We start from the raw sequence: 115,343 nt of genomic DNA, 5'->3' as shown, positions 1-115,343 counted from the left end.
TTTCGACATCAATGAGCGTACCCAGAGGCACCATCTCACCCTTGGTCGAGCGCACATACAGGTTCGAGATATCGTCGACATTATCGCGATACGAACCGTCGGCCTGAATCATCACGCGATACACGCGCCCGAACAGGTTGAAGTCGTTCACATAGTAGGACCCCAACTGCGCCTGCATCGTCTGGAACACCTCAGCCACCGAGACTTGCAGTGTCTTGGCCTTTTCTCGATCCAGATCCACGAACAACTGAGGAACGTTGGCCCGGAATGTGGTGTAGGCCTGCCCGATTTCCGGTCGTTGGTTGGCCGAATAGACGAATGAACCAACTGCAGACGCCAGGTCCTGAGGCGTGCCGCCTCCGGTCTGCTGCACCTCCATCTCCACGCCTGCCGAGTTGCCCAGACCTTGAATGGGTGGTGGGTTGAACGCGATTATCGATGCGGCAGTTTCACCATAGGCAATCGCCAGAACTTTCTGCAGGATTGCATCAGCGCTCAGGTCATCCTCTTTCCGTTCATCCCAGTTGTCGAGGTTCACAAAGATCGCGGCACCGTTTGTCGTCGTGCCGTTCAGGATCGAGAAGCCGTTGATCAGAACTGTGCTTGCGACGCCGGGGATCTGTTGGATCTGTGTGTCGACACGTGCAGTGACCGTTTCGGTCCGTTCCAACGTTGCGGCGTCTGGCAGTTGCACATCCACGAACAGATATCCGTTGTCTTCCAGCGGAAGGAAACCACTCGAAGTGTTGGACATGATCGTGCCTGTGCCCATGGCCAGCGCAACGATGATGCCCAGACCGATGATCGGCAGGATCAGCAATTTGCGTACGATGGCGACATAGCCACTGCGAACGCTACCGATGAAGTTTTCGAACACCGCCAACAGCCCTTTTGGCGGGCCGGACCGTGCTTGCAACACCAGACCGCACAACGCAGGCGACAGTGTCAACGCGTTGATTGACGAGATCACCACAGCGGTCGAGATTGTCACAGCGAACTGCGAATAAAGCCGTCCCGAGATGCCGGGCATAAAGGTGACTGGTACGAACACCGCCAACAGAACCAGCGTGGTTGCAATCACCGGACCGGTGATCTGCCCCATGGCCTTGCGCGTTGCCTCAGCCGGTGGAAGCCCTTCGTCGGCGATAATCCGTTCGACGTTTTCGACCACAACGATCGCGTCATCCACAACGATCCCGATGGCCAGCACCAGCGCGAACAAAGAGATCGTGTTCAGCGACATACCGAAAAGCAGCAAGAACGCGAATGTCCCGATCAACGACACGGGGATCGCAACCGCCGGAATGATCGTCGCGCGCCAGCTTCCAAGGAAGACAAACACGACCGAGATCACAAGGATGAAGGTCAGGATCAGGGTCGTGACCACGTCATTCAGCGACTGATTGACAAAGTCCGTGGTGTTGAAAGGTACGGCGTATTCCACATCCGTCGGGAAGGTTCGGGACAACCGCTCAAGCTCGGCCTCGACTCGGTCCGACACGGCCAGCGCGTTCGCGCCGGGTGCCTGGTAAATGCCGATCACCGTGGCCGGGACACTGTCGAAATAGCCCGAAGCCGCATAATATTCTGCACCCAACTCGACCCGCGCGATGTCCTTGACCCGTACGATTGAGCCCGCATCTCCGGTTCGGATGACAATGTCGCCGAACTCTGCGGCCGAGGTCAGGCGGCCCTTGGTTTTGATCGTGTATTGAAAAGTCTGCCCTTCCGGGACCGGAGGAGCGCCGATGGAACCGGCCGAAACTTCGACGTTTTGTTCCCGAATTGCATTAATCACGTCACCCGGAGTGATGGACAAAGCAGCCATCTGATCCGGGTCCATCCAGATCCGCATGGCGTATTCAAGATTGGTCAGAACGTCGGCTTTACCCACACCCTGAACACGCGCTAGCGCGTCTTTCAGGTTGATCGAGGCATAGTTGGACAGAAAAACACTGTCGTATGTCTCATTCGGCGAGGTCAGCGTCACCAGCAACAGCATGTTGGTGGATGCTTTTTGAGTGACCACACCAGATGAGGTCACTTCGGCAGGCAGGGACGACATTGCCTGAGCCACGCGGTTCTGCACGTTGACCGATGCGATATCCGGATCAGTGCCCACTTCGAACGTGACGTTGAGCGAATAGGATCCGTTATCTGCCGAGGTCGACGTCATGTAAATCATGTCGTCCACACCGTTGACCTGCGCCTCGATCGGGGCGGCGACGGTGTTTTCCACGGTTTCGGCGTTGGCGCCAGTGTAGGTAGTTGTCACGCTGACCACCGGTGGCGTAATGTCCGGGAACTGAGCGACCGGCAGAACCAAATAGCCGATGCCGCCCATGATCGTAAGGACAAGCGAAATAACTAGAGCCAGCTTGGGCCGGCTAATGAACAGAGCTGAGAACATCCGTTATTCTCCCGGCTGTTCAGAGGCGACGACGGCATCCACCGCAACGCCCGGGCGAACCCGCTGCAGGCCCTCAACAATCACGCTTTCACCTTCGCGCAGACCATCTGTCACAATAATCGCCGTCCCAACCACGTCGCCGGTTGTGATGTAGCGCTGTTCGACCATCTGCTTGTCATTCACCACCAGCACGAACTCACCGCGCTGATCGCGTTGCAATGCGGCCTGAGGGACCAGCACCTGAAGGGTCGGTTCCAATGCTTCGATTTGAACGCTCAGGAATTGGCCGTCGATGATATACCGATCGGTGTTAGGGAACTCAGCGCGGACGGTGATCGCACCTGTCAGAGGGTCGATGCGGTTGTCCACAAAAACAATCTCACCTGTTTCGTCGAGCTTGGTTCCGTTGGGCAGGGTCAGATGTACGTTCGGGCTTTTGTTGCTTTCAGCTAGTGAAGCTGCGCTCTCTCCAACCTGTTCGAGGACCGAGGTGAATTGTTTTTCGTTTAACGAGAAATTTACATAAATCGGAGCTTCGCTTACCAGGTTGACGAGCGGAGGATTTGTCGGCCCCACAACGTCGCCTACGCTGGTTTCCACACGTCCAATCCGCCCGTCAAACGGCGCGTGGATCTCGGTGTAACTCAGGTCCAACTCTGCTTGTTGGATGGCAGCGTGAGCGGCCTTGACCTCGGCCTCGGCGACCAGTTCATTGGCGCGGGCGATGTCACGCTCGGACTCCGGGGTGGCATCGCGTTTGTACAGCTCTTCCTTTCGGGCCAGATCGACCTTGGCAAGCTCCAGATTGGCCTCCGCCCGGTCCAGATCGGCTTTCCGGGCCTCCAGGGTCGCCTCATAAAGATCGGGTTCGATGGTGAACAACAGGTCGTCTTTTTTGATAAGCGCACCGTCTTCCACGTCCTGAGTTTCAAGAAAGCCGTTCACGCGGGCGACAATATCCACCTTGTTAATGGCCTCGGCACGCCCGATGAACACGGCCTCATCGGTAATTTCTTCGGTATAGGCCGCTGCGATAGACACTTTCGGCGGCGGCGCGTCGCTTTGATCCTGCGCCAGCGCCGTGAACGAGACGCCCAAACTGGTCAGTGCCGCGATGGCCAAGACCGGACCTCTGTGTCGAAAAAAGGAATTACTGAATGCAAGGGACATGGCGGGCGCCTCGTTAGACCTAAGGATATTGCGCCGGGGCAACTCTGTTGCCTCGACGAGTCGTGCTGTTTGATCAGCAGGATGGCCGTTTTGGAACTTTATCTCAAGCTTCTTGAATGCGTCGGCTGGGTGGTGTGCCCGGAAATTATTTTGGTTTCAGGCGGACTTACGCCAAGATCCTATGGAGTTTTGGCGCCCAAACCCGGTTTTAGCCCCATTTCAAAAGAAAACGGAGGCCAAATGGCCTCCGTAACTATGGTGTCGTGATCCAAAATATCAGTCGCGCTGTCCAGCGAATCTGGATTGCAGGTCTTCGCGCTGTTCGTCCGTGATCTTGGCGAACAGAACGTCCGGCACCGTGAACGCGTGACCGGCGGGCAGGGCGTCCAGCGCGGCAGCAACATCGTCAGGCCAGCTGGTGTCCAAAGTGTTCATTGCGCTCAGTATCTTGGCCGAGGCTTCAGGGATGAACGGTGCGCTGAGTACGGCGTAGAGACGGATCAGGTTCAGGCCCAGACGTACCTGAGCGGCGGCCTGTTCAGGGTCTTCCTTGAAGGTTGACCATGGGGCAGCAGCTTGCAGGTATTCGTTGCCCGCAACCCAGATCGCACGAAGTTCCTGCGCGGATTTGCGAACCTCCATCGCCTCCATATGCGCTTCATAGGCGCGGACGCGTTTGGACAGTTCTTCGATCAGCGCTTGTTCGCGGTCGCCATAAGCGCCGCCTTCAGGAACTGCCTCGCCGAATTTCGAACGGCAGAACTTAGTAATGCGGCTGACAAAGTTACCCAGAACATCCGCGAGGTCCTTGTTCACCGACTGCTGGAAGTTCTCCCACGTGAATTCGCTGTCGCTGCTTTCTGGTGCATGGCTCAGCAGCCACCAGCGCCAGTAGTCGGCCGGCAGGATTTCCAGTGCCTGATCCATGAACACGCCACGGCCCTGGCTGGTCGAGAACTGACCACCATCGTAGTTCAGGTAGTTGAACGACTTGATGTAGTCGACAAGCTTCCAACGTTCGGATGACCCAGATTCTCCGTTGTATGTGTTGGTGCCCAAAATCGTCGCCGGAAAGGACAGCGTGTGGAAGGGCACGTTGTCCTTGCCCATGAACTGGACATAACGGACATCATCCGCACCTTTGTCGGTGCGCCACCAGCGTTCCCAATCGGCCTCGGTCCTGCCGTTGGCATCCGCCCATTCCTTAGCGCAGGCGATGTATTCGATCGGCGCGTCGAACCAGACGTAAAAGACCTTGCCTTCCATGCCGGGCCAGTCCTGATCGCCCTTCTTGACCGGAACGCCCCAGTCCAGATCGCGGGTAATGCCGCGATCCTGTAGACCGTCGCCGTCATGCAGCCATTTCTTGGCGATCGAGGTGGTCAGGATCGGCCAGTCGCTTTTGCTGTCGATCCACGCATCCAGCTGATCTTTCATCGCAGATTGACGCAGGTACAGGTGCTTGGTCTCGCGCACCTCCAGATCGGTCGATCCGGATATGGCCGAGCGCGGCTCGATCAAATCGGTCGGGTCCAGCTGTTTGGTGCAGTTTTCACACTGGTCGCCCCGCGCACGTTCATAACCGCAATTGGGGCAGGTACCTTCAATGTAGCGGTCAGGAAGAAAGCGGCCATCGGCGTTGGAATAGACCTGTTTTTCGCTGACTTCGCGGATCAGCCCTGCATCGTCCAGCTTTCCGGCAAAATGCTGGGTCAGCGTCTTGTTCTGCTCGCTGGATGAACGGCCAAAATGATCAAAGCTCATACCAAAACGCTTGGCGATGTCGGCTTGAACCTCGTACATATCTGCGCAATATTCAGCCACTGGCTTGCCCGCTTTCGCTGCGGCCAGCTCGGCAGGTGTGCCGTGTTCGTCCGTGGCGCACAGGAACATGACCTCGTTCCCCCGGCCACGCAGGTAGCGTGCGTACAGATCAGCCGGCAATTGCGAGCCGATCAGGTTACCGAGATGCTTGATCCCGTTGATGTAAGGGATCGCTGAGGTGATGAGAATCCGAGCCATGTTCCGTTTCCGCGTAACTGTCTGCGCGCCCGTCTACATTATGTAACCGGCCAGCAAAACCCCGGCTTTGGTTCGGACGTCATTTTAGGCACGGGTCGACGGGATAGTCGGCCTAGCTTGCCGCCTAGGATTGCGCTGCCTTCACCGCATGCAATACCCCAGAGTTGTAAATTAGAATCACAAACTCTTGAATTTCCGCAATGACTTCCCATCTATAATGTATACCACAGTATACAATAACGAGGGCAAACAACTGATGTTCGACTTTCTGCTTGAGGGTGCATTTGCGCCCTTCACTTTGGCGCTTGCGCTTCTGTTCGGCCTGCTTGTGCTGGAACTGATCGCATTGGTCCTGGGTGGAAGCCTTATGGCGAGCGAGGGCGATGTCGATCTGGATGTTTTGGATGCCCCCGATCTGGATGTCGGTGATTTCGGTCTGGATATTGATGCCGACATGGATCTGGGCGATTTCGAATTGGCCGAGATCGAGGCAGACGCGCCTGGCGCGGTCTCTGCGGGACCTTTGGCGTGGGTGGGGATCGGCAAAGTGCCGTTCATGATCTGGCTGGTGGTTCTGCTGGCAGGCTTCGGTTTGTCCGGTATGGGCCTGCAACTGACGCTGCGCGACCTGCTGGGCTTTGACCTTCCGCCTTGGATGGCTGCGATTCCCGCCGGTGCCTTTGGCCTGTGGTTTGCACGTGGCTTTGGCGGCACCTTTGCTCGTCTGCTGCCCAAGACCGAGACCGAGGCGATGTCGGAACGCCTGCTTGCCCGTCGCCGTGGCGTGATCACCCAAGGCACCGCTTCGCGCGGACGCCCCGCCGAGGTGCGCGTCATGGATCGGTTTGGCAATACCCACTACCTGCGCGCCGAGCCGTTGCAGGACAAAGACACGCTTGAGCAGGGCACCGATGTGCTTGTGCTGCGCGACCGACGGCGCGACCGGTTCGTTCTGGTCGGCATGTCTGAATAACCAAAATTTCTAACCCCATCACGGAGGATTTTGCATGGAACTTACATTCCTAGCCGTCACAGTTGTGACCATTCTGGCAGTAGTTTTGTTTATCGGCCTTGTGCTTGGTCGTCTTTACCGCCGAGCGACCCGAGAGATCAGCCTGGTGAAAACCGGTGCTGGCGGTAAGAAAGTCATCATGGATGGTGGCGTCATCGTCGTGCCGTTGCTGCACGAAGTCAGCCCCGTCAACATGAAAACCCTGCGTCTTGAGGTTCAGCGCAGCGGTGAGGCCGCTCTGATCACCAAGGACCGGATGCGCGTGGACGTGGGCGTCGAGTTCTACGTTTCGGTCATGGCGACAGAAGAGGGCATCGCACGTGCTGCGCAAACCCTTGGCGACCGTACATTCGACGTCGAACAGCTGCGGGAAATGATCGAAGGCAAATTGATCGACGGTCTGCGCGCTGTTGCGGCCCAGATGACGATGGACGGTCTGCACGAAAACCGCGCTGACTTTGTGCAAGAAGTGCAGAATGCGGTCTCCGAGGATCTGTTGAAAAACGGACTGTCCTTGGAATCCGTTTCGTTGACCGCGTTGGACCAGACGCCGTTTGAGGCTCTGGACGAAAACAACGCCTTTAACGCTGTGGGTATGCGCAAGCTGGCTGAGGTCATTGCAACCTCAAAGAAAGAGCGTGCGCAGATTGATGCCGATGCCGAGGTCGAAGTGCGCCGTGCAGCGATGGAAGCTCAGCGTCAAAAGCTGTTGATTGAAAAGGACGAAGAGCAGGCGCGCATCGAGCAAACGCAGCAGATCGAAACGCTGCGCGTGGCGCAAGAGGCCGAGGTTGCAGCCCGGACCGAAGACTCGGTACGCGAAACGGAGCGCGCACGGATCGGCCGTGAAGAAGCCATTCGCGCCGCAGACATTGAGCGTGAGCGTAAAATCCGCGAAGCCGAGATCTCGAAAGAGCGTGAACTGGAAGTCGCCGAGCAAGAGCGCCAGATCATCATCGCGCAGAAATCCGAAGAGGAAAGCCGCGCCCGTGCATCTGCCGATCTTGCCCGTGCCGAGGCAACCAAAGCGACCGAAGCCGTTGCGACCGCGCAGAAGGTTGCCGAGGCCGAGCGTATCAAGCAGATCGCACTGATCGAAGCGACACGTGAGGCCGAGCGTCAGGCGACGGCAATCCGACTGGCTGCGCAAGCTGACAAAGAGGCCGCCGCTGACCGTGCCGAAGCGCGTCGTGAAGAGGCGCAGGCCGAAGCGGACGCTCTGAACATTCGGGCTGAGGCCAAGAAGAACGACATGCTGGCCGAAGCCGAAGGTAAGCGTGCGATCGTCGAAGCAGACAACGTTCTGTCAGTGGATCAGATCCGCATGAAGGTTGATCTGGCGCGGATCGAAACCATGCCGTCGATCATCGCGGAAATGGTCAAGCCGGCTGAGAAGATCGACTCGATCAAGATCCACCAGGTTGGCGGAATCGGTGGCGCCAATGGCGGTGGCGCATCGAACGGCGACAAGCCGGTCGTCAACCAGGCGCTGGACTCGATCATGGGAATGGCGGTGCAGATGCCCGCGCTCAAGAAGCTGGGCGAAGAGCTTGGCCTGTCGATGGAAAGCGGTGTCGGGGGTGTCGTCAACGGTGCGCTTGAATCGACGGTTGAACCTGCCGAAGAAGGCGGCGTGATCGAAGAAGAATCGCGGACAGAGCACTAATCGAAAAGGGCCGGGGTTTTCCTGGCCCTTTTTTATTGCCTTTCACGCGACCGTTTCAGCAAACGACCAATCGTGAACGACGTGCGTGGCGCGTAGACATAGTTGGTCCGCTCTTCGGGCGTCGGGCGTGAACGCATTCGGGCCAGGCCGAAGATGATCAGAAAAACATGGCCGACCGCCACAAATGCAAACAGGGCTCCGGGTCCGAACTGCTGAATCAGTGTCGATGAGATATAGGGTGAAGCTATCGCACCCAAAGCGAACCAGAACATCAGTGCCGCGGATAGCTCAACCCGTTCTTCTGCCGTTGCAAAATCGTTCGCATGGGCAGAAGAGACTGAGAAGATCGGGAAGGTTGTCAGGCCAAAGAAAACAGCGGCCAGCATGACGCCTACCGTTCCTGTTCCGCTGGCCACCATTGTGACACCGCTGCTGACGACCGCAGCAACGGACAGCCAGATCAGCACCCAGCGCCTGTCATATTTGTCGGCCAGCCAGCCAACCGGGTACTGCGCCAGTGCGCCACCCAATACGAATGACGCCAGGAAGAATGCGATTTGGTCCACGTCCAGCCCAACTTCCTGACCGTAGACCGGACCAACCATCCGAAACGACGCAGAGCTGAGCGCCGCAACGATCACACCTGCGACGGCCAAGGGCGAGCTGCGCCAGGCCAGTTTGGGCTTTAGCCGAGGGGCGTCGGGTGTTTTCGGCTGGCTGGCCCGTGTCAACGTCAGGGGCAACAGGGATGCGCAGCACAGGATTGCCAGCAAGTTGTAGGACACGTATGAAGCAGGCGGCAGAACCGCGATGATCAACTGCGCGCACAGAGACGCGCCCATATCCGCGATGCGATAAGTCCCCATGGCGCGGCCGCGCGTTTCGTTTGTGACTTTGGCGTTCAGCCATGCTTCGATCACCGTATAGGCCCCGGCGACACAGGTTCCGGAAGCGACCCGAAGGGCTGCCCAGATGTACGGGTTTTCGGTCAACGTATGCCCAATAAGACCCATTGCGCCCAAGGCGGTGCAGACTGCGAAGGCCCGCGAATGACCAACGCTGCCCATTAGGCGCGGAGCCCACCAGCAGCCAATGAAGAAGCCAAGAAAGTGCGCTGATCCCAACATGCCGATTTGTCCGGTCGAGAAACCAAGCGTGATGCCGGATATCGCATCCAAAGGACCAACGCCGCCCGTTGAGAGCTGCAGAAGAATGACGGAAAGAAACAGGGCGGCAAAAGAAATGATCGTGCGCATAGTGCGCCCAGCATTACCCCATCAGCGAGCGTTGCGCGTGATAATTCGACCTCTGCGCGTCGTTTTTTGTCCTTTGGGTGTCAGGCCTTGCGGGTCAACTCGGCCCGGATGTTCAAAGACACGGTATCGGCGACCAGATCGGGATAACCAGAGGCGCCGAACTCGTGGCGGTTCAACGCGCCCGACAGTCGAATTGACAAAGCGTTCAGGTCATTGGCCTCAGTTCCGGGTTCGCGGTACAGATTGGCTTGCAGGGTCACAGGGCGCGTGACCCCACGCACCGTCAGGTTTCCGGTGATAGTTGCGCCTTCGGAAATGCGGCCGGTGGGGCCAAGCTGTATCCGGGTGGATTTGAACGTAATGCTCGGAAATTCCTGCGCGTTTAGCACGCTTTTGCTTAGCATCGGGCCGCGGGCAAAGGGCAAGCGGGTGCGCGCCGCGGCTACATTCAGCACGACGGTGACACGGCTATTTTGCAACTGATCCGTGTCGACCCGAATATCTGCTGATTGGATCGGCATCGTGCCTGACTGCGCAACCCCCGAAAGCATGAAGGAAAATCCGACGGACGTCCCGGCTCGAGACAATTCATATTGGACCAACGCAGCATGAGTTGGCCGTGCCAACGGAAGGCTCGCCAGACCCGCAATCAGAAAGCGCCGCGTCAATGATCTCATGCCAAAACCTTTTGTCTGTGGGCACGCGAGCGGCTGAGCAGAAACAGCAGAATTCCGATGTTCAGGCCGTTCCATAGAATGCCGTTTACGAAAGCCAGTTGGTAATTGCCGGTCACGTCGTAAATCCAGCCGGACATCCATCCCCCCAGCGCCATGCCCATGATCGTCATCATCATGACAAACCCCACGCGCGCGCCGGCCTCTCGCGGGGGCATATATTCGCGCACGACAAGGGCATAGCCGGGAACGATGCCGCCTTGTGATAGGCCAAAAAGCAGGCTGATCAGGTAGAGTGAGGCCATCCCGTCATAAGGCAGGAACAGAAACAGCGCGAGGCATTGCAGGACCGAGCCGATCAGAACCGTCAGAACGCCGCCCAGTTGATCGGCGACCATGCCTGATATTACTCGGCTGATCACACCTCCGAACAGCATCAGGGACAACATCTCGGCGCCGACTGTGGGTCCGTAACCCAGCCCGACGCAATAGGACACGATATGCACCTGAGGCATCGACATCGCGACACAGCACGAAATACCGGCCAGACCGAGGATGTATTGAAGTGCCCGGGGGGAAATGCCAACGCTGCGCGCCTTGATTTGTGCGGCCGACGCGGCGGTGCTGTGCGCCTCGGCCGGGACCTGTCGGCGCAACAGCAGAGACAGGGGGATCACGACCAGCAGCGTTATGACGGCCAGCGTCAGGTAGACATGCTGCCAGCCTTCGCGCGCGAGTATGCCGGACAGCAATGTCGGCCAGATGGCCCCGGACAAGTAGTTTCCGCTAGCCACCAGACCCACAGCGATCCCTCGTCGTTTCATGAACCAGTGCGAGATGTCGGCGATCAATGGTCCAAAGCCGATTGATGCCCCGAGGCCCAACAGAAGATGTGCGACGGACAACATCACAATGTTTGGCGCCAGTGTCGCCAGCAGATAACTGGTCGCACTGAGGATTGCGGCCCCGATCAGGGCTTTGGTCACGCCCAGCCGATCCACCAATTGCCCCATCCAAAAATTGCCAAGGGCGAACCCGATCATGGCCAATGTGTAAGGCATCGCGGCCTCGGCGCGTCCGGCGTTGAATTGGGTTTCGATGGCGGGCATCACAACGATGACTGCCCACATTCCCACATTTGCCACGGTTGCGATGATCAAAGTGATCGCAAGTCGCAGCCAGGAGTATCGGCTATCGTGGATCGCGTGGCTCATCCCGAAACGCTAGGGCTCGGTCCTTGCTTTGGCCAGTCACAAACCCCGTGAGGGGCGCGTGATCACACGGGTGTGTCTTCTGTGGCGATCTGTTGCAGGTGCAGACCGGCGCGCGGTTTGGTCTGCGTGGCATGCCAGCTGACCGGGGGCAGGGCGCGGGCGCGGCGGCGGGTCAGGGTCCAGCGTCGGGCCTCTACCTGATGGTTTGCGGCCATGTGCCAGCGCGTCTCTACCCCCTGTGCACCACCGTCACCAGGGGTCAGCAGCACCCCAAGCGGAGCCCGCCCCATCGCACCACCCTGTTCTGCGGCCAGATGCATGCGCCGCACTGGCGTCAGCCCCGGTGCGCCCGGCAGATCACCGACAACCAGAGGCATGGCCGCGCTGCGCAGGGCCTCTTCTACGCACCACAGCAGGTCTTCGGACCGGGTCGGGCGCACAAAGATGAACCGGGCGGGATCGGCAAAGGCCATCATGCCATCGGGGTTAAGCTGGCCGGGCTCCCATGCGGGCGCGATCCACAGCACCGGCCCCTGCATCTGCCCCGCCAGCCACATGGCAAAGCTGCGCCGGGCGGGGCCGCAGGCCTCGTGTACGCGGGCCAGTTGCAGTCTGATCTGCGGATGAAGATCTATCCCCGGCACCTCACGTGCGGGTTTGCGGCCAAGAAGATGTGTAGACATGCTGTCAGGCTAGCATGTTCTCACTTTGTTCTCAATTGTGTAATTGCGGCAACGGATGCCTTAACGCGACAAAAGCAGGCGGCCATTGGCGAACTGGATATTCGAGAACCGATGCAGGTAATCCATACCCAGCAAGGATTTGTCCAATTCCCCTTCATTCACCCAGGCCGAGATATTCTGGTCCGTGATTGGCCCCAATGCCAGCGTGTCAAGACGCACTGGCGCGGTCCGCACAACTCCATTGGCCGTGTTTGCCCGGCCGAAATAATTCAACTGATCGGGATCAATGCCAACACGTTCGGCATCCCGCGAGCTTAAAACAATCTGGCTTGCGCCGGTGTCCACCAGAAAGGTGATCGGTTCTCCGTTCACATCAATGGGCAGATAATAGTGCCCGTCGGAGGCGCGCGGAACCTCTATGGTCTGGCCGGTGACAGTCATTTGCGGGGCAGGGCCAACAGTGGTGCGGATGTCTTCCCACAGGCCGACAACGGCAATGACACCAATAAAGATAAAGACCCAGGCCAAAGCCTGCTGCAGCGTTTTGTTCAGAGACTGGCGGTTTTGCGCGACAAACCACGCCACAACGGCCGTACCAAGCACGGCCAGATATACCAAACGTCCAATGGTGTCGCCGTCCATAGCGCTCCTCACCATATTCACTGAAAGATATATGGGGTTTTACGACGCAAATCCAAAGGCCTTGAGGCCGTCCAGGATGAATTGAACCGACAACGCCGCCAGCAGCATCCCCAACAGCCGCGTCAATACGTTCAGGCCGGTTTTGCCCAGCAAGCGCGCAATCAGGCCGCCAGACAGGAAGAAGGTTAAAACCACGGCCATGACGGCCAGCATGACGATACAGGCCTCGACAATGCCAAGAATGCCCGGGTGCTGTCCGGCCAGCAGGATAATTGTTGCAATTGATCCGGGACCGGCGACCAGCGGAATGGCCAGTGGGAACACGGACGGGTCGTGGTGTTCCTCTTCTTCCTCGACCCGGTCTTCACGGCGTTTGGTGCGTCGTTCGAACAGCATGTCCAATGCGGTAAGGAACAACAACGCGCCCCCGGCGACCTTGAAGGCCTCCATCGAGATACCGACAAAACCCAGCACCGCTTCGCCAAAGGCGGCAAAGGCAATGAGTATGCCAGAGGCCACGGCACAGGTGCGATAGGCGGTCCGGCGACGGGCGCGGGCGTCCATGTCCTGAGTTAAAGCCACAAAAATCGGCGCGGTGCCAAAGGGGTCAATCACCACGAACAGGGTGGTGAAGGCGGTGATAAAAAAGGCGAGGTCGATCATTTGCCAGCACCTTGTTGGAGTTCCAACAGAACGGCCACAGCTTCTTCCGCCAGATTGCTTGGAACATAGACGTGGTCGTGGTGATACCCCGCGACAATGTTTGCCGGAATGTCACTTTGTGCAAGAGCATCGGACACAGCGGCAGTCAAGCCAACGCCTTCTAGTGAGGAATGAACCCGCAGGGTGATGCACTTCATACTGATGGCGCCAGCGGGTGCTGCGTCGATTGGCACGATAAGGGACAGTCCTTCGGCTTCCATGCAACTGGCCCGCGTTCCTTTGGGCCAGGCTTTGTCATGCGGCCAAACGACAAAGGCAAATTCTGTGTCCTGAAGTTCAGGGCGCATGCCTGCGATCATGGCAGTCGTTTCGATTACGGGTTTCGTCATGTTGTTTCGGCCTTTTCCAGGCGTTCGGCTGCGACGACCCAAAGAACCTCGGCTTTTTGCATGGCTTCGACCACTTCGGCAAATTTCCGGTTCCAAGTTGCAAGATCGTTTTTCCTGTCGTCCTCGTAAAGCGCAGGATCTGCCAGTTTGGCCGACAATTTATCGTGCATATCCGTTAGCTTCTCGATCCGGTCCTCGCATTTGCGAAGGTCCGCTCGCAGGGTCAGCACTGCGTCGCGCGAAGGGCGCTTGGGTTTGATAACTTGCGATTTCTCTTTGGCCGGTTTGTCGCGTCCCAGCAGCATGGTGCGATAGGTCTCGAGATCTCCCTCGAAGGGTTTTACCGTTCCGTCCGAGACCAGCCACAGATGGTCCGCGACCAGCGACAATAGGTGCATATCGTGGCTGACCAGAACCACCGCACCGGAATAGGCGGTCAACGCTTCGACCAATGCCTCACGGCTTTCGATATCCAGGTGGTTGGTCGGCTCGTCCAGGATCAACATATGCGGCGCGTCAATGGTGGCGATCAGCAGCGAAAGGCGTGCCTTCTGGCCGCCCGATAGACGACCAACCTTGGTTTCAGCCTGATCCGCGTTCAGCCCGAACCCCGCCAGACGCGACCGCCACTTGCCCGGCGCCTCGTTCGGGCGCAGGCGTCGCAGATGGTCCAGCGGCGTTTCGTCCACATAAAGCTCATCCACCTGATGCTGCGCAAAATAACCAATCCGCAGCTTGTTGCTGCGGGTCATCTTGCCAGCCATCAAAGGCAGGCGGTCGGACAGCAGCTTGGACAGGGTCGACTTGCCCTGACCGTTCTTGCCCAGCAGCGCGATCCGGTCATCCTGGTCAATACGCAGGTTCAAGCGGCGCAGCACCTCGGTTTCACCATAGCCTGTCAAGCCGCCTTCAATCTGAATGATCGGCGGGGACAGCTCTTCTGGTTCGGGGAAGGAGAATGCGCGCAGTGCGGCCTCTTGAGGGGTTGAAACCAGCTGAATGCGCTCGATCATTTTCAAGCGTGACTGGGCCTGAACCGCCTTGGATGCCTTGTAGCGGAAGCGATCCACGAAACTCTGCAGATGGGCGATCCGGGCCTTGGCTTTCACGTTCTCGGATTCCGCCTGTGCCAGCCGTTCAGCGCGGCGTTCGGCGAATTTGTCATAAGGAACCGCGTAGTAGGTCAGCTTGCGGTCTTCCAAATGCAGGATCGACCCCACCGCGCGGTTCAGCAGCCCGCGGTCGTGGCTGATGATGATGACGGTGTGCGGATATTTGGCCAAATAGCTCTCCAGCCACAGCGCACCTTCGAGGTCCAGATAGTTTGTCGGTTCGTCCAGCAGCAGCAGATCGGGCTGTGAAAACAGCACCGCCGCCAACGCCACGCGCATCCGCCAGCCGCCCGAGAAGTCGGAGCAGGGGCGCAACTGGTCGTCATCATCAAACCCAAGACCTTTGAGAATCGAGGCCGCGCGCGCCTCGGCAGACCAGGCGTCGATATCTACCAGACGGGTCTGAATTTCGGCGATGCGTGTGGGATCGGTCGCGGTGTCGGCCTCGTCCATCAGCGTGCTGCGCTCGGTATCGGCGGCCAGAACCGTGTTGATCAGCGACACATCTGAGGAGGGCACCTCTTGCGCCACTCCGCCAATCCGGGCGCGCTTCGGGACATTGATATTGCCTGATTCCAGAGCCAATTCGCCCCGGATCAGTCGGAACAGGGTTGTCTTCCCTGTACCGTTCCGTCCCACAAGGCCAACCTTGTGGCCGTCGGGAATAGTCGCACTGGCCCCATCGAACAGAGGGCGGCCTTCAACCGCGTAGGTTATGTCTTGAATCCGTAGCATGAGGCGCTCTTAGCAGAGCCTTCTTGCCGCCGCCAGCAGCTTGATATGTTCAATATCCAGGCAATGTGTTAGCGCTGATCCGGTTGGCATTACTCGACGGTTTTCATCATGCGCGCGGCTCAGACGCCTCCTTCTTTGGTCACTTTGATCTTCGCTACGGCGTTGTCGGTGCTGTCGTTGAACATGTTCCTACCGTCGCTTGCGCGAATGGCCGAGGGCTTTCAGGTCGACTACGGACTGATTAACCTGTCAGTCGCCGGGTATCTGGCTGTGTCCGCTGTATTGCAATTGATCATGGGGCCGTTGTCCGACCGATATGGTCGCAGACCGATCCTGTTGATTTGTATGGCAGTTTTCACAGTGGCATCCGTTGGCTGCGTATTGGCCGAGTCGATCTGGATATTCCTCGGCTTCCGTTTGCTTCAAGCAGCGGTGGTGGCCGGGCCCGTGCTGTCCAGCGCCTCAATCCGGGATCTCTATGCCCCGAACGAGGCCGCCAGCAAGCTGGGCTATGTTGCGATGGCAATGGCTTTGGCACCGATGCTTGGCCCGATGTTGGGCGGAGCATTGGATATGCTGTTCGGTTGGCGCGCCGGGTTCATTTTGTATTCGGTCCTCGGGGCGGGGATGCTGGTGCTGTTGTGGGCGGATATGGGTGAGACGAATACGAACCGTTCCGCAACATTCTCGGCTCAGCTAAAGGAATACCCGCACCTGTTTCGCGCGCGTCGGTTCTGGGGTTACGCGCTGTGCGCGGCATTCTCGATCGGCGGGTTCTTCAGCTTTATCACCGGTGCGCCATTGGTCGCCGCGGTCTGGTTCGACCTGAGCCCTGCCATGCTGGGTCTGGGGATCGGAATTATTACCGGCGGCTTCATGGTGGGCAATTTCATCACCGGGCGTATCGCGGCACACACGAAGCTGACGACGATGATCCTGATCGGTCGGGTCGTTGCCTCTATTGGCCCTTTCTGCGGGTTGCTGCTGTTCACAGCAGGTCTGGGTTCAGTCTGGGTATTCTTTGGCTCGGCCATTTGCGTGGGCTTCGGTAACGGGCTGACGAATGCCAACGCCTCGGCCGGGGTAATGTCCGTGCGACCCAATCTGGCAGGCAGCGCCGCGGGGCTATCTGGCGCGCTGATCGTGGCGTTGGGTGCAGTTCTGACCTTGATGACCGGCGCGTTTGTTAGCCCCGAAAATGGGCCCTTTCTGGTGTTGGGCATGATGTTCGCCAGCAGCTTTGTGGGATTGCTTGCTGTGCTTTACGTTCGCCGGATCGACGCGTCAGAGCCCTTGCCGGACACAATCTGATCGCCAAGACCCACTGGCGCAATCATTCCACTTTTCATGAGGCACATACCGTGTTAGGCGGCGCGCGATGGATTTCGGCGCGTACCTCGCGCCATATAGTAAGGAGAGGCCGATATGGCACTGGAACGCACATTCTCGATCATCAAACCTGATGCAACCCGTCGCAACCTGACTGGCAAGATCAACGCCAAGTTCGAAGACGCTGGCCTGCGCATCGTTGCGCAAAAGCGCATTCACATGACCAAAGCTCAAGCTGGCAAGTTCTACGACGTACACGCCGAGCGTCCGTTCTATGACGAACTGTGCGAATTCATGTCCTCCGAGCCGGTTATCGTTCAGGTTCTGGAAGGCGAAGGCGCCATTGCCAAGAACCGCGAAGTCATGGGCGCAACCAACCCCGCAGACGCAGCACCCGGCACCATCCGCGCGGAGTTCGCTGAATCGGTTGGCGAAAACTCGGTCCACGGTTCGGACGCGCCTGAAACTGCTGCGGTTGAAATCGCATACTTCTTCTCGGGCATCGAACTGGTCGGCTAATCCGCCGTCAGACGAAGTTCAGGGCCGTATCCCATTGGGGGTGCGGCCTTTTTCGTTTCAGACCTCTTTAAGATCTTTCGGTGCAACGCGTATGCCAATTGCATCCAGATCAGAAATCATCTGGGTTTCCGGGGCGGTACTAACGCTGGATTTTATTGCGTCGAACTTTACGCGCAGCGCCTTCTTTTCCTCGCCCTTGCAGTCGTTCCAGGGGCGCCCCTGCAATCCCATCACCAGCACGTAGTATCCGATGAAATGCGGCCGGGTGCCCGCCTGTAATAGCCGTGCATAGGCTTCGTCCGGCCCCAAATCGCGCAATTCCTGCGCAGAATGAATACCCGCGCGTGCGCAGGATTGCTCAAAAGCCGGGCCGAGATTGCGGATCGATGAAACAGGATCAGACATACCCCCGTCTTAGCCAAATGCCCGGACAGAGTCATTCGGTTGTTCGAGCAAAACCAGATGTTCCGGTCATTGCTGTTGATCAACAGAGTTAGTCGTTGATCGGATCGCAGGAATATGAATTCATGATCACGTACTGGATCCTCGGTGAAAGGGACGCTCTTAATGGCTCGGGTCAAAAACTGTTTTGTTATCCCGGGCACATTCGATGAGGCGGGTTTTACAAAATCTTTGAAAGAATTGGCATTGCGGTTCGAGGCCGCTGAATCTGCTGGAAATTTTGATATTCTGGATTGTCATGACCAATCCCTTAGGGCATCTGTCAAGATTTTGATCCAAACTGATGGGTCATTGTTTTTGTTGCGCGGCGGTAGAGCCGAAACTCAGCGATGCAAGGGTAAGGGCAAGTTCGTGCAGGAATTGCCAGACGGACCCGTCAAAGCGGGTCTAGCGGGCTTTCCCAAGTTGCGCGCGTTGATGAGCGTCGGGACGGGCAGAGCCTCGCACCGATCATTTGCCATTCTGGGTGACCTGCAAAAGACACAAGTGCGTGGCACGATGATGTTGATGTCCTCGGATCAGGGGCAGGTAACTGTTGTTACTGTTCAACACATGCGCGGATATGACCGGGCGAATAAGACTGTTTGTGAAAAGCTGACGAAATTGGAGGGTGGTAAAAGCAAGGCTAAGCCATTGTTCGACTGGTTGTTTCCCGACGCGACCATATACAAGGCCAAGCCCGAAATCCGCGTTAGTAAACAAGAGCCATCAATCGAAGTCGCCGCCGACATCATTCGCACCTATCTGGCGGTTGCGCGCCAGAATGAGGCGGGCGTGATCGATGATATCGATACTGAATTTCTGCATGACTACCGCGTTTCCCTGCGCCGCGTGCGATCTGTGATCAGCCTGTTCAAGGGGGTGCTCTCGCCTGAACAAACCACTGCATTAAAGCGCGAGTTTTCCGGTCTGATGGAACCCACTGGCCGAGCGCGGGATTTGGACGTCTACCTGTTGGAAAAAGACAGTTACTTCAATCTGATACCGTCGAACCTTCATGAAGGTGCCGTGGCCATGTTTGGGCAATTCGAAAAGGAACGCAGCCAGGCACTTGGACGTCTGTCTCGGCTCTTTCGGACGCAGAACTATGACAATCAGATGAAAAAGTTGACCGAGCTTTTCGCTGATCCGACAAACCTGCAGCCTGGCCCAAATGCAGATCGGCCTGCCTATGAATACGCGCGCGCCCTGATCTGGAAACGATATCGCAAAACCTGCAAACTGGCGCGCGGCATTACGCCAAACACGCCTGACGAAGCTGTGCATAATCTGCGGATCGACTGCAAAAAACTGCGTTATCTTATGGAGTTCTTTGCGCCTTTGTTTGACGCAAAGGCATTTAAAACGATCATCAAGCCATTGAAAAAGCTGCAGGATAATTTGGGTCTATTCAATGATTTCTCAGTCCAACAAGAGGCGCTTCTGAGCTTTGTTAAACAGCACACCAATATGCAAGGCCGCGCTGATGCGCAGTTGGCCTTATCCGTGGGCGGGCTGATTTCTGTTCTGGATCAGCGCCAATTGGCGGAACGTGACCGTGTCATCGCAAGTTTCAAGCATTTCGACAGCCCGGACATCCGGCACCTGTTCCGCAGTTTGTTTCATCAAAAGGAGGGCTGAGAAGTGAAGATCATTGCCTGTTACAGCAACAAGGGCGGTGTGGGTAAAACCGCGACCTCGGTCAATCTGGCCCATGCTTACGCGGCAGCGGGGCACAGTGTTTTGCTATGCGACCTGGATCCGCAAGGGGCGTCTGGGTTTTATCTGCGCGTCAAACCATCCAAAAAACTGACAGATGCAACGTTCTTTGAGGATGTCGCGCGGTTTACCAAGTCCATTCGCGCCAGTGACTTCGAGGGGCTGGACGTGCTGCCAGCAAACATGACCTTTCGGGATTTTGACGTCTTCCTGTCGCGGATGCGGAACAAACGATCCAGGCTGAAAAAAGCGCTGATCTCGGCGGGCAGCGATTATGAGGTGATCATTCTGGATTGCCCGCCCAACTTTTCGACCCTGTCGGAAAACATCTTCAAAGCGGCCGATCAGATCGTGGTTCCGGTCATCCCGACGACTCTGTCTGAGCGGTCTTTCGATCAGTTGGTCGGTTTTTTCGATACCAACAAGTTGTCGAAGAAAAAGCTGACAGCATTCTTTTCCATGGTGCAACAGCGCAAGACCCTGCACCTTGAGACTATGGATGCGATGCGAAAACTCTATCGCAAGCGGTTCCTGCACAGCTCAATCCCGTTTGCGGCGGATATCGAACGGATGGGGCAGAACCGTGCGCCGGTCAGTGAATTCGCCCCGCGCAGCGCCGCCAGCTTGGCATATCAAAAACTGTACGATGAGATGGAAAACGGAGTGGTTTCAAAGCGATGAGCACCGAAATTGAACGCAAGTTTCTGGTGGCGGAACTGCCCGACCTGAGCGGAGCGGACAAGGCCGTCATCCGTCAAGGCTATCTGACTGCACCGGACGATTCCACGGAATTGCGCCTGCGGCAAAAGAATGACAGGTACTTTTTGACGCTCAAAGGAGCGGGCTCCTTGGTGCGGGTGGAACGCGAGGCCAAAATCACGGCCGAGCAATTCGAAACCTTCTGGCCGGAAACCGAAGCACGTCGGGTTGAGAAAGAGCGCTATACCGGAAAAATGCCAGACGGTCGGGTGTTTGAGCTGGACATCTTTCTGGGAAACCTCGCGCCGCTGCGGCTGGTCGAGGTGGAGTTCGACACAGAGGCCGAGGCACAGGCATACACGCCGCCCGACTGGTTCGGAACAGATGTGACGGCAGATAAACGTTATAAAAACAAGATGATGGCGATCAATGGTGTGCCAATCTAGGGCTTGCGCGCCAATTTGATCGTGGCCTCAAGACCCGGGTCGCAATTGCGCGCCTCGAATGCGCCCTGATGCATGTGTGAAATCGCCGCCACCAGCGCCAGACCCAGGCCTGAGTTGCGCTCGGTCCTTGCGGGATCGAGCGTCACAAACGGCACCTGCAGACGTGGCAAATCCTCTTCTGGGACACCAGGGCCCCGGTCACGCACGCTCAGGCAGGTGTAGGGGCCGCTTTCTGACAGGGTGATCGTGATTGCCGTCTTTTCCGGGGCATAACGCATGGCATTTTCCAGAAGATTTGACAGCGCTTGAGACAGAAGCGGGCGGTGCCCCTGAACAGTGTGGGCGGTGCCGACGACCTCCAGCGAGATGCCCTGATCGGCGGCAACTGGTTCGTACAGCTCGACGACGTCGCCAATCAGTTGCTGCAGATCCACGGGTTCGAATTGTTCACGCCCGACACCGGCTTCGGCGCGTGAGATTTCAGTCAATTGCCCCAGAACACGCAGCACGTGGTCGATCTCGGCCGTAGCGCGGGCCACGTCGACCTCGCGGTCCAGATCACTTTTGGACGGGTCAGACAGCGACTCGACCCTTTGGCGCAGACGGGACAGGGGGGATCGCAAGTCATGCGCGATTGAATTCGAGGTTGTGCGCAGATTGCTGATCAGTTCCTCAATCCGGTCCAACATGCTGTTCAAGGTTCCGGCCACTTGATCCAGCTCATCCCCGGTTCCGCGCAAGGGCATGCGGCGGGACAGATCACCTGACACGATGTTTTCTGCCGTGCCCGCAAATTCCGACAGGCGAGTGAACACCAGCCGGGTGAAAAGCCAACCGGTCAAAAGGCTTAGCGCCAGTGCAATGGCTAGGGCCAAGCCAACCGCGCGCAACAGTGCACGGTCGAATTGCTGCCGTGCAAGGGCATCCCGACCTACCAACAGGCGTTCGCCACCGGGCAGGCGAACTGAGGCGGCCGAGATCGGCACCAACTGGTCGTTATCGGCGCGGCGAAGATCCAGATCGACCCAACCGCTGCCTGCCGTGACATCCGCAGGCCAGTGCTTGAGGTTCCCGGCCAGCTTCACACCGAACCGGTCGGTCAAAAGATACAGCGCATCCCGCTCGGACGCGGTTGGAATCCTGCGTTCAATGGCTTGCAACAGCCCGAACAGACCGCGTCGTTCGTATTCATCTGCCAGGCCTGTCAGTTCGGCGGATACCACTGAACGGGTCTCACCCTCGATACTGCGATTGGCGGTGAAGTATACAAGCCCCAGCACGATTGCGGTCAGCAACGTGCTGAGAACCATGCTGGCTAGAACGAGGCGGGTGCGAGAATTATTGAACGAAAGTCGCAAGTTATCCATCGGATATCATGTAACCCGCACCTCGAACCGTTTCAATCAATGGCGGCCTGTCGCCTTCATCCAGCTGGCGGCGCAGCTTTGATATATGGACGTCGACCACGTTGGTATTCGGGTCGAAATGATAATCCCAGACACCTTCCAGCAGCATTGTGCGCGATACAACGCGGTTCTTCCGGCGCAGAAAGAATTCAAGGATCTGGAACTCACGCGGGGTGAGGGAAATCTCTTGCCCGTCGCGGGTGACCTTGCGGGTCAACAGATCCATCTCAAGATCGCGGCAGGTCAGCGTCGCGGTTTCCTCAGATTCCTGCGGGCGTCGCAACAGGGCTTCGATCCGCGCATGCAGTTCTTGGAACGAAAACGGTTTGACCAGATAGTCATCCGCACCCGAGCGCAAGCCCTTGACCCGTTCGTCAACCGCGCTCATCGCGGTCAGCATCAGGGTAGGGGTCTTGACCCCTGCGGCTCGCAAAGATCGGATCAGCGACAGGCCATCAAGACCAGGAAGCATCCGGTCCAGCACAATGGCGTCAAACCCGCCATCCGTGGCGTGGTACAGACCCTCGCGCCCGTCTGCGGCCTGCTCGACCACATAACCTTCCTCGCCAAAGCCCTTGGCGATGAACTCACGAGTGTCCTCGTCATCTTCGACGATCAGCAGGCGACGGCTCATATTTTGCGTTCCTTTCTAGCGGGATTTAAACACAAAAATCCGGCAAAGCACATGATTTGCTTAAATTACGTGCCGGGTGCGTTGCAGCGCACCCGGCAGTCTCAGCGGAATGCGGACAATTCAATCCGCCGAGGAGGCGTACGCCAGAAATCCCCATCAAATGGCGCACGCGGACTTCGGATCAGGCGATTTCTACCGCCACGAAGATTTGGTTTCCGCCACGGTTGATCAGCACCAGCGCAGGATCAGTCTTTTCGCTGTCCAGCGCGGCCTTCAGCGCGTCGGGTGAGGCGGTTTCCTGACCCCCCAGCTTTACGATCACGTCGCCGCGTTGCAGGCCGGCCTTGGCAGCAGGGCTGTCTGGCTTCAGATCAGTGACGACCACACCGTCGACATTCTCAGCAACGCCCATCTGAGAACGGTTGCTGTCGGTCAGCGGTGCGACGGTCACGCCCAATGCAGTGCCCGAGATACCCTCGTCCACGGATTTGTCGATCTCAGCCGAGGCGCTTTGATGCTGACCGATTGTCAGTTCAATCTGCTGTTCCTTGCCATCGCGCAGAACGGTCATGACGCTGTCGGTACCAACTTTGGTTGTGCCCACAAGGATCGGCAATTCACTGCTGGAGTCGACGGATTCGTCGTTGAAGGTAAGGATGACATCACCTTGCTCAAGCACGCCCTCGGCCGGGCTGCCTGCGACGACATCCGACACCAGCGCGCCGGTTGAGGCGTCGATACCCATCGCTGCTGCGATCTCGGGGCTGACATTCTGGATCGAAACACCCAGCCAGCCGCGGCTGACCTGGCCGTCATCGCGCAGATCGGCCGCGATATGTTCAACGATGTTCGAGGTCACGGCAAAGCCAAGACCAACCGAACCGCCGGTAGGAGAGTAGATGGCCGAGTTCACGCCAATCACTTCGCCTTCCATGTTGAACAGCGGACCGCCCGAATTGCCTTTGTTGATGGCTGCATCGGTTTGAATGAATTCAGCGTAAGGTCCGGCCGAGATGTTGCGGCCCTTGGCCGAAACGATGCCCGTGGTCACGGTTGAATGCAGGCCAAACGGATTGCCGATCGCCACGACATCTTCACCCACGCGGATAACGTCGCTGTCACCGATCTCGACGGCCTGCAACGCTTCGCCAGCGTCGATCTTCAGAACGGCGATATCGGTCAGCGGGTCGGTGCCCACAATCTCGGCCTCGAAACTACGATCGTCGCTCAGACGGACGGTCACGGTCGAGGCATTGTCGACAACATGGTGGTTGGTGATGATGTACCCGGCTTCGTCGAGTACAAACCCCGATCCCAAGCCTTGCGATGGTCCACGCTGCGGTGCCTGAAAGCCCTCAGGCGCACCGAAGCGCTTGAAGAACTCACCAAAGGGGTGGTCTTCTAAATCAAAATTCTGGCCTTGTCCCGGCGCTTGTACGGGTACGATGTCCTGTTCAGCGATGATGGTCACCACCGACGGCGACACGCCTTCGACCAGATCGGCCAGGGCTTCGTCGGCCAACGAGGGCAGGGCAGTCGTGGCCAGCAGCGCTGCACCAAGGGCGGATGCGCCAACCAAGCCAGTAGCGCGTGGCAAAAGCAGTGAGGATTTACGGATGCTCATTTTAGTCTCCTGTTTATATCGCGCGATTGCAGGCGCGCGTTAACCGAGGAGATGAGGCATCAGTCTGTGAGTTTCCTGTGCTCAGGATTAAGATATCTTAATTTAGCCACAAACAGGTCGTTGTATATCGACGGTCCGCAGGGAAGCGTAGCGAATCGCTAGTCGCGAATCAGCAATTGTTGCCAATTTGAAAGTCAAATCCTGAATAATCCTGAATTGATTCAGTTTTGGTAACAAAGGATCACTGAAGGGCCTTGGCGAAAAATCGCTCATCTCTTGGTTGTGGCTCGTTTTTACAACCTGAACAGATCAAAAGCGTATGCTACCGATAAGCTGTATATATGCTCAATAAAGAATATACATAACGTCCGATTTGACCTAAGACGTGCAGTTGATTGATCGTCTATAGGTAGATTTCGCCTCGGCGGGATGTTGCGCAAAAACCATTCCGAGACGCCTAAAATTAACCGTTCTTTCCAATTTTACATTGTTTGGGCGCACCGTTTGGGTGACGATGAACTTGCCCAAGCGAAGGGGGAGCCGAAGGCACTAGGGGGTGCCAACGGCTTGTCACAGTCACTGGAAACGCTGAGCGGCATGTTAACGAGGGGGTCTTGTTTAGGTTCAGCGGCGGAATAGCCAGGGTGCCATAGGCATTTTTGGCAGCGTTTTCAGGATTGGTGAAAAGTGGTAGTCCTGTTTTGGGCAAGCGGCCTGGTCGGTATCGACCGGGCCGTTTCTATTTTGGCAGGCCGGTTATGTGGCCTTCCCGGCCCGCCAGCGTGCCCAATCCTCGGGAGTGTCCAGATCCAACAGGGCGTTTTGACCGGGTAGTGGTTGAAGATGCACTGCATTCTTATGCGCCTGCACAACGGACTGCGCGCCCTCATCGCCTGCAAGTTGCCTGAGCTCTTTGAACAGCGGACGAGCAAACACAACCGGATGGCCGGGCTTTCCTGTGGCTGTCGCCCCACGCCAGATCAAGCAATTTGGATATTCTTGGACAGCCTCTGCGACCTGCTTCATGTCACCAACTGTGATTTCCGGCAAATCTGCCAGTAAAACCATGACAGCCCCGGCATCGGTGGGCACATGCGCAAGAGCACCGCGCAAACTGGCGTTCATGCCCTCATCAGCGTCGGGTATTTCAACTGCAACAACATCCATACCTTTCAAGGCGTCCTGGCGAGGATGCGGAGCAGGCGGAAGCGCAACGATCACCGGGCCTACCTGCAACGCTGTTTGTGCGGATCGCCGTAGCAGGGGCATGCCATCGACGCTTTGCATCAGCTTGTCCGTGCCAGCCATGCGGCGGGATTGCCCGGCGGCCAGAAGGATAATGGGAATGTCTGTCATACCTTCACATAGCCGCCGTAGCCGTCTTTTGTCATCCCCGCATACGTTCACCGTCCCCGTCGAACAGTGGGGTTGAGATCACGCGCGCCTTGCGCATCTGGCCCAGTATCTCAATCTCGACCTCCAAACCGTCACGTATACGGTCCGAGGGAAGGAAACCCATAGCGATGGATTTGCCAGCGTAATGGGAATACCCGCCCGAGGTGCAGAATCCGACGACCGCACCATCCAGCCAGATCGGCTCATAGGCATTCACGTCAGCGTCGTCAGCATCCACTTCGAACGAGACCAGCTTGCGCGCCGTTCCTTCGGTCCGTTCCAGTTCAGCCGCAGTCCGACCGATGAAGTTCGTGTTCTTGGTGAAGGCGATAAAGCGATCCAGCCCGGTTTCCGCGGCAGAGTAGTCGGGTGAGAACTCGTTCATCCAAGACCCAAAGAACTTGTCCAACCGCAGGCTCATCATCGCGCGCATGCCAAAGGGCACCATGTCGTGGGGCTGACCGGCCTGCCAAAGGGTCCACCACAATTGCCGTTGGGCCATCGGATCACAGTAGATTTCGTACCCCAGATCGCCCGTGTAGCTGACCCTTTGAACGGTGCAGTCAGTCATACCGATGGTCATGCTGCGAACATCAAGGAACCTGAGGTTCGAGATGTCCGTACGGGTACAGGCGGCCAGAACCTCAGTCGCCTTGGGACCTGCGATCTGAAAACCGTTCAGACGATCGCTAATGTTTTCAATTGTAACGCCGTCATCCTGATGCTGCAGGAACCACCGCATATGGAAGGCCTGGCTGCCATATGACGCCGTTAGTTGGAATTCGGTTTCGGCCAGACAGGATACGGTGAAGTCCCCGATCAACTTGCCTTTGGGGGACAGCATCGGCGTCAGCGATAGCCGCCCCGGCTTTGGGATGCGCCCGGCCATGACCCTGTCCAGCCAATCGCGCGCACCCGGGCCAGTGATGCGATACTTGCCGAAATTGTGGATCTCGTTGATGCCGACACCATTGCGTACAGCGCGCACCTCGCGCCCGGTCGCCTCGAAGGCATCCGAGCGGCGGAATGAGGGCGTTTCATAGCCCGGCTCATCGCCTTGTGCAAAATAGTTCGCAACCTCCAGCCCGTATTGCTGACCCCAAACCGCGCCCAGATCGCTGAAGATATCGTACATCGGGGTGGTCCGGTTCGGACGCGCGGCAGGCAGTTCTTCGTTGGGGTAGGCGACACTAAAGCGTTTCTGATAGTTCTCGATCACCTTCGGGCGCGTATAGCCAGGCCCGATCCAGTCGCCGAAGCGGGCGACATCCATGGCGAACACATCGCGCTCAGGCTCTCCTTCGATCATCCATTGCGCCAACGTCAGGCCAACCCCGCCGCCCTGACTGAAACCCGCCATCACGCCACAGGCGGACCAATAGTTGCGCATGCCCGGCACCGGCCCGACGAGCGGGTTGCCATCGGGCGCAAAGGTAAACGGTCCATGGATCACCGATTTGACGCCAGCCTCGGCCAGAACGGGGAAGCGTTTGTAGGCAAATTCGATGCTGTCGGTGATCTTGTCGTAATCATCGGGCAGCAGTTCGTGACCGAACTCCCACGGGGTGCCATCGACGGCCCAAGGTTTGCAGGGCTGTTCATAGAACCCAATACACAGCCCGCGCCCTTCCTGTCGCAGATAGCTTTCTCCGGCGGGATCCATCACATGCGGATGCTCGCCGCCAGCGTCGATGATCGCTTCGATCTGAGGGATCGAGTCTGTCACCAGATACTGGTGTTCCATCGGGTGCAGGGGGAAATAGACGCCCGCCATCGCGCCAACCTCGCGCGCCCAAAGGCCACCGGCATTGACGATGTGTTCGGCATGGATCGTACCCTTGTCGGTAACCACATCCCATGTCCCGTCGGTGCGTTGGGTGGTTTCGCGTACCATGCAGTGCGTTTCGATCGTAGCGCCTCCCATCCGGGCCGCTTTGGCATAGGCATGGGTGGTCCCCGACGGATCCAGATGACCGTCCAGCGGATCATAAAGCGCACCGATGATCCCGTCGGTGTTGGTGATCGGAGCGATCTTTTTGATCTCATCCGGACCAACGATTTCCGTCTCCAACCCCATGAACCGATGCTTGGCGCGTTCCGCCAGCAACATGTCGAACCGATCCTGATTATCTGCCAGCGTCACTCCGCCCACATGATGCAGACCGCAGGACATGCCGGTAATCTCTTCCAGCTCTTTATACAGCCGGATCGTATATCCCTGCAGCGCCGCCATGTTGGTGTCGCCGTTCAGGGTGTGAAACCCACCCGCCGCGTGCCAGGTCGACCCGCTGGTCAGCTCGGAGCGTTCCAAAAGCATCACGTCCGTCCACCCCAGCTTGGTTAGGTGATAGAGTACGGAACATCCAACGACTCCGCCGCCGATAACTGCAACTTGGGTTGTGAGTTTCATGCACGTCTCCTGATGCCTATGCCGTCAGTCTCAATAGGAAAGCTGCCTTTGCAATAGCTTCAGCGACAGAAAGTGTCGCGGAAGGCGATCCAGGTTCAGCGCTTTCTGGCGACCCTAAACAGGAAGGGTACTGTGGTTGTCCAAAAGAAAACCGGCGCTCGGATCAGAACGCCGGTGGATTCTTGCAGTTCTTTGGGTTGTCCTCAGAGAGGTCGAACTTTCAGTTCGGTGATCCGGTTGCCTTGACGTTTTGTCACCTCAAAGCGGAAGCCGTGAAAGGAAAAGACCTGACCGACGGTTGGGATCATCTGCGCTTCGTGAATGACCAGACCGGCGATGGTATTTGCCTCATCGTCGGGCAGGGACCAATCCATCGCGCGGTTGGCGTCGCGGATCGTGGTGGCCCCTTCAACCAGAAACTGCCCATCTTCGGTTCGGGTCACGGATACGTCTTCGTCAATGTCGAACTCGTCCGCGATCTCGCCCACGATTTCCTCGAGGATATCCTCAAGTGTGATCAGCCCGCGCAGCGAACCGTATTCATCCACCACCAGCGCAAAGTGGCTGTGCATCCGTAGGAATTCGCGCATCTGATCGTCCAGAGTGGTGGTTTCCGGAACAAAATAGGGGTCGTTCGCGACCTTGAGGATGTCGAATTCTTTCAGTCGGTTATCAGCGTTCTCACTGCCGCCGGCATGGGCGTACATCGCGCGGAACAGGTCCTTGGCGTGGACGACACCAACGATGTTTTCCTGTTCGTCGCGAAACACGGGCAGGCGGGTGTGGCTGCTTTTCAGACATTGCTGAAGGATGGCCTCGGGCGAGGCGTCTGCATCGATCATCTCAATATTCGAGCGGTGCAACATGATCTCTTCAACCGTACGATCGCCCAGATCCAGCGCGCCAAGGATACGGTCGCGGTCTTCCTTTTCGACCACGCCTTCGGAATGTCCAAGCTGCAACGCTCCGGCGATTTCCTCGCGCACGGCCAGAATGTTGCTGTCCGGGTCGATCTGGACGCCGAACAGGCGCAGAACACCACGTACCAGCAGGCGCACGGCTGCAACGATGGGTGAAAACACCGTCACGACGACACCGATGATAGGCGCCACGGCAGCGGCCGCCTTTTCCGAATTGGTGATCGCGTAGGTCTTGGGAAGAACCTCAGCAAAGATCAGGACCAGCAGGGTCATCACCAGCGTTGCCAGCGCAACACCGCTTTCACCGAACAGCCGGGTGAACAACGCAGTCGCCAGCGACGCGGCAAGGATGTTGACAAGGTTGTTGCCCAACAGGACCGAGCCGATCAGCCGTTCGTTGTCGTCCGTGATTTCCAGCGCCTTTTGCGCGCCGCGTGAACCCTTGTCGGCCTGTACACGCAGCTTTCCGCGCGATGATGCGGTCAATGCCGTTTCAGAACCCGAGAAAAAGCCCGACAGGACAAGCAAAAGCAGGATGGCGCCTGTTGTAAACCAGAATGCGCCGTCGATCAGAGAAGCAGAAGAGGGTTCCATCGTTCCTTGGTTGTTCGTGATACTGCATCCGTTATGGGGGTGCGCATGCTGCGGATCAAGGGGTTAGCCGTCGTCATCGCCGTCTTTCGCCAGCGGGTGATGCCGCAACACAAGCTCTGACAGGCGTTCTTCCAGGACATGGGTGTAGATTTCCGTGGTCGCCACGTCGGCATGGCCCAGCAGGGTCTGGATCGACCTCAGATCAGCGCCATTGGCCAGAAGATGCGTGGCAAAGGCATGGCGCAGGGTGTGTGGTGTCACTTTTTCCGGCGAAACGCCACCTTCTACGGCCAGTTCCTTGACCAGCAGAAAAAACCTGTGCCGGGTCAGATAGCCGGATTTGCCGCGAGACGGAAACAGGAACTTGGAACGCTGAGCACCGTCTGCAACCCGCTTGTCCTCGGCCTCGTCCCTGATAAGCAACCACGCCGCCAACGCATCGCGCGCCGGAGGGGACAGAGGCACCATCCGTTCCTTACCGCCTTTGCCCAGCACAAGCAGCATGCGAGGGTCACCTCTGGCCGAGGAGACCGGCAGCGAAACCAATTCGGTCACCCGCATTCCCGTGGCGTAGAGAACCTCCATTAGGCAGGTGTTGCGCACCCGGTCTGCATCTTTGCGGCCGGTGCGGCGCGCGGCCTCAAGCAAACGATCGACTTCGGCGACATCCAATGTTTTGGGCAGCCGTTTTTGTCGACCGGGGCCTTTGATCTGAATGGCGGGGTTAGCTTCAAGCCAACCTTCTTCGAAGGCGAACCGGAAAAGTTGCTTGATCGCGGACAACCGACGTGCGCGCGTGGAACGGGATAGGCCCTGCGCGTCGCAGTCTATCAGGTATTGTTCGATTTGTTCTCTCTGTGTGTCGGGAAAACCCGTCTTTCGACGCTCCAGCCAGGCCGAGAATTCTTTCAGATCGCGGCCATAGGCTAGCAGCGTATTGGTCGCGGCCCCCAATTCGGCGGCCTGAGCTTGCAAAAAGGTGGAAATCCACAAGTCCTGAGTCGCTGGGGCCGCCACGATCAGCGGTCCTGCAGGATCAGCAAGTTCAGTGCGGCGCGGCGGGCGGTGTCCTCAAGACCCACTCGGCGCAGCGTCGCAATGGCTGCTGTCAGATCGACAAGGTTGCCGCGTGACCCATGTGCGAACCGCTGCATGGTCTCTAAGATCGCTTCACCTAGCTGATCATTGTTTAGCATCGTTTCGATATTCGACGGGACCGGAGCAGCCCATGCAAACCCTTGCGCAACCGCATCCGCCAGAGGCGAAGGAGAGCGCGCGCGCCCCGGATCGCCTTGCGCTAACGCCGCAAGAAAGTGATTTTCGTCGGTTTGACCGGGCACAGAAAGGGCGGCGGTTTCATACAGTTCGGACAACAGTAGGATACGCCAGCGCAGCTGTTCCGCTGACGGGTCCGTCAGTTCGATCTGTGACAGGCGTTCTGCGAACAATTCTGCAAAGGGTACCTCTAATCCGATCAGGCGCATTTGCGTCCACACAGTATTTAAAGCTCGGGCGATTTTGTCGGGATTGCGCGAATCCAGTGCAGACTCGAACCGTTGCACGGACGAGACCCTGTCCCAAACTGCGCCGGACGCGGCCGGAGAGCGCTCGGTATACAGACCCAGCAACTGGTTGGGGGTCAGCGCGCCAATGCGGGTCAGCCGCTCAGCCGCTTCGATCTGCGCTTTCCACCCGGCTACGTCCCGCAGGTCGGCATTCGCAAAGGCACGGGGCAGAGGGGCCGATGGCAGGCGTTCCCCGATCGCCTCAAACAGGCGAAAGGTCAGTGGGCTGGGATCATCTGGTTGCGGAAGGTATTCGGCTTCTTCAAACAACTCGGGGCTGAGAAAGCGATCCAGCACATCCAGCTCATCTGGTGGCAATATCTGCAATGCGTGCGCCGCTTCCAGCGTTAGGGCGGCTGATGGCCAGTCTCCGCGTCGGGCCTTGCAGAAAATCTGTGCGGCGTAGTCCTGCGACAGGTGTGGCTTCGCGATCAGCGACGTACAGCTGCGATCCTCGTCCCCGGTGAGCAGGGTGGCGTCAAACCAGCGCTGGAACCTTTCGCGTGTGTCGGTCGGACCGGCCAATTGGACCAGCGATTGCGCCGGGTCGGCTGCACCAAGTTGCATCAACCGGTCGATGCGGGCGAGCAGCAGGGTTTCTTCAGCACCCGAACCAGCTGGTGCGCGAGCCTCTGACAGGATCAGAGTAAACAGTAATCGCTGCATCGCGGGGTTATAGCGAACCGGCACATCGGTGATCAGCTCAGCCAGCCGGTCGGCATCACTATTCTGCCAAAGGTGCACCGGCAGGCCGGTCACCGACGACGACACAAGCCCCAACGGCTGTGACAGCGCCTCAAGCGGAGAGACTTGGATATCCGGCTGAATGCCCGTCTCCGTGACCGGTGGTTCCAACAGGACAGTCCCTGGCAGGTTTTCCGGAGGGTCCGTCAGCCAATCGATGACAGAAAGAGGAGCCTGCTGCGCCTGCGCTGATCCAGCCAGCAATAAGGCAGCCAGTGCGGCTTTATTCAACATTCAGGATTACCGGCTCTCGGATCTCGTCTTGCGGGGCCGAGAAATCCACCCCGAATATCGGACCCAAATACGCATATCCCACCAGCCCGACAAAACACAGGCAAACAATATATATCAGGAACTTGATCAGACGGCCCATTGCTCAACGCTGCCCCAATTTTGTCTTTTGCCATAGTTATAGCTGGCATTTTTCGTAAGATCACGTCATTCACGTTGAAATGAGCGAAATTAAGCATAACGCCCACACAGAAGGTACTGATGCGGTCTTTGAACTGCACAAAACCGTCGTTCTTGTTGGCATGATGGGGGCTGGAAAGACGGCTGTGGGCCGTGCTTTGGCCGCAAGGCTGGGTGTTCCCTTCCTCGACAGCGACGCCGAGATCGAATCGGCCGCCAATATGACCATCCCCGAGATATTTGAGCGTGATGGTGAACCGTTCTTTCGCGCCAAGGAAAGTCAGGTCATCGGACGTCTGCTGGACGAGGAAAAAGGCATCCTGTCCACCGGCGGCGGCGCTTTTCTTTCCGATCAGAACCGCCAGATGATCACTGAACGCGGGGTTTCGGTCTGGCTGCGGGCTGACTTGAAGGTGTTGTGGAACAGGGTCAAACATAAGGACACACGGCCTTTGCTGCGCACGGCTGACCCTTATGCGACCTTGCGCGCCTTGTATGAAGCCCGCGTCCCGGTTTATGCGCAGGCAGGTCTGACGGTTGAGTCCGATGGCGAAACCTCGATTGAAAATATGGTGGACCGGGTGGTGGAGTCGATGTTGACGCGCCCCGACGTATTGGAACGGAAGTAAATGCACCAAACCGTACATGTAGAGCTGGGCGAACGCTCGTATGACGTGGAAATCGGGCCTGATCTGCTGGTGCAATCCGGCACGATGATTGCGCCCTTGCTACATCGGCCCAAGGTCGCTGTTCTGACGGATGAGAACGTGGCCAGGTTGCACCTGAATGCGTTGCGGGATGGTCTGGCAACAGCTGGTATCGAGATGACCTCGCTGGCCTTGCCTGCAGGAGAAGCCACCAAAAGCTGGCCGCATTTCGAGCGCGCGGTTGAATGGCTTTTGTCGGAAAAGGTAGAACGCCGCGATGTGGTGATCGCCTTGGGTGGCGGGGTCATCGGTGATCTTGCGGGATTTGCTGCGGCCGTTTTGCGGCGCGGAGTCCGTTTCGTCCAGATACCGACCTCGTTGCTGGCACAGGTGGACAGTTCTGTTGGCGGAAAAACCGGCATCAACGCTCCACAGGGCAAAAACCTGATTGGGGCATTCCATCAGCCTTCTCTGGTTCTGGCGGACACCTCGGTTCTGGGCACCATGACCCAACGGGATTTCCTGTCGGGCTATGGCGAGGTGGTCAAGTACGGCCTGCTGGGCGATGCAGAGTTCTTTGAATGGCTCGAAAGAAACGGTCCCGACGTTTCGGGTGGCGATATGGCCGCGCGCGTGCGGGCGGTGACACGCTCGGTTCAGATGAAGGCCGACATCGTCGCCCGCGACGAGACTGAGCAAGGCGACCGTGCGCTGCTGAACCTTGGGCACACTTTCTGTCACGCGCTTGAAGCGGCCACCGGCTATTCTGATCGCCTGTTGCACGGCGAGGGTGTCGCTATCGGCTGTGCACTGGCGTTTGAGCTGTCCTCTCGTCTTGGGCTGTGCTCACAGGAGGAACCGAGCCGTGTTCGGGCGCACCTACGTGCAATGGGAATGAAAACCGATCTGGCCGACATTCCAGGAGATCTGCCGGGTGCCGGGGCACTGGTTGATCTCATGGCGCAGGACAAAAAGGTCATCGACGGTCAGTTGCGGTTTATACTGGCGCGCGGAATCGGGCAGGCGTTCGTCACTTCGGACGCCCCAAGGGACGCTGTGTTGTCCGTGCTTGAAGACGCATTGGCGACGATCTGATCACCGTCCGCGGATCACCATCAGTTCACCGATGTTTTCGCGGGTGATGTAGCCAACCATTGTTCCGGCCTGGGTGCAAACTGCGACGGCGGGAGCACCCTTGTGTAGTTTCCCCAGCACGGTTTCCAGGCCGGTGGTCAATTCAACGCGCGGGATCTCGGTTTCCATGATCGAAGTTGCCAGATCTGACCGAGGTGCCTCTTGCGCCATGGCAGTGAACAGCGTGCCGCGTGCTATAAAGCCCTGCAGGTCTCCATTCGGACCCAACACGGGGAATTCGTGTTGCGTGGTGTGAATGACGGCCTGTGCGGCGGTTGCAAGCGTGTCGGTGGGCGATAGGGCGTGAAACTCGGTAATCATCGCGTCGCGGGCCAGCACCCGCCGCGCGACTGAGCGCATGGCCACATCGTGGCTTTCCGCATTGGCAGCGACGAACACGAAGACGGCGATCAAAACCAGCAGGGGGTTACCAGTGTTCAACCCAAGAAAGCCAAACGCCACCGCCACGACCTGACCCGCAAGGGCGGCGATACGTGTGGCTTTTACCCGGTCCATCTTCAGACACAAAAGCGCGCGGAATACCCGGCCGCCATCCATGGGGAAGGCCGGTATCATGTTAAATACGGCCAGCAACAAATTCACATAGGCCAGCCGGTTCAACAGTCCGGCACTGGTCGAATCGATCCGGGTTAGCGAGTCCAGCGTCATTCCGGCCCCCATGGCCATCAAAACGATCCAGATTACAATATTCACTGCCGGCCCGGCTAGAGCGACCCAGACTTCTTCCATAGGCTTCTCGGGCATCCGTTCGAGCCGGGCAAGCCCGCCGATAGGCAGCAAGGTGATGTCAGGGGTTTTGATGCCGTAGCGCCGCGCCATCAGCGCGTGGCCGAACTCATGCGCGACAACGCATGCAAACAGCGCCAGAACAAAGATCAGGTTGTCGATCGCGGCAGGCACCCCGCCTTGGGAATAGGCCGCAAAGGCGACCCAGCCCAGTAACAGAAAAAAGGTGACATGGACCCTCAGTTCCGACCCCAGTACCCGGCCGAGTGAGAAGGACCATGTCATGTTTCGTCTCCGTTTGCCTTAGAACGGAATCTCGTCGTCGTCGATTCCGCCGGATGCAGGTGCAGGGGCAGGGGCGCTGGACTGTCCGCCATAGGGGTCGCCATAGCCGCCGCCCGCCTGACCGCCGCCATAGCTGCCTGACTGTCCGCCGCCATAACCGCCGCCTTCACCGCGGGCGTCCAGCATTGTCAGTTCGCTGCGATAGGGCCGCAGGACCACCTCGGTCGTGTATCTGTCCTGTCCTGACTGATCCTGCCATTTGCGGGTTTCCAGCTGACCTTCGATATAGACTTTACTACCTTTGCGCAGATATTGCTCGGCAACCCGCACAAGGGGCTCCGAGAAGATAGCGACCGAGTGCCATTGTGTCCGATCTTTACGCTCTCCGGTATTGCGGTCTTTCCATGTTTCAGATGTCGCGATGCGCAGGTTGCATACCTTACCACCATTTTGAAACGACCGTACCTCAGGGTCCGCACCGAGATTGCCGATAAGAATGACCTTGTTGACTGAACCTGCCATATATTTCCCCGTTCTTGTCTGTGTCGAGCGCGCCCGAATCTGACGCGAAGTTTCTACGCGACCCTATACGGCCTGCGTCATGGTTAAAACACAGTTGATGTGTGCAACGGTTGGCAAGAAACTATGCAGGTTCTGTTTACCAAGCTTTTATTCTTGCCTGAAATACCTATACTCATTCGGGTTCGAGAGCGAGCGGGATTGGCATAAATGCGTTTTCAAGTTGGTTGTTTTTCTGTTCTGTGCCTTGCGCTGGTTTCGGGTCCGGCTGCATCTGACACCCTGTCCACCAAAAGCCGTAAGGATATTTTCCTCAAACAATCCAAGATTCTGGACTCGCGCGCAGCCACCCAATACCGCGATTCTGAACGGCTTAAGCCAAAGACCGCGCAAACAACTCAGGTCATCAAACGGTATAATGGTAAATATCGCGGTCAATACCTGGCGCTGGCGCGGCAAGCAGCCCGGAAACACAGTGTCCCGGAAGAACTATTCCTGCGACTGGTTCAACAGGAAAGCGGATGGAACCCGCACGCGGTGTCCCACAAAGGGGCACTGGGTTTGGCACAGCTGATGCCTGGAACCGCGCGTCTTTTGGGTGTGAACCCGCATGATCCGAAGCAAAATCTGGAAGGCGGCGCCCGTTATTTGTCGTGGCAGTATCGCAAGTTTAAATCCTGGCGTCTGGCGCTGGCAGCTTATAACGCCGGTCCGAAAGCCGTGGAAAAGCACGGCGGCGTGCCGCCCTACAAAGAAACCCAGAACTATGTGAAAGTGATCTGGGGCGGCTGATTAACAACCAACCCAAGTCAGAAAAGAACCGGCGCTGTGGCCGGTTCTTTGCGTCTGGGCTGCTACTCGGCCGCGATTTTGATGACCGGCTCCATGCGGGCCAGAACTTCTTCGGACAGATGGCATTTGACCTGATGTCCGTCAGCCAGGGTTTTTACCGGCGGCACATCTTTCTCGCACAGCCCGCCCGGCACTTCGGATTTCCAGCGACAGCGCGTCTGGAAAGGGCACCCCGGGGGTGGGTTCATGGCCGAGGGGATATCACCATCAAGAACGATATGCGCTTTTTCAACCGACGTATCCGCGATGGGAACAGCACTCAGCAGGGCCTCGGTATAGGGGTGATAGGGCGGCGAGAACACCTGATCGGTGGTCCCCAGCTCGACCACATGGCCCAGATACATCACCATCACCCGGTCGCTGAGATAGCGCACAATCGACAGGTCGTGACTGATGAACAGCAAGGTTGTCTTGTGTTCGCGCTGAATCTCCATCAACAGGTCGGTCACCGCCGCCTGAACGGACACATCCAAAGCTGACACAGGTTCGTCCGCAACAACGATCCGCGCATCGCCGGCAAAGGCGCGCGCGATACCGACGCGCTGTTTCTGTCCACCGGACAACTGACGCGGCATCCGCTCGGCAAAGGCGCGAGGCAGCTTCACCAAGTCCAACAATTCCAGCATTCGCTGTTTTCGCTCAGCCTCGGAATTGCCGACGCCAAAGATTTCCAAAGCGCGGATGATCTGTCGGCCAACGGTCATCGAGGGGTTCAAGGTGTCAAATGGGTTCTGGAACACCATTTGAACTTCGCCCACGGTCTTGGCATCCCGCTCTTCGATCGGCACATCTTCGATGTTGCGGTTGTCTAGCAGGATCTGCCCATCTGTGGCCGTTTCAAGCCCCATTAAAACCTTGGCAAAGGTGGATTTACCGCACCCGGATTCGCCCACAATCGCCAGCGTCTCAGATTCATGTGCCTCAAAGCTCAGCGTTTCGTTGGCCTTGACCACCTTCTTCTCACCGCCCCCGAACAACGCATTGGCGGCTACTTCATAGTACTTTTTGAGGTTGTCCATTTTCAGGACAACACTGCCGATTTCACCTTTTTCTTTCTTGTCCGCCAAAGTGATTGGGGCATTCCAGTCAATTTCCTTATACTTCAAACAGCGTGTGTGGTGGCGGTCATTGCCGGGCACAGGCTCCATCAGAATATTCTGCGCGTCGCAGCGGCCTTCCTCGAAATAGTCGCAGCGTGGGCCAAAGTTACAGCCTGACGGGCGTTCGTGGGGCAGGGGAAAGTTCCCGGGAATGGCCACTAGTGGGCGGGCGTTCTTGTCTGCCCCCGGCAACGGGATCGAGCGGAACAGCGCCTGCGTATAGGGGTGCTGCATCTCGTCGAATACATCGTGTATCGAGCCGCGCTCGACTGCCTCACCCGAATACATCACACAAAGCCGGTCACAAGTTTCCAGAACCAGACCAAGGTTGTGCGAGATGAACAGCATCGAGGTGCCGTATTTCTTACCCAAATCCCTGACCAGCTCGACTACGGCGGCCTCAACCGTCACATCCAGTGCGGTTGTCGGTTCATCCAGAATCAACAGCGCCGGCTTCGACATCAGCGCCATCGCGATCACGATACGCTGCTGCTGCCCCCCTGACAGCTGATGGGGGAACGAATTCAGCATCCGCTCGGGGTCGGGCAGGCGTACGTCCGTTACCACTTCCAATGCGCGGGCATAGGCCTCTTCCTTGCCGACTCCCTCGTGGATCATCGGCACTTCCATCAATTGCTTGCCGATCTTCATCGCCGGGTTCAGCGAGGCCATCGGTTCCTGATAGATCATCGCGATCTCATTGCCGCGAATATCGCGCAATTCATCCGCGCTCATCTCGGCCAGATCGCGCCCTTTGAACTTGATCGAACCGCCTACAACCCGCCCGTTCTTGCCGAGGTCCTGCATGACCCCAAGTGCCACAGTGGACTTGCCACAACCGGATTCCCCTACCAGTCCAACAGCCTCGCCGGGCTGTACGCTGACCGAAAAATCCATCACGGCGGGAATTTCCCGAAGGCGGGTGAAGAAAGAAATCGATAGTTTGTCGATCTCAAGAATTGGGCCGTCATATTCCGCCAATTTGTTCATCTTGTATCTCCTCGCGAGAGTCCGGGGATCCCCTTCATCTGGCTAAAAATATCCTGGGGGGTCCGGGGGCAAAGCCCCCGGTCGCTCTCACTTCAGTCCTTCAGGCTTTCTTCGCGCAGGCCATCTGCCAGCAGGTTCAGACCAAGAACCAGTGACAGCAAGGCAAAGGCAGGCGGAAGGGCAGGGTGCAGATAGATAGAAAGTAGCTTGCGCCCTTCATTGATCGTAGAGCCCCAATCCGGGCTTTCCGGCGGCAGTCCCAATCCGAAGAAACCCAAGGTTCCCAACAGGATCGTGGTATAGCCGATACGCAGACAGAAATCGACGATCAGCGGACCACGTGCATTGGGCAGGATTTCCCACAGCATGATGTACCACGGGCCTTCGCCACGGGTCTGTGCCGCAGCCACGTAATCCCGTGTTTTGATGTCCAGCGCGAGACCGCGCACGATGCGGAACACGGTGGGTGAGTTCACGAAGACAACCGAAACAAACACCACAAGGATACCGCCAGGGATATCGAACAGGTCCAGATAGGTCGGCAAGCCCCAAATGCCGTAATCATCGGTGTTGATGATGTAGCCATCGGTCGAAATCAGCGACAGATACAGCCACAGCGCGATACCCAGAACCCCGATCAACAGCGGAGTGCGGAAATTCGGGCGGGTGTAATACCGCGAGTTCAGCAGAACGCCGATGAACAAGATCGGGAATATGAACAAAACGGCTGCCATATAGTTAGGCACGCCTGTCGCCACGATTTCGGGTGTTACCAGCAGGTAGAACAACAGGATTACCGGGAAAGCCAGGATCAGGTTGGCAAGGAAGGACAGGAACGTGTCCAGACGTCCTCCGTAGTACCCTGCTGGAAGACCCAGAGTGATCCCGACCATAAATGCGAACATGGTCGCAAGCGGTGCGATCTGCACCACGATCCATGCGCCTTTGACCATGCGACTAAAGACGTCGCGGGCAAGGTTGTCGCCGCCCAGAAGGTACCAGGCATACTCGCCGTCTTCAGGGTTTTGCAGGGGCGTTCCGGGCACTTTGTTCTTCATGCCAGAGACCTGACTCAGCGGGTCATGTGTGATGATCAGATCCAGCGCACCGAAGATCCCGGTAAAGACCCAGAACATCACAAGACCAAAGCCGATCATGCCGATGGGGCTGTCGAACAGTTTTCCGTACAGCCCGAGGCGTCGTTTGAAGGCGATCGACATTGCAAACAGGATGATCAGCGACAACCACACAGGCAGAAATTGCTGTGAGATCGCGCCGACGATCCCGGCACTGGTACCCATGAGGATGCCAAGAACGATATACGCCAGCGCAAGGACGACACAGGCGAAAAAGCTGTATCTCAAGGCTGATTGGGTCAATCCCCGCAGTCCTGTGCCTGAGCTGAGCGTGCCGTCCGCATTCAAGCTCAACGGGGCTTCGGGTAGGACGATGCTGCCGATGATCCAGACGACGATAGATACGACCAACGCAGCCAGCGCGATCATCAGGATAGGGTTTAGAATGGCGATAGAGCCGGTCCAGCTAAGAGGTTCCATGATCTATCTCCCTTACGAAATACGGATGCGCGGGTTGAGGTAGACATAGCCGATATCGGATATCAGCTGCGTCACCAGCACCACAAAGACCGACACGACCGAAATCGCCAGCAAGAGCTGAATGTCGTTGTTGCCCGCCGCCTGTACCAGTGCCCAGCCGAAACCCTTGTAGTTGAATAGGGTTTCAACAATTACCACGCCATTCAGCAGCCATGGGAACTGCAGCATGATGACAGTAAAGGGGGCGATCAGAGCGTTGCGCAGCGCGTGCTTCATAACGATGTTGCCAAAGGAAACACCCTTGAGACGCGCGGTACGGATGTATTGTGCGGTCATCACCTCGGTCATCGAAGCGCGGGTCATCCGGGCGATATAGCCCATCCCGTAAAGCGCAATGGTCAGAACCGGCAGAAAGAAGTTCTCAAAGGTCGGATTGTCCATCGCTTGCGTTGCAGTGCCCTTGAACCATTTCAGGCCCACGGTGGACGAGGTGAAGATCGCGATGAAGATCACGCCTGATACGTATTCCGGCGTCGCCGTCGTGATGATCGAGAAGGTGGAGAGGGACCGGTCAAGCGCTGATCCTTCGCGCATCCCGGCCAATACTCCGACCAGTAGCGCGGATGGCACCATCAGGACCAAAACCCAAAACATCAGATAGCCGGTGTTGCCCAGGCGTTTGCCAACAATGGTGCCGACCTCGTCTTTGAACACGCTGGAATAGCCCCAGTCGCCTTGCAAAACACCGCAATATCTGGAGGTCGTTTCCTCGGTCGACCCCGGTCTGGTACACGTTCCAAGGAACGTGCCGTCATCAAGTGTCTTGGTATAGCCTGGCAAAACCCCCAGCCATTGACCGTATTTGACCAGCGTTGGTTGCAGATAACCGCGATTGTCCAACCAGGTCTCAACCTGTTCGTCGGACATCCGCTGGTTGCCCTGCGTTTTCGCAAGCTTTTCCAGGTTCGGGTAGAGGTTGGTCAGAAAGAAGACCACGAAAGTCAGGCACAATGCAGTAAGAAGCATGACGCCGAACCGTCGGAGGATGAATAGTCCCATGATGGCCCCTGTTGTTCGGGTGTTCCGCAGATCATTGGACCATTGTCTGGCCTCGGACATCCGACCCCGTGTCGGCCTGTCTGCGGCTGGAAAGGGGCGCCCTGTTCAGGCGCCCCCATTAACGTCTGGCAGGTTTTAGGCCGCCCAACCCCACTTATAGTGGTGGTGCTCGAAGGACACGTGCATGTCGGTGCCGACAAGACCGTCCTTCATGTGGCGATACAGCGAACGCCAGTAAGGCTGAATGGTGACGCCTTCTTCCTGGATCATCGCCTCGCCCTTGGCGACCACTTCACGGCGCTTGTCGGCATCCGCGATGGCCAGCGCTTCGGTCAGAAGCGCGTCAAACTCGGCATTTGCCCAGCCGAATTCGTTCCAGGCTTCACCGGTACGATAGGCCAGAGCCCAGATTTGCACGCCCAGTGGACGGTGGTTCCAGTTGGTCGAGCTGTAGGGGTATTTCGCCCAGTCGTTCCAGAACGTGTTGCCCGGCAGAACGGTCCGCTTGACCTTGATACCCGCGTCACGCAGCTGCGCTGCAACCGCGTCGGTGGTGTTCCGGCGCCAGTCATCGTCGATCGAGATCAGCTCGTGCTCGAAATCGATCATTCCGGCTTCTTCCATCAGCGCACGTGCGCCTTCCGGGTCGACTTTCTGCGGCGGCAGTTGGTAATAGTCCGGGTGGATCGGGCCAACATGGTGGTTTTCCGCAGGCGAACCGCGACCGCCGTAGCCCAGTTCCAGACAGATCGAGTTATCAACCGCCATCTGCAGGGCCTGACGCACGCGCTTGTCTTCGTAAGGTTTCTTACCGTCGATTTCAGCCAACTGGTTCGGGCGGACAACGATGGTGTTCATGGTCACAACTTCGGACTTCACATAGCCGAGGCTGTCCATCACGTCGATGAATTCACCAACCGATTCATACAACATGTCGACTTCGTCGGACTCCAGCGCGGCCAGCCAAGCGGACGGGTCGGTGCCGTAGTCAATGTAGACGATGCTGTCCAGCGCCGGGCGACCAAAGATTTCTTCGCCCCACCAGGTGTGGTTCTCGTTGCGAACGAGGGTGGCTTTCACGCCGACTTCCAATTCCTGCACCAGATATGCACCGGTACCCACATTGTTGAGCAGATCGGTTTCACTGAACGAGCTGTGGACGATCGCTGCCGGATAATCTGCCATGCCCGCAATAAGCGAGATGTCAGAGGCTGGCAGGTTCAGTTTGACGGTGTTGGCATCGACAACTTCGATTGCGCCGTCAATGGCCTGACCGGATTCCGGATCGATCAGTGTCGCAAAGCGACCTGCCATCGAGTTGGTTTCCGAACTCTTGTCACACCAGCGCCCGATGTTGCGGGCCACGTCTTCCGCGGTGAAGTCGTCACCGTTGTTCCATTTGACGCCCGGGCGGACTTTCAAAGTGTAAACGGTTGCGTCGTCGTTGACTTCCCAGCCCTCCAGCAACATGCCGCGGAACGTACCGTCCGAGTTGTACTCGACCAGATACTCGAGCGTGCCACGGGTCACGTTAGCGATCTGCGACCAGTCATAGGTGCGTGGGTCCTTCAGGGCGCGCACTTCCTGTTGAACGCGCAGGGTGCCGCCTTCTTTCTTGGCGTCTTCACCGGCCGCACGCGCCGGGGCGGCCAGTCCGATCATGCCATAGGCTGCGGCGGCGGTGACCCCAAGACCAGTGGTGCGGGTCAAAAACTCGCGCCGGTTCAGTTTGCCGTCCCGATATTCCTGTGCGTGCATTTCTGCCGCCCAGTGCATCGGTGCTCCGGTCATTGTCTGATTTTTCATTAACGTTACTCCCTGTGAGACAGTATTTTTTTTGGATGAAGTGTCGAACCGCTCAGGCCGGAATGCTCCGGCCGGCAGGTTCAATGATCTTCTGATCTCGGATTTCAGATATCCCCATGACCGACATTCGGCACCAGAATTTGGGTGAGGTCAATGTTCGAAATCGTCATTCGAGGTACAAAAACGACATTGACGGGCAGAGTTTACCGCTATCAGCTTTTTTAGCCCCAAGGGAATCCTTTGGCAGGTTCAGTTTTGCGGCAGTGGATTCGCCGCGAATTCCCTGCATGTGTGTTCGCGATCAATGAAACTTCAGCCGCGTCAGGTATCACTTTGATAAGTCGACCCGATTCCAACTTTTCATACGGGCGCGAAACCATGTGCGCTGTCGTTTGGCGAATTGGCGGGTCGAGATCGTGGCCCGTTCGCGGGCTTCATCCAACGTCATGGTGCCGTCGATATAGGCCATCAACTCGGGTACTCCGATGGCTTTGAATGCCGGAAGCGACGGATCATAGCGGTCCCGCATCCTTTCAACCTCGGTCAATGCACCAGTGTCCAACATCAGGTCAAAGCGGCGCGTGATGCGGTCCAAAAGCCATTGTTTATCCACGTCGAAAACGATTGGCACTGTGTTCTTCACGTCCAAAACCGGGGGTGGTGTGGCGTCTTGCCAGTCACTGAGGTTTCGACCGGTGGCATTGTACACTTCCCATGCCCGCTGAACACGGGCGCGGTTTAGTGTGTCGATCCGGGCCAGAGTCTGCGTATCCACACCCGCGATCAGAGTCTGCAAGGTCAGGCTGTCCGCCTCGGCCCGGATTTCGGACGGTGTAGGTGGAATATCGGCCATACCTTCGGTCAGCGCAGAAAAATACAGGCCGGTGCCCCCAACAATGATGGGGCGTGCGCCTTCGGTCAGCAGCGGTTTCACCTCGCGCAGCCAATGGCCGGTGGAATAGTCCTGATCATATGAGATATGGCCATACAGAAGATGCGGCGCGCGGGCTTCCTCCTCAGCAGACGGGCGGGCGGAAATCACGCGCCAGCAATCGTAGACTTGGCTGGCATCGGCATTCACGATGACGCCGCCGAACTGTTCGGCGATCAACAGGGCAAGGGCGGACTTTCCGGACGCGGTTGGACCGGCAATCAGAACAGGTTTCCCATCAGGAATGGGGGGCAGGCGGTCCAATATCTGCGATCTCGCGGGTTCGGTCATCTCGGACTGCCTCATTCCTTACCAATCGCATTGAACCTGCGGCGGTTTTGCTTCATTTTGCGCCTGAAAATAAACCCGTGCCAGCCCGGAGCGCAACATGACCATTTCCCCGACCACCGACACCGCCGAAACCACAAAGGCAAGGTATGATCGCGTAATGCTGAAAATCTCGGGCGAGGCGCTTATGGGAGATCAGGGGTTCGGCCTGCATCCGCCCACAGTTCAGCGCATCGCGCAAGAGATCAAATCGGTGCACGATCTGGGTGTTGAGATCTGCATGGTGATTGGCGGTGGCAATATCTTCCGCGGTCTCAGCGGATCGGCACAGGGGATGGAACGGACTACGGCTGATTACATGGGCATGCTGGCAACGGTCATGAACGCGCTGGGAATGCAGTCCGCGCTGGAAGAGATCGGCGTTTTCACTCGGGTTATCTCGGCCATCCGCATGGATGAGGTTTGCGAGCCCTACATTCGCCGCCGTGCCGTGCGTCACCTTGAGAAAAAACGGGTCTGTATCTTTGCCGCCGGAACCGGAAACCCGTATTTCACCACCGACACCGCCGCGACCCTTCGGGCCAACGAAATGGCATGTCAGGCGATCTTCATGGGTAAGAACGGCGTCGATGGTGTTTACGATAAGGACCCCAAGGAACACGCGGATGCCGTGCGGTACGACACCGTCAGCTATGATGATGTTCTGGCCAAACGCCTGCGGGTCATGGACGCGTCGGCCATTGCACTGGCGCGCGACAACAATCTACCGCTGATTGTCTTCGGGCTGGACGAACCGGGCGGGTTCCGGGGTATTTTGGCCGGTGAGGGGACCTACACCAAAGTTCAGGGCTAAACCGCTTTACAGTTTGCTTAAAAAGCCGGGCTTGGATGCCCGGCTTTTTTGTGCGCGTTTAGCAAAACTGAATGCTTGACGAACCATTTCAGTCCTTGCAATTTGACCGCGTTCTCGCGCCGGACCGGTAGCGGGGGCTGTCTGCGCCTATCGCGCGGACTGGGCTGGAAGACCTGCCATGATTTCTGAGGGTTTCGAAATCATGCTCGGACGCCTCTAGAATGAACGCGCATGATCAAGGAGAGACGTGCCATGAGCACTCTGGATATCAATTTTGTCCGGTCACAGTTTCCGGCCTTTTACGAGCCCAGCCTGCAAGAGCAGGCATTCTTCGAAAACGCTGGTGGGTCATACACTTGCAAGCCGGTTCTCGACCGCCTGACGCGGTATTATACCCAGCGAAAAGTGCAACCCTATGCACCCTATGAGGCCAGCCGCCTTGCCGGCGAGGAAATGGACGAAGCCCGGGCACGCATGGCAGCCATATTGGGCGTTGAGACGGATGAGCTGAGCTTTGGCCCTTCGACTACGCAGAACACCTATGTTCTGGCGCAAGCTTTCCGCCAATGGATGCAACCGGGCGAGGCCATCATTGTCACCAATCAGGATCATGAGGCAAATTCAGGTCCGTGGCGGCGACTAGCGGACGAGGGAATCGAAATCCGCGAATGGCAGATTGATCCCGAAACAGGGTCGTTGAAGCCGATGGATCTGGAAAACCTATTGGATGGAAACGTGCGTCTGGTGTGCTTTCCCCATTGCTCGAACGTGATCGGAGAGATCAACCCGGTTACCGAGATCACCGCGATTGCCCATGCAGCGGGGGCATTTGTATGCGTGGATGGCGTGTCTTACGCACCACACGGGTTTCCGAACGTGGGTGATCTGGGGCCGGATATCTATCTGTTTTCGGCCTACAAAACATACGGACCGCATCAGGGTTGTATGGTCATCCGGCGTACGTTGGGGGAGATGCTGCCGAACCAGGGGCACTACTTCAACGGCGACGTGCTGTACCAACGGTTTACTCCGGCGGGGCCGGACCATGCCCAGATTGCGGCCAGCGCGGGCATGGCAGACTATGTTGATCTGCTGTGCGACCATCATAGCGGGCCAACCGGAGAAGCGGCCGAGCGTGGTTCATTCGCCCATGATCTGATGCGCTCGCATGAGGTCGCATTGCTGCAACCGCTTCTGGATGCGGTCAAAGACCGCAACGCCGTTCGCCTGATCGGAACATCCGATGCCAGCCATCGCGCGCCGACTGTGGCCCTGGCGCTGAACCGCAATGCCGAAGCGGTTGCCGCGGATCTGACTGGATATGGTATTATGGCTGGTGGGGGTGATTTCTATGCTGTGCGCCCGTTGACGGCTATGGGCGTCGATCCGGATCAGGGCGTGCTGCGGGTCAGTTTCACGCACTATACGTCTCAACAGGAAATTGATCAGCTTTTGAATGCACTAGACGACGTTTTGTGATCCAATTCCCGCTCTGCTTCGTAACCGAAGAAAGAAGAAAAGAGCAGGGCGGACATGGAACAGCAGCGGTCACCGATCATAATGTGGTTCCGACGGGATTTGCGCCTGTCGGATCACCCTGCACTGAGCGCCGCGGTTGAGAGCGGGCAACCGATCATACCAGTTTTCATTCTGGACCACACGGTCCAGGCTTTGGGCGCAGCGCCAAAATGGCGTCTTGGATTGGGCCTTAATGCTTTTGCCCAGGCGCTGGAACAGGCTGGCAGCCGCCTGATCCTGCGGCATGGGGATGCGCTGAGCGTTCTGCAGCAACTGGTCGTCGAAACCGGCGCAAGCGGTGTGTTTTGGACCCGCGCATATGACCCGGACGCCATTGCCAGAGATACGAAGATCAAGACGGCTCTGACCGACCAAAGTGTCACGGTTAAATCCTTCGCCGGCCATCTTTTGTTCGAACCTTGGACAGTGGCGACGAAAACAGGGCAGCCGTTCCGTGTGTTCACTCCAATGTGGCGTTCAGTGCGCAGCCGGGATGTTCCGGCCCCAAACAACGCTGTGTCTCATCTCATACCGCCCGCGATGTGGCCCGTTTCTGAAAATCTTGAGGATTGGCATCTGGGCGCGCAGATGCGCCGCGGAGCATCCGTGGTCACACCCCATGTCCGACCGGGCGAAACCGCAGCATTTGAGGCGTTGCATCAATTTCTGGACCGCATCGCCGACTATTCAGATCACCGGGATCGTATGGACTTGGACGGAACATCTAACCTGTCCGAGTATCTGTCTTTAGGTGAAATTGGCCCGCGCAGTGTCTGGCACGCAGTTCAGCGGGCCGGAATGACGGGAGTTCAGGGGGGCGAACCCTATTTGCGCCAATTGGTCTGGCGCGAATTTGCTTATCAGTTGATGTATCACACTCCATCCTTGCTCAGCGGTAATTGGAAGCCTGAGTGGAATAGATTTCCCTGGAGTACTGATGCGGACCAGCCCGAAGTTCTCGCCTGGAAGCAGGCGAAAACCGGCGTTCCGGGCGTCGATGCGGGGTTACGGCAGATGTATGTGACAGGGCGAATGCACAATCGGGCCCGGATGATCGTGGCGAGTTACCTGACCAAGCATCTGATGACGCATTGGAAAATTGGCATGGATTGGTTCGCGGATTGTCTGGTCGACTGGGATCCGGCGGCAAACGCGATGGGCTGGCAATGGGTTGCAGGGTCGGGGCCGGATGCCTCGCCTTTCTTTCGCATCTTCAATCCGCAAACACAGCAGGAAAAGTTCGATCCGCAATCGGACTTCGTTCGGCAATGGATTGCCGAGGAGCAGGCCAAGCCATCGGCAACAGCACTGGCGTATTTTGATGCGGTTCCGAAGTCATGGAACCTCAGCCCACAGGACCCATACCCGCAACCCGGTGTCACTTTGGCAGCCGGTCGGGCGCGTGCATTGGCGGCCTATGAGGGCCGAAAAAACCAGTAACGAATTGAAAACTTGCCACAAACACAAACTCGGCCTAGCCTGTTTGCGCGGCCGCACAGAGGAGAGCGGATGACTTTGATGACCACCGAAGGGCAGAAAGACCTGCCCAGATACTTTGCGCAAGTATTCAAAATGGTTAGCCGGATGCAGTCTGGCCGATTGGACATCGGACTGCCGGATGGTCGTGTATTCCGAACCGAGGGCACCAAACCCGGGCCGGTTGCACGTGTGGATATCCACAATCCAGACGTTTTTGCCCGCCTGGTCCGTGAAGGTGAACTCGGTTTTTCCGACGCATATCTGGAAGGTGACTGGAGCACGCCGGACCTGCGATCCTTTATGGACCTCGTGCATATGGGTAATGAAACGGTCTACGACGATTTCACCGGCAAAGTCCTTGTGCAGATGTATGAGCGGCTGCGGTTCTGGTTGCACCGCAATAACCGGACACAGGCCAAAAAGAACATCTCGTACCATTATGATCTGGGCAATGATTTCTATCGTTTGTGGCTTGATGACACGATGACCTATTCCAGCGCACTATTCGAAACAGGGCAGGAAAGTCTGGAAAAGGCGCAAACCGCAAAATATGCCAGCATGGTCGATGAAATGGGTGCAAAACCCGGAGATCATATTCTTGAGATTGGCTGCGGCTGGGGTGGGTTCGCTGAATACGCTGCGAAAGAGCGTGGCCTGCGGGTCACAGGTTTGACGATCAGTCAAGAGCAGTTGAAGTTTGCGAGGCAGCGTATTGAAAGTGCTGGGCTTTCAGATTTTGTCGAATTCAAATTGCAGGATTACCGGGATGAACGTGGCCAGTATGACGGAATCGCATCGATCGAGATGTTCGAAGCGGTAGGTCAAAAGTACTGGCCTGTGTATTTCGACACTGTGCGTGAGCGATTAAAACCCGGGGCGCAAGCGACGTTGCAAATTATCACAGTCGCGGATCATAGATGGGATGTATATCGTAACGGTATTGATTTCATTCAGAAATATATTTTCCCGGGCGGCATGCTTCCGGCGCCGTCCATTTTGAAGGAACAAGTTGCTCAGGCGGGTTTGAAAGTCGTCAATTCGAAAGAATTCGGTAAAAGCTATGACCTGACCCTGCGCCGCTGGTATGACACGTTCAACGGCAAGTGGGACGAAATCTCGGAAATGGGCTTTGATGAGCGTTTTCGCCGCATGTGGAATTATTATTTGACCGCCTGCGGAGCAGCCTTTGACACCGGTAATTGCGATGTGACACAGATCACTATAGCGAAACCGAGTTAAGGAACGGACTTCAGAAATGCCCACTGCCCCCAAGCTTGTTTCTGGCTTATGCCTATTGATCGTGGCGTTCTTAGTTTCGAGTATGGTCATCGAAAACGGTGATGAAGGTAAGAACTACGGGATGTTTACTTACGTGAACATGGCTTTGGGCGTGATTTGCGGATGGTGGATCATGGGCAAACGTGCCGGTAGGGGCTGGACTGCAGCAATCAACAATGGATTGACCGGAATAGTGGCGCTGGTGTTCTGGGGACTGTTTGTTCAGGGTGTCAACGAAATGTTTCGCCTGGCAATGCGCCATCGTTATGACGGCCCGTTCGAGGCGCTGATCTCTATCTTTAAAATCGGCGTTGAATATGGCCAGCAACTTGTGGTGCCCGAAATTTTGTGGACTTTGGTCATTGGGGCTTTGGTCACTGGGCTGGTCACCGAGGAAGCGGCCCGCCGGTGGCGGTGAGCTAACAACTTAAAGTACGAAAGAACCCAACAGTGTCAGATCTGTTCTTTTATGGCACGCTGCGGCACTTGCCTTTGCTGGAGCTTGTCTTGGGACGTCCAGCGTCCAAACTTGAATTTGCCCAGGCCACCCTGAAAGATCATGTAGTCCATAGCGTGCAGGATCAGGCCTTTCCCATGATTATTCATGAGGAAGGCGGTCTGGCTAAAGGGTTGTTGCTCCGGGGATTGAGTGAAGAAGATCAGAACCGTTTAGTCTTCTACGAGGGTGGCTTTGATTACGACCTGCGGGAGCAGACAGTTGATCTGGTCGACGGGGCGAAATCGCAAGCCCTTGTGTTCTACCCTGAGCCAGGGCTTTGGAACCGCGCCCACGTGTGGTCACTGCAGGGGTGGCTGGATGAGTGGGGCGCGATGACAATGCTCGCCGCGCAAGAGGTTATGGGGTTTTACGGCAAGATCGATGCGGAACTGATTGCGCGCAGCTTTCCGTCGATCCGGACGCGTGCATGGGCGAAGCTGGCTGCGCGTCAACGTACGACAGGCGATGCACGAGACACCGCCAATGACGTCATCGTGCACGACCGCAAACCGGCATATGTCAATTATTTCGGGATGGAAGAAGTCGCGTTGCAGCATCGCCAGTACGATGGCGCGATGGGCAAAGTTCTGAACCGCAGCAGCCTGATGCAGGGCAGCGCCGTGATCGTCCTGCCATATGATCCTGTGCGCGACACGGTGCTGTTGGTCGAACAATTCAGGGCACCGATCTTTCTGGCTGAGGATCCTGAACCCTGGATGTGGGAGCCGGTCGCCGGAATGATCGACCCAGGCGAAACGCCGGAACAGGCGGCCCTGCGCGAGTCCGAAGAAGAAGCCCAGATTGCGCTGAACCGGCTGGAATATGCAGGCGGCGCGTATTCCTCCAGCGGGTCATCGACTGAATTTCTATACCTTTATGTCGGGCTGGCTGATCTGACCAAGACCATCGAAGATGGTGGGTTGGCAACGGAAGGTGAGGATATCCGAACCCAGATTCTGCCTTTCAGTGATTTCTTAGACAAGGTCGACAGTCATGGGTTCAAGGATTTGCCGCTTTTGGCGGTGGCCCATTGGCTTGCACGTCACCGTGAGCGCCTGCGCGGATGATTTTCGCCGCTTGTGGTCATCGCGCACCACAGGTAAATCTGCGTTGATCCGAAATGAAATGAGGGCGCCATGCGCATTGCACGAGACCTTGCCGACGCAGTCGGAAAAACCCCGCTGATCCGCCTGCGTCGCATCAGCGAAGAGACCGGGTGCGAGATTCTCGGCAAGGCCGAATTCATGAACCCCGGCCAGTCGGTCAAGGATCGTGCGGCGCTCTACATCATCCGCGATGCCATTGCGCGTGGCGACCTGAAACCGGGCGGCACCATTGTCGAAGGTACAGCGGGTAACACCGGGATCGGTCTGGCGCTTGTTGGTGCGTCGATGGGGTTCAAGACCGTCATCGTCATCCCGGAAACGCAGTCCGAAGAGAAAAAGGACATGCTGCGACTAGCTGGGGCTCAGCTGGTTCAGGTTCCGGCCGCACCGTATCGCAACCCCAACAATTTCGTACACTATTCCCGTCGTTTGGCCGAAGAACTGGCGCAGACCGAGCCCAACGGCGCGATCTGGGCCAACCAGTTCGACAATGTTGCGAACCGTCAGGCGCATGTGGAAACGACCGGTCCCGAAATCTGGGAACAGACCGATGGCAAAGTTGACGGGTTCGTCTGTGCCGTGGGCTCGGGCGGTACATTGGCGGGCGTAGCGGACGCGTTGCAGCCCAAAGGCGTCAAGATCGGTCTGGTCGATCCGATGGGGGCTGGGCTGTATTCGTATTACACCACCGGCGAAATCGCGATGGAGGGCGGCTCGATCGCCGAAGGCATCGGTCAGGTGCGTATCACCAAGAACCTTGAGGGGTTCAAACCTGACTTTGCTTATCAGATGACGGATAACGAGGCGCTGCCTTACATCTTTGATCTGCTGCGCGATGAAGGCCTGGTCATGGGCGGTTCAACCGCCATTAACATGGCTGGTGCGGTACGTCTGGCCAAAGATCTGGGACCGGGCCACACCATCGTGACCATCCTGTGTGACTACGGAACTCGCTATCAGTCCAAGCTGTTCAACCCGGACTTTCTGCGTGAAAAGGAATTGCCTGTCCCGGACTGGATGACCGAAGCTCCACGCAGTATCCCCGGCGTTTTTGAGGACGTGTGATGCTGCGGCGTGTTCGCCTGTTCCTGACCCTTGTTGCGGTTTGTTTTGCGATAGTTTGCGGCCCCGCTGCCGCGCAGCTTACAGATCGTCAAAGCGAATACTATCAAGGCTGGGTCAAAACGGCGGACCGTGCCGAGACGGTAATCGAGGCCGATCGTGCGTCGAACGCTTCGCTCGAAAACCTGCGCTCAGAGATCAACGGCTATAGAGATGATTTCAATCGGGCACGCGGTGCAAACACCGAACGCATCCAGACGCTTGAAAATCAGATCAAGGCTCTTGGTGCTGCGCCCGAGGGCGACGCCACCGAACCGGAAGACATTGCCACACTACGAAAGCACCTAAACGAGCAGCTGAACAGTTTGCGCGTCCCGCAGATCATCTCAGAAGAGGCATTCAGCCGGGCCAATGGTCTGATATCCGAGATAGATAAACTTTTGCGGGACCGTCAGGCGAAAGAGCTTTTAGAGCGCGGACCGTCGCCGCTGAACCCCTCCTACTGGCGACCGGCTTGGGTTGATGTGAACGAAGCTGCGCAAGCGTTGTTCAACGAAGCGCGTCGGAACCTGAAAACTGACGTGGTGCATGAACGATTGCGGTCCCGTGGGCTGGGAATTCTGGCCTTGGTTTTCGTCGCCGGCGTGCTGCTGTTTTACGGTAAGCGCTGGTCGGAAGCCGCAGGTGCGCGTCTGCGAGCACTTGGGGGGCAGGGAAGTGGCGTATGGACGTTCCTGACCTCGTTGCTGCGTATTATCCTCCCCTGGTTCGGCGTCTGGCTTCTGGTTCAGGCGGTTGTGATGACAGGTGTCCTGGGGCTGCGCGGGACGCTGTTGATGGAAAACGTGCCCTATTGGGCGGCGATCATCCTTTATTATGACTGGATTGGCCGACAGGTTTACGTGCTGCAAGCGGCGCAGGGGTTCAAAAAACTGTCCCGCCAGAAAGTCACTGAGTTACGCGTCTACCTCGATTTTCTTGCCGGGCTCCTGATCCTGCATGAACTGGTGAACCTGTTCGATCAGATCGAAAATATCTCGGATGCGACGCGCGCCGTCGTCGCCTTTCCGGTCATCGTCGCAACAGCTTTGCTTCTTCTTCGCGTCCGTCGCGTCCGCAGTGTTGATGTCCCGGTCGATGCAGGTGAGCCGTCCGAAACGGCCCGCGCTGCCGGGTTCAGCCAACTGGTCGAGTTCATTCGACGCGCTTTGTTCTTCCTGGGGATCGCCAGCCCGATTTTAGCGATGCTGGGGTATACGAATGCGGCTGAGGCAATCGTTTTCCCGGCCGTGCGTTCATTGGTTCTTATTGCAGCGCTGGTCATCGTCCAACGCTTCCTGACGTCTGTTTACGGCTGGCTTGGCGGGCAGGGCGATAAGGCCAAGGACTCGCTGTTTTCGGTTCTCATCGGCTTTGCAATGGCCATTGTGGCTATGCCCGTGCTCGCGCTGTATTGGGGTGCGCGTCAAACCGACCTGCAGGAAGTCTGGTCGCGCCTGCTGCAGGGGTTTGACATTGGCGGGGTAACCATCTCGCCCAGCAACTTCTTTACCTTCCTTGTCATATTTGCCATCGGCTATGGCCTGACGCGGATGCTACAAAGCGGGCTGCGCAATTCTCTGCTGCCAAAGACCAGTATTGATCCGGGCGGGCAAAACGCGATTGTGTCGGGCACCGGATATGTCGGTATTTTCCTGGCCGCGCTGATTGCGATTACGATTGCCGGTTTCAACCTGTCATCGCTGGCTATTGTTGCCGGTGCGTTGTCGGTGGGGATCGGCTTTGGTCTGCAGACCATCGTGTCGAATTTTGTGTCGGGCATTATCCTGTTGGTCGAACGCCCAATCTCGAAAGGGGATTGGATCGACGTGAATGGGATGATGGGGTACGTCCGTGATATCTCGGTCCGGTCCACGCGGATCGAGACGTTTGACCGAACGGATGTGATCGTTCCGAACTCGGATCTGATCAGCGGCGTTGTCACGAACTATACACGCGGCAATACGATCGGGCGGGTGATTGTACCGGTCGGGGTTGCCTATGGGACTGATACCCGAATGGTAGAGAAGATTCTGGGCGAAATCGCGAATTCACACCCGATGGTTTTGGCGAATCCAGCCCCCAGTGTGGTGTTCCAGGGGTTTGGCGCAGATTCGCTGGACTTTGAAATCCGGGCCATCCTACGAGATGTAAACTGGGTGTTGTCGGTCAAATCCGATATGAACCACGATATCAACCGGCGCTTTGTCGAAGAAGGGATCGAAATCCCATTTGCACAACGCGATGTCTGGTTGCGAAACCCCGAGGCGTTGCAGGGCAGCGAAGCCCAACCCAGCAAGAACACCGACGAAACAACGTCCGCAAAACCATCCACTGATCCTGTCGCGATGACTGAGGGCGATTTGGCAGATGGTGACGGCGACGAGATTTAATCGCCTTTGCAAGGCTTTCGATTTCAGTGAAATTTCACCTCAATGGGGCCTTGCAAATCCCCCGGCGATAGTTCAAAAAACGCCGGCACGGAGAGGTGGCCGAGTGGTCGAAGGCGCACGCCTGGAAAGTGTGTAGGCGGGAGACCGTCTCCAGGGTTCGAATCCCTGTCTCTCCGCCACCCATATAACCTATTGAAATATATCAAGAATGTACCCGATTTTGGCCCGTATTTTCCGGCGCTTGCGCGGCGTTCGGGACGTCGGAGACGGTGCGCATAGCAGTGATATGTGGAATTCCGGCGATGGGTCTCCGGTGGCCGCAACACGGGTGTCGGTTTTGTCTTTGGATTTCCCTGCTCGCAGGGAATTTTCAGGGAATTTCTACAAATGCCGCCGTTTTTAGAGGCCTTAGTCGGAAATTCCCGTTCAATTTCAATGCTGTGAAGCGCTTTTCCCTGCGTGGATCAGCAGGGAAATTGCAGGGAATTCGAGGGCGATTGACGGTGATCGCGCGAACGGCAAATTGTCGGTTTGCAATTAAGCCGTTCAGAGGGTCTTGTCAGAAGAACTTTGCTTGAGCGGGGCAGGGCAGTTGCGTAGCTTTTGCCCATGACCAGACCTGCCTCATTCAAATACTTTAAAACCAGTCCCGAGATCATCCGCCTTGCGGTGATGCTGTACATCCGTTTCCCGCTCTCGCTTCGGAATGTCGAAGATCTGCTGCACGAGAGAGGCATCGACGTGAGCCACGAAACTATCCGATATTGGTGGAACAGGTTTGGCCCGATGTTTGCTGCTGAGATCAGACGGAAGCGTGTTCAGCAGCTGCGCGCATTCTCCAAATGGAAGTGGCACGTGGACGAGGTTTTCGTGAAGGTGAATGGCAAGCGGCACTATCTTTGGCGGGCTGTTGATCATGAAGGCGAGGTGCTGGAAGCCGTTGTCACCAAACGCCGAAACAAGGCTGCAGCACTGAAATTCCTCAAGAAGTTAATGAAGCGACACGGCAAAGCGGAAACCGTCGTGACGGATCGCTTCGCCTCATACAGAGCYGCGCTCAAAGAACTGGATGCACTCGAAAAACAAAGGACGGGCAGGTGGCTCAACAACCGCGTCGAGAACTCGCACCTGCCTTTCCGACGAAGAGAACGGGCCATGCTGCGTTTCAGGCGTATGCGAAGTTTACAGAAATTCGCCTCCATCCATTCTTCCGTTTACAACCACTTCAACCAGGAAAGATCGTTAGCCAGTCGAGACACCTTCAAGCTGACCCGCGCCGCCGCTCTTAGCGAGTGGCGTCAACTTTGTTCCGGATAAGTTCGCGATTTCCGCGGCAAACTGAGCCTAGTTCGAATTAGTCTGACAGCACCCTATGAAGGTGTCGCCGCCGTTTTGGCCGGGAAAGACCCTGACACCAAGCGGATTATGCCGGAACCCGGTGCGCTGAATGTCTTTCGCGGCGTCAACACCCCGCATCGTGTTGTTCCGGTTCAGGGGGTCAAAGATCGGGTGATTGCGACCTTTTCCTACTACGAGAAGCCCGGCGTCATCTTTTCCGCCGAGGAACAGCTGGGTTTCTACGGGCGCACGGTCGACTGAAGCAGCCGCGTTGTTTCCATTGCAACCCGGGGAGTGTTTTCAACAAAGCCTATCACTGGCTTGCAACCCAGGTGTTGCAAGCCGCCTTTCGTGAAGAGAAGCCCGCATGACCCAGACCCAGAACGTTTTTAAAGACGACCGAAAGCTGACCTATCTCAACAGCGAAGGCGCCGACAAACCGCTGATCAGCCCGGTCAGCCCGGACACGCTGGACAAAGCCCGGGCCCACCGTTTGGGGCGCTTACGTGAACAGATGGCGTTACGCGATGTGGCCGGGCTTCTGCTCTATGATCCGATCAACATCCGCTATGCGTTCGACAGTTCGAACATGCAGGTCTGGACCAGCCACAACCCGGTGCGGTACGCGATGATCCTTGCGGACGGGCCGGCGATATTGTGGGAGTTCAAGGGCTGCGAACACCTCAATGACGGCCTGCCCGGTATCGACGAGATCCGCACCGCCGTCTCCTGGATGTTCATGACCAAGGGCGACAAAGCTCCCGCAGGCGTCAATCTCTGGGCGGATGAGATCGCCGACCTTGTGCACCAGCACGGCGGCGGCAACCGGCGTTTTGCAGCAGACAAATTGGATGGCCCGGGTCTGCACGCGCTGGCGGCCCGGGGGTTTACCTATGTCGAGGGCACCGACTTGACCGAGCGTGCCCGTTCGATCAAGTCGGCGGAGGAGATCGAGTTGATGCGTTGGACGATCAGGGTTTGCGAAGCCGGAATGGCGCGGATCTACGAACATTCGGTTCCCGGCGCAACCGAGCGCGAGCTATGGGGGCATCTGCATTTCGAAAATGCGCGGTCTGGTGGCGATTGGCTGGAAACCAAACTCTTGACCTGCGGACCGAACACCAACCCATGGTACAAGGAATGTTCTGACCGGAAATGTCAGGCGGGTGAGATGATCTCGTTCGATACCGACATGATCGGCCCCTACGGCTATTGCGCCGACCTCAGCCGTAGTTGGACCTGCGGCTTTACACCGATGACCAACACGCAGAGATGGATTTACTCGACGGCGCTTGAGCAGGTCGACCACAACCTGGACATCCTGAAGCCGGGCATGAGTTTTTCCGAATACAACGAGAAAAGCTGGCGCATCCCAGATCAGCATGTCGATTACCGGTATTCGCTCGCAGCGCACGGGGTTGGGATGGCTGATGAATGGCCGGTGATCCCGCTGCATGTCGATTTCGATGAAACCGCGATGTCGGGCGTGATCGAGCCCGGCATGGTGATTTGCGTCGAAAGCCTGATGGCAGAGAAGCGATCTGAAAGCGTCAAGCTGGAAACCCAGGTTCTGGTGACGGAAACCGGATGTGAACGGTTGGACAGCTTCCCGTGGGAAGACGTCTGATTTCTTCAAACCCGCAATGGTCACCTGGAAACAAGGGCAATCCGGATATGGGCATTGTCAGACTAAACCAGCTTGAGCCGGGCAGGGCGGTTTCATAGCCTCACAGGATGACCAAACCTGACCCATTTCGCTATTTCAAAACGAGCCGTGAGATCATCCGTCTGGCGGTAATGCTGTATGTTCGTTTCCCGCTGTCCGACGCAAGTACTAGTCTGTTTGAAAGATCTCGCTTAACCACCATTCGAGCGCGCGCAACGTCGGTTCTTTTTTCTGAAAGCGGGTTACAAATAAGAAAACGGTGTGAACTTTCAAACGAATTTTGTCCATCTTCATCTGACCTATATCAAGGAATCGGACGGGACACGAATGCTAAGATTGGAATGTTAAGTGGTGAAGCTGTTTTTCGCTTTTTGCTGTCCGCTCCAATAGCCGTTTTCGAAGTCTGCGAAAAAAGCGGAGTTGGTACCCATAAGGACACTGCCATGTTTCAAATCTTGAAGGGCAAAAGACTCAGTTTTGGTGGGCTGAGACTATGAAAAAACTGACGGCAGTAATCCTGGTTGGCTCCGTGTTTTATCCGTTTCAGAGTTCGGCGGAAACAGTTCCGACACAAGGCGAAGATCTATTCATCGCACACTGCGCCAAATGCCATGGCGTTGATGCTCAAGGAAATGGGCCAGCAGCGAAAGCCTTGAAAACACGACTGCCGGACTTATCCAAGATTGCCGACCGAAGAAGCGGTGTCTGGCCAATGCTAGAAGTGATGTCAATCTTGGATGGATATTTAAAAACAACGAACCCACGCGAGGACATGCCAGTTATCGCCGAGCTGAACGAAGGTTCCACGGTCAAATTTGATACGGGAAATGGCTTGGCTACAGAAGTTCCCGCCAATCTCATCGCGCTGACGGGGTATCTGGAGAGCATTCAATCTCCCAAGCCGCTTAGCTACGTGCCATGAACACCGAACCGAAAAAGACTTTTCTTGGTCGCCGGAGGCAAAGATGATTGTTGAAGACCAAAGCGAAGTAGTGGCTTTCCTGTCGGACCCAGCCACGTACGGCATCAATAAAAAAATCGACGTTATCGAAACACATATATCAATCGTTTTTCTTGCCGGAGATCGAGCATTCAAGCTCAAGAAGGCGGTCTATTTGCCTTATGCAGACTTCTCAACTTCTGAAATTCGGTCAGAGGCATGCGCAAAGGAGTTGCAACTTAACAAAATCATTTCGCCCGAAATCTATCTCGGCGTGCGGCATATTGCTCGAAGCAGCTCAGGGTTGAATTTGGACGGGCAGGGCGAGTTTGTTGACTCAGTTGTTGAGATGGTACGCTTCGATCAAGATGCAATTCTGGACCAAATGGCTGTGCGTGGAGAGTTGACCTCCAATGTAATGAGTGTCCTGGCCAAGACGATTGCCAAAGCTCATCAGTTGGCAAAAAAAGTCCAAGCCAATGGGCGTGAAAATATCGAAGCCGTCCTGGATATTAATCATGCGGGGTTTCAGCAAAGTTCGGTGTTTTCCAAGGCTGAAGTTGACCTAATTGACGGGGCTTTTCACGCGGATTTGACGCAGAGGGCACCTATCCTCGACAAACGCGCCGCGCGTGGTTGTGTTAGACTGTGCCATGGTGACCTTCATCTTCGAAACATTTGCCTTTTCGGCGGTCGCCCAAGACTCTTCGACTGTATCGATTTCAATGACCAACTGGCGACTGTTGACGTTCTTTATGATCTCGCCTTCCTAGCTATGGACCTTTGGCACAGGGATTTACGACAGTTCGCGAACCTCGTCGTAAATCACTATCTAGATATTACAGAGGAAGAAGACGGTTACTCTTGTTTGCCGTTTTTTATTGCTCTTCGAGCAGCGGTCCGAGCGCATGTCCTTGCGACCCAATCCGAAGACCCACACATCGAAGACGCAAACGACAAGCGGCAAGAAGCCCGCAGTTATTGCGAACTGGCGATGTCTCTCTTGTCTGCCTCGAAGCCGCGCTTGGTCGCGATCGGCGGGTTCAGCGGTAGCGGCAAGTCGACTATGTCGAGTGCAATTGCTACTGCCATCGGATCTGCACCCGGCGCAAGAGTGATAGAAAGTGACAGGACCCGCAAAGCAATGTTCGGGTGCGATCTACACACCAAGTTACCGGATCATGCCTATGAGCCTGAGGCTTCGGATAAAGTTTATGGTTCAATGGCGCAGAGAGCCGGCTCACTTTTGAGCGGTGGGAGCGCGGTGGTGGTCGACGCCGTTTACGATCGCCCTGGCAGAAGGAAGGAAGTCGAACAGGTCGCGCGAGATGCTTGTGTTCGCTTCGAAGGCATCTGGTTAACCGCGGCGCCGGGAGAACTCAAACGACGCGTTCAAACACGGCCTCAATCAGCTTCCGATGCGACTACGAGAGTGCTTGAAAGGCAGTTGCAAAAGCACTTGGGTCCGATCGATTGGAACCATATTAAGACCTCTTGTACGATAGAAGAAACGCGATTGAAGATTTTGAAAACGCTGGCTTGAAATTGTCAGAAGAACTTTGCTTTAGCAGGGTAGGGGTGTTGCGTAGCTTTTGCCCATGACCAGACCTGCCTCTTTCAAATATTTTAAAATCAGTCCCGAGATCATCCGCCTTACCTGGCAGTAAACAATCGCGCCGGAAGCCGCAAAGGCGAGGTGTCGGAAGGGTCTTGTCAGAAGAACTTGGGTTGAGGCGGGCAGGGTGCTCTCGCAGTCTTCGCGCATGATCAAACAATCGCCATTCAAGTACTTCAAGACCAGTCCAGAGGTCATTCGTCTGGCAGTCATGCTGTACGTTCGGTTCCCATTGTCGCTTCGGAATGTCGAAGACTTGTTGCACGAACGGGGAATTGAGGTGAGCCACGAAACCGTCCGATATTGGTGGAACAGGTTCGGCCCGATGTTTGCCTCCGAGATCAGATAAAAGCGAGTTCAGCAATTGCAAGCATACTCGAAATGGAAATGGCACGTCGACGAGGTCTTTGTGAAGGTGAATGGCAGGCGAAACTATCTGTGGCGGGTTGTTGATCACGAGGGCGAGGTGCTGGAAGCCGTTGTCACCAAACGCCGAAACAAAGCTGCAGCACTGAAATTCCTTAAGAAATTGATGAAACGGCACGGTTGCGCCGAAGAGGTCGTGACCGACCATTTTCCATCCTACAAAGCAGCGCTCAGAGATTTGGGTGCTCTCGAAAAACAACAGACGGGCAGGTGGCTCAACAACCGCGTTGAGAATTTGCACCTGCCATTCCGACGAAGAGAGCGCGCTATGCAACGTTTCAGGCGCATGCGAAATTTGCAGAAATTCACCTCCGTCCATTCCTAAGTCTACAACCACTTCAACCAGGAAAGATCGCTAGCCAGCAGAGATACTTTCAAGCTGACGCGCAGCGCTGCTCTTGCCGAGTGGCGTCAACTTTGTTCCGGGTAGTTTCACGGTTTCCGCGGCAAACTGAGACTGGTTCGAATTCGTCTGACAGCACCGCCACAATCCCCTATCAACATTCATCCAGCCGCGCTTGAACGAGAATTCGTCATTCCCTTGATTTCGACCACCGCAGAAGTAGGTTGGCCGCGATTGGCGCGCCGATGATAACGACGACAATGCGCGCCAGATGGTGCGTGACAACATATCCCAGATCCGCCCCCGAAACGATGGCCAGCACAGTCATCTCTGCCTGACCGCCGGGTGCAAAGGCAAGGAAGGCTTCGACCGGCCGGCCAAGCCCAAGCGCCGTGACCACTGCCGTAAAAGCAGCGGCCAGAACGGCCAGCAAGATCACATAGGTGAAGCCAGCCGCCACGACGCGTTTAAGTTCCGACCAGGTGACACCGACGAACTTGACGCCGATCCCGCAACCGATGAAGAACTGGGCGAACAGGATCGCCTCGCGCGGGGGGCGGGTATGGATGAAATCCCCAAGCGATAAAGCCGCCGTCAGGATTAATGGCCCAAGAATCGAAGCACCGAAAAGCCCGATCTTTTCTCCGCCTTTCCAGCCGACAAAAGCTGCGATCGCCATGAGGATCAACTCATGCAAGGGTAGGGCCGAAGCAGGTTCGCCCAGTGGGTTGGTCAGTTCTGCATCGTAAAACAAGGTCAGAAATAAAGGGGCAAGGGTGACGATAATCAGAACGCGCGTCCCGTGGATCAGAGACAGGGTTCGCGGATTGGCACCGGCCTCGGCCCCAAAGATAACCATGTCCTGAAACCCGCCCGGCATGGCCGCAAAAAACGCAGTTTTTTTGTCAAAGCCCCAGAATTTTCGAAAGAACGGCACGCCAACCATTGCAATCAGCAAGATAAATACCGGTATCAGCAGAAGGGACGCAGCCATCTTTGGAAGTTCGGCGAACAGGCTGGGTGTGATCGACGCCCCGACCGCGACGCCAAGAATGGTTCTGGACGCGACCGAGATTTGCCCGAAATCCCGCATGGGTGCGTGTGCCAAAGCTGCAATCAAACACGCTGACATCGGCCCGAACAGAAAGGGCAGCGGCAGGTTCAACGCCCAAAAAACTGCAGTTCCCAACATAGCCAATATCAGCGTGACTGACCGTTGCATCAGCGGCGACAAATGAAGGCTTGAGGCGGTCAAGGATAGTGTCCGATTTCGTTGACTAAGGCATGTATCCAAATGTATACAAAGCGACCCAATATGCAAGATTGAGAATGATGAAAACTCAAGAAGATCCTAATCAAACCGGCCCGCAGGGGAATTCCGCTTATCAGCGCTTGCTGGATGAAATTCGCGAGGGTGTTTTGTTACCTGGTGAACGGCTGAGAGAGATCGAGCTGTCCGAAAAACTGGGCGTCAGCCGAACACCTGTGCGCGAAGCGATACGGCAACTCGAAACGGATGGGTTGGTGACGCATGTCCCCAGGCTGGGCGCAACGGTTCGCAGTCTGAGTTATTCGGAAGTCATGGAACTTTATGAAATGCGCGCCGTACTTGAAGGAACAGCGGCACGGTTGGCGGCACGCGCGGCTTCGGATGTGGAACTGGATGAACTTAATGTCCTGAACGATCGCCTTGCCGAGGCTGGCACCGGTCCGGTGGCCGCTCAGTTGAACCGTATTTTCCACGCCACGCTGTTGGATGCCGCCAAAAACCGCTTTCTCACAAAGTCGATGTTATCGTTGCAAAAGGCGTTGTTGATATTGGGTCCGTCCCAAATGCTGGATGGTCAGCGCGCAGACGATGCCGCGGGTGAGCATCGCCGTGTGATGGAAGCCTTGCAGGCTCGCGACGGCGACGCAGCCGAGCTGGCGATGCGCGCCCATGTTCATGCGGCCCAGCGGATGCGTATCCGCGCGTTGCAGAAACGGGACCGCGCAATTGATCAGACCTGATCTGAGGAACTGATCGTCCTACCTCTTGGTCTTAGGTTCCTTCGTCAAACCACTCCTCCCATCCGCAGAAGTCGACGGAAAACCCGGCCATCGTGGATGGTCGTTGTTTAGGCTCTTCCGGTACAAACACTCAGCTGACCACTTTCAAAGGGTTGGCGCCTTCAACCTCGCGGCTAATCTCTTGTACCAGCGCCATCGCGGCAGGGTTTCGGCGCTTAACATGCATACGCGCGACAAAAACGATGGCCGGGGGATCGGGGAATACGCCTTTGATCACCTCTATGTCCGGTGTGACATGCATTCCATTCAACAGGGCGACGCCCAAACCGGACCGCACGGCCGACTGAATGCCATTGGCGCTTGGGCATTCTAATACGTTATCGAAGCGGTACCCTTGCAGCTGCCCATCTCCAAAGCTCCATTTGCGATAGAAACATTGGCTGTCGAAGGACAGAAAGGGAACAGGTGCTGTCGTATCCAGTTGGAAATCCGGCGATTTTACCCAGTGCAGAGTGTCCTCGAACAGGATCAGGTCATCTGGCCGCGCATCGTGCCGAAAGATTTGCATGACGGCGACATCCAACTCTCCGGCCTTCAACCACTCTTGCACGTTTAGACTTTGACTGGTGCGTGTTCGGACCTGAACGTCCGGGTAAAGCCGGGTGAAACGGCCCAATATGCGGGCGATGTCGCTGGTTGCCGTGTCTTCGGTCATGCCCAGCCGGAGTGCGCCGGCCAAAGGTTTCTTGCCCAAACTGGCCAGCGCCTCATCGTGCATGGCACATATTCGGCGGGCATAGTCGCACAGGCGCAGACCTGTATCTGTGAACAGAGGGCCACCGGGTCGTCGTGCCAGCAGATCGCAGTCCAGGGCTTGCTCTAACCGTCTGATTTTGTGGCTGACTGCCGATTGCGACAGCGCCAGATGCTGGGCCGCGCGCGTCACGCCGCCATGGGATGCGATGGCTAGAAGGGCGCGCAGGGCGTCAATTTCCAATCGGTCGGTCATTCGTGAAGCCATGACAGTTTTTAATTGAGCCATGAATATCATTCATTTGTGTCACGCGCCAGTATTGAACTACTGGTCAGGAAATCCAAAGCTCAGGAGCATTCGCATGCCGCATCTCGTCCCGGACCACACAGTGATCAAAACCCCGCGGATGGCCCCCGGAATCCATGGTGTGGGCTATCCGGCGGTTCTTACTCGCGGCACATTATCTTACAGCAGGCGCGACGTGCTTCCGAGGCCGGTGTCGAAGGGCAACAGGAAATACCTGTTCGATCTGGCAGGCTTTGGACTGTCTAAACGACCTTGGGGTCCGGTGCTTGAAAGGTCGGTCACCGATCAGGTTCCCGTCGTTCACAAGTTGCCGGAAAACTGCGGTCAATTCCCGATTAAAGATCAGCCCAAACAGACACCCACGCCGCTGATCAATCTCCTGAAGCGAAAGGGCTGAGCTATGACGGATCAAATCAAAACCCGTGACCGGCGCGGTCTGACGACGGTATTCGAAATCACTGGATCGGTTCTGGCCATGGCCTATGCCTTGTTGATCGCGTCTAATACAGGGGCCGAGCTGTTCGGGTTTGCCCTGTTGTTACTGTCCTCGGGCCTGTTTGCGGCCTGGGCCGTGATTGATCGCCGCTGGACGTTCCTGTTGTTGCAGGGGTTTTATGCGGCCTCGGCGATCATCGGCTTGATCCGGTGGGCATGAACTTCGCATATGGCAGTTGTGGAAATCTTGCTAGAACAGCCTTATGCGCAATGAAGACAGAATCAAAATCGGCTTTTTGCTGTTTGACGGCTTTCCCATGGCCTGCCTGACTTCGGTGATCGAGCCGTTGCGGGCGGCCAATGAAATCGCCGGACAAGAGGCGTTTTGCTGGTCGCTGCTGTCCGAGCGCCAACAGAAAGTAAAATCCAGCGCAGGTGTACGGTTCGAGGCCGAGAAGTCTCTGGCCGACTGCAAGGATATCGACATTTTATTCCTTCTCAGTAGCCCAACGTCCGGCTTTGACAATACAACCGTTGGCAACGGTGCTCTACGGAGTCTCGGACGGCATGGCACCGTTTTGGGCGGGATTAGCGGTGGGGTTTTCCCATTGGTCCGGTCCGGGGTGATGGGGGGGCAACCTGTTTCCGTCCATTGGTGCTATGAGGCCGCATTTCTGGCTGAGTTTCCCGAAGTCGACTCGCGTAGCGAGGTGATCGTGAAAACGGCCACGCGCTACACCGCAGCCGGTGCTGCTGCCGGGTTCGATCTGGCCCTGCATCTGATCGAGGATCGGCTGGGCGGCGACGTCGCGCATGAGGTCGCCTGCTGGTTTCAACATCCGATGATGCGCGGGGCAGGTGTGCGGCAACAGGTTCCCACCACGACTGCGCCGGAAACTGGCGACAGCCTTCCGCCGTTGGTGTCGCGCTGCGTCGACCTGTTCGCCGGTCATATGAGCGATCCGATTTCCATCGCAGAGGCCGCACAGCAAATCGGGGTCACGCCACGCCAGGTGGAACGCGCCTTTAAGCAGGCGACAGGCCAAAGCCCCAGCCACTATTATCGCGCCATGCGCATGAAGGCGGCGCGGCAGATGGTGGTCTATACCAAGGACCCGATCGCAGATATCGCGGCTGCAATCGGGTATGGATCAGTGGCGCCGCTTGTTACGCATTATCGGTCGGCCTTTGGGCTAAGCCCCAGCGAAGACCGTCGCAGAATCAACCGCTTCCGTGTCGAAGGTAACGCGCCGCTGCCGTCAGTCTGACGTTGCCTTACAACGCCGACCGCATTGCAGTGACGATGGCATGATGCAACGACCCGGCGGATGAGCGGGGGCCATAAATGCTGAACGCTTCATCTGACCGACAGAGAACAAAGCAGCCAATGTGGTGAATTGAGCAACGGGCGACGCTGCCCGCATCGATATTGCGCAGGTCCAGCATAGATAACAGTTCCAACACAGCCGGAATCTGATCACCGTTCAGGTCGAACCGTGTCCACCCGTCGGTCTGTTCTGTCACCGACGCGGTACCGCCCAAAGCGGACTTCACCTGATCAGCAAGCTCTTCGTGCGTGTCAAAAGGCGCCTCGATCATCCACTGATCCGGACCGGCCCAAAAGGCAGTGACAGTGTCACCGGCATATTGGCCGATACCAGGTGCAGGGGCACCGATCAGTTTCGCCAGGGCTTTGCTGGCTTTGGTTTCCTGTCCCATCCGCGCGGCGACGGATGCCAGCGCGACGCCCGGAACTTCCCGGCACGTAATCCCGCCAACAGTGTCGACCTGCGGCTCGGACCCGCCCAATGCGGTTATTGCAATTAAATCATGCACGCAGACGCTCTCCTTCGGGGTCAACGAAATGGGCCGATACGATTTCGACTTCGACGGTCAGATCGGTCAATGGGGACACAAGGCGCATTTTCTCGCCCATCCGGTTTGCGCCGTCCTTCAAAAGACCCAGCCCGATATTGCTGTTCAGAATGGGGGAATAGGCAGCCGAAGTGACATAGCCCTGATCGTGCGCGGCATCCACCGGGCCGGTCGTGTTCATCAAATGGCCACCAGCGGTGACTTTTTCTTCGGGCGATACCGGTTTGATCCCGACCAACCGCAGGACATCGGGTTCTACCAAGGCCTCTCGTTCGGACAGGGTCGATCCGATGCTGTCTTTCTTTTTCGACACCATCTTGCCCAATCCAAGATTCAATGCCGTTGTGGTGCCATTCAGTTCGTTGCCGGCCGCGTGGCCCTTTTCGATCCGCATGACGCCCAGCGCTTCGGTGCCATAGGGGACTACGTCAAATTCCTCACCCTCTGCCATCAAGCGCCGCATCAGGGCGTCGCCATGGCGTGAGGGCACCGCGATTTCAAACGCCAACTCTCCCGAGAACGAGATCCGGAACAGCCGCGCGCGCAACCCGCCGCAGACCGTAATGTTGCCACAGCCCATGAAAGGGAACGCGTGGTTTGAAATGTCGAATTCAGGGTCGACGATCTTTTGCAACAGCTTGCGCGAATTGGGACCAGCGACAGCATATTGCGCCCAGGATTCCGTGGTCGAGATTAGCTGCACATCCATATCCGGGAACAAGCACTGCCGCACAAATTCCATGTGACGATAGACATTTACCGCGTTGGCCGTGGTCGTTGTGACGACAAAATGATCCTCGGCCAGACGCGCGGCTGTGCCATCATCCATCACCATGCCGTCTTCGCGAAGCATCAGGCCATAGCGGGTTTTACCCACGGGAAGCTTGGCGAAACCGTTCGCGTAGACGCGGTTCAGGAAATCAGCCGCGTCCGCGCCCTGCACGTCGATTTTTCCTAGTGTCGTACAGTCGCACACCCCGACGGAGGCGCGGGTCTGGCGCACTTCGCGGTCCACTGATTCACGCCAATGAGTCTCACCCGGCAGGGGGAACCACTGCGCGCGCAGCCAGTTGCCAACCTCGACAAACACTGCGTCCCTCTCCTTGGCCCAATAATGCGAGGGCGTCAGGCGCGTGGGGTGGAATTCTTGTCCCTTCATCCGACCGGCGAAAGTGCTGATCGGAACAGGCGTGTAAGGCGGGCGGAAAATGGTTGTCCCTGTTTCAGGGATCGATTTTCCGGCCACCTCGGCCATGATAGCCAATGCGCTGATGTTCGAGGTCTTGCCCTGATCAGTCGCCATGCCAAGCGTGGTATAGCGTTTCAGGTGTTCAACTGACCGGAACCCTTCCTGATAGCTGAGTTTGACGTCCTTGACGGTCACGTCATTTTGCTGGTCCAGCCAAGCGCGTTTGCAGCCTTCGACATACCAGAACGGTTTCTGCGCGATCGGAGCATCCTCGGCCTCGGGCAAGACGGGCTGAGCAACGCTCAGCTCCAGCGCTGCTGCGGCAGCCTCAGCACCGGATTGCAATGCACCTTGCGTAGACATCACTCCGTTCGCTGCGCCCGCGACAGTCAATCCGACGGGCAGATTTGGACCGGGCACAAAGGCGGCCAGATCGTCGTTCCAGACCGGACGCCCGCGCTGATGGCAGGTTAGGTGGACATTCGGGTTCCAACCACCCGAAACGCCCAGCGCGCCGCATTCCAGCGTGCGGGTTGAACCGTCGGGCAGGGCAACTTCGACAAAGGTCAGACCAAGGCGTCCCTTGGTATTCACAACCTGTGCGCCGCTCAGGACTTCGTAATCGTAGTTGACCGGAGCATCCTCGCGCACATCAATGACGGCGCAAACGTGAACGCCCTTGGCATGCAGATCGGCAGCGGTGCGGTGACCGTCGTCGTTGTTGGTAAAGATCGCCACGCGCTGAGAGGCCGTGGCCGCGAACCGATTGGCATAGGTTCGCAAGGCGCTGGCCATCATGATGCCAGGGCGGTCGTTGTTTTCGAACGCGATGGGGCGTTCAGTCGACCCCGCACACAGCAATGCCTTCTTGGTGTAAATGCGCCATAAGATCTGGCGCGGTTTACCTGCGGGCAGGGTGGCCACGTGATCTCCGGTGCGTTCTACAGCGCCGTAGATGCCGTGGTCGAAGGCGCCGATAACAGTGGTTCTGGCCATCAGCCGGACGTTGGGCATTGATGACAGTTCCGCGACGGCCTGCTCGGCCCAATCGCTGCTGCTTTGATCGCCAACCGAGAATGTCTCGCTGTTGAGACGTCCGCCGAACCGAAAATCCTCATCAGCCAGAATAACGTCCGCACCCGCGCGTCCTGCGGTCAGGGCTGCCATCAAGCCCGATGGACCCGCGCCGATGATCAGCAGATCGCAATGGCGGAACCCCTTGTCATATTCGTCGGGATCAGCCTCCATCGACAATGAGCCAAGGCCGGCAGCGCGACGGATGATCGGCTCATAGACTTTTTCCCAAAAAGCTGCCGGCCACATGAAGGTCTTGTAGTAAAACCCGGCGGACAGGAAATTCGAGAACAGATCGTTTACGCCAAGCGCATCGAACTTCAGGCTGGGCCAACGGTTCTGCGATTGCGCCTCAAGCCCGTCAAACATCTCCGTCGTGGTGGCACGTGTGTTGGGTTCCTGCCGGTTGCCAGAGCGCAGCTCGACAATGCCGTTGGGCTCCTCGGATCCGGCGGTCAGCAGGCCGCGCGGGCGGTGATACTTGAACGAGCGTCCGATCAACCGCACGTCATTGGCCAGCAAAGCCGAACCCAGCGTATCGCCGGGATGGGCGGTATAGTTGTGGTTGTCGAACTGGAAGTTCACTGTGGTGTTGCGGTCGATCTGGCCACCGCTCAGCCTGTTGGATTGCGTCATTTGGATCGCCCCCGCGCGCGGGCCACATCGCGGGCCAGTTCTACCTTGGAAATCTCATGAGTGGTGGTGTCGCGGGTCACGACCAGCCACGACCGGTCGCCAGCCTCATGATACCACAGTTCTTGATGCTCGCCTGCGGGATTGTCGCGCAGATACCCGTATTCATAGAACGCTTCCGCCGCGTCTTCGGCCTGCCAGTCCGGGCGGTTGATCAGTGACGCGTCACCCAGATAGGTGAACTCAGATGCGTCGCGCGGGCCCAGAAGGGGATGGTTGATAATCATTGTTGTGCTCCCCTCAATGCAGGTTGGGCTGGTTGCCCACGCCTTTTTCGTCGATCATCCGGCCCGTGCGGAACCGGTCGAAGCGATAGGCCGTGGCGGTAGAGTGCGGTTCGTCCTGCGCCAACAGATGCGCAAAACAGTAACCGGACGCCGGGGTCGCCTTGAACCCGCCATAGCACCAGCCACCATTGAAATAGAGACCCTCGACGGGTGTGCGGTCGATGATGGGTGAGCCATCCATCGACATGTCCATAACACCGCCCCACATACGCAGCAGACGTGAGCGGCCGATCATCGGCATCAACGAGACGCCGCCCTCGCAGACATCCTCGACCACGGGTAGATTTCCACGTTGGGCGTAGGTGTTATAGCCGTCGATATCACCGCCAAAGACCAGCCCGCCTTTGTCGGACTGGCTGACATAGAAATGTCCGGCCCCATAGGTGATGACGCTGGGCAGAACCGGCTTCAGGCCCTCGGACACAAAGGCCTGCAACACGTGGCTTTCGATCGGTAGGCGCATGCCCGCCATGTTCATCACCCGGCCCGAGTTACCGGCAACAGCGCAGCCGACCTTGTTAGCCCCGATAAAGCCCTTTGAGGTTTCGACGCCCAGGCATTTGCCGTTCTCGATACGCAGACCAGTGACTTCGCAATTCTGGATGATGTCGACACCGTGGCTGTCCGCGGACCGGGCAAAGCCCCAGGCCACCGCATCATGGCGCGCGGTGCCGCCCCGCCGCTGGGCCAGACCGCCTTTGATCGGGAAACGCGCGTCGTCGAAATTCAGATAGGGGTGTTCTTTGCGTACCTGATCGGCATCCAGCAATTCGGCATCTGCACCGTGCAGGATCATCGCATTGCCGCGCCGCGTATAAGCGTCGCGCTGACCATCCGTGTGGAACAGGTTGAGTATTCCGCGCTGGCTCATCATGGCGTTGTAGTTCAGGTCTTGTTCAAGCCCTTCCCACAGTTTCATCGAGAATTCATAGAACGGCTCATTCCCGTCCAGCATATAGTTCGAGCGAACGATCGTCGTGTTCCGCCCGACATTGCCTCCGCCGATCCAGCCCTTTTCGACAACTGCGACATTTCGATGACCGTAGACCTTGGACAGATAATGGGCGGTTGCCAGCCCATGACCACCACCGCCTATGACGACAATGTCGTAATGAGCTTTGGGTTCGGGGTCACGCCAGACCGGTTTCCACCCTTTGTGGCCGGTAAGCGCCTCTTTGATGACTCGAAAGCCTGAATATCGCATGAATCGGACCTTTTTTGCCAGAATTCACTATTTTCCTGCTCAGTAATATCCTCAGATGCGACATTGGTGTGTCTGAATCAGACCCTTTGGTGTGCCGGGCCGGGAACTAATTGTGAAAACCATGATACAAAGGCGTCAACCTCGGGTGATGCGCGCTGCACGGCCAGAAAGTACCCTTCGGCCGCTGGAGCAGTCTCATCGAAAGCACGCGCGACCTGTCCGGTTTGCAGAGCGTGATCGGCAATAAGGGCATTCACCAAGGCCACGCCGTTTCCCGAAGCCGCCAATTGCAAGGCGAGCCCGTAAGAATCGACATAATAGGCCGGGGTATGGATTTTATGACCGGTGACTTCCGCCCAGGTGGACCAGTTGTCCGACGTTCCCACGGCCTCGATCAACGGCAAGTCCTCAAAAGCGCCAACCAAGCCAGGTGCTTTTACCACGATCAGGTCATTCGGCAGTAACGGTTTTGCATCCCGCCCGACCTGTTTTTCCGACCCGAACCGGATTTCGACATCGGCGCGCAGGGCCGAGTATTCGTCCGGCCAGATCGTGCTGACAAAGCGAATGGACGTGTCTGGGTTTTGGTCGCGAAACTGGGGCAGGGCAGGGGAAATTAACCACTCGATGATACTGATCGAGGCCGCAACAGTAACGTGTCTGGCCCGTTCCTCTGCCAAATACGGAGAGGCGGCGGATTGCAGCAATTGCAGTGCGGCTTCGACCTGCGGCAGCAGCTTTCGCCCTTCATCCGTCAAAGAAAGACCACGCGGATGCCGATGAAACAGGACGACGCCAAGCCGGGATTCCAGCGACCTGATTTGCTGGCTTACGGCGGATTGGGTCAATCCGATTTCATCCGCTGCAGCAGTTGAACTCAGCCTTCTGGCCGCAGCCTCGAACGACCTGAACCATGTAAGGGGGGGCAGTGTTTTGGGCATGTGCAACCGACCTAGTAGTTTCATTAATACCTAAGACCCAACTTCTTTCGTTTGTCAAAGTGCCGGCCAATCAAAGATATTTCTCGTACTCAAGATTGGGGGATATCGTGCAGCCGGAAATTCGTAAAATAGTGACCTTCGACGAAGAAGTTCTGATCGAAGGATATCGCAAAGCCGAACGGGCGTGGCGCATGTTCGCAGTGGCAGCGGTTGTCACGAACCCTTGGGCCGGGCGTTTCGTCGAAGATCTGCGGCCCGAAATTTTGGCCTATGGTCCGATCCTGGGACAAGAACTGACCGACAGGATGATCGCGCTGGCCGGAAGCGGTGAGGCGATTGAGGCTTATGGCAAGGCAGCGGTTGTGGGGCTGGACGGAGAGGTCGAGCATGCCTCGGGCCTGATCCACACGCTGCATTTTGGGAACATCTTCCGGCAGGCGGTTGACGCCAAATCCTATCTTTCATTCACCAACACCCGGGGCCCGGCGAACACACCGATCATGGTGCCTCTGATGGACAAGAATGATGCGGGCCGCCGGTCACACTATCTGACGCTGCAATTCGCCATCCCCGACGCGCCCCGTGCGGATGAGATCGTCGTGGTTTTGGGCGGAGCAACCTCGGGCCGTCCGCATCATCGTATTGGCGACCGTTATCAGGACTTGAAGGATTTGGGCCATGACGTGGACAACCCGGCCTCGGTCTGACAACGGCGGGCCCGCCGCGATAGACGAAGGCGAAGGCCCGCTTGTGGTTCTGCTCCATGGCGTTGGCTTGCGGGCCGAAGCCTGGGGCGCGCAGATCGATGCGCTGTCTGCCGCCGGGTATCGTGTTCTGTGTCCGGATATGCCCGGGCACGGAGAAACCCCGTTCCAAGGTGCTATTGGGCTGGATGGATACGCCAACCCTATCGCGGCCCGATTGACCGAGCCTGCTGTTCTGATAGGGCATTCCATGGGGGCGTTGATTGCTTTGAGCATTGCGGCATCGGGTCATAATCAGGTGAGAGGCGTTGCCGCGTTGAATGCTATATATGGCCGGACACCCGAAGCGCGTGCGGCTGTCACGAACCGCGCGGCGGCACTAGATGCTTCGGCCATGAACGATCCCACCGTGACCTTGCAGCGTTGGTTCGGAGATCAGGTTTCTAAAGAAGGAGAAGCCTGTTCGCGTTGGCTGAAAAATGTCGATCCGGGCGCATACAAAGCGGCCTATACCGTCTTTGCCGAAAGCGATGGGCCGACTGACGCGCAACTGGGGCAAATCAAATGCCCGGCACTGTTTATGACGGGCGCGGACGAGCCGAATTCGACACCCGGCATGTCACAGGACATGGCGCAGAAGGTGACAAATGGGCGTGTCGAAATTGTTCCGAACGCCGCTCACATGATGCCCATGACGCACCCGGTTGACGTTAACGCCAATTTGCTTGAGTTCGTTCGGAGGTGCCTGCCATGACCGAGATTGACACTCGCGCCCTGCGTGATGCATTCGGTAACTTCATGACTGGCGTGACGGTTGTGACGACCCGGGATTTTTCCGGCAATCCGGTCGGGTTCACGGCAAACTCCTTCACGTCCGTGTCGCTTGATCCGCCTTTGTTGTTGGTGTGTCCCGGCAGGTTTCTGTCCAGCCACGATACCTTTGCCGGATGCACACAATTTGCGGTGAATGTTCTGGCAGATGGGCAGCAGGGCGTCTCCAACACTTTCGCAAGTTTCAAAGGCGACCGATTTGGTCGGGTGGCGCATCGCGACGGAGCCAATGGCTTGCCGCTGATCGATGGCGCGCTGGCGCAGTTCAGCTGTGAAACGCATCAGGCGCTGCCCGCAGGCGACCACACGGTTCTGATTGGCCGTGTCACAGAGTTCACCCATATTGGCGGAAACGGTTTGGGTTACGTGAACGGATCGTACTTCAGTCTTGAGCTCGAGCGTGAGATGGACGCGCAGGTTCCAACAATCTGCGGCGCGATTGTTGCGGCAAATGGCAAAGTTCTTCTGGAACGCTACGAAGGCGCATTTCGCCCGGTTCAAATCGCCGGTGCGGAACCCGGGGGGCAACGCAACAGGCTGGCACAGGGCCTTTCCGATCGGGGCATTCAGGCGCAGATCGAACAGGTCTATTCTTCGTTCAACGATGCCGAAACGAACCTGCACTATACGTTCTTTCTGGCGTCCTGCGGTCAGACCACCCAGACGGACAATGCCGAATGGGTAGACATCGGCGATCTGGCCGATCTGACCTATGCCAGCAAAAGTTTGCACCACATGATAACCCGCTACGCCCTTGAAGCCCGCGAAGGCGTTTTCGGGCTGTATCTCGGTGATGCCGAGCGCGGCGAAATTCACAGTTTCGGTAAAGGAGCCATTTGATGGAGTTTTCACTGTTTGCCCACGTGGAACGTCTGACCCCGGATCAGCCTCACGATGTACTGTATGATGAATTCGTGAGCCTGGTGAAGATGGCTGATGACGGGGGCATGCGGGCGGTTTGGACAGGTGAACATCACGGGATGGAGTTCACCATTGCCCCCAACCCGTTTCTGTCGCTGGTCGATCTGGCGCATCACACGCGCAATGTGCGGTTGGGCACCGGAACGGTAATTGCGCCGTTCTGGCATCCGATCAAACTGGCAGGTGAGGCCGCCGCAGCGGATCAGATGACGAAAGGGCGTATCGAGTTGGGGATCGCGCGCGGTGCGTATTCCTATGAATACGAACGTCTGATGCCGGGAATGGACGCTTGGGAGGCGGGGCAGCGCATGCGCGAGTCCACCCCGCTGTTGCCTCAGATCTGGAAGGGCGATTGTGCCCATGAAGGCGAGTTCTATGAGTTTCCGGCGGCAACTTCGGCACCGAAGCCATATCAGGAGGACGGCCCGCCAATCTGGATCGCAGCGCGGGATCCTAACAGCCACGAATTCGGCGTTCACAACGGATTCAATATTCAGGTCACCCCGCTGTGGCAGGGTATGGAAGAGATCGAGACCCTGATGGGGCGTTTCAACGATGCCTGTGACAGCTACGAGGGGCCGCGCCCCAAGATCATGTTGTTGCACCACACCTATGTCGGCAAGGATGACGACGATGTTGCGCAGGGCGTGCAAAATTTGCGCCGTTACTACAATTACTTTGGTGCATGGTTCATGAATAAACGGCCAGTTGAACAGGGCTTGATCAAGCCGATTACCGAAGCCGAGATGGACGCGAACCCGATGTATACCAGCGAGAAACTGGGCCGCGACCTGACAGTTGGGACCGCGCAACAGGTAATCGACCGGATCAAGCGCTATGAAGATCTGGGCTATGACGAGTTTTCGTTCTGGGTCGATAGCGGCATGACCAACGAACGTAAGCGTGCCTCTTTGGCGCGATTCATCGACGACGTGATGCCGGCATTTCAGTGAGGACCACCATGGGAAACCTACCGCATTTTCAGCTGTTCATTGACGGCGTCTGGACCGAAGGATCAGCCTCGCAGGTGATGACGTCACAGAACCCGGCCACGGGCCAGGGGTGGGCCACATTCGCGTGCGCCGCGCCCAGTGATGTTGAACTCGCCATCGCCGCCGCCAAACGGGTTCTGGATGACCCGGAATGGCGGGATATGACACAGACGCAGCGGGGCAAGCTGCTGTATCGTCTTGCCGATCTGGTGGCAGAAAACGCCAAGCGCCTGGGTGAGTTGGAGACGACCGACAGCGGAAAGCTGTTGGCGGAAACCTCGGCGCAAACCGGATATGTTGCCGATTACTACCGCTACTATGCGGGTCTGGCAGACAAGATCGAAGGCACGGTCCTGCCCATCGACAAGCCTGACATGCATGTCTTTACCTCACGAGAACCGATTGGAGTCGTGGCCGCGATCGTGCCGTGGAATGCCCAGATGTTCCTGACCGCGACCAAGCTGGGCCCGGCGTTGGCTGCCGGGTGTTCCGTGGTGCTGAAAGCATCGGAAATCGCGCCCGCACCCATGCTGGAATTCGCCAAGCTGATTGAACAGGCTGGGTTCCCGTCCGGCGTTGTGTCGGTCATCACCGGTGACGCCGAAAACTGTGCAATTCCACTGACCCGCCATCCTGATGTCGACCGAATTGCTTTTACCGGCGGGCCAGAGACCGCCCGCCATGTGGTGCGAAACTCGGCTGAGAACTTTGCGGTCACGTCATTGGAATTGGGTGGGAAATCCCCGATCCTCGTGTTTGAGGACGCCGATATGGACGGTGCAGCAAACGGTCTGATCGCAGGTAACTTCGGCGCATCCGGTCAGAGTTGTGTGGCGGGAACGCGCGGACTGGTGCATCGGTCTATCCTTGGGCCTCTGGTCGAGCGGATCGCCGAAAAAGCCAGCGCCATCCGGTTGGGTGATCCTTTGCAGCCGGAAACGCATGTTGGTCCGCTTTGCACGGCGGCACAGGTGCGCAAGATCGAAGAGACCTTGAGTAAAGCGCGAGGGCAGGGCGCGACGATCCACTTCGGGGGAAATGCTGCCGACCGTCCCGGCAACTACATGAACCCCACCTTGGTAGAATGCGCGTCACCCGCAACCGAAACGTTGAAAATCGAAATGTTCGGGCCGGTGATGTCCTTGCTGCCATTCGATACCGAAGAAGAGGCTATCGCGCTGGCAAACAGCACCCCTTACGGGTTGGGCTCGGGCGTGTTCACGCAGAACCTTGCGCGCGCGCACCGTGTGTCAAAACGGGTCCGGGCCGGTATCTGCTGGGTGAACACCTATCGCGCGATCTCACCCATTGCGCCGTTCGGCGGGTTCAATCAGTCGGGATATGGTCGCGAGGCGGGTGTTGAGGCAATACTGGATTACACCAGAACCAAGACAACCTGGATCAGCACCGCGCAAGAGCCGATGGCGAACCCCTTTATAATGCGTTAAAGATTCGGCAAAGCAGGGATTTCTGGAGGGAAGTGAGGGGCACATGAAACTGACAAAACCGAACTTCCCACCACCGGCCGATGCCGCCGACCGCAAGGCCATTGCCCCAGTAATCTGCTACCCGCCGGACTCGTTGCAGCAGCCTGATCTGATTGGTTTGGGCCAACTGCGCGAAGGTGCCGTAAAAGTGGCCGAGGCCACTGCTGCCCCGCGTGACGCGGCTTGCATTGATGTTCCGGCTGGCGCTTTCGTCAGGGTGGTTTCGGTCGATGGCCCTCAGGTCGGTGACCTGAACATGTGGAACAAGCATGACCTGACCGAGCGGTTCTTTTCCGGCAAAACACGTGCGCTTCATGGCACGCATCTGTCTACCGGCGACCGGATGTGGTCGAGCTTTCCCAACATGCGACCGATGGCGACGATCATTGCCGATACGCTGGATTGGTACGGGTTCGATGCCTATGGCGGCTCGGTCCATGATGTGATCGGCACGCGGTGTGATCCATATACCGGGCGTTTGCTTTCGGGGGATGACTATCACTATTGCTGTCATTCGAACCTGACCCGCGCGCTGGCCGGCCATTGCGACCTGCCGCTGCATGAGGCCGAAATGCTGGTGCATGACGTGCTGAACGTGTTCATGTGCACCGGATTTACCCGCGATACGGGCCAGTATTTCATGAAGGCCAGCCCGGTGCGTCCAGGCGATTATCTCGAGTTCTACGCTGAGATTGACCTGATCGTTGGCCTGTCTGCGTGTCCCGGAGGGGATTGTTCGTCAGAGCATTCGTCAGACGCGGCCGCCTGCTATCCGTTGCTGATGGAAGTTTACGATCCCGGCGAAGAAGCGCGGGCTGCACATGTGCAACCGGGTCGGTCAAGATACGACCGCACGCACGGTACCGGTTAACGGGTCAGGCGCTGACCCAATCGGGTCAGCATTCTGCAGCACAGGTCCAGCTGTTCGATTTCAAGGAACTCGTCTGCCTTGTGGGCCTGTGCGATTGAACCCGGCCCGCAGACAATTGCGTGAACGCCCAGTTTCTGGAACAGCCCGGCCTCGGTCGCAAAGGCGACAACGCCACTGCCATTCGCGCCGGTCAGTTCGGCCACCAGATCACGGGCCGCGTTTTCTTCCATGGGTTCAAGACCTTCGACCTCGGCGATAGCCTCTTGCGTGATACTCGAGTCGCTGTGCACCGCTTGCATCTCCGGCAGCAAAGAATGCTCTACGTAGTCCGAAAGGGTCTTTTTGACGAGGTCGGCGTCACTTGCCTGCACTGGGCGCATCTCCCACAAGACCTCGGCCTTGCTGGCTATGACGTTGTGGGCAACGCCGCCCGAAATTTGGCCGATATTGACCGTCGTCCAAGGCGGCTCGAACCGGCTGTCGGCGGGTGCGCGGGACTTGAGGATATGGCGCAACTCCAGCAGTTTGCCGATATAGCGCGCGGCATATTCCGCAGCATTCACCCCGTCATCGGGGGCAGAGCTGTGTCCCTCTAGACCCGAGAAGCGGGTGGTATATTCAAAGCAGCCCTTGTGCCCCTCTATCACGCGCATCTCGGTCGGCTCGCCGATGATGGCGATGTCCGGAACGATGCCACGTTCAGACAGGTCGTCGACTAGGGTTTGCGCACCAAGGCAGCCGACTTCCTCGTCGTAAGTAAAGGCAAAGTGCAGCGGCTGTGTCAGCTTGTCCACATCCAGCGTTTCGCCGAAAGCCACCGCCGCTGCGATGAAGCCCTTCATGTCGCATGTGCCGCGACCGTAGAGCTTGCCGTCATTTTCAGCCATCTGGAACGGATCGGTTGTCCAATCCTGATCGGCCACTGGCACCACGTCCGTATGGCCTGACAAAAGGATGCCGCCGGGTTGATCGGGGCCGAGGGTGGCAAACACGTTCGCCTTTGCACCGGTCTTGTCCCGCGTCTCGATACACCGTGCACCCAATGCCTCGAGCCGTTCGGTCAGATAGCTGATCATTTCCAGATTCGAGTCCGCTGACACCGTCTCAAAAGCGATCAGGTCGGCTAGTATTTCAATGGTTCTGGGTAAAGTCATGGCTTCACAAACAGCTTTCTGGGGCGGTCGCAGAAACATTCGGCAGGTCCGGAATCTGTGATGAGGATCGGCTCAGTGATCTCCAACCCCCAATCATCCATCCAGAGGCCGGGCATGAAGTGAAAGGTCATGCCAGGTTCCAGCACTGTCTCATCCTCGGGGCGCAGGGATATCGTGCGTTCACCCCAGTCCGGCGGATAACTCAGGCCAATCGGATAACCGCATCGCGCGCCGCGCTCGATACCCGCTCGTTCCAGCGGGGCAGCCAGAGCCAACGCAATATCACGCGCCTGGTTGCCAGCACGCGCGGCCTCTAGTCCCGCTTCAAGCCCTTCGACCAGAGCGGCTTCAGCACGAAGCAAATAATCGGGTGGCTTACCCAAAAAGACCGAGCGGCAGAAGGGCGCGTGGTAACGGCGATAGCAGCCTGACAGTTCGAAAAATGTACACTCTCCGGATCTGAATGGTTCACCATCCCAAGTCAGGTGCGGTGCGGCGGCATCCGGGCCGGACGGGAGCAGGGGCACAATGGCCGCGTAATCGCCCCAATCGTCGCCAACTCCGGTGACTGCGTCATGGTAGATTTGCGCGACGAGGTCGTTCTTGCGCATACCCGGTTCAATGCGTTCCAATACGCCGTCAGTTACATGCTCGGATATGCGGGCCGCTTTTCGCATCAGCGCGATTTCTTCATCGGATTTAACCGCACGCTGCCAGTTGACCAAAGCGTTTGCGTCGACAAGCTGTGCTTCGGGCAGCTCTGCCAGCAATGTCAGGTGTGCCTTGGCTGAGTAGTAATAATTGTCCAGCTCAACACCAATACGCCCCTTGGCAATACCGGCATCCGTAATCAATGCGGCCAAATCCTGCATTGGATGACGCACGGTGGATTGCACGTATTCGTCCGCATAACCGCGGATTCGATCACTCGTCATCCAAACAGTTCGGCGCGCGCCATTTGCGTCTTGATTGCGACCCCACCAGACCGGGTCGGCGTCGTGCAGGACCAGAACACCTTGATGCACATAGAATGACCAGCCGTCATAGCCCGTCAGCCATGCCATGTTCGAAGGATCTTCGACAAACAGGGCATCCAAACCTGCTGCTGCCATGGCAGCGCGGGTCTTTGCCAATCTGCGGTCATACTCGGCGCGGCTGAAGGCCGGATCTGAATGGGGCATTTTGGGCTCCTGCCTTGGGCGAGTTTTGTTGACAGAACTTGACGAATGCGATCACGTCAATGGGCATCACGGGAAAGACACCAAATTGAGAATCTCACCTCCCCCCCATCGCGGCGGCCAAAAGCTGATTAATGGCGCTTGCTTGAGAATTGACGCGGACGCGCAGGTTCTGTGCTTTTTCTCTGAGGTCACGGAATGAGGGGGTTTGACTCATCTGAGTTCGCAGCACGAACGGAACGCGCGCAAAACAAGATGCAAGCCTCTGGTCTGTCGGCGCTGTTGCTGACGACGGAACCTGAGGTCCGATATTTTACCGGCTACCTGACACGGTTTTGGGAAAGCCCGACACGGCCCTGGTTTCTGATTGTACCCGCCAGTGGTAAGCCGATTGCTGTGATCCCTTCGATCGGGGCCGCGCTTATGGCCGAGACATGGCTCGACGATATCCGAACCTGGGCTGCGCCGGATTTGGCGGACGATGGTATCAGTCTTTTGGCCGATACACTTCGCGAGGTGACGCCCGACGACGCAAGGATCGGACTACCAGATGGGCATGAAACGCATGTCAGGATGCCGTTGGCAGACCTTCGACGTCTGCGACAGGCAGTCGGTCAGCGAGACATTTGCGGCGACGACGGGATCGTACGCGCGCTTCGGATGGTGAAATCATCAGCGGAGATTGCAAAGATCGAAACGGCTTGCACCATCGCCGGGCGCGCCTTTCAGAGGGTGCCCGAAATCGCCAAAGAAGGCGTGGCGCTGGATGCTGTGTTCCGCGGGTTTCAAATGCTTTGCCTGGACGAGGGGGCCGATTGGGTTCCCTACCTTGCCGGCGGTGCGGAACAGGGTGGCTACACCGATGTGATTTCCCCGGCATGTGATACGCTGCTGCAGCAAGGCGATGTCTTGATGCTGGATACCGGCCTGGTTTGGGATGGGTATTTCAGTGATTACGACCGCAACTGGTCAATAGGGTCCGCGAACGCGCAGGTTAAGTCAGCCTACAGTGCTTTGATTGAAGCGTCGGATGCGGCATTTGAGATTGCGCGCCCGGGCGCCACGGCGGCTGACTTATTTCAGTCGATGAACTCTGTGCTGTCGCGCCACGATGCCGATACAGGGGCAGGGCGTTTGGGGCATGGTTTGGGGATGTCTTTGACAGAATGGCCGTCCCTCATACCAACCGACCACACAGTTTTGGAACCAGGCATGGTCTTGACGCTTGAGCCGGGCATTGCCGTGGGTGGAAAGATCCTTGTCCACGAAGAAAACATCGTCATAACCGAAGAAGAGCCCCGCTTTCTTAGCCCTCGCGCCGGTATGGAGTTGCCCGAGATATGACGCGTTTACCTTATACAGTTGATGCAGATGATCCCGCCGCGCCCCCAATGGGCCTGATCGTCTTGCAGACAGACGAGACCCTAGAGCCGGAGTTCAACGCGTATTTTTCTGACCGTAGCTGTCCCATTTACGTCTCCAGAATTCCTAGCGGCAAAGAGGTGACGACAGATACTCTGGCGGAAATGGAAACGGCGTTACCTGCCGCTGCCGATCTGTTGCCCAAGACCCGACCATATCGTGTGGTTGGTTATGGCTGCACCTCTGCCAGCTCGGTTATCGGCTCGGATCAGGTCGAACAAATGGTTCAAAAAACTTGCGAGGCAGAGCTTGTTACAAACCCATTGCGCGCGGCCTCGGCCTGCGCCCACGAACTTGGCGTAGCAAAGTTTGCACTTTTGTCGCCATATATCGAAGAAGTGAACGATCCCTTACGCAGTGCATTTGCGCAAAATGGCATTTCGATGGATGTTTTTGGCACATTCGGCGAAGCCGAAGAAGCCAAAGTCGCGCGGATTTCACGGAAGTCTCTGATTGAGGCTGCAGTGAGTCTTGGGCAGGAAGATTCAGTTGAAGCTGTTTTTCTAAGCTGCACGAATCTAAGAACTTTTGATGTTATTCCGATTGTGCAAGAACGCCTGAAAAAACCGGTGCTTTCCAGCAACCAAAGCCTTGCGTGGCACATGCGTAAGTTGAATTCTGCCTGAAAACTCTGCTGTTTCCTTTTTAATCGTTACACACGTGTCATATTTTGGTTGCGTGCCGCACCCCGCATGTCCTTAAATGACTTCGACAGGTCTTTGAGATCCGGATGAACCGGGCAGGCAAGGACTGCACAGGGGAGACTAATCGGTAAATGTCTAATGACGCAGCGTTCGTCGAGTTTCAGCATGTCCAAAAATCTTATGATGGCGAGATCCTTGTTGTAAAAGACCTCAACCTTTCCATGCCGAAGGGTGAGTTTCTTACAATGCTTGGGCCCTCGGGGTCTGGCAAGACAACTTGCCTGATGATGCTGGCAGGGTTTGAAACAGCCACCCATGGCGAGATTATGTTGGACGGACGGCCGATCAACAACATCCCACCGCACAAGCGCGGTATCGGCATGGTTTTTCAGAATTACGCTCTTTTTCCGCACATGACGGTGGCAGAAAATCTGTCTTTCCCTTTGGAAGTGCGGAATATCGGCAAGGACACAAGAGAAGAAAAGGTCCGCCGAGCGCTTGATATGGTCCAGATGGGGGCCTTTGGCAGCCGTCGACCGGCGCAATTGTCCGGTGGTCAGCAACAGCGGATCGCCCTCGCGCGCGCTTTGGTGTTCGAACCCGAACTGGTTCTGATGGACGAGCCTCTGGGGGCGCTTGATAAACAATTGCGCGAGCATATGCAGTTTGAAATCACGCGTCTGGCCCATGAACTGGGGATTACGACCGTCTACGTGACCCACGACCAGACCGAAGCGCTGACAATGTCGGATCGCGTTGCAGTATTCGACGATGGGCGCATTCAACAGCTTGCGCCACCGGATCTGCTGTATGAAGAACCTGAGAACAGCTTTGTTGCCCAGTTTATCGGTGAAAACAATACGTTGGAAGGCGTTATTAAGTCAATTAACGGCGATGAGTGTGTTGTAGCGCTGGATGACGGATCTGAAATTGACGCCAAGCCGGTCAATGTCCATGCGGCAGGTGATCGAACGAAAGTGTCGATCCGGCCTGAGCGTGTGGAATTCAACAAGGATCGCCTGCACGCCGACGCGCATACCCTGAAAGCAACGGTGAAAGAGTTCATCTACATGGGTGATGTATTCCGGTTCCGGCTTTCAGTTGCGGGGAACGACGACTTCATCATCAAAACGCGAAACGCCCCGGACGCTATCAAACTGTCACCGGGCCAAGAAGTCGAAATCGGCTGGCTTGTGCGTGATTGTCGGGCGTTGGACGCCTGATCAGGGAACAACCCGTTCACGACACTAAAGTGCGCGGGGAAAGGCATGGGTGGGTTACCCCGTGGCCCAACCAAAAAGATCAAAATTAACGGGAATAACAGGGAGTTAACGATGAAGGTAACAAAAACCACTCTTATGGCAGGTGCTATCGCGGCAGTTGCCGGCGCTGCATCCGCAGAGGAAATGACTATTGTCTCTTGGGGCGGAGCTTACTCCAAGTCGCAGCTGAAAGCATATCATGAGCCCTATTCCGAGAAGAGCGGCGTCACGATCCTGAACGACGACAGCTCCGCGGAGGCGGTTGCTAAACTACGTGCGATGAACGAAGCGGGTAACGTTACCTGGGACGTGGTCGACGTTGTGGCGGCAGACGCAATTCGTCTGTGTGACGAAGGTTTGGCGCTGGAAATCGATCCGGACACCATGTTGGCACCGGCACCCGACGGAACCTCGGCTGCCGATGATTTCGGTGACTTGTTGGTCAGCGAGTGTTTCATTCCGCAAATCGTTTACTCGACGACATTCGGGTATCGTACGGATCTGGTGGGTGACACACCGCCGTCGGATGTTTGCGCAGTCTTCGATCTGGAAGCCTATCCAGGCAAGCGTTCACTTGAAAAGCGTGCCATCAACAACATGGAATGGGCTCTGATTTGTGATGGCGTGGCAAAAGACGACGTCTATGACGTGCTGGCGACTCCAGAAGGGCAGGATCAGGCCTTGGCCAAGCTAGGCACCATCAAAGACAACGTTGTCTGGTGGTCCGCAGGCGCGGACACGCCGCAGTTGCTGGCGGACGGCGAGATCATCATGGGTTCGACCTATAACGGTCGCCTGTTCAGCGTGATCGAAGAGCAGAAGCAACCCGTTGCAATGCTGTGGGATGCTCAGATCTTCGATCTGGACGGCTGGATTATTCCTGCTGGTCTGAGCGAAGAGCGTCAGAAGCGCGCTCTGGACTACATCATGTTCGCAACCGATACGCAGCGCCTGGCGGATCAGGCCAAGTACATCTCGTACGGTCCGGCCCGCGCATCTTCAGCGCCGCTGGTGGGTCAGCACGCGGACCTGGGCATCGACATGGCACCTCATATGCCGACCGATCCCGAGAACGCCAAGAACACGTTCCTGTACAACTATGAGTTCTGGGCTGACTATCGTGATGACATCGAAGCAAAGTTCCAGGCTTGGCTGGCGAAGTAATCGCTGATTGAACCAAAAAAACCAGTCGGGGCCAAGTTGGGCCCCGGCGTCAAAAAGTCAGGGAACGCAGATGAGCGACGCAACTCAATCAGGTCCGATGTTGGCGGCGGATGGTACGCCGCTGAAGAAATCACTGGCGCGTTCATTGCGTCGGCGTAAATTGCGGGCGTTGGCTCTGGTTGCGCCACTTTTGCTATTTGTACTGCTTTCCTTCGTCATCCCTATCATTTCCATGCTATTCCGATCGGTCGAAAACGGGATTGTCTCAGAGACACTTCCTTTGACAGTCGTTGAGTTACAGCATTGGGACGCTGAGAGCGGGGAATTGCCGGACGAAGCTTTGTATGAAGCATTTGTTCGCGACATGGTTGTTGCCGTTGACGCCAAGCAACACACAAGATTGGGTACCCGCCTGAACTATGAGCAGACGGGTATGTCGTCGATGTTCCGAAAGTCCGGTCGCCAGATCAAACGGATAGATCCGGAGGCTGACGGCCCGTTCAAGGACAAACTAATCGAAATTCACGAAGGCTGGGGTGACGTTGATACATGGCGCGTGATCAAGACGCACGCGGTGCCGATCACCAATGGTTACTTTCTAAACGCTGTTGATATGCAGCGCACACCCGAAGGGGCGCAAGCGCAACCCGAAGATAAGCGCATCCTCATCAAGCTGTTCGGCCGGACATTGTTCATGTCGCTGATCATTACCGGGTCCTGTATTCTGCTGGCCTATCCAGTTTCTTACCTGCTGGCCAATCTGCCGATGCGGGCTTCAAACATGCTGATGATTTTGGTGCTGCTTCCATTCTGGACCTCGCTGCTTGTGCGCACCTCCGCCTGGAAAGTGATGTTGCAGCAGCAGGGTGTGATCAACGAAACGCTGGTCTGGCTGGGCTTTGTTGCCGATGATGCGAGGCTGGTGATCATCAACAATCAATTCGGCACGATCATTGCGATGACGCATATCCTGCTGCCGTTCATGATTCTGCCGATGTATTCGGTCATGCAGACGATTCCGCCGTACTATACCCGTGCGGCCAAATCCATGGGCGCCACCAACTGGACGACTTTCTGGCGGATTTACTTCCCGCAATCGATACCGGGTATCGGCGCGGGCTCGATCCTCGTATTCATTCTTGCCATCGGGTACTACATCACGCCCGAGATCGTTGGCGGCACCAAAGGTGTCTTCATTTCGAACCGGATTGCGTACCACATCTCATCCTCTCTGAACTGGGGACTGGCTGCGGCGCTGGGGACGATCCTGCTGGCGGTCGTTCTTCTACTCTACTGGTGCTACGACAAGATCGTCGGCATTGATAACGTCAAGCTGGGATAAAGAATATGGCTGCACTTACACCAATATCCCGCAAACCGTTGTCGGTGGTTCTGCCGGCTGTCGCAATCGCCGGAGGATTTCTGGGCATGTTCGTCGGAGCCGGGCAGGACAACGTTCTGCTGGGCATCCTGATCGGCGCTGCTTTGATGGCAGGTCTGGCATGGCTGTATATCAACGTGCTGGACAACGAACGCGTTGCGCGCTGGATTACGATACTCGGTCTTGCTGCAATTGGATTTTTCTTCGCAGGCATTACAGGCTTGATCGTCGGGCTGCTGGCGGGGTGGTTCTTTGCCTTCTTCATCTTCTGGCTCTACGAGGGGCGTTATCGGCAAAAATTGCTTCCTTACATGACGGCTGGTCAGGTGTTGTGGCATTTCACTTTCCGGGTGATCTGCGGGGCAATCTTCGTTTTCCTGATCACGCCGATCCTTGTGGTACTACCGCTGTCTTTCAATGCGCAGGACTTTTTCACCTTTACGCCCGAAATGCTGCGTCTGGACCCTGAAGGGTATTCGCTGAAGCATTACCGCGATTTCTTCACCAACAATGAATGGCAGCGTAGCTTCAAGAACTCGCTGATCATCGCACCAATTGCGACCATCATTTCGGTATCGCTGGGCACTCTGGCGGCGATAGGTCTCAGCCAGTCGCATGTTCCGGGGCGTCGGGCCATTATGGGCATTCTGATCTCGCCAATGATCGTTCCGCTGATCATCTCGGCCACGGGTATGTTCTTTTTCTACAGCGACATCGGCCGCTTTTTGGAAGGTACGCTGGGCATGAACAAGAACTTCGTCGGCTATGTGAAAGTCGTGCTGGCCCACGCGGTTCTGGGGATTCCCTTCGTCATCATCACGGTGACCGCAACGCTGGTCGGGTTTGACCAATCCCTGACGCGGGCTGCTGCGAATATGGGTGCAGGTCCGGTGCGGACGTTCTTCAAGATCCAGATGCCGCTGATTTTGCCGGGTGTAATCTCGGGCGGATTGTTTGCCTTCATCACTTCGTTTGACGAAGTTGTGGTGGTTCTCTTTGTCGGATCAGCCAGCCAAAAGACATTGCCTTGGCAGATGTTCACAGGCCTGCGTGAACAGATCAGCCCGACCATTCTGGCCGTTGCGACCATCCTTGTCGTGATCTCGATCGCGCTGCTGACCACGGTCGAACTGCTGCGGCGGCGGTCTGAACGCCTGCGGGGTCTCACCCCGGCTTGACGCGACTCAAAAGCTGATTTAGCGATTTCACCATGTACCCCGGTCACGATGGCGTCGTGACGCAACGCGGGGTGCATGGCTCTCGGATCCCGAGGCCGCTCGTCCTGAACGCCGGGACTTGTGGCCGGGCGATGCCAGTCCGGCGTTGAGGAGAGTCAAAGATGAAAGATCTGAACAACCGCCCCGAGTTTTTCACCTGCCACAACGGTGACAAAGCGCCGTTGCCATTCAGCCGGGCTGAATACGACCGCCGCCTTGCCAGCCTGCGCGCGACCATGGCGGCACGGGACATTCCCGCAGTTCTGCTGACGTCGATGCAGAACATCGCTTACTACTCGGGCTTCCTGTACTGCTCGTTTGGTCGCCCCTATGGCTGTGTTGTAACGCAGGATGCCTGTACCACGGTTTCGGCCAATATCGACGCCGGGCAGCCCTGGCGCCGGTCGGTCGAAGAGAACGTGATCTACACCGATTGGAAGCGGAACAATTACTGGCGCGCTGTAGCCAGCCTGATCGGCTCCGCCCGCCGGGTCGGTATCGAGGGTGACCACATGACACTGGCAATGCGCGACACTGCGCTGGACATGTTGGGTGGGCCGGAACTGGTCGATATCGCGCCTGATACGATGGCTGCACGGATGGTGAAATCAGCCGAAGAGATTGAATTGATCAAAGGCGGCGCGCGTACTGCGGATGTTGGTGGCGCGGCTATCCACGCCGCGATCCGTGAAGGCGCGACTGAGATCGAGATCGCCATGGCCGGACGTGACGCGATGGAGGCTGAGATTGCCCGCGCCTATCCGGATGCCGAATACCGCGACACATGGGTTTGGTTTCAGTCAGGCCTGAACACGGATGGTGCACATAACCCGGTCACCAAGCGTGCGTTGGAAAAGGGCGATATCCTATCCCTGAACACTTTCCCGATGATTTCAGGTTATTACACAGCGCTGGAACGCACTCTGTTCCTGGGCGAACCCGACGCCGAAAGTCTGCGCATCTGGAAAGCGAACGTTGCCGCGCACGAACTGGGTCTGAGCCTGATTAAACCCGGCGCGACTTGCTCGGGGATCTGCGAAGAAATCAACCGCTTCTTCGCTGACGAAGGCCTGCTGCAGTACCGGTCCTTCGGGTACGGGCACTCTTTCGGTATCCTTAGCCATTACTATGGGCGCGAGGCGGGGCTGGAACTGCGCGAGGATATCGATACGGTTCTGGAACCGGGCATGGTCGTTTCAATTGAGCCGATGCTGTGGATTCCAGAAGGTCAGAAGGGTGCAGGCGGATACCGGGAACACGACATTCTGGTGGTCGAGGAAACCGGTGCCGAAAACATTACCGGCTTCCCCTATGGCCCTGAACACAACACGATCAGTGCATAATTGATTTGGCAGGAAGGGCGATCAGCCCTTCTTGCCACGTTCGTGAAAGATGAACCCGATGAAGTTCAGCAGAACCTGAGCCGCCAATATCTGCGTGCTTTCGGTCGGGTCATAATTCGGAGCCACTTCGACAAGGTCGATCCCGACTACGTCTCCGCGTTTCGCAAGCCCCTGAATTATCTCCAAGACATCATAGTACTGGAACCCGCCGTGGCTGGGCGTGCCGGTGCCAGAGGCGATGGACGGGCAGAATGCGTCGATATCAATCGTGACATAATACCGGGCGCCTTCCGGGATGCGCGCCAACACGCCATCCGTACCGAGCTTGCGCACCTGCCGAACAGACAAAATGTCCGACCCGCGGGCGCGGGCGTCCTCATATCCTTCTTTGGCGGTTGACGACACGTTCCGGATGCCCAATTGCGTCATGCCCGAAACATACGATTTTTCAATTGCACGCCGCATGGGGTTGCCGTGCCCGACGGTCACGCCATGCCGTTCGTCCACAAAATCCAGATGCGCATCAATCTGTACAATGTGGATAGGCCCGTTTTTCTCGCAATCGTTTTCGAAGGCGTTGATGCAGGGAATATTGACCGAGTGATCGCCGCCGATGGTGACGGGCAGGGCGCCTGCGTTCAGCATCTTTTCAACACCGAACTGGATGTTGGCGTGGCTTTCCTCGGTTTTGGTGTGGATGATATCCGCGTCGCCGATATCGACCATCCGGACCGAGCCATCCAAGTAAGTGGCATCATCCTCGTGGTCATATGCGCCGGCATGGCCGAAGCTGAACAGAGTTGACGCTTCGCGCACCGCACGCGGTCCAAACCGAGCGCCGGATCGCCACTGAGTTCCGAAATCAAAAGGCGCACCCATGACGGCGACGTCAGCATCGATTTGATCCCAATCCTCGACGTACGGAGCTTTGCCAAAGGTCGATATGCCCACAAACGGCAGGTTCAGGCGACCGCCGGAATATCCATGAGACGTCATTGCAAGAATCCTGTTTATTGTTTTCCCAGCGCAGCTTAATCGGGACTTCTAAATCAGGATAGGCGAAACCGGATACATATTGCTCAAGCGCGGACTTGATTGTCCGCCTTGCCAGTGTGTATCTGGCGTAACCGCTTGAAAGGAAACACCGTGGGACGTCACGAACTGCCACCAGAGACGGGTGCCTTTTTTATCAATCTAGATCGGGTCCCAGTGCGCCGTGACTTCATGGAAGCGCAGTTCAATCATGCAGGCTTGGTGGGTGCCACCCGGTTTGGCGCGACGGATGCCCAGAAACCCGGAGTTGTGGACGCCAGTGGCTATGTTGCTGGAACGGGCAGTCGCTGGGGTTTGACGCAAAGCGAAATCGCCTGTTTTGAAAGCCATCGCGCGGTATGGCAGGCGGTCGTGGATCAAAACCTGCAAGCGGTGGCCATTTTTGAAGATGACGTCGAAATGTCCATCCAGGCAGGATCTGTGATTTCAGCACTGATGGCGGACCCAGATGCCTTTGACATGGTGAAGCTGGACTATTCCCCCAAATCTCTTCGTTTTGGGCCAGAGACCCGTATCGCAGGCGTCACCGTCCGGCCCATGCTGGAAATGGCCCCGAGTGCGGCCGCCTATGTGCTTTCTCAGCGGGCCTGCCAGAAACTGCTGAATTGGTCCGAAAAGTATTCGGATCACCTGGATGATTTCGTCTCCATCCCACGGTCGGATTGGCGGATGGATCAGTGCTTTCCGGCTGTTGGGGTGCAGATGATCTGGTCGAAACAGCAAAATCACACGGTCGAAGAGGTGAAGGTCAGCGAACGATCCCTAGACCAGAAAACCAACAGCGGGCTGGATAAGGGGCCGCTTTGGTTCCGCCTTCGGCGGGAATTGGTCGCGGCGCGACGTAAGTTGTATTGGCGCGTGGGAGGCCAGACGCGATTGCTGGAACAGGGGGGATACGTCGGGTTCATCCCCTGCGCCGACGATCTGAGCGTGTGAATTCATGTCTCAACACGCCACCTAAATGGTCGCCCCGCAGTGCATCCGCTTCATAAGCGTTAACAAAACTGTCAATATGATATAACCTCGTGACGTTAGTGGTGAATAACGTTTGGGTTATGTGTTGTGGGGCAGACAATTTACGAAAGATACGGTGGCTTCAAAACGATCTCGCGGATCGTGATGACCTTTTACGAAATGGCGTTGGAGTCCGATCAGATCGGCGGTCATTTCGAAGACATTGATATGCCCCGGTTGATTGATCATCAGACCAAGTTTGTTTCGTCCTTGGTTGGTGGACCTGCATCCTTTAGCGATGACAGGATCGAGGCGGTTCATCGTCACCTGAACATCTCTCACGCCGATTTTGACGAGATGGCCGCGCTTTTCAGCGAGGCCCTGTCGATGCATGGAATGGAAGACGCGCATATAAAAATTGCCCTTGATGCCATCGAGTCAAAACGAGCCATCATCGTGGCACGCGACGCCGCATGAGTATTCTGGCCATAAACGAACAGCTGCTCCGCGCGATCGGTGTCGGCGTCGCTGTTGTGCGGGCCTCGGATTTGGGTTTCGTGTTTCACAACGGTCCATTTACCGAGTGGTTTGGGGCACCGGCCGAAGGTCAGACCCTGTTGGATTATTTTCCCGACCTTGATCCAAAAGAGCTTGAAGACGTCAAGCAATCCGGCTTGCGCTATTCGGCCGAGCTGCAGGTCAAGCCCAAGCGCCGGACGCTGATATTCGCGGTCGCAGTTTCATTGGCCAATGGCCTGTCAGAACAGGTGCTGGTAGTCGAATTTCAGAACATCACCCGCATTCGCGAGCTTGAGAGCATGATCGACAGTTATTCGACCATGGTCGAACGTAATACGCGCGAATTGGAACGCGAGAAAGAGCGGGTCGAACGGTTGCTGTTGAACCTCATGCCCCGCGCTGTGTACGAAGAGTTCAAGACCTTTGGTGTCGTTACGCCGCAGCTCTACGATCAGGTCTCGGTCGTGATGCTGGATTTTGTGGGCTTTACGGATTTTGCGGCAAAGACCGACCCGACTGTGACACTCAGCGAGTTGAACGATGTTTTCACGGCCTTCGACAGGATCGTCGAACAATATGGGTGCGAACGGATCAAGACTATCGGGGACGCTTATCTGGCGGTTTCCGGTATGCCGGACGCAACGCCGGATCATGCGACGGCCGTGGCCCATTGTGCGGTCCGGTTCTTGCGATATCTCGAACGGCGCAACGAAAGCCATCCGCATAAATGGCAGGCTCGGATCGGTCTGGGAATGGGGCCGGCTGTCGGCTCGGTCGTGGGTATTCAGAAATACGTCTACGATGTGTTTGGTCCAGCCGTGAACATTGCTTCACGCCTGCAAGTCTTTGCAAACCCAATGAATATTGTCGCCCCGGAAGAGATGAAATACGCGTTGATTGACGAGTTCCAGGTCTCGGATATTGGGCCGGTGGATATCAAGGGCATGGGGCAGATGGATCTGATTAACGTCACCTCGGGCCTTAGTGTTCCGGCACCAAGGCCCAGGTTCTAGCTCGAACCTCAATCGTCCTGCGGAACCAGACCTAAACCCCGCAAATATATTCCAATGCCACTTTCCAACAGATCCTCTGGCGGGAATGGAGAGCTGGCACCTGTGTTTCGGGCATAAAGCTCAACAACGCCATGGCTCATCGCCCAGATATGGGCACTGAACATCGACGCAGGTGGCCGTTTCTCTGGCGGGATGTGTTGCGAAAGGTCTGCGGCTGCTTTTTCCAGGACGCTCTTGGCCCGGTTCGCGGCCAGCGCCAATTCAGGCGTTCGGTTTACGGATATCCCGCTTTCGAACATGGCGATGTAGTGACCAGGGTGCTTGCGGGCAAAAGCCAGATAAGCCCGACCAGTAGCCTCAAACGCAGCAAGGGCCGAGGGTTGGCCCGTGTCGTAGGCGTACTGCATCAGGTCGGCAAACATTTCGAAACCCTGCCGGGCGGCCTCGGCAATCAGGTCCTCGCGTCCCTGAAAGTGCCTGTATACAGCTGCAGGCGTTACACCCGCGGTCTTTGCGGCCTCGGAAAGGGTAAAGCCTGTCGGACCTTTTTCTTCGATCAGCGAAAGAGCGGCCTCGATCAGGGCTTGCTTGAGGTTGCCGTGGTGATACCCGCGTTTCGCCATGCCTGTGTCACGAGCCTTTTTGTTTAAGTTCCGGGGAACCAAGACATAATCCACGCCTGCCGGTTCGTCCAACCCTTGGCAGCATTGGAGCGCGAAAATGTCATCACGCGTCCAACACCTCGGGTCCGCCGCAAATCAGTGGATCGATCTTGCCAATAGCCTTCTTGTCTTTTTCATCATAGTCCAACGCGTGCAAAACAGTTCGTATTGCCGCGATGCGGGCGCGTTTTTTGTCGTCTGAGCGAATGATGGTCCAAGGGCAAAGGTCTGAGTGACTGCGGGTCAGAGTTTCCGAGATCGATTGCGTGTACTCGTCCCACTTACCAAGCCCCGCAATGTCGATTGGGCTGAGTTTCCATTGCTTTAGCGGATCTGTCTCACGTGCCAGAAAGCGGTTCAGTTGCTCCGCGCGCCCGACGTTAAGCCAGAATTTGAACAGTTTGATCCCGTCATTCATCAGTCCGGTTTCAAGCGGCAGAACTTGCCTGAAAAAACGTTCGCGTTCTTCGGGTTCGCAAAAACCAAAGACGTTTTCGACCACACCGCGATTGTACCAGCTGCGGTCAAAGAACACGATTTCGCCTGCCGCAGGCAGGTGCTGAACGTAGCGCTGGAAATACCATTGGCTGCGTTCGGTATCAGAAGGTTTGCTGAGCGCCACGTTGCGGGCGCCGCGTGGATTTAGGTTCTCGCGAAAACGTTTGATCGTACCACCTTTTCCGGCGGCATCGCGGCCTTCGAAAATGATCGCAACGCGGTTGCCCGTTTCCCTGACCCAAGATTGCATTTTGACCAGCTCGATCTGCAGCAGATCCATCTCCTTCTCGTAATCCTTACGCTTCATTCGTTCTTCGTAAGGATAGGTCGGGTTCAGGATGTCGTCTTTCTTGGCGTTTTCAATGGCTGAACGCACCTCTTTCGGGGCGTCCTTGCGGAAATACTTTTCAATGGAACCTTTGTCCGAACGGGCCATTAGCTACCTCGCCATAAAATCCATATCCTACTATGGATTAGCTGGCAGTTTAACGCAAACCCGCTCGCTCGGCGGCGCGGTTGATTGCTGAGGCAACCTCGGGGGCGACCACAACCTGCGGCATGTGACCGATACCCGGAAGCTCGATCAGTTCCGCGTCAGGTATTTGGTCGACCAGTTGTTCTGCATGCCATGCAAATTTGACAGTGGTGTCAGCCGTTCCGTGAACGACCTCCGTCGGTACGGAAATTTCGCCATAGCGGGGTTGCAGGGCGAGGACTTCTTCCAACAGATTGGCCCGCTGCTTGGCATTGGCATGCATCGAGGCGCGCCGCATTGTCAGGCCGGGGCCGAAATGTTGTGAATATCCTTCGGGTGCTGTCTGCGGGGCAAAGACCTTGTCCAACGCCTGTTCCACATACCATTCGGGAACGAACGCGGTGATCAGGGGCAGGGCCAGCGTATTGCCCGCTTCAGTCGACGCCAGTTTGTTGAAACCGTCCAGCGGCGTCTCCCACGGGATCGCAGCCGGTGCGATCAAAACAAGGGCAGAAATGTTGTCGGGCCGGGTGACCGCCCAAGCCAGCGATACGGACCCGCCATAGCTTTGCCCCGCTACAATGGGCTTTTCCGCGCCCAATTTGGCAGCGGCCTTTTGCAGGATTAACGCTTGTTCCTCAATGGTTTCTCCGTTTGGATTGAAGCTGTCGCTATAGCCCAATCCGGGTCGGTCGAACACAATCACACGGAAGTTCTCGGCCAGGATCGGTGCAAGAGCAAAAGTCATGTCACGGGTGTTACCGCTGGACCCGTGGATCAGAACCACATCGGGGCCGTTGCCCCTGACCACTGCATGGACGGCGATACCGTCGACCATCACCATTTCACCCTCAGGAGGGAAACGAGCCTCAGCCGCAGCTTCGTTCTGTGCTGCGCGCCAGACGGTCAGCAGGATCAGACCCGATAGAACGAGGCCAAGGAATATCAGAACTTTAATGACCAACGTCTTCCATGTTGAACGGTGTGGACTGGTAAATCTCATTGATCCAGTTGCCGTACAGCAGATGCGCATGGCTGCGCCATCGGTTTTGCGGCGGTTGTGATGGATCGTCGTCTGGATAGTAGTTCATCGGCACGTTGATGGGGGTCCCGTTCGAGACATCGCGATCATATTCCTGCTTCAACGTATCACTGTCATATTCGAAATGGTTGAAGATATAGATCGCACGATGCGAGGGGTCCTCGACCAGACAGGGGCCGACCTCATCGCTGCCCAATAATGTCGTCAGGCCGGGCGCGCTGTTGATCTCAGATTGGTTCATTGTGGTCCAGCGGCTGACAGGGATCACGCAATCATCAGAAAACCCACGCAAAAACGGGGAAGAAGGAGCCAGATTTTGGTGCCGATAGCAACCAAACGCCTTGGCATCGAGCGCCTGTTTGTCGATGCCGTGGAAATGGTTGATCATCGCCATTCCACCCCAGCAGACGCCAAAAGTGGAATGGACGTTTGTCTGCGTCCACTCAAAAACCTCGGTCATCTCGTCCCAATAGGTGACGTCATCGAACTCCAGATGCTCGATCGGCGCGCCCGTGATGATCAGGCCGTCGAATTTCTGATCCTTTACCTCCTGGAACGGTTGATAGAACTCGGCCATGTGATCCGCGGCGGTGTTCCTGGTGCGATGCTCGGTCATGCGGATCAGCGACAGGTCGATCTGCAGAGGCGTGGCACCAATCAGACGCGCGAACTGGTTTTCGGTCTGAATCTTTTTGGGCATCAGATTCAGCAACCCGATCCGCAAGGGGCGGATGTCCTGACGCATCGCCTGATCCGCTGCCATGACCATGACGCCCTCTTTGGTGAGAACGTCGTAAGCGGGCAGGTCGGAAGGGATCTTGATCGGCATCAGGTGCAAGCCTTTGGAGTTACTGTGTAGAGGCGGTAATTAAGCCCAGTTTGTCCGGGTCTCAAGCGTGCGTTCGATCAACTCATCGAAATCACTCGCATCGCGGACCTTGTGCATGTCATCAGCGGTGACTGTGACACCCCAATTGTCTGCCATGGCCTGATAGCGCGGTTGGCGGTGGGCCAATGCGCGCGCATAAGTCCAGCGGATAAAGGCGTCCGGGTCGACATTCTCGGACGCGTAACCATGTTCGGTGAGGTATTCGTCCCAGACCCGGGTCAGAAACTCTGCCTGATAGGACATCGGCTTGGGGGCCTTATCGAAACGTCGGATCAGTTCTGCAGTGTGGTCCTCATCGCCCTTGATCCAGATCATCAGGGTTTGGCGGGACAGCTCGGACAAGACATGATCAGCCGGGTCCTCAGGATCGACCCATTCGCAAATTGATCCACCGGTATCGCAGATGAAATTCGGGTATTGATACAAACGCTTGGCGCGATCGATGAAATACTCGGTGTCCAGCAGGGCGTGGATCTCAGCCAGGCGGAACTGTTCCTGCCGGCGACGATACTCCGTCAGTTCCAAGCCACCCAGTTCCGGGTTACCCGGTTTGCCCAGATAGGTCGCAACCGGTGTCAGGTTTTCGAACGAGATATTTGAGCCGATATAGATCGAATCCGACAGCAACAGGTCCCGCAGAAATGGAACTTTCATCGCCTCGGCTTTGGCGTTGTCGATGATGTACTCGCCCATGTACCGGGTGCCGATGCGGTAGTCGATCGAGTAGTGGAACCAGTCCCCGGAATCGCGCAGCACGTTCGACACATAGGTCTTGCCCAGCCCCGACATGCCGAAGAACAGCACTTTTTTCCGAGCCGCTTCGCGCCAGTCCTTTGCCGAGCTGTAGATCATTGTCCGCTGTCCCTTTTTCTGACCTAGCTAAAACGGGCAGGGGGCGGCGTCAATCACGTGAGCGGGACCAGTTCAGAATCAACAACCCGATCGCCAACACGGCAAAGCCCAAAAAGGCCTGCGGCGGTAAGGTTTCGTCGCGCACCAGTGTGCCTAAAACGATGGCGACTGGCGGTATGACAAGCGTTACTAACATCAGGTTTCCGGCCCCGGCCATGGCAAGAACGCGGTAGTACAGCAAGTACGCTCCGGCTGTTGCAATCAGAGCGTAGTAGGCAATGGCCGCCCACGTGATCGCTGGCAAGTTCAAAACGGGAAGCCCGTCGACCACGAGGGAAACAGGCAAAATCAGAATGGTTGAACCGGTCAGCATACCAGCTGCGGCAACTATGGGAGACAAACCTGACAACTTGATTCTGGCCCACGCGCCGGCCAACGCGTAAGAAACTGTTCCGGCGATGATTGCCAGTTGGGCAACGCTTTGAAGGTTGAAAGTTGCGAAATTTTTGAGGCCGATTGCAATTGCAACACCCAGAAATCCCAGACCGACACCCACTCCGCGCGCTAGGGTCAATCGCTCGTCCTTGAAGAACATTGCGGCGATCAGAACGCCGAAAACAGCGGTTGCGGCATTCAGGATCGAGGTCAGGCCAGTTTCAATATAAAGCTGCCCCCAAGCCATAAGCGAAAAGGGGATGGCATTGTTCAACAACCCCATCATCAGGAATGCGCCCCAGATACGCGGACTGGTGGGAACGCTCAGCTTTTTGACCCAGACAACGATCCACAGCGCCAGCATCGCCCAGAAAACGCGGTGCAGAACCGAGGTCATGACCGGGATCGTGTCTAATGCGACGCGGATCGCGATAAAGGATGCGCCCCAGATCACGCCCAGAAGTAAAAGTTCGGCCCAAGCACTTGGAGAAAGGTGTTTTTGAGGTTCCATAGCCCGTTCTTGCATTCTCCACGGCGACGTTCGACCCGAAACTTGCGCAAAAAAAACCCCGCCGAATGTGGCGGGGTTTTTTGTAGTTGGTTCGGTAGGCGGGATCAGTTCAGCGTGTAAGTGAGCTGCAGACCGACGCTCCAAGCCGAGTTGCCCGAGAATTCGCCACCTGTGGTGGTGGTCGCATCGCCGATATCGGTATAGCGGATGCCGCCAGAAATCTGCGCCTGCTCGAAAGTGTATGTACCACCTACGCCAAGGCTCCAGAAACCGTCGGTGGGGCCGAGGTTCGAAACAGTGGAACCCGAGGACGTTTCATAGCCCGCAGAGATCGCGCCAGAAAACTCTTCGGTGAACTTGTAGCCAAGACCCAGTGTGTAGGTGAAGGTGTCGTCCGCGTAATCAACCAGGTTCTGTTGTGCAGCGGCAGTATAAACCGGCGGTGCCAGAACTGTCTGCGGCCAGTCAACCCAGCGGATCGAGCCGAACAGCAGTGTTTTTGGTGCCACACCAGTCTGGAAGTCCAGATTTACCGATTGAGGCGTCACAACTTCGGTTTCGGTCTGTGCGGTCACAAGCGGTGCGGGGACGGGCGGTGGTCTCCGGTTGATGGACTCCGTCGAGTCGAAATCGTGTGTGATTTTCGAGTTGTAGGTCAATGCTACACGTGCGGCGATGTCGGGACGTTCCCATGCGACGCCTACGACGTAACCGAAGTCAACCTCAGAGCCGGATTCAAATTCGTAGCCAGCAACAACCGGGACAGCAACCGTTGCCTTGGCTCGCTGTGCGCGAATACCGCCGATTGCGCTGAAGCCGCCATCGAACTTGTAACGCACCAGGGCAGTAATCGCATCAACATCCGCTTTAGCGCGCAAAACGTCGGTGCGACCACCAAAAGCGGCCAAGGGGTTCTGCGACAAAGGATAGTTCGACGGGTACTCGACATCGGCACCGTACGGTTCGTCATAGATGAGAGCAAAGTCCAACTGATCGGTAAACGAATGCTTGTACGCTAGGTGTGGTGTCCAGAAGCTTTTGGCGATGTTTCCGGAATCAACACCGTTCTGCTCACCGCTCACGTCGGGGTTTGCGTAACCCAAACGGAACTGAACAACAGAACCTTCCTCAAACAGAATGTTGACGCCCTGGCCGCTGCGATCAAGACCGCCTGCGTAAGCACCGGTTGCGCCAACGCATACCGCACACGCCTGTAGAAGCGCTTTTTTCATTAGTTCCTCCCTCTAGGTCTCCTGAAGGTCAGCGCCTGTTGATATGTGGTGCGGACTGACCTGCATTGTGGTGCTCGATGTTTTCTTGAGCTTTACCTTATCGTCAACTGGTGACCGTGCGTTACTTGTGTTGAGTGTCGCGTAGAGGTGTTGCCAAACTGTTACGATTCTCGGCGTGAACGTTCAGGAAAATACCTACGAAAATTACCGCAGCGCCTAATAGGGTCCAGTGATCCAGCGATTCGTGATACAGAACCATACCTATGACCGCGATTGTGGGCAGGCGTGCAAAGTCAAACGGCACCACAACGGTTGCCGGGGCAATCGCCAGCGCATTTGTGATGCAGTAATGCGCCAGCAGCCCGGCCAGTCCCACCAGCAACAAAAACGGAGCTGTGCTTGCCGAGGGCAGGGTGATTTGTCCGTCGATACCCGATGCGATCAGCCCCAGCACGGCTTGCATTACTGTCAGCCAGAACATGATGCACCCGATGCTGGCAAAACGAGTGAGGGACTTTGTCGATATCGTTGTTAAGGCAAAGAAAACAGCGGACATAGCAGCGGTCATCACACCTGCACTGAGAGGCACGGTGCCCGGCCGGGCGACCAGTAGAATTCCGGCAAATCCGATCAGCGCCGATAACATGCGCACGGTCGTCAGGCGCTCTTTCAATAGAAGTGGAGACAGCAGTATGACCCATATGGGCTGCGTAAACTCCAGCGCAAACACCTGTGCCAACGGAATGACGCTGACCGCATAAAACCAGAGGTTTTGCCCGGTGAAATGCAATACGTTCCGGATGCCGTGCAAGCCGATCCGTTCGGTCGAAACCTGGTGCCACTTTCGAGTCAGAGTCAGGATCAGGGCGACCACGCAGATGCCGACGAGGCTGCGGTAGAACATGATCTCGAACGTGTCGTGGGTCACGCTCAGTTCGCGGCCCGCGATTGCCATGGACGAGAATGAGGCAATCGCCCCGGTCATCCAGAGCGCTGCCTTGCCGATCTGTGGTCTGGCCGTTTCCATCCGGGGGCCTGTAGATTTTGGTTATACCAAATTGATTGCTATCGATTTTTTCACGGCGTGAAAAACAAAAAAGCCGGGACAGAGCCCGGCTTTCGCATTATTCCCACTCGATGGTTCCGGGTGGTTTTGATGTGATGTCATAGGTGCATCTGTTGATGCCTTTGACCTCGTTGATGATCCGTGTGGCCGTTTCGCCCAAAAACTCATGGCTGAACGGGTAGTAGTCTGCGGTCATGCCATCCACCGATGTCACCGCGCGCAGGGCACAAGCGTAGTCGTAGGTGCGACCGTCGCCCATGACGCCCACCGTGCGCACGGGCAGGATGGCCACAAATGCTTGCCAGATGTCATCGTAAAGGCCGTGCTTGCGAATCTGGTCGATATAGACCGCATCCGCTTCGCGCAGGATGTCCAGCTTTTCACGGGTGATCTCACCGGGGCAGCGAATCGCCAGACCGGGACCGGGGAAGGGATGGCGACCGATGAAGCTCTGGGGCAGGCCCAACTCGCGACCCAGCGCGCGGACTTCGTCCTTGAACAGCTCGCGCAGCGGCTCGACCAGTTTCAGGCCCATCTTTTCGGGCAGGCCACCAACGTTGTGGTGCGATTTGATCGTGACCGAGGGGCCGCCCGAGAATGACACCGATTCAATAACGTCTGGATACAGCGTGCCTTGCGCCAGAAACTCTGCACCATCGATGGTGTCAGCGTGTTTCTGGAACACGTCGATGAACAGCTTGCCAATGATCTTGCGTTTGGTTTCGGGGTCGCTTTGACCTTCGAGTTCACCAAGGAACAGATCGCTTTCGTTCGCGTGGATCAGCTGGATGTTGTAATTATCGCGGAACATGCCGACGACTTCTTCGGCCTCGTTCTTGCGCAGCAAGCCATGGTCCACGAATACACAGGTCAGCTGATCGCCGATTGCCTCGTGGATCAGGATCGCCGCGACCGAGCTGTCGACACCACCGGACAGACCGCAGATGACCTTTTTGTCGCCGACCTGCTCGCGGATCTTTTCGATCATTTGTTCGCGATAGGCACCCATGGTCCAATCGCCCTTGAACCCGGCAAGTTTGACGAAATTTTCATACAGTTTTGCACCCATGGGGGTGTGGTGCACTTCGGGGTGGAACTGAACCGCATAAAAGTGACGGTCGCTGTCCGCGGTGATCGCGAAAGGTGCGTTGGGGGAGGTGCCGTAAACGGTGAAGCCGGGCGCGATTTCGCTGACGTGATCGCCGTGGCTCATCCAGACTTGTTCATCGCCATCAGTGAACCAGCCGTCCAGAATATCCAGCTTTTGGTTGGGGGTCACAAACGCGCGGCCGAACTCGGCCGTGCCGTGTCCGCTTTCAACTTTGCCGCCCAGCTGGTGCATCATCACCTGTTGGCCGTAGCAGATACCAAGGATTGGAACGCCGTAATCAAAGATCTCTTGCGGTACACGGGGCGAACCCTCACGTGTAACGCTGTCAGGACCGCCCGAGAATATCACGGCCTTCGGGGCCATTTCCCGCACAAAGTCCATCGTGACTTTTTGATAGGGGTGGATTTCGCAATAGACATTCAGCTCGCGCAGGCGGCGCGCAATAAGCTGCGTAACCTGGCTGCCGAAGTCGATGATCAGAAGGCGGTCATGGGTGTCTTGGGTCATGGTTGGCTATTAGGTCGCAAGCCTTGCATGTGCAAGCGCTATGACGTCATTTGTGCAATTGTGCCTCAGGATAGTACAGAAAGAGCGCGAGATGCCCGAGATCATACTACGCCGCGCAAGAGCTGCTGATACCGAAGCCGTCACAACCTGCATTGCGGCGGCCTATGCGGAGGCATTGCGCGATATTCCTGATCTGCCCGATGTCACGGACGGCGTTGGCGACGACATCGCCGCGCATCAGGCCTGGGTTGCCACGAAGGATGAAGACATCATCGGGTTTATTGTTTTTGACCGGGTTGATTCTGCGATGATGATCTTTAACCTCGCCGTCTCGCCTAAGGCACAAGGGGCAGGGTTGGCGAGGCAGTTGATCGAAATAGCTGAACAAGAAGCCAAGGGAACGGGCACCGCTAAGCTCAGGTTGCGAACGCATAAATTGATGCAAGCGACAGTCTCCATGTACCTATACATGGGGTGGCACGAGAAAGAGGTAAGCGGAAAGACGATCCTGATGGAGAAGGAACTTTCCTGATCAGAGCAAGTGCCTGACGGTTTTGGTTCCTGCGGATGTCGCTTTTCCCCCTATAGCGCCGTAAATTAGATGCTTTGCCCCAAATGCTTGCTGTAACAAACTGATCAAATCAATCAATAGACGGGATCTTCTCATGGCAGAGGCAAACACCCGGCGTCGGGCAAGAGGTGGCGGTGGCGCCGCCCGCCGGGCCGAACGTACCGCGGTTCGCATCGAAACGGCGAAATACATCGAACGGAATATTCCGAACTTCGAGGTTCTCAACGAAGAAGCGTTGGAAATCATCGAAACCAATGCGGAAACCATTCTGGCCGAAGTCGGCGTGAACTTTGTCGACAACCCAGCCGCGTTGCAGCGCTGGAAAGATGTTGGCGCCGATGTCGATGGTGAACGCGTCCGCATTCCGCGCGGTTTGGCGCGTCAGCTGATCAAAACCGCGCCCAGCGAATTCACGCAGCATGCCCGAAACCCCGAGAAATCGGTTGTCATCGGTGGCCGCAATCTGGTTCTGGCCCCGGTGTACGGCCCGCCCTTTGTGCGGGACGCGCAAGGTGGCCGTCGCTATGCAAACATGGAAGATTTCAACAAGTTCGTGAAACTGGCGTATATGTCCAAGTGGTTGCACCATTCGGGCGGGACCGTGTGCGAGCCGACAGATATTCCGGTGAACAAGCGTCACCTTGACATGCTGATGGCGCACATGACCTTGTCGGACAAGCCGTTCATGGGCTCGGTCACCGATCCCAGCCGTGCGCAGGATTCGGTTGAGATGTGTGAGATTCTGTTCGGCAAAGAGTTCGTTCAGGAAAACACGGTGATGACCTCGCTGACCAACATCAACTCGCCGATGACCTTAGACGACGTGATGATGGGCGCGCTGGAAGTTTATGCGAAGAACAATCAGGCCTGCATCATCTCGCCCTTTATCGTGGGTGGTGCGATGGCGCCGGTTTCGATTGCAGGGACACTAACGCAGGTTCTGGCCGAAGTTCTGGCTGGTGTCGCTTATAGCCAGATCATCCGTCCGGGTGCGCCTGCGATTTTCGGTGCCTTTGTGTCATCGATCGATATGAACTCTGGCGCGCCGACATTTGGTACGCCCGAGGCTTCGATGGTTACCTACGGTGCGGGCCAGCTGGCGCGACGTCTGAACCTGCCGTTCCGCTCGGCCGGGTCGTTCTGCGGCTCGAAACTGCCTGATGCACAGGCGGCTTATGAGACCGCAAACTCGCTGAACATGGGGCTGATGGCTGGCGTGAACTTTATGCTGCATTCCTGCGGCTGGCTTGAAGGCGGTCTTGTTGCAGACTTCGAAAAGTTCGTCATGGATGCCGACCAGTTGGGCGTTTTGCACGGTCTGGCCAAGGGCGTGGCCTATGATGAAAACGCGCAGGCGATGGATGCGATCCGCGAGGTTGGCCCTGGCGGTCACTACCTGGGCTGCGCCCATACGCAGGAGAATTTCAAAGAAGCGTTCTGGAAGTCCGAGGTCCTGGATTACAAACCCTTTGAGACCTGGGAAGACGAAGGCGGGCGCGACACGCGCCAATTGGCCACGTCGCGGGTCGAGTATCTGCTGGCCAATTACCAGCAACCGCAACTCGACCCCGCCGTCAACGAAGCATTGAACGCATACGTGGCGGAAAAGAAAGCATCCATGCCGGATGCCTTCACCTGATCATTGATATTGCGCGGCGCGACTGGCTTTGAACAGTTGCGCCTCGCCCAACAGTGCGATCAGCAGGTCCAGATGGCGGACCAGCGAATAGGCGGCGTCTTCGGCCAGCCTTTGGGCGTTAACCTCTCGTTCCAATTCCAGCAGACGAACCAGCGCAGACCCAGTGCCGGGCAGTGATCCGTATCCCAGAACACGCTGAAGATGCCGGTCCCGATCATACTCCTGCGCCCCAATTTTAGCGGCCCGTGCCAACAGGCGTGGGCGGCGGAGCGTTGTAATCATGGTCATCAGGTCCTGCAATTCGGTGATCCCTTGGTTGAACAGAAGATAGCCATTTGGCACACAACCTAAGTGAGTGTTGCCTTGTGTGGGTTCTCTCCGAACTCTGACTTCATGAGTGTTTATGATTTTGAATCAAATCTGGTAGTTGTCTCTCCCGGTTAACGAACGAGTAACGAAAGCGGCTCTAGTTAGGATTGGTTAACACATTCACCGGGGGCGATTGAGAACCGATTGTTTTGTCGACGAGGGCAAGTGACTATGCAAGAAAACATGGCTTTCACCATTCCGGCTTGGGTGCCTGAAGGGGCGCAGAGATACCTGGCGCATACCGAAACCGGTCAATCGATCCGCGATATCGCGCGTTCTGTGGGGTGCCATGCGTCAACCATACTCAGACAGATCCGCCGTATTGAAATGCGCCGCGACGATCCTTTGGTGGATGCTGCCTTGCAGTCCCTGGCAGAGGTCCATTTTTCGGAAACCGAAGGTCAGGCTGGGTCCGCAAACGAACCATTGGGCGCACAGTCAGAGGACACGGCCAAGGATAAGGAGTTCAACCGCGAAGCCCTTCGAATACTGCGACGCCTTTGTGAGTCCGGTGCGGTCCTTGCCGTGGCGGAAGAGATGGGCAAGGCGGTGGTCGTTTGCGACACGGGTGACAGCGGCGCCACCAGAACCGCAGTCGTGGAATGCAAGATTGCGCAGGCGTTGGCGCTGAAGGACTGGATTTCATGCGACAATCCCGGACGTATCTCTCGCTATCTCATCTCGACATCCGGGCGCTCGGCGTTAAGCCAGTTGGTTGCCGACGCCGAAAACAAGGCGCGCGCCAGAAACGAGTTCGGAATGTCCGAAGCGCAAACGCCATTTCAAACGCAGATGGGGCAAAGCCGGGATGGATCACCACGCCGCGCCAAACGTATGCGATACAGTGCGGCCGAAAGCCCTCTGATCGCTCTGGCGCGCAGGCGGGACCGGGACGGTTAACCCTTCCTAGACGAAACCCTCGTCGGCGCCGGCGAGCGTCTACGTGAAGACTTTGAGCTGGCGCAGATTGGTCCTCAGGTCGCTCAAAATTGGGATCATTTTCTGACCGCAGCGGGACGGGGAAGTTTCCGTACTGACACATTTGCGGGGCAAGGTTCCTCGGACGCGCGTGACCGGGTCGAGCGCGCCCTATCTGACCTCGGGCCGGGGCTGAGCGACGTGGTGCTGCGCTGCTGTTGCTATCTTGAGGGGTTGGAGCTGGCCGAAAAACGTATGGGTTGGTCGGCGCGGTCGGGAAAAATCGTTCTACGCATCGCCCTGCAACGCCTCAAGCGCCATTACGAAGATTAGGCAGAGAAAACTCGCCTGATTGGGTGGAAGTTCCATAATTCACAGTTGAGGTTTCAGGGGGTAGTGATAGGAATTGCCTATGAATTTTACCCTCAGACAGCTTCAGTATTTCAATGCGGTGGCGGATCAGCGCAATTTTGGTCGTGCGGCGCAGGTCTGCCATGTCTCACAACCCGCGCTGTCGGTTCAAATCAAAGCGTTAGAAGAGACCTTGGGCGGGCCGCTGTTCGAACGTCAGGCCCGCGACATACTGCTGACGCCGTTGGGGCGCGACGTGCTGGACTACGCCCGTCAGGTGCTAGGCGCGGCAGACAGGCTGGACCAGTTCGCAAAGGATCATTCCGTTGGGCATCGGTCTTTGGCGATTGGAATCATCCCGACGATTGCGCCTTATCTTTTGCCTGGTGTGCTTGCCGGGCTGCGCACAGCCGACGTCTCCTTGCGGGTGCAGATCCGCGAGGCACGGACCGAGCGCTTGCTGGCTATGCTGCGGGCCGGGGAAATCGATGCTGGTGTGATGGCCTTGCCGGCCGGTGGCAGCGAATTGTTCGAATTGCCGCTTTTCGAGGATCGCTTTCTGCTTGCCGGAAGCGCGGGGCGGCTTGGGACAGTACACTCAGACCCGGATGCCTTGCGCCCGGTGGATCTGCAGACCGCGCAGTTGATGTTGCTGGATGACGGACATTGCCTGACGGATCAGGCGCTTGAGGTCTGTGGTCAGGACAGAAGCAGCGGTTTGATCAATATGGGGGCGTCCTCACTGGCGACTCTGTCGCGACTGGTTGCCGAAGGGTTTGGCCTGACACTCATGCCTGAACTCGCGGCGCGCTCGGAAACCGAAGCTGTTCCGGGGCTCAAGCTCATGCGGTTCGGGGCACCGCAGCCTGCGCGGACGGTGGGTTTGGTCCGGCGCCTTTCGACAGGACATGAAGACTGGTTCGACAGTCTGGCGGAAGTCATCCAGCGTGTTGGCGAAGATATCGTAACCGCGACCCGTCATTAAAAAAGGCCCGCCAAAGGCGAGCCTTTGATACGTCAGCCTGACAATTCTTATGCCAGTGCCGGTTCTTTGGCTTCTTCCAGGTGCTTCATCAGGGTTTCCGGGGACGAAACGCCATAGGGGTCTTCGGGGCAGTTATCCATCAGGCCGGGCTCTTCGAACCAAGCTTCGACTACACCATCGGTTACGATGGCAGCGTAGCGCCACGAACGCATGCCAAAGCCCAGGTTTTCCTTGTCGACCAGCATGCCCATTTTGCGGGTAAATTCGCCCGAACCGTCAGGGATGACTTTGACGTTTTTCAGGCCCTGATCCTGTGCCCATTTGTTCATGACAAAGCTGTCATTCACGGACATGCAGTAGATTTCATCGATGCCCTTGGCAGTGAAATCGGCATACCCGTTTTCGAAACCGGGCAGTTGGTAGGTCGAGCATGTGGGTGTGAACGCACCGGGCAGGGAAAACAGGATGACGCGCTTGCCTGCGAAGTAATCCGCGGTTGTTTTGTCTTCCCAACGGAACGGGTTGGATCCTTCGATCGCTTCGTCGCGGGCGCGGGTGTGGAAGGTAACGGAAGGCAGTTTTGCGCCGGTTTTCATCTACGGGCTCCTGTGATTCACATTAGAATTAATGGAGACTTAAAACAGTTCTAAACCGCCTTCAACGTTAGAAATGCTGCAATTGCGATATAACTTTAAGTGGCGGTAAACGAAATTAAATCTGCCTTGAGTGTTTGAAGTGCGGGGCCGTATTCTGCGAGTGCAAACCTATCGTGCATGGCGGGTATACCCGGGTGGCATAGTCTGCGCGGGCGTATTATGTTAGGGCAAAGCAAATTGACCCAAAGTCAGGAAAGCCAGCCGTGCGTGATCTGAAGATCCCAGAACAACGTCATCCCGAAAAAGCGCATCGTCCAGACAATGCGCAGCCAAAAAAGCCCAAGTGGATACGCGTCAAGGCACCCGGCGGTAAGGGTTATGCCGAGACGCACAAGATCATGCGCGAGAATAACCTGGTCACTGTCTGTGAAGAGGCCGGATGCCCGAATGTCGGCGAATGCTGGAGCCAGGGCCACGCCACCATGATGATCATGGGCGAGATCTGCACGCGCGGCTGTACCTTCTGTAACATTGCAACGGGTCGTCCGGACTCGTTGGATGCGTTTGAACCAGGACGCGTTGCGCATGCGGTCGAAAAGCTGGGGCTGAACCACGTCGTGATCACATCCGTAGACCGCGACGATCTGAAGGATGGCGGGGCCGATCATTTCGCGCAGACGATACGTGCGGTGCGGCACCGGTCTCCGAAGACGACCATTGAAATCCTGACACCCGATTTCCTGAAATGTGACTCTTCCGTTCTTGAGACTGTCGTCGAGGCCAAGCCGGACGTGTTCAACCACAATCTGGAAACCGTACCCGGCCTGTACCTCGAAGTGCGTCCCGGTGCGCGTTATTTCCACTCTTTGCGGCTGTTGCAGCGCGTCAAAGAGCTGGACGCGTCAATCTTTACTAAATCAGGAATCATGGTCGGCTTGGGTGAGAATGAGCAAGAAGTCCGGCAGGTCATGGATGACATGCGCGCCGCCGATATCGACTTTCTGACCATCGGCCAGTATCTGCAGCCCACGCCCAAACACCATGGTGTGGATCGGTTCGTGACGCCGGAAGAATTCGCATCCTACGAAAAGGCGGCTTATGGCAAAGGGTTCCTGATGGTGTCCGCGACACCTCTGACCCGGTCGTCCTATCACGCGGGGGATGACTTTGCCCGGTTGCGTGAGGCTCGCCAGAAAAAGCTGGAACAGGGGTGACACCCGAAGCGCACGCGCGGCTGACACGCCTGCGCCACGACCTGCATCAATATCCCGAACTTTCCGGGCAGGAGCGCGATACTGCTGCTCGCATGACAGAGCTTTTGAAGGGCTTCGGTGCGGACCATGTGCTTACCGGATTGGGGGGGCACGGCGTTGCTGCGGTTTTTGACAGTGGGCAGGTTGGGCCAACCGTTGGCATCCGGTGCGAGTTGGACGGGCTGCCGATTCAAGAACTTGGCACGCACCAATATGTGTCGAAGGTTCCGGGCAAAGGGCATCTGTGTGGCCATGATGGGCACATGGCGATGGTGCTTGGCGTTGCGGAGGACCTGGCGCGTCAACGACCCCAAAAGGGTCGGGTGGTTTTGATCTTTCAACCGGCTGAAGAAACCGGGCAGGGCGCCATCGCCTTTCGCGCGGACCCCCAATTCGGGCAAATCGCGCCGGACTATGTGTTCTCTCTGCACAACCTGCCGGGATTGGAACTTGGTGCAGTTGAGTTGTGTCAGGGTTCGGCCAATTGCGCCTCGCGCGGGATGAAAATCATCCTGACCGGCAAGACGTCCCATGCGGCTGCGCCTCAGGATGGGGTTTCACCTGCTCGGGCAATGTCTGAATTGATGTTGCAACTGGCAGGTTTGGGCGCGGGCGGCGCGTTGGATTCCGATTTTGCGCTGACAACTGTGACGCATGTCCGTTTGGGAGAGCCGACTTTCGGCGTCGCTCCGGGAAAGGCCGAGATCTGGGTGACCTTGCGCACCGTTTCAGACACCCGGATGCAAACGCTGATGACTGAGGCCGAAGCGCTGGCGCGCCGCGCCGCATCCGCCGACAGTCTGGGGGTTGAGATCACCTATGACGATGTCTTCGAGGCCTGCATCAATCACAGTGACGCGGTGAGCATCATCGCAACGGCCTGCGCCGAGCGTGGAATACAGTGCCATTCAACAAAGACGCCGCAAAAGTTCTCAGAAGATTTCGGGCAATTCGGCAAAGGCGCGAAGGCGGCGATGTTCTGGCTGGGCGCGGGGCAGGGTCACCCGCAATTGCATAACCCCGACTATGATTTCCCGGACGCGTTGATACCTGTTGGAACCGGGGTTTTCCTGTCGGCTATCCGGCAGGTTTTAGGCGACGCCCAAGCCTGATCAGATGTTGCCCGGTTCAGTCTTCGACAAATCGAACTTTGCCGATGAATGGCAAGTTGCGATTGCGCTGCGCGTAGTCGATCCCGTAACCCACAACAAATTCGTCCGGAATTTCAAAGCCGATCCAATCGGAACGGAAATCGACCTCACGCCGGCTGGGTTTGTCCAGCAAGGCAATGGACTTAAGTCGGCTTGGCTTACGACTGCGCAACAGTTTTGTGACGTGGTTCAGCGTGTGGCCGGTGTCGACGATATCTTCGACGGCTAAAACATCGCGCCCTTCAATCGCACCGCGTAAGTCTTTGAGAATACGTACTTCCCGGCTGCTTTCCATCGCGTCTCCATACGAGGATACTTCGAGGAAATCGACCTCAATCGGCAGGTCCAGTTCGCGCACCAGGTCCGCGATGAAGACGAAACTGCCGCGCAGCAGGCCGACCACGATCAGCTTGTCGGTATCTCCGAATTCTGCCGTGATTTCGCGGCATAATTCCTCGATTCGGGCTGCAATTGCCTTGGCCGAGATCATCGTATCTATCACATATGCGCGGTCGCTCATCGCTGCCCCCTTGATCTTTGGCGCGCAACATACGACATGACGCGCCATTGTCACCTGAAAAACCGGACGCCATGCCTACTCATTCGGAAACACGTCACCTACCTTACACTGCGCAGCAGATGTACGAGTTGGTCGCGGACGTGGCAAAGTACCCCGAGTTTCTGCCGTGGTGCGCAGCCGCCCGCATTCGTCGAACCTATGCGGCGGGTGAGGCGCAGGTCATGGAAGCGGATCTGGTGATCTCGTTCAAAGTGTTCCGCGAGCGGTTTGGCAGCCGAGTAACATTGTTTGCCGATCAGAAAAGAATCGACACTGAATATCTGGACGGCCCATTCAAATACATGAAATCCAACTGGCAATTCGCTGACGCCGATGATGGCGGATGCAACATCACTTTCCACGTGGATTTCGAATTCAAGAACGCCATCCTGCAAGGGATCATCGGCGTGGTCTTCAACGAGGCTATGCATCGGATCGTTCAGGCCTTTGAGACCCGCGCAAAGGACTTGTACAGCTAGGTCTTTACCCCGGGTTGGCGGTCGCTAGACTGCGCCCATGACCGATTTTACCACATCACTGGCAGCCTTCGCGGCGGGGCCTATCACGACGACTTTGCAGACGCGGGTCGTTACGTCTCTTTCTGTTTTGGACTGGATTGCTGTCGGGCGTGCCGGAGTTGATGAGCCTGTTTCCCGGACAGTGCGCGACCTCGTGCTTGGCGAAGGGGGTGCGGAACAAGCGCGCCTTTTTGGTGGAGGTGGGGCACCCCTGCGTGGTGCTGCATTGGTAAATGGTACCGTGTCGCATGCCCTGGATTATGACGACACGCATTTCGCCCATATCGGGCATCCATCGGTTGCCGTCCTTCCGGCGGCGCTGGCCATAAGCGAATGGGACGACCGTATTCTGGTCGATTTCCTTGAGGCCGCACTGGTTGGGATGGAGACGTCCATTCGGATCGGTCTCTGGCTGGGGCGTGATCACTATCAGGCGGGCTTTCACCAGACAGCAACGTCTGGCGCGTTTGGTGCAGCTGTCGCTGCAGGGCGCATACTGGGGTTCGACGTCGAACAGATGCGAAAAGTTCTGGGCCTGACAGCGACTCGGGCTGCCGGTCTAAAGGCGCAATTCGGAACGATGGGAAAACCTTATAACGCGGGTCTTGCGGCCTCTGCCGGGGTTGAGGCAGCTTTGTTGGTAGCATCGGGATTCGATCCCAATTCAGACGCGCTGGAAGGGTCCTATGGATTTGGCGCGACACATAAAGGACAGTCTGACATTGCAGCCTCATTGGATGGCCTGGGTGCGGAATGGCTTTTTGAAAGCGTCAGTCACAAGTTTCATGCCTGTTGCCACGGATTGCACGCCGCGCTTGAGGCTGCACGCGACCTTGATATTGCCGAACCGGAAGTCGCCGAGATCAAGATCAAGACGCATCCAAGGTGGATGAGCGTCTGCAACCAGACTTCCCCGACAACTGGCCTCGGTGCCAAGTTCTCATATCGGACGGTGATTGCGATGCAGGCGCTTGGCTATGATACGGCCCTGCCGGGCAGCTATTCGGACAAGATATGCGCAGACCCGCGGCTAGTATCCTTGCGGGACCGCGTCTCTGTCGAAGCGGATGGCAGTTTGTCAGAAACGCAGGCGCAGCTGACCTTGTTGCGTCGGGATGGGGCAAGGCGCGAGGCCACTCATGACCTGTTGGCCCCGATGACGCTGTCGGACCGTGAGGATCGCGTGCGCGGCAAGGCCAACAAGCTGATCGGAACAGATGACGCGGACGCGATCTGGTCGATGCTGCGCACCGGAGGCCGCGCCCGCGATTTGTCTGCGTTGCTAGCGGGTTAAGTCACGCGCCAGTGTAGCGGGAAACCCGGTTCAAACACTGTGACCGGACCTTCGTCGCAGTCGATCTTTTCCGGGTATTCTACCGGTTCGCCTTTGGTCAGGGTGATCGTCTCCTCGTTCACCGGAAGGCGATAGAAGGCCGGGCCGTTCAGCGAAACAAAGCCTTCCAGCTTGTCCAAAGCGCCCTCGCGGTCAAACATCTCGGCCACAAGTGACATTGTGTTGGTCGCCGTGAAACATCCCGCACACCCGCAGGCCATTTCCTTGTTGGCGTCGGTGTGGGGTGCGCTGTCAGTACCCAGGAAATACCGCGCATCGCCCGAAGTTGCAGCCGCCAGCAGAGCCAGTCGATGTTCTTCGCGCTTGGCGACAGGCAGGCAATAGTAATGCGGCTTGATTCCACCAACGAGGATATGGTTGCGGTTGATAATCAGGTGGTGTGCCGTGATCGTTGCACCCAGATCCTTATCATTGGATTTGACATAATCGACACCGTTCGCGGTCGTTATATGCTCCATAACCACGCGCAGGCCGGGTGTGGCCTTGCGGATCGGATCCAGAACACGGTCGATGAACACAGCTTCGCGGTCGAAGATGTCGATCTCGGCGTCGGTGACCTCACCATGCACACACATGGGCAGGCCAATCTCGGCCATCTTTTCCAGCACCGGACGCACTTTGTCGAAATCCTGCACGCCCGAGGCAGAGTTGGTCGTCGCGCCGGCCGGGTACAGTTTGACCGCTTTGACCAAACCGCTGGCATGGGCTGCTGCCATATCATCGGGGTCGGTATCTTCGGTCAGGTATAGGGTCATCAACGGGTCGAACGTCATACCTTCGGGTAGCGCGGCCAATATGCGGTCGCGATAGGCGGCGGCCTGATCGCCGCGCACGACGGGCGGCACAAGGTTCGGCATAATGATCGCGCGGGCAAAATGACGCGCGGTTTCGGGCAGGACGGCCTGCAACATCGCGCCATCGCGCAGGTGCAGATGCCAGTCGTCGGGGCGGCGGATCGTGAGGGTATCGGTCATGGCCTTCCGCTAGCACAGCGGACCCGGCGGTGAAAGACCTTCAATACGGTCCCAGACCTTGTCAATCAGTCCGATCGTCGTAAGTCCCGGAAAGAACACGGCCTTGACGCGCGCGAGCGCCCATGAACTGTTGTGGCAAGGGAGAGATCGAAACATGACACAGCCAGATTCCATCGACGCCGTTCAATCCATGTTGGGTTCACAGGGCTATGTCTGCGGGCGTGCGCTGGCGACGGTGGTGTTCCTGTCCCTGAAACTGGGCCGACCACTGTTTCTGGAAGGTGAGGCCGGGGTAGGCAAGACCGAGATCGCCAAGGCCCTTGCCGCCGGTCTGAACCGGCGCCTGATCAGGTTGCAATGTTACGAAGGTCTGGATGCCTCTTCTGCTGTTTATGAATGGAATTTTCCGGCGCAGATGGTGGCGATCCGCACGGCCGAAGCCTCGGGCGGGGCGGATCGGGGTTCATTGCAGACCGAGCTATTCTCGGACGAGTACCTGATTGAACGCCCGCTGCTGCAGGCGATGCGTCCGGATGAAAACGGCGCGCCGGTTCTGCTGATCGACGAGCTTGACCGTACGGATGAACCCTTCGAGGCCTTTCTGCTTGAAGCGCTTAGCGATTTTCAGGTCACAATTCCTGAACTGGGCACGGTCAAAGCACCGGAAGCGCCCATCGTTATCGTCACCTCGAACCGCACACGTGAGGTGCATGATGCACTAAAACGACGCTGCCTCTATCATTGGGTCGACTACCCCGATTTCGACCGCGAGATCGAAATCCTGCACGCGCGCGCGCCGGAAGCTGCCGAAGCGCTTAGTCGTGAGGTCGTGGCCTTTGTTCAGCATCTACGCACCGAAGACCTGTTCAAGAAACCGGGTGTGGCTGAGACGATAGATTGGGCCAAATGCCTGCTTGCGCTGGACGTCATCAACCTTAGCCCCGAAGTCATCGGAGATACTCTGGGTGCGATCTTGAAATACCAGGACGACATCCAGAAATTGCAGGGGTCCGAGGCGAAACGAATTCTGGATCAAGCCAAAGCGTCGCTGGAACCAGCCTGATGGCTGAACAGCTTCCGATCGACATTCCGGACAACCCCAAGCTGGCGCAAAACATCACTCATTTTGCGCGGGCGTTGCGTAAGGCCGGGTTACCGATTGGGACGGGTCGAGTGGTGGATGCCATTCGCGCGGTGCAGGCGGCGGGGTTCACGGAAAAACAGGATTTCTACTGGACATTGCACGCCTGTTTCGTGAACCGCCCGGAGCACCGCACTGTATTTGCGCAGGTCTTTCGCCTCTATTGGCGTGACCCCCGATATCTTGAGCACATGATGTCCATGATGCTGCCGGCCATTCGCGGCGTACAGGAAGAACGCAAGGCTGACGCGGCCGAAAAGCGCGCGGCCGAGGCGTTGTTGGACGGGGTTGAACCTGATCTGCCCGAGGTGGCTGAGCAGGAAGAAGAAACCGAGTTAGAGATCGACGCCTCGCAAACGGCGTCCTCCGAGGAACGTCTGCGCAGTCTGGACTTTGAGCAGATGAGCACCGCCGAGATCGCGCAAGCCAAGCGCATGCTGTCGCGGCTTGGTCTGCCGGTGAAGCCAATAGAATCCAGACGTGGTCAGGCTAGCCATCTGGGGCATCGCATCGACCGGGCGCGGACATTGCGCGCGGCGATGCGTCAGGGTGGAGAGTTGCGCGATATTGCTAAGCTCAAGCCGAAACCTCGATGGCCCAATCTTGTCGTGCTTTGCGATATCTCGGGGTCGATGAGCCAGTACAGCCGGATCGTCCTGCATTTCCTGCATGCGGTGTCGAACGCCAAAGGGGCAGGCTGGGCCAAGGTTCACGCATTCACCTTTGGGACGCGTCTGACGAATATCACCCGTCATCTTCAGCAGCGCGACGTAGATGCCGCACTGGCCGCCGCCGGGGCTGAGGCTCAGGATTGGGAAGGGGGAACGCGGATTGGCGAGTGTCTGCACGCGTTCAACCGCGATTGGTCGCGGCGGGTCATGGGGCAGGGTGCTGTGGTTCTATTGATCTCGGACGGGCTGGATCGCGGAGACCCCGAGGCGTTGGGTAAAGAGATGGAGCGTCTGCAACTGTCCGCGCGCCGACTGATCTGGTTGAATCCATTGCTGCGATGGGATGGGTTCGCGCCCAAAGCGCAGGGCGTCGCGGCCATGCTGCCCCATGTGGACAGTTTCCGTGCCGGCCATTCGATTGCGTCGCTGGAAGATCTGGCTGCCGTCATCTCAAAACCCGATGACGTGGGTGAGAAAGCGCGGTTGATGATCGCGCTTTCCGACTGAGTATCAGCTCAGCTGTTCTTCATTACACTTGCGCGCCATTTCCATGGCCTTGTAAGTGCCAGTCAAGTCAACGGTAAAGGCGAATTCCTTTTCCGGGAACACAACCATGACTTTCTGCTTGGCCAGGTCGTCCGCGAACTGAGGGTCGTCGGACAGGACGTAACCACCCGAATAACCTTTGGTGATGTTACCCTTCATTCCGGTCGCTTCGCCGACATAGATATTGTCGCCCAGCAGGACCGCCACGGCTTCTTTCTCGCCGCGCTTGATATCGGTCTTGGCTTTGGTGAACACGCCAACATAGCCAACACCACGATCTTCGGTCAGGCCCATCTGAACGACGTTTTCAGCGTCATCAACAGCTTCGATCAGGCAGGATTTCTTGTCCTCGTCAATAAATACTTTCCAACCTTCAACCTCGCCATAACGCAGGAACGTGTCTGCGGATGCAACGCTTGCAGTGAACAGGCCAAGTGCCATTCCGAGTGTAAAAATGCGTTTCAACTCTCTGTCTCCATTGTCAAAAATTAATATGCGCATACTGGAATGCAGCAGCTACGCATGTAGGCTAGAATCTGGACTGGGTGCAATCAATGATTTGTGGGCTACCTGGTAATCTGGGCTTGTATACGCCGATGCAATTCTGAGTTTAACA

At 57.0% G+C, this 115,343-nt stretch carries 104 protein-coding genes, 1 tRNA gene and 3 pseudogenes (1 of these 108 cut by a window edge); 56 read left to right on the top strand and 52 right to left on the bottom strand.

Translation table 11 applies throughout. The features are described 5' to 3' along the window. From DHN12_RS03130 to metG, 3 genes are all read right to left on the bottom strand, one after another. Positions 1-2,410, bottom strand: partial view of an efflux RND transporter permease subunit gene (locus DHN12_RS03130; protein ID WP_108858831.1) — the 5' portion only. 728 nt of this gene lie to the left of the window's left edge; only the first 2,410 of its 3,138 coding nucleotides appear in the window; it begins with the start codon at positions 2,408-2,410; its stop codon lies off the left edge, out of view. A gap of 3 nt (positions 2,411-2,413) precedes the next feature. Next, the gene (locus DHN12_RS03125; protein ID WP_108858830.1) at positions 2,414-3,580 is read right to left on the bottom strand and encodes an efflux RND transporter periplasmic adaptor subunit; all 1,167 of its coding nucleotides are present in this window, start codon (positions 3,578-3,580) and stop codon (positions 2,414-2,416) included. A gap of 276 nt (positions 3,581-3,856) precedes the next feature. Further along, the gene (metG, locus tag DHN12_RS03120; RefSeq protein ID WP_108858829.1) at positions 3,857-5,602 is read right to left on the bottom strand and encodes a methionine--tRNA ligase; all 1,746 of its coding nucleotides are present in this window, start codon (positions 5,600-5,602) and stop codon (positions 3,857-3,859) included. 217 nt (positions 5,603-5,819) lie between these two features. On the opposite strand from metG, the gene DHN12_RS03115 reads away from it, so the two are divergent. Next, positions 5,820-6,575, top strand: coding sequence for an OB-fold-containig protein (locus DHN12_RS03115; protein WP_234416533.1), 756 nt, complete (start codon positions 5,820-5,822; stop codon positions 6,573-6,575). A gap of 34 nt (positions 6,576-6,609) precedes the next feature. Further along, positions 6,610-8,280 (top strand): flotillin family protein, encoded by a 1,671-nt coding sequence (locus DHN12_RS03110; protein WP_108858827.1) that lies wholly within the window; start codon positions 6,610-6,612, stop codon positions 8,278-8,280. A 32-nt stretch (positions 8,281-8,312) separates the two neighbouring features. Here DHN12_RS03110 and DHN12_RS03105 read toward each other — a convergent pair whose 3' ends face one another. The 8 genes from DHN12_RS03105 to DHN12_RS03070 all read right to left on the bottom strand — a co-directional run bounded on the left by DHN12_RS03105 (position 8,313) and on the right by DHN12_RS03070 (position 15,648). Further along, complete coding sequence (locus DHN12_RS03105; RefSeq protein ID WP_108858826.1) at positions 8,313-9,536, bottom strand: MFS transporter; 1,224 nt, start codon at positions 9,534-9,536, stop codon at positions 8,313-8,315. A gap of 80 nt (positions 9,537-9,616) precedes the next feature. Next, positions 9,617-10,213 (bottom strand): YceI family protein, encoded by a 597-nt coding sequence (locus DHN12_RS03100; protein WP_108858825.1) that lies wholly within the window; start codon positions 10,211-10,213, stop codon positions 9,617-9,619. Further along, positions 10,210-11,424: a CynX/NimT family MFS transporter gene (locus tag DHN12_RS03095; protein WP_108858824.1), complete on the bottom strand. Its 1,215-nt coding sequence runs from the start codon at positions 11,422-11,424 to the stop codon at positions 10,210-10,212. The genes DHN12_RS03100 and DHN12_RS03095 overlap by 4 nt, the downstream gene beginning before the upstream one ends. Before the next feature lie 62 nt (positions 11,425-11,486). After that, the gene (locus DHN12_RS03090) at positions 11,487-12,107 is read right to left on the bottom strand and encodes an ImuA family protein (RefSeq protein ID WP_108858823.1); all 621 of its coding nucleotides are present in this window, start codon (positions 12,105-12,107) and stop codon (positions 11,487-11,489) included. A 60-nt stretch (positions 12,108-12,167) separates the two neighbouring features. After that, a complete protein-coding gene (locus DHN12_RS03085; RefSeq protein WP_108858822.1) occupies positions 12,168-12,749 on the bottom strand; it encodes a TIGR02281 family clan AA aspartic protease in 582 nt (193 codons plus the stop codon). Between the two features lie 39 nt (positions 12,750-12,788). Continuing rightward, a complete protein-coding gene (locus tag DHN12_RS03080; protein ID WP_058273801.1) occupies positions 12,789-13,412 on the bottom strand; it encodes a MarC family protein in 624 nt (207 codons plus the stop codon). Then, the gene (locus tag DHN12_RS03075) at positions 13,409-13,801 is read right to left on the bottom strand and encodes an ACT domain-containing protein (RefSeq protein WP_108858821.1); all 393 of its coding nucleotides are present in this window, start codon (positions 13,799-13,801) and stop codon (positions 13,409-13,411) included. Before DHN12_RS03075 ends, DHN12_RS03080 begins: the two co-directional genes overlap by 4 nt. Beyond that, positions 13,798-15,648 carry an ABC-F family ATP-binding cassette domain-containing protein gene (locus DHN12_RS03070; RefSeq protein WP_108858820.1) on the bottom strand — a complete coding sequence of 617 codons (1,851 nt, stop codon included), beginning with the start codon at positions 15,646-15,648 and terminating at the stop codon, positions 13,798-13,800. The genes DHN12_RS03075 and DHN12_RS03070 overlap by 4 nt, the downstream gene beginning before the upstream one ends. A 108-nt stretch (positions 15,649-15,756) precedes the next feature. Here DHN12_RS03070 and DHN12_RS03065 point away from each other — a divergent pair, with 108 nt between their 5' ends. Together DHN12_RS03065 and ndk are read left to right on the top strand one after the other, a co-directional pair. Next, positions 15,757-16,959, top strand: coding sequence for a multidrug effflux MFS transporter (locus DHN12_RS03065; RefSeq protein ID WP_199913461.1), 1,203 nt, complete (start codon positions 15,757-15,759; stop codon positions 16,957-16,959). Positions 16,960-17,073: 114 nt separating this feature from the next. Next, positions 17,074-17,496, top strand: coding sequence for a nucleoside-diphosphate kinase (ndk, locus tag DHN12_RS03060; protein WP_058273797.1), 423 nt, complete (start codon positions 17,074-17,076; stop codon positions 17,494-17,496). Positions 17,497-17,553: 57 nt separating this feature from the next. Here ndk and DHN12_RS03055 read toward each other — a convergent pair whose 3' ends face one another. Next, positions 17,554-17,901: a TfoX/Sxy family protein gene (locus DHN12_RS03055; protein ID WP_108858818.1), complete on the bottom strand. Its 348-nt coding sequence runs from the start codon at positions 17,899-17,901 to the stop codon at positions 17,554-17,556. Positions 17,902-18,258: 357 nt separating this feature from the next. Here DHN12_RS03055 and DHN12_RS03050 point away from each other — a divergent pair, with 357 nt between their 5' ends. Genes DHN12_RS03050 through DHN12_RS03040 form a run of 3 tightly spaced genes read left to right on the top strand, consistent with a single transcriptional unit; the run spans position 18,259 to position 20,801 of the window. After that, positions 18,259-19,578 carry a CHAD domain-containing protein gene (locus tag DHN12_RS03050; protein WP_234416532.1) on the top strand — a complete coding sequence of 440 codons (1,320 nt, stop codon included), beginning with the start codon at positions 18,259-18,261 and terminating at the stop codon, positions 19,576-19,578. A gap of 3 nt (positions 19,579-19,581) precedes the next feature. After that, on the top strand, positions 19,582-20,337 hold the full coding sequence (locus DHN12_RS03045; RefSeq protein ID WP_108858816.1) for a ParA family protein: 756 nt from the start codon (positions 19,582-19,584) through the stop codon (positions 20,335-20,337). Next, entirely contained in the window at positions 20,334-20,801 is a 468-nt protein-coding gene (locus tag DHN12_RS03040; RefSeq protein WP_108858815.1) for a CYTH domain-containing protein, read from the top strand. The genes DHN12_RS03045 and DHN12_RS03040 overlap by 4 nt, the downstream gene beginning before the upstream one ends. Here the strand turns inward: DHN12_RS03040 and DHN12_RS03035 are convergent. The 9 genes from DHN12_RS03035 to DHN12_RS24585 form a co-directional block, all read right to left on the bottom strand. Next, on the bottom strand, positions 20,798-22,168 hold the full coding sequence (locus DHN12_RS03035; protein ID WP_108858814.1) for a HAMP domain-containing sensor histidine kinase: 1,371 nt from the start codon (positions 22,166-22,168) through the stop codon (positions 20,798-20,800). The two genes, DHN12_RS03040 and DHN12_RS03035, sit on opposite strands and share 4 nt — an antisense overlap. Further along, entirely contained in the window at positions 22,161-22,841 is a 681-nt protein-coding gene (locus DHN12_RS03030) for a response regulator transcription factor (RefSeq protein WP_058273791.1), read from the bottom strand. The genes DHN12_RS03035 and DHN12_RS03030 overlap by 8 nt, the downstream gene beginning before the upstream one ends. A 181-nt stretch (positions 22,842-23,022) precedes the next feature. Then, positions 23,023-24,465 (bottom strand): Do family serine endopeptidase, encoded by a 1,443-nt coding sequence (locus DHN12_RS03025; protein WP_108858813.1) that lies wholly within the window; start codon positions 24,463-24,465, stop codon positions 23,023-23,025. A 756-nt stretch (positions 24,466-25,221) separates the two neighbouring features. Beyond that, on the bottom strand, positions 25,222-25,821 hold the full coding sequence (locus tag DHN12_RS03020; RefSeq protein WP_108858812.1) for an NTP transferase domain-containing protein: 600 nt from the start codon (positions 25,819-25,821) through the stop codon (positions 25,222-25,224). A 31-nt stretch (positions 25,822-25,852) separates the two neighbouring features. Beyond that, entirely contained in the window at positions 25,853-28,270 is a 2,418-nt protein-coding gene (locus DHN12_RS03015) for an FAD-dependent oxidoreductase (protein WP_108858811.1), read from the bottom strand. Between the two features lie 203 nt (positions 28,271-28,473). Beyond that, positions 28,474-29,784: an HlyC/CorC family transporter gene (locus tag DHN12_RS03010; RefSeq protein ID WP_108858810.1), complete on the bottom strand. Its 1,311-nt coding sequence runs from the start codon at positions 29,782-29,784 to the stop codon at positions 28,474-28,476. A 63-nt stretch (positions 29,785-29,847) separates the two neighbouring features. After that, the gene (locus DHN12_RS03005) at positions 29,848-30,801 is read right to left on the bottom strand and encodes a site-specific tyrosine recombinase XerD (RefSeq protein ID WP_108858809.1); all 954 of its coding nucleotides are present in this window, start codon (positions 30,799-30,801) and stop codon (positions 29,848-29,850) included. Between the two features lie 2 nt (positions 30,802-30,803). Next, complete coding sequence (locus tag DHN12_RS03000) at positions 30,804-32,327, bottom strand: hypothetical protein (RefSeq protein ID WP_108858808.1); 1,524 nt, start codon at positions 32,325-32,327, stop codon at positions 30,804-30,806. Then, positions 32,317-32,466: a hypothetical protein gene (locus DHN12_RS24585; protein WP_170557697.1), complete on the bottom strand. Its 150-nt coding sequence runs from the start codon at positions 32,464-32,466 to the stop codon at positions 32,317-32,319. Before DHN12_RS24585 ends, DHN12_RS03000 begins: the two co-directional genes overlap by 11 nt. A gap of 79 nt (positions 32,467-32,545) precedes the next feature. On the opposite strand from DHN12_RS24585, the gene DHN12_RS02995 reads away from it, so the two are divergent. Further along, positions 32,546-33,133: a shikimate kinase gene (locus DHN12_RS02995; protein WP_058277741.1), complete on the top strand. Its 588-nt coding sequence runs from the start codon at positions 32,546-32,548 to the stop codon at positions 33,131-33,133. Then, on the top strand, positions 33,134-34,246 hold the full coding sequence (gene aroB, locus DHN12_RS02990; protein WP_108858807.1) for a 3-dehydroquinate synthase: 1,113 nt from the start codon (positions 33,134-33,136) through the stop codon (positions 34,244-34,246). On the opposite strand, the gene DHN12_RS02985 is transcribed toward aroB, so the two are convergent. Next, positions 34,247-35,317, bottom strand: a complete 1,071-nt coding sequence (locus DHN12_RS02985; protein WP_108858806.1) for a site-2 protease family protein — start codon at positions 35,315-35,317, stop codon at positions 34,247-34,249. 18 nt (positions 35,318-35,335) lie between these two features. Then, complete coding sequence (ssb, locus tag DHN12_RS02980; protein ID WP_108858805.1) at positions 35,336-35,839, bottom strand: single-stranded DNA-binding protein; 504 nt, start codon at positions 35,837-35,839, stop codon at positions 35,336-35,338. Between the two features lie 207 nt (positions 35,840-36,046). On the opposite strand from ssb, the gene DHN12_RS02975 reads away from it, so the two are divergent. Further along, complete coding sequence (locus DHN12_RS02975; RefSeq protein WP_108858804.1) at positions 36,047-36,628, top strand: lytic transglycosylase domain-containing protein; 582 nt, start codon at positions 36,047-36,049, stop codon at positions 36,626-36,628. 62 nt (positions 36,629-36,690) lie between these two features. On the opposite strand, the gene DHN12_RS02970 is transcribed toward DHN12_RS02975, so the two are convergent. The 5 genes from DHN12_RS02970 to miaA all read right to left on the bottom strand — a co-directional run bounded on the left by DHN12_RS02970 (position 36,691) and on the right by miaA (position 44,421). After that, entirely contained in the window at positions 36,691-38,778 is a 2,088-nt protein-coding gene (locus tag DHN12_RS02970) for an ABC transporter ATP-binding protein (RefSeq protein WP_108858803.1), read from the bottom strand. Positions 38,779-38,870: 92 nt separating this feature from the next. Next, positions 38,871-40,334, bottom strand: a complete 1,464-nt coding sequence (locus tag DHN12_RS02965; protein ID WP_058273779.1) for an ABC transporter permease — start codon at positions 40,332-40,334, stop codon at positions 38,871-38,873. 12 nt (positions 40,335-40,346) lie between these two features. Then, positions 40,347-41,393 (bottom strand): ABC transporter permease, encoded by a 1,047-nt coding sequence (locus tag DHN12_RS02960; RefSeq protein WP_058274233.1) that lies wholly within the window; start codon positions 41,391-41,393, stop codon positions 40,347-40,349. A 135-nt stretch (positions 41,394-41,528) separates the two neighbouring features. Continuing rightward, on the bottom strand, positions 41,529-43,199 hold the full coding sequence (locus DHN12_RS02955; protein WP_108858802.1) for an ABC transporter substrate-binding protein: 1,671 nt from the start codon (positions 43,197-43,199) through the stop codon (positions 41,529-41,531). Between the two features lie 328 nt (positions 43,200-43,527). Next, positions 43,528-44,421, bottom strand: a complete 894-nt coding sequence (gene miaA, locus DHN12_RS02950) for a tRNA (adenosine(37)-N6)-dimethylallyltransferase MiaA (protein WP_108859091.1) — start codon at positions 44,419-44,421, stop codon at positions 43,528-43,530. A 97-nt stretch (positions 44,422-44,518) separates the two neighbouring features. Here miaA and pyrH point away from each other — a divergent pair, with 97 nt between their 5' ends. From pyrH to DHN12_RS02875, 16 genes and pseudogenes are all read left to right on the top strand, one after another. Beyond that, positions 44,519-45,271 (top strand): UMP kinase, encoded by a 753-nt coding sequence (pyrH, locus tag DHN12_RS02945; protein ID WP_058273777.1) that lies wholly within the window; start codon positions 44,519-44,521, stop codon positions 45,269-45,271. 252 nt (positions 45,272-45,523) lie between these two features. Continuing rightward, a complete protein-coding gene (locus tag DHN12_RS02940) occupies positions 45,524-46,750 on the top strand; it encodes an aminotransferase class V-fold PLP-dependent enzyme (RefSeq protein ID WP_108858801.1) in 1,227 nt (408 codons plus the stop codon). Between the two features lie 54 nt (positions 46,751-46,804). Further along, entirely contained in the window at positions 46,805-48,229 is a 1,425-nt protein-coding gene (locus tag DHN12_RS02935) for a deoxyribodipyrimidine photo-lyase (RefSeq protein WP_108858800.1), read from the top strand. Between the two features lie 69 nt (positions 48,230-48,298). Next, positions 48,299-49,507 carry a cyclopropane-fatty-acyl-phospholipid synthase family protein gene (locus tag DHN12_RS02930; RefSeq protein ID WP_108858799.1) on the top strand — a complete coding sequence of 403 codons (1,209 nt, stop codon included), beginning with the start codon at positions 48,299-48,301 and terminating at the stop codon, positions 49,505-49,507. A 16-nt stretch (positions 49,508-49,523) separates the two neighbouring features. Further along, entirely contained in the window at positions 49,524-49,964 is a 441-nt protein-coding gene (locus DHN12_RS02925) for a TrgA family protein (protein WP_108858798.1), read from the top strand. Between the two features lie 32 nt (positions 49,965-49,996). Further along, positions 49,997-51,112 carry an NUDIX domain-containing protein gene (locus DHN12_RS02920; RefSeq protein ID WP_108858797.1) on the top strand — a complete coding sequence of 372 codons (1,116 nt, stop codon included), beginning with the start codon at positions 49,997-49,999 and terminating at the stop codon, positions 51,110-51,112. Positions 51,113-51,181: 69 nt separating this feature from the next. After that, a complete protein-coding gene (locus DHN12_RS02915) occupies positions 51,182-52,216 on the top strand; it encodes a cysteine synthase A (protein ID WP_108858796.1) in 1,035 nt (344 codons plus the stop codon). Continuing rightward, positions 52,216-54,645, top strand: coding sequence for a DUF3772 domain-containing protein (locus DHN12_RS02910; protein ID WP_108858795.1), 2,430 nt, complete (start codon positions 52,216-52,218; stop codon positions 54,643-54,645). Before DHN12_RS02915 ends, DHN12_RS02910 begins: the two co-directional genes overlap by 1 nt. An 89-nt stretch (positions 54,646-54,734) precedes the next feature. Continuing rightward, a tRNA-Ser gene (locus DHN12_RS02905) sits at positions 54,735-54,824 on the top strand. Positions 54,825-55,254: 430 nt separating this feature from the next. Continuing rightward, positions 55,255-55,962: an IS6 family transposase gene (locus tag DHN12_RS02900; RefSeq protein WP_058271332.1), complete on the top strand. Its 708-nt coding sequence runs from the start codon at positions 55,255-55,257 to the stop codon at positions 55,960-55,962. A gap of 108 nt (positions 55,963-56,070) precedes the next feature. After that, a complete protein-coding gene (locus DHN12_RS24340; RefSeq protein WP_159089953.1) occupies positions 56,071-56,244 on the top strand; it encodes a hypothetical protein in 174 nt (57 codons plus the stop codon). A gap of 106 nt (positions 56,245-56,350) precedes the next feature. Then, positions 56,351-57,610 carry a Xaa-Pro peptidase family protein gene (locus DHN12_RS02895; RefSeq protein ID WP_108858794.1) on the top strand — a complete coding sequence of 420 codons (1,260 nt, stop codon included), beginning with the start codon at positions 56,351-56,353 and terminating at the stop codon, positions 57,608-57,610. A 107-nt stretch (positions 57,611-57,717) separates the two neighbouring features. Continuing rightward, a pseudogene (locus DHN12_RS02890) lies at positions 57,718-57,807 on the top strand (IS6 family transposase); the annotation flags it as partial. 335 nt (positions 57,808-58,142) lie between these two features. Beyond that, a complete protein-coding gene (locus tag DHN12_RS02885; RefSeq protein ID WP_108858793.1) occupies positions 58,143-58,571 on the top strand; it encodes a cytochrome c in 429 nt (142 codons plus the stop codon). 43 nt (positions 58,572-58,614) lie between these two features. Then, positions 58,615-60,132 carry a bifunctional aminoglycoside phosphotransferase/ATP-binding protein gene (locus DHN12_RS02880; protein ID WP_108858792.1) on the top strand — a complete coding sequence of 506 codons (1,518 nt, stop codon included), beginning with the start codon at positions 58,615-58,617 and terminating at the stop codon, positions 60,130-60,132. A 220-nt stretch (positions 60,133-60,352) separates the two neighbouring features. Next, positions 60,353-61,060, top strand: a pseudogene (locus DHN12_RS02875) (IS6 family transposase). Positions 61,061-61,163: 103 nt separating this feature from the next. On the opposite strand, the gene DHN12_RS02865 reads toward DHN12_RS02875, so the two are convergent. After that, a complete protein-coding gene (locus DHN12_RS02865) occupies positions 61,164-62,195 on the bottom strand; it encodes an AbrB family transcriptional regulator (protein WP_108858791.1) in 1,032 nt (343 codons plus the stop codon). Positions 62,196-62,305: 110 nt separating this feature from the next. Between DHN12_RS02865 and DHN12_RS02860 the strand changes: the two genes are divergently transcribed. Then, positions 62,306-62,983, top strand: a complete 678-nt coding sequence (locus tag DHN12_RS02860) for a GntR family transcriptional regulator (RefSeq protein ID WP_108859089.1) — start codon at positions 62,306-62,308, stop codon at positions 62,981-62,983. 130 nt (positions 62,984-63,113) lie between these two features. On the opposite strand, the gene DHN12_RS02855 is transcribed toward DHN12_RS02860, so the two are convergent. Next, positions 63,114-64,025: a LysR family transcriptional regulator gene (locus tag DHN12_RS02855; protein WP_234416531.1), complete on the bottom strand. Its 912-nt coding sequence runs from the start codon at positions 64,023-64,025 to the stop codon at positions 63,114-63,116. A 73-nt stretch (positions 64,026-64,098) separates the two neighbouring features. Here DHN12_RS02855 and DHN12_RS02850 point away from each other — a divergent pair, with 73 nt between their 5' ends. The 3 genes from DHN12_RS02850 to DHN12_RS02840 are packed head-to-tail and all read left to right on the top strand — an operon-like array spanning position 64,099 to position 65,746. Further along, complete coding sequence (locus DHN12_RS02850) at positions 64,099-64,440, top strand: hypothetical protein (RefSeq protein WP_108858789.1); 342 nt, start codon at positions 64,099-64,101, stop codon at positions 64,438-64,440. Positions 64,441-64,443: 3 nt separating this feature from the next. Continuing rightward, positions 64,444-64,698 carry a hypothetical protein gene (locus DHN12_RS02845; protein WP_108858788.1) on the top strand — a complete coding sequence of 85 codons (255 nt, stop codon included), beginning with the start codon at positions 64,444-64,446 and terminating at the stop codon, positions 64,696-64,698. A 43-nt stretch (positions 64,699-64,741) separates the two neighbouring features. Continuing rightward, complete coding sequence (locus DHN12_RS02840) at positions 64,742-65,746, top strand: GlxA family transcriptional regulator (protein ID WP_108858787.1); 1,005 nt, start codon at positions 64,742-64,744, stop codon at positions 65,744-65,746. Between the two features lie 7 nt (positions 65,747-65,753). Here the strand turns inward: DHN12_RS02840 and DHN12_RS02835 are convergent, their stop codons facing one another. From DHN12_RS02835 to DHN12_RS02815, 5 genes are all read right to left on the bottom strand, one after another. Then, a complete protein-coding gene (locus DHN12_RS02835) occupies positions 65,754-66,314 on the bottom strand; it encodes a sarcosine oxidase subunit gamma (protein WP_108858786.1) in 561 nt (186 codons plus the stop codon). Beyond that, positions 66,307-69,252: a sarcosine oxidase subunit alpha family protein gene (locus DHN12_RS02830; protein WP_108858785.1), complete on the bottom strand. Its 2,946-nt coding sequence runs from the start codon at positions 69,250-69,252 to the stop codon at positions 66,307-66,309. The genes DHN12_RS02835 and DHN12_RS02830 overlap by 8 nt, the downstream gene beginning before the upstream one ends. Then, positions 69,249-69,536, bottom strand: a complete 288-nt coding sequence (locus DHN12_RS02825; protein WP_108858784.1) for a sarcosine oxidase subunit delta — start codon at positions 69,534-69,536, stop codon at positions 69,249-69,251. The genes DHN12_RS02830 and DHN12_RS02825 overlap by 4 nt, the downstream gene beginning before the upstream one ends. A 13-nt stretch (positions 69,537-69,549) precedes the next feature. Continuing rightward, positions 69,550-70,800, bottom strand: a complete 1,251-nt coding sequence (locus DHN12_RS02820; protein WP_108858783.1) for a sarcosine oxidase subunit beta family protein — start codon at positions 70,798-70,800, stop codon at positions 69,550-69,552. A 77-nt stretch (positions 70,801-70,877) separates the two neighbouring features. Continuing rightward, positions 70,878-71,741: a LysR family transcriptional regulator gene (locus DHN12_RS02815; RefSeq protein ID WP_159089952.1), complete on the bottom strand. Its 864-nt coding sequence runs from the start codon at positions 71,739-71,741 to the stop codon at positions 70,878-70,880. A gap of 107 nt (positions 71,742-71,848) precedes the next feature. Here DHN12_RS02815 and DHN12_RS02810 point away from each other — a divergent pair, with 107 nt between their 5' ends. Genes DHN12_RS02810 through DHN12_RS02785 form a run of 6 tightly spaced genes read left to right on the top strand, consistent with a single transcriptional unit; the run spans position 71,849 to position 77,547 of the window. Continuing rightward, positions 71,849-72,448 carry an amino acid synthesis family protein gene (locus tag DHN12_RS02810; protein ID WP_108859088.1) on the top strand — a complete coding sequence of 200 codons (600 nt, stop codon included), beginning with the start codon at positions 71,849-71,851 and terminating at the stop codon, positions 72,446-72,448. Next, on the top strand, positions 72,420-73,199 hold the full coding sequence (locus tag DHN12_RS02805; protein WP_108858781.1) for an alpha/beta fold hydrolase: 780 nt from the start codon (positions 72,420-72,422) through the stop codon (positions 73,197-73,199). Before DHN12_RS02810 ends, DHN12_RS02805 begins: the two co-directional genes overlap by 29 nt. After that, entirely contained in the window at positions 73,196-74,116 is a 921-nt protein-coding gene (locus DHN12_RS02800; protein WP_108858780.1) for a flavin reductase family protein, read from the top strand. The genes DHN12_RS02805 and DHN12_RS02800 overlap by 4 nt, the downstream gene beginning before the upstream one ends. Beyond that, on the top strand, positions 74,116-75,150 hold the full coding sequence (locus tag DHN12_RS02795) for an LLM class flavin-dependent oxidoreductase (protein ID WP_108858779.1): 1,035 nt from the start codon (positions 74,116-74,118) through the stop codon (positions 75,148-75,150). The genes DHN12_RS02800 and DHN12_RS02795 overlap by 1 nt, the downstream gene beginning before the upstream one ends. 8 nt (positions 75,151-75,158) lie before the next feature. After that, positions 75,159-76,637 carry an aldehyde dehydrogenase gene (locus tag DHN12_RS02790; RefSeq protein WP_108858778.1) on the top strand — a complete coding sequence of 493 codons (1,479 nt, stop codon included), beginning with the start codon at positions 75,159-75,161 and terminating at the stop codon, positions 76,635-76,637. A 43-nt stretch (positions 76,638-76,680) separates the two neighbouring features. Beyond that, positions 76,681-77,547, top strand: a complete 867-nt coding sequence (locus DHN12_RS02785; protein ID WP_199913460.1) for a DUF1989 domain-containing protein — start codon at positions 76,681-76,683, stop codon at positions 77,545-77,547. Here the strand turns inward: DHN12_RS02785 and argE are convergent. Then, entirely contained in the window at positions 77,544-78,701 is a 1,158-nt protein-coding gene (argE, locus tag DHN12_RS02780) for an acetylornithine deacetylase (RefSeq protein ID WP_108858777.1), read from the bottom strand. The genes DHN12_RS02785 and argE overlap by 4 nt on opposite strands. Further along, entirely contained in the window at positions 78,698-79,882 is a 1,185-nt protein-coding gene (locus DHN12_RS02775) for a M24 family metallopeptidase (protein ID WP_108858776.1), read from the bottom strand. Before DHN12_RS02775 ends, argE begins: the two co-directional genes overlap by 4 nt. A 195-nt stretch (positions 79,883-80,077) precedes the next feature. Here DHN12_RS02775 and DHN12_RS02770 point away from each other — a divergent pair, with 195 nt between their 5' ends. The 7 genes from DHN12_RS02770 (at position 80,078) to DHN12_RS02740 (ending at position 88,312) form a co-directional block, all read left to right on the top strand. Further along, positions 80,078-81,223, top strand: a complete 1,146-nt coding sequence (locus tag DHN12_RS02770; RefSeq protein ID WP_108858775.1) for a Xaa-Pro peptidase family protein — start codon at positions 80,078-80,080, stop codon at positions 81,221-81,223. After that, positions 81,220-81,927, top strand: coding sequence for an Asp/Glu racemase (locus DHN12_RS02765; RefSeq protein ID WP_108858774.1), 708 nt, complete (start codon positions 81,220-81,222; stop codon positions 81,925-81,927). The genes DHN12_RS02770 and DHN12_RS02765 overlap by 4 nt, the downstream gene beginning before the upstream one ends. Before the next feature lie 149 nt (positions 81,928-82,076). Then, positions 82,077-83,168 (top strand): ABC transporter ATP-binding protein, encoded by a 1,092-nt coding sequence (locus DHN12_RS02760; protein ID WP_108858773.1) that lies wholly within the window; start codon positions 82,077-82,079, stop codon positions 83,166-83,168. Positions 83,169-83,279: 111 nt separating this feature from the next. Continuing rightward, entirely contained in the window at positions 83,280-84,371 is a 1,092-nt protein-coding gene (locus tag DHN12_RS02755) for an extracellular solute-binding protein (RefSeq protein WP_108858772.1), read from the top strand. Positions 84,372-84,441: 70 nt separating this feature from the next. Beyond that, positions 84,442-85,713, top strand: coding sequence for an ABC transporter permease (locus DHN12_RS02750; protein ID WP_108858771.1), 1,272 nt, complete (start codon positions 84,442-84,444; stop codon positions 85,711-85,713). 5 nt (positions 85,714-85,718) lie between these two features. Next, positions 85,719-86,930 (top strand): ABC transporter permease, encoded by a 1,212-nt coding sequence (locus DHN12_RS02745; protein ID WP_108858770.1) that lies wholly within the window; start codon positions 85,719-85,721, stop codon positions 86,928-86,930. Between the two features lie 161 nt (positions 86,931-87,091). Continuing rightward, on the top strand, positions 87,092-88,312 hold the full coding sequence (locus tag DHN12_RS02740; protein ID WP_108858769.1) for an aminopeptidase P family protein: 1,221 nt from the start codon (positions 87,092-87,094) through the stop codon (positions 88,310-88,312). Between the two features lie 21 nt (positions 88,313-88,333). Here the strand turns inward: DHN12_RS02740 and speB are convergent, their stop codons facing one another. Then, positions 88,334-89,308 carry an agmatinase gene (gene speB, locus DHN12_RS02735; RefSeq protein ID WP_108858768.1) on the bottom strand — a complete coding sequence of 325 codons (975 nt, stop codon included), beginning with the start codon at positions 89,306-89,308 and terminating at the stop codon, positions 88,334-88,336. Positions 89,309-89,458: 150 nt separating this feature from the next. On the opposite strand from speB, the gene DHN12_RS02730 reads away from it, so the two are divergent. From DHN12_RS02730 to DHN12_RS02720, 3 genes are all read left to right on the top strand, one after another. Continuing rightward, positions 89,459-90,301, top strand: a complete 843-nt coding sequence (locus tag DHN12_RS02730) for a glycosyltransferase family 25 protein (protein ID WP_159089951.1) — start codon at positions 89,459-89,461, stop codon at positions 90,299-90,301. 126 nt (positions 90,302-90,427) lie between these two features. Continuing rightward, positions 90,428-90,796, top strand: a complete 369-nt coding sequence (locus DHN12_RS02725; RefSeq protein ID WP_199913459.1) for a group 1 truncated hemoglobin — start codon at positions 90,428-90,430, stop codon at positions 90,794-90,796. Beyond that, entirely contained in the window at positions 90,793-91,851 is a 1,059-nt protein-coding gene (locus DHN12_RS02720) for an adenylate/guanylate cyclase domain-containing protein (RefSeq protein ID WP_058271454.1), read from the top strand. The genes DHN12_RS02725 and DHN12_RS02720 overlap by 4 nt, the downstream gene beginning before the upstream one ends. A gap of 8 nt (positions 91,852-91,859) precedes the next feature. On the opposite strand, the gene DHN12_RS02715 is transcribed toward DHN12_RS02720, so the two are convergent. From DHN12_RS02715 to guaA, 9 genes are all read right to left on the bottom strand, one after another. Beyond that, positions 91,860-92,474: a TetR/AcrR family transcriptional regulator gene (locus DHN12_RS02715; RefSeq protein WP_058271885.1), complete on the bottom strand. Its 615-nt coding sequence runs from the start codon at positions 92,472-92,474 to the stop codon at positions 91,860-91,862. Positions 92,475-92,577: 103 nt separating this feature from the next. Continuing rightward, positions 92,578-93,447 carry a polyphosphate kinase 2 gene (gene ppk2 / locus DHN12_RS02710; RefSeq protein ID WP_108858765.1) on the bottom strand — a complete coding sequence of 290 codons (870 nt, stop codon included), beginning with the start codon at positions 93,445-93,447 and terminating at the stop codon, positions 92,578-92,580. Positions 93,448-93,496: 49 nt separating this feature from the next. Next, positions 93,497-94,489: an alpha/beta fold hydrolase gene (locus tag DHN12_RS02705; RefSeq protein WP_108858764.1), complete on the bottom strand. Its 993-nt coding sequence runs from the start codon at positions 94,487-94,489 to the stop codon at positions 93,497-93,499. Continuing rightward, positions 94,440-95,357, bottom strand: a complete 918-nt coding sequence (metA, locus tag DHN12_RS02700) for a homoserine O-succinyltransferase (RefSeq protein ID WP_058271457.1) — start codon at positions 95,355-95,357, stop codon at positions 94,440-94,442. The genes DHN12_RS02705 and metA overlap by 50 nt, the downstream gene beginning before the upstream one ends. A 39-nt stretch (positions 95,358-95,396) precedes the next feature. Continuing rightward, positions 95,397-96,269, bottom strand: a complete 873-nt coding sequence (locus DHN12_RS02695) for an ATPase (protein ID WP_108858763.1) — start codon at positions 96,267-96,269, stop codon at positions 95,397-95,399. Between the two features lie 49 nt (positions 96,270-96,318). Further along, positions 96,319-97,215: a DMT family transporter gene (locus DHN12_RS02690; RefSeq protein WP_108858762.1), complete on the bottom strand. Its 897-nt coding sequence runs from the start codon at positions 97,213-97,215 to the stop codon at positions 96,319-96,321. 104 nt (positions 97,216-97,319) lie between these two features. Next, positions 97,320-98,447, bottom strand: a complete 1,128-nt coding sequence (locus DHN12_RS02685; RefSeq protein WP_108858761.1) for an OmpP1/FadL family transporter — start codon at positions 98,445-98,447, stop codon at positions 97,320-97,322. A 121-nt stretch (positions 98,448-98,568) separates the two neighbouring features. Continuing rightward, positions 98,569-99,474: a DMT family transporter gene (locus DHN12_RS02680; RefSeq protein ID WP_108858760.1), complete on the bottom strand. Its 906-nt coding sequence runs from the start codon at positions 99,472-99,474 to the stop codon at positions 98,569-98,571. A gap of 97 nt (positions 99,475-99,571) precedes the next feature. Continuing rightward, positions 99,572-101,131, bottom strand: coding sequence for a glutamine-hydrolyzing GMP synthase (gene guaA / locus DHN12_RS02675; protein WP_108858759.1), 1,560 nt, complete (start codon positions 101,129-101,131; stop codon positions 99,572-99,574). Positions 101,132-101,222: 91 nt separating this feature from the next. Between guaA and DHN12_RS02670 the strand changes: the two genes are divergently transcribed. Next, positions 101,223-101,663 carry a GNAT family N-acetyltransferase gene (locus tag DHN12_RS02670; RefSeq protein ID WP_108859086.1) on the top strand — a complete coding sequence of 147 codons (441 nt, stop codon included), beginning with the start codon at positions 101,223-101,225 and terminating at the stop codon, positions 101,661-101,663. A 133-nt stretch (positions 101,664-101,796) separates the two neighbouring features. Continuing rightward, on the top strand, positions 101,797-103,341 hold the full coding sequence (locus DHN12_RS02665; protein WP_108858758.1) for a trimethylamine methyltransferase family protein: 1,545 nt from the start codon (positions 101,797-101,799) through the stop codon (positions 103,339-103,341). On the opposite strand, the gene DHN12_RS02660 is transcribed toward DHN12_RS02665, so the two are convergent. Then, positions 103,342-103,629 carry a DUF6477 family protein gene (locus DHN12_RS02660; protein WP_255415448.1) on the bottom strand — a complete coding sequence of 96 codons (288 nt, stop codon included), beginning with the start codon at positions 103,627-103,629 and terminating at the stop codon, positions 103,342-103,344. It abuts the gene before it with no gap. Between the two features lie 252 nt (positions 103,630-103,881). Here DHN12_RS02660 and DHN12_RS02655 point away from each other — a divergent pair. Beyond that, a pseudogene (locus DHN12_RS02655) lies at positions 103,882-104,961 on the top strand (DUF6456 domain-containing protein). A 79-nt stretch (positions 104,962-105,040) separates the two neighbouring features. Further along, a complete protein-coding gene (locus DHN12_RS02650; protein ID WP_108858757.1) occupies positions 105,041-105,964 on the top strand; it encodes a hydrogen peroxide-inducible genes activator in 924 nt (307 codons plus the stop codon). A gap of 47 nt (positions 105,965-106,011) precedes the next feature. On the opposite strand, the gene DHN12_RS02645 is transcribed toward DHN12_RS02650, so the two are convergent. Continuing rightward, a complete protein-coding gene (locus DHN12_RS02645; protein ID WP_108858756.1) occupies positions 106,012-106,560 on the bottom strand; it encodes a peroxiredoxin in 549 nt (182 codons plus the stop codon). A 263-nt stretch (positions 106,561-106,823) separates the two neighbouring features. Here DHN12_RS02645 and lipA point away from each other — a divergent pair, with 263 nt between their 5' ends. Together lipA and DHN12_RS02635 are read left to right on the top strand one after the other, a co-directional pair. Continuing rightward, positions 106,824-107,774 (top strand): lipoyl synthase, encoded by a 951-nt coding sequence (gene lipA / locus DHN12_RS02640; protein ID WP_108858755.1) that lies wholly within the window; start codon positions 106,824-106,826, stop codon positions 107,772-107,774. Beyond that, positions 107,771-108,925, top strand: a complete 1,155-nt coding sequence (locus tag DHN12_RS02635; RefSeq protein WP_108858754.1) for an amidohydrolase — start codon at positions 107,771-107,773, stop codon at positions 108,923-108,925. Before lipA ends, DHN12_RS02635 begins: the two co-directional genes overlap by 4 nt. 16 nt (positions 108,926-108,941) lie before the next feature. On the opposite strand, the gene hpt is transcribed toward DHN12_RS02635, so the two are convergent. Next, positions 108,942-109,484 carry a hypoxanthine phosphoribosyltransferase gene (gene hpt / locus DHN12_RS02630; RefSeq protein ID WP_058271886.1) on the bottom strand — a complete coding sequence of 181 codons (543 nt, stop codon included), beginning with the start codon at positions 109,482-109,484 and terminating at the stop codon, positions 108,942-108,944. Between the two features lie 71 nt (positions 109,485-109,555). Here hpt and DHN12_RS02625 point away from each other — a divergent pair, with 71 nt between their 5' ends. Beyond that, positions 109,556-110,002 carry a type II toxin-antitoxin system RatA family toxin gene (locus DHN12_RS02625; protein WP_108858753.1) on the top strand — a complete coding sequence of 149 codons (447 nt, stop codon included), beginning with the start codon at positions 109,556-109,558 and terminating at the stop codon, positions 110,000-110,002. A 37-nt stretch (positions 110,003-110,039) separates the two neighbouring features. After that, on the top strand, positions 110,040-111,335 hold the full coding sequence (locus tag DHN12_RS02620) for an MmgE/PrpD family protein (RefSeq protein ID WP_108858752.1): 1,296 nt from the start codon (positions 110,040-110,042) through the stop codon (positions 111,333-111,335). Here DHN12_RS02620 and pyrC read toward each other — a convergent pair. Then, on the bottom strand, positions 111,332-112,369 hold the full coding sequence (gene pyrC, locus DHN12_RS02615; protein ID WP_108858751.1) for a dihydroorotase: 1,038 nt from the start codon (positions 112,367-112,369) through the stop codon (positions 111,332-111,334). The genes DHN12_RS02620 and pyrC overlap by 4 nt on opposite strands. A 154-nt stretch (positions 112,370-112,523) precedes the next feature. Between pyrC and DHN12_RS02610 the strand changes: the two genes are divergently transcribed. Further along, positions 112,524-113,432, top strand: a complete 909-nt coding sequence (locus DHN12_RS02610) for a MoxR family ATPase (protein ID WP_108858750.1) — start codon at positions 112,524-112,526, stop codon at positions 113,430-113,432. Beyond that, a complete protein-coding gene (locus DHN12_RS02605; RefSeq protein ID WP_108858749.1) occupies positions 113,432-114,688 on the top strand; it encodes a VWA domain-containing protein in 1,257 nt (418 codons plus the stop codon). Before DHN12_RS02610 ends, DHN12_RS02605 begins: the two co-directional genes overlap by 1 nt. 3 nt (positions 114,689-114,691) lie before the next feature. On the opposite strand, the gene DHN12_RS02600 is transcribed toward DHN12_RS02605, so the two are convergent. Beyond that, on the bottom strand, positions 114,692-115,192 hold the full coding sequence (locus DHN12_RS02600; RefSeq protein WP_082637106.1) for a hypothetical protein: 501 nt from the start codon (positions 115,190-115,192) through the stop codon (positions 114,692-114,694). Positions 115,193-115,343: the final 151 nt, after the last annotated feature.

The sequence above is a fragment of the Ruegeria sp. Alg231-54 genome (assembly GCF_900143525.1).
In the GTDB taxonomy this organism is placed as follows: domain Bacteria; phylum Pseudomonadota; class Alphaproteobacteria; order Rhodobacterales; family Rhodobacteraceae; genus Ruegeria.
Note: the sequence above shows the minus strand (reverse complement) of the source record. Positions and strands in the feature narration are given on the sequence as shown.

What these genes read in the sequence shown, in the direction of transcription:
- miaA (WP_108859091.1), bottom strand. Translation starts at nt 44,421, where the DNA reads ATGACCGAACCCGCGAGATCGCAGATATTGGACCGCCTGCCCCCCATT.
- DHN12_RS02660 (WP_255415448.1), bottom strand. Translation starts at nt 103,629, where the DNA reads ATGACCATGATTACAACGCTCCGCCGCCCACGCCTGTTGGCACGGGCC.
- DHN12_RS24585 (WP_170557697.1), bottom strand. Translation starts at nt 32,466, where the DNA reads ATGGGCCGTCTGATCAAGTTCCTGATATATATTGTTTGCCTGTGTTTT.
- DHN12_RS02740 (WP_108858769.1), top strand. Translation starts at nt 87,092, where the DNA reads ATGAAAGATCTGAACAACCGCCCCGAGTTTTTCACCTGCCACAACGGT.
- DHN12_RS03110 (WP_108858827.1), top strand. Translation starts at nt 6,610, where the DNA reads ATGGAACTTACATTCCTAGCCGTCACAGTTGTGACCATTCTGGCAGTA.
- DHN12_RS03085 (WP_108858822.1), bottom strand. Translation starts at nt 12,749, where the DNA reads ATGGACGGCGACACCATTGGACGTTTGGTATATCTGGCCGTGCTTGGT.
- DHN12_RS03075 (WP_108858821.1), bottom strand. Translation starts at nt 13,801, where the DNA reads ATGACGAAACCCGTAATCGAAACGACTGCCATGATCGCAGGCATGCGC.
- DHN12_RS02790 (WP_108858778.1), top strand. Translation starts at nt 75,159, where the DNA reads ATGGGAAACCTACCGCATTTTCAGCTGTTCATTGACGGCGTCTGGACC.
- DHN12_RS03100 (WP_108858825.1), bottom strand. Translation starts at nt 10,213, where the DNA reads ATGAGATCATTGACGCGGCGCTTTCTGATTGCGGGTCTGGCGAGCCTT.
- DHN12_RS02850 (WP_108858789.1), top strand. Translation starts at nt 64,099, where the DNA reads ATGCCGCATCTCGTCCCGGACCACACAGTGATCAAAACCCCGCGGATG.
- DHN12_RS02695 (WP_108858763.1), bottom strand. Translation starts at nt 96,269, where the DNA reads ATGATCTACAGCTCGGCAAAGGACTGGCGCGAAGCGGCTCGGAAAAAA.
- ndk (WP_058273797.1), top strand. Translation starts at nt 17,074, where the DNA reads ATGGCACTGGAACGCACATTCTCGATCATCAAACCTGATGCAACCCGT.
- DHN12_RS02760 (WP_108858773.1), top strand. Translation starts at nt 82,077, where the DNA reads ATGTCTAATGACGCAGCGTTCGTCGAGTTTCAGCATGTCCAAAAATCT.
- DHN12_RS02840 (WP_108858787.1), top strand. Translation starts at nt 64,742, where the DNA reads ATGCGCAATGAAGACAGAATCAAAATCGGCTTTTTGCTGTTTGACGGC.
- DHN12_RS02765 (WP_108858774.1), top strand. Translation starts at nt 81,220, where the DNA reads ATGACGCGTTTACCTTATACAGTTGATGCAGATGATCCCGCCGCGCCC.
- DHN12_RS03095 (WP_108858824.1), bottom strand. Translation starts at nt 11,424, where the DNA reads ATGAGCCACGCGATCCACGATAGCCGATACTCCTGGCTGCGACTTGCG.
- argE (WP_108858777.1), bottom strand. Translation starts at nt 78,701, where the DNA reads ATGACTTTACCCAGAACCATTGAAATACTAGCCGACCTGATCGCTTTT.
- DHN12_RS02650 (WP_108858757.1), top strand. Translation starts at nt 105,041, where the DNA reads ATGAATTTTACCCTCAGACAGCTTCAGTATTTCAATGCGGTGGCGGAT.
- DHN12_RS02915 (WP_108858796.1), top strand. Translation starts at nt 51,182, where the DNA reads ATGCGCATTGCACGAGACCTTGCCGACGCAGTCGGAAAAACCCCGCTG.
- DHN12_RS03065 (WP_199913461.1), top strand. Translation starts at nt 15,757, where the DNA reads ATGCGCGCGGCTCAGACGCCTCCTTCTTTGGTCACTTTGATCTTCGCT.
- DHN12_RS02845 (WP_108858788.1), top strand. Translation starts at nt 64,444, where the DNA reads ATGACGGATCAAATCAAAACCCGTGACCGGCGCGGTCTGACGACGGTA.
- ssb (WP_108858805.1), bottom strand. Translation starts at nt 35,839, where the DNA reads ATGGCAGGTTCAGTCAACAAGGTCATTCTTATCGGCAATCTCGGTGCG.
- DHN12_RS02705 (WP_108858764.1), bottom strand. Translation starts at nt 94,489, where the DNA reads ATGAGATTTACCAGTCCACACCGTTCAACATGGAAGACGTTGGTCATT.
- DHN12_RS24340 (WP_159089953.1), top strand. Translation starts at nt 56,071, where the DNA reads ATGCCGGAACCCGGTGCGCTGAATGTCTTTCGCGGCGTCAACACCCCG.
- hpt (WP_058271886.1), bottom strand. Translation starts at nt 109,484, where the DNA reads ATGAGCGACCGCGCATATGTGATAGATACGATGATCTCGGCCAAGGCA.
- DHN12_RS03000 (WP_108858808.1), bottom strand. Translation starts at nt 32,327, where the DNA reads ATGTTGAATAAAGCCGCACTGGCTGCCTTATTGCTGGCTGGATCAGCG.
- DHN12_RS02860 (WP_108859089.1), top strand. Translation starts at nt 62,306, where the DNA reads ATGAAAACTCAAGAAGATCCTAATCAAACCGGCCCGCAGGGGAATTCC.
- DHN12_RS02815 (WP_159089952.1), bottom strand. Translation starts at nt 71,741, where the DNA reads ATGCCCAAAACACTGCCCCCCCTTACATGGTTCAGGTCGTTCGAGGCT.
- DHN12_RS02775 (WP_108858776.1), bottom strand. Translation starts at nt 79,882, where the DNA reads ATGCCCCATTCAGATCCGGCCTTCAGCCGCGCCGAGTATGACCGCAGA.
- DHN12_RS03090 (WP_108858823.1), bottom strand. Translation starts at nt 12,107, where the DNA reads ATGTCTACACATCTTCTTGGCCGCAAACCCGCACGTGAGGTGCCGGGG.
- DHN12_RS02985 (WP_108858806.1), bottom strand. Translation starts at nt 35,317, where the DNA reads ATGACATGGTCCTTCTCACTCGGCCGGGTACTGGGGTCGGAACTGAGG.
- DHN12_RS02670 (WP_108859086.1), top strand. Translation starts at nt 101,223, where the DNA reads ATGCCCGAGATCATACTACGCCGCGCAAGAGCTGCTGATACCGAAGCC.
- DHN12_RS02610 (WP_108858750.1), top strand. Translation starts at nt 112,524, where the DNA reads ATGACACAGCCAGATTCCATCGACGCCGTTCAATCCATGTTGGGTTCA.
- DHN12_RS02970 (WP_108858803.1), bottom strand. Translation starts at nt 38,778, where the DNA reads ATGAACAAATTGGCGGAATATGACGGCCCAATTCTTGAGATCGACAAA.
- DHN12_RS02895 (WP_108858794.1), top strand. Translation starts at nt 56,351, where the DNA reads ATGACCCAGACCCAGAACGTTTTTAAAGACGACCGAAAGCTGACCTAT.
- DHN12_RS03115 (WP_234416533.1), top strand. Translation starts at nt 5,820, where the DNA reads ATGTATACCACAGTATACAATAACGAGGGCAAACAACTGATGTTCGAC.
- DHN12_RS02935 (WP_108858800.1), top strand. Translation starts at nt 46,805, where the DNA reads ATGGAACAGCAGCGGTCACCGATCATAATGTGGTTCCGACGGGATTTG.
- DHN12_RS02785 (WP_199913460.1), top strand. Translation starts at nt 76,681, where the DNA reads ATGAAACTGACAAAACCGAACTTCCCACCACCGGCCGATGCCGCCGAC.
- DHN12_RS02715 (WP_058271885.1), bottom strand. Translation starts at nt 92,474, where the DNA reads ATGGCGAAACGCGGGTATCACCACGGCAACCTCAAGCAAGCCCTGATC.
- DHN12_RS02995 (WP_058277741.1), top strand. Translation starts at nt 32,546, where the DNA reads ATGAGCGAAATTAAGCATAACGCCCACACAGAAGGTACTGATGCGGTC.
- DHN12_RS03030 (WP_058273791.1), bottom strand. Translation starts at nt 22,841, where the DNA reads ATGAGCCGTCGCCTGCTGATCGTCGAAGATGACGAGGACACTCGTGAG.
- metA (WP_058271457.1), bottom strand. Translation starts at nt 95,357, where the DNA reads ATGCCGATCAAGATCCCTTCCGACCTGCCCGCTTACGACGTTCTCACC.
- DHN12_RS03035 (WP_108858814.1), bottom strand. Translation starts at nt 22,168, where the DNA reads ATGGATAACTTGCGACTTTCGTTCAATAATTCTCGCACCCGCCTCGTT.
- DHN12_RS02750 (WP_108858771.1), top strand. Translation starts at nt 84,442, where the DNA reads ATGAGCGACGCAACTCAATCAGGTCCGATGTTGGCGGCGGATGGTACG.
- DHN12_RS02865 (WP_108858791.1), bottom strand. Translation starts at nt 62,195, where the DNA reads ATGCAACGGTCAGTCACGCTGATATTGGCTATGTTGGGAACTGCAGTT.
- DHN12_RS03025 (WP_108858813.1), bottom strand. Translation starts at nt 24,465, where the DNA reads ATGAGCATCCGTAAATCCTCACTGCTTTTGCCACGCGCTACTGGCTTG.
- ppk2 (WP_108858765.1), bottom strand. Translation starts at nt 93,447, where the DNA reads ATGGCCCGTTCGGACAAAGGTTCCATTGAAAAGTATTTCCGCAAGGAC.
- DHN12_RS02925 (WP_108858798.1), top strand. Translation starts at nt 49,524, where the DNA reads ATGCCCACTGCCCCCAAGCTTGTTTCTGGCTTATGCCTATTGATCGTG.
- DHN12_RS02820 (WP_108858783.1), bottom strand. Translation starts at nt 70,800, where the DNA reads ATGCGATATTCAGGCTTTCGAGTCATCAAAGAGGCGCTTACCGGCCAC.
- DHN12_RS03080 (WP_058273801.1), bottom strand. Translation starts at nt 13,412, where the DNA reads ATGATCGACCTCGCCTTTTTTATCACCGCCTTCACCACCCTGTTCGTG.
- DHN12_RS02795 (WP_108858779.1), top strand. Translation starts at nt 74,116, where the DNA reads ATGGAGTTTTCACTGTTTGCCCACGTGGAACGTCTGACCCCGGATCAG.
- DHN12_RS02690 (WP_108858762.1), bottom strand. Translation starts at nt 97,215, where the DNA reads ATGGAACCTCAAAAACACCTTTCTCCAAGTGCTTGGGCCGAACTTTTA.
- DHN12_RS02955 (WP_108858802.1), bottom strand. Translation starts at nt 43,199, where the DNA reads ATGAAAAATCAGACAATGACCGGAGCACCGATGCACTGGGCGGCAGAA.
- DHN12_RS03010 (WP_108858810.1), bottom strand. Translation starts at nt 29,784, where the DNA reads ATGGAACCCTCTTCTGCTTCTCTGATCGACGGCGCATTCTGGTTTACA.
- DHN12_RS02960 (WP_058274233.1), bottom strand. Translation starts at nt 41,393, where the DNA reads ATGGGACTATTCATCCTCCGACGGTTCGGCGTCATGCTTCTTACTGCA.
- DHN12_RS02830 (WP_108858785.1), bottom strand. Translation starts at nt 69,252, where the DNA reads ATGACGCAATCCAACAGGCTGAGCGGTGGCCAGATCGACCGCAACACC.
- DHN12_RS02745 (WP_108858770.1), top strand. Translation starts at nt 85,719, where the DNA reads ATGGCTGCACTTACACCAATATCCCGCAAACCGTTGTCGGTGGTTCTG.
- DHN12_RS03015 (WP_108858811.1), bottom strand. Translation starts at nt 28,270, where the DNA reads ATGAAACTCACAACCCAAGTTGCAGTTATCGGCGGCGGAGTCGTTGGA.
- DHN12_RS03105 (WP_108858826.1), bottom strand. Translation starts at nt 9,536, where the DNA reads ATGCGCACGATCATTTCTTTTGCCGCCCTGTTTCTTTCCGTCATTCTT.
- DHN12_RS02855 (WP_234416531.1), bottom strand. Translation starts at nt 64,025, where the DNA reads ATGGCTCAATTAAAAACTGTCATGGCTTCACGAATGACCGACCGATTG.
- DHN12_RS02755 (WP_108858772.1), top strand. Translation starts at nt 83,280, where the DNA reads ATGAAGGTAACAAAAACCACTCTTATGGCAGGTGCTATCGCGGCAGTT.
- guaA (WP_108858759.1), bottom strand. Translation starts at nt 101,131, where the DNA reads ATGACCCAAGACACCCATGACCGCCTTCTGATCATCGACTTCGGCAGC.
- DHN12_RS02720 (WP_058271454.1), top strand. Translation starts at nt 90,793, where the DNA reads ATGAGTATTCTGGCCATAAACGAACAGCTGCTCCGCGCGATCGGTGTC.
- DHN12_RS02825 (WP_108858784.1), bottom strand. Translation starts at nt 69,536, where the DNA reads ATGATTATCAACCATCCCCTTCTGGGCCCGCGCGACGCATCTGAGTTC.
- DHN12_RS02885 (WP_108858793.1), top strand. Translation starts at nt 58,143, where the DNA reads ATGAAAAAACTGACGGCAGTAATCCTGGTTGGCTCCGTGTTTTATCCG.
- DHN12_RS02605 (WP_108858749.1), top strand. Translation starts at nt 113,432, where the DNA reads ATGGCTGAACAGCTTCCGATCGACATTCCGGACAACCCCAAGCTGGCG.
- DHN12_RS03020 (WP_108858812.1), bottom strand. Translation starts at nt 25,821, where the DNA reads ATGACAGACATTCCCATTATCCTTCTGGCCGCCGGGCAATCCCGCCGC.
- DHN12_RS02965 (WP_058273779.1), bottom strand. Translation starts at nt 40,334, where the DNA reads ATGGAACCTCTTAGCTGGACCGGCTCTATCGCCATTCTAAACCCTATC.
- pyrC (WP_108858751.1), bottom strand. Translation starts at nt 112,369, where the DNA reads ATGACCGATACCCTCACGATCCGCCGCCCCGACGACTGGCATCTGCAC.
- DHN12_RS02665 (WP_108858758.1), top strand. Translation starts at nt 101,797, where the DNA reads ATGGCAGAGGCAAACACCCGGCGTCGGGCAAGAGGTGGCGGTGGCGCC.
- DHN12_RS02685 (WP_108858761.1), bottom strand. Translation starts at nt 98,447, where the DNA reads ATGAAAAAAGCGCTTCTACAGGCGTGTGCGGTATGCGTTGGCGCAACC.
- speB (WP_108858768.1), bottom strand. Translation starts at nt 89,308, where the DNA reads ATGACGTCTCATGGATATTCCGGCGGTCGCCTGAACCTGCCGTTTGTG.
- DHN12_RS02880 (WP_108858792.1), top strand. Translation starts at nt 58,615, where the DNA reads ATGATTGTTGAAGACCAAAGCGAAGTAGTGGCTTTCCTGTCGGACCCA.
- metG (WP_108858829.1), bottom strand. Translation starts at nt 5,602, where the DNA reads ATGGCTCGGATTCTCATCACCTCAGCGATCCCTTACATCAACGGGATC.
- DHN12_RS02680 (WP_108858760.1), bottom strand. Translation starts at nt 99,474, where the DNA reads ATGGAAACGGCCAGACCACAGATCGGCAAGGCAGCGCTCTGGATGACC.
- DHN12_RS02940 (WP_108858801.1), top strand. Translation starts at nt 45,524, where the DNA reads ATGAGCACTCTGGATATCAATTTTGTCCGGTCACAGTTTCCGGCCTTT.
- DHN12_RS03055 (WP_108858818.1), bottom strand. Translation starts at nt 17,901, where the DNA reads ATGTCTGATCCTGTTTCATCGATCCGCAATCTCGGCCCGGCTTTTGAG.
- DHN12_RS02800 (WP_108858780.1), top strand. Translation starts at nt 73,196, where the DNA reads ATGACCGAGATTGACACTCGCGCCCTGCGTGATGCATTCGGTAACTTC.
- DHN12_RS02770 (WP_108858775.1), top strand. Translation starts at nt 80,078, where the DNA reads ATGAGGGGGTTTGACTCATCTGAGTTCGCAGCACGAACGGAACGCGCG.
- DHN12_RS02625 (WP_108858753.1), top strand. Translation starts at nt 109,556, where the DNA reads ATGCCTACTCATTCGGAAACACGTCACCTACCTTACACTGCGCAGCAG.
- DHN12_RS03040 (WP_108858815.1), top strand. Translation starts at nt 20,334, where the DNA reads ATGAGCACCGAAATTGAACGCAAGTTTCTGGTGGCGGAACTGCCCGAC.
- DHN12_RS02620 (WP_108858752.1), top strand. Translation starts at nt 110,040, where the DNA reads ATGACCGATTTTACCACATCACTGGCAGCCTTCGCGGCGGGGCCTATC.
- DHN12_RS02910 (WP_108858795.1), top strand. Translation starts at nt 52,216, where the DNA reads ATGCTGCGGCGTGTTCGCCTGTTCCTGACCCTTGTTGCGGTTTGTTTT.
- DHN12_RS03070 (WP_108858820.1), bottom strand. Translation starts at nt 15,648, where the DNA reads ATGCTACGGATTCAAGACATAACCTACGCGGTTGAAGGCCGCCCTCTG.
- pyrH (WP_058273777.1), top strand. Translation starts at nt 44,519, where the DNA reads ATGACCATTTCCCCGACCACCGACACCGCCGAAACCACAAAGGCAAGG.
- aroB (WP_108858807.1), top strand. Translation starts at nt 33,134, where the DNA reads ATGCACCAAACCGTACATGTAGAGCTGGGCGAACGCTCGTATGACGTG.
- DHN12_RS02975 (WP_108858804.1), top strand. Translation starts at nt 36,047, where the DNA reads ATGCGTTTTCAAGTTGGTTGTTTTTCTGTTCTGTGCCTTGCGCTGGTT.
- DHN12_RS02645 (WP_108858756.1), bottom strand. Translation starts at nt 106,560, where the DNA reads ATGAAAACCGGCGCAAAACTGCCTTCCGTTACCTTCCACACCCGCGCC.
- DHN12_RS02930 (WP_108858799.1), top strand. Translation starts at nt 48,299, where the DNA reads ATGACTTTGATGACCACCGAAGGGCAGAAAGACCTGCCCAGATACTTT.
- DHN12_RS02805 (WP_108858781.1), top strand. Translation starts at nt 72,420, where the DNA reads ATGACGTGGACAACCCGGCCTCGGTCTGACAACGGCGGGCCCGCCGCG.
- DHN12_RS03125 (WP_108858830.1), bottom strand. Translation starts at nt 3,580, where the DNA reads ATGTCCCTTGCATTCAGTAATTCCTTTTTTCGACACAGAGGTCCGGTC.